Source organism: Enterococcus sp. DIV2384 (genome assembly GCF_050534975.1).
GTDB lineage: Bacteria > Bacillota > Bacilli > Lactobacillales > Enterococcaceae > Enterococcus > Enterococcus faecalis.
The window spans coordinates 995,344-1,110,686 of sequence record NZ_CP172905.1 but is presented as its reverse complement, the minus strand read 5'-3'; the positions used below and the strand labels follow the sequence as shown (position 1 = coordinate 1,110,686).

At 37.1% G+C, this 115,343-nt stretch carries 111 protein-coding genes, 1 other RNA gene and 1 pseudogene (2 of these 113 only partly in view); 22 read left to right on the top strand and 91 right to left on the bottom strand.

Going from position 1 to position 115,343, the window contains the following annotated elements; all coding sequences use genetic code 11:
• Positions 1-33, bottom strand: partial view of a cation-translocating P-type ATPase gene (locus IGK54_RS05500; RefSeq protein ID WP_002393199.1) — the beginning only. Its footprint begins 2,388 nt before the window's first position; the window shows 33 of its 2,421 coding nt (coding positions 1-33); its start codon is at positions 31-33; the stop codon falls past the left edge of the window.
• Positions 34-251: 218 nt separating this feature from the next.
• Here IGK54_RS05500 and rnhC point away from each other — a divergent pair, with 218 nt between their 5' ends.
• Positions 252-1,169 (top strand): ribonuclease HIII, encoded by a 918-nt coding sequence (gene rnhC / locus IGK54_RS05495; protein ID WP_241408318.1) that lies wholly within the window; start codon positions 252-254, stop codon positions 1,167-1,169.
• Between the two features lie 66 nt (positions 1,170-1,235).
• Here the strand turns inward: rnhC and IGK54_RS05490 are convergent, their stop codons facing one another.
• On the bottom strand, positions 1,236-2,408 hold the full coding sequence (locus IGK54_RS05490; protein WP_002377725.1) for a class I SAM-dependent rRNA methyltransferase: 1,173 nt from the start codon (positions 2,406-2,408) through the stop codon (positions 1,236-1,238).
• A 257-nt stretch (positions 2,409-2,665) separates the two neighbouring features.
• Here IGK54_RS05490 and IGK54_RS05485 point away from each other — a divergent pair, with 257 nt between their 5' ends.
• The 3 genes from IGK54_RS05485 to IGK54_RS05475 all read left to right on the top strand — a co-directional run bounded on the left by IGK54_RS05485 (position 2,666) and on the right by IGK54_RS05475 (position 6,147).
• Positions 2,666-4,774 (top strand): LTA synthase family protein, encoded by a 2,109-nt coding sequence (locus tag IGK54_RS05485; RefSeq protein WP_002357869.1) that lies wholly within the window; start codon positions 2,666-2,668, stop codon positions 4,772-4,774.
• Positions 4,775-4,879: 105 nt separating this feature from the next.
• On the top strand, positions 4,880-5,581 hold the full coding sequence (locus tag IGK54_RS05480; protein WP_002369538.1) for a hypothetical protein: 702 nt from the start codon (positions 4,880-4,882) through the stop codon (positions 5,579-5,581).
• A gap of 14 nt (positions 5,582-5,595) precedes the next feature.
• Entirely contained in the window at positions 5,596-6,147 is a 552-nt protein-coding gene (locus IGK54_RS05475) for a hypothetical protein (RefSeq protein ID WP_002360506.1), read from the top strand.
• Between the two features lie 37 nt (positions 6,148-6,184).
• Here the strand turns inward: IGK54_RS05475 and IGK54_RS05470 are convergent, their stop codons facing one another.
• On the bottom strand, positions 6,185-7,654 hold the full coding sequence (locus IGK54_RS05470) for a sensor histidine kinase (RefSeq protein ID WP_002357872.1): 1,470 nt from the start codon (positions 7,652-7,654) through the stop codon (positions 6,185-6,187).
• Positions 7,654-8,373: a response regulator transcription factor gene (locus IGK54_RS05465; RefSeq protein ID WP_002381953.1), complete on the bottom strand. Its 720-nt coding sequence runs from the start codon at positions 8,371-8,373 to the stop codon at positions 7,654-7,656. Before IGK54_RS05465 ends, IGK54_RS05470 begins: the two co-directional genes overlap by 1 nt.
• 214 nt (positions 8,374-8,587) lie before the next feature.
• On the opposite strand from IGK54_RS05465, the gene IGK54_RS05460 reads away from it, so the two are divergent.
• Positions 8,588-9,367, top strand: coding sequence for a Cof-type HAD-IIB family hydrolase (locus tag IGK54_RS05460; RefSeq protein ID WP_002369540.1), 780 nt, complete (start codon positions 8,588-8,590; stop codon positions 9,365-9,367).
• Positions 9,368-9,384: 17 nt separating this feature from the next.
• Here the strand turns inward: IGK54_RS05460 and IGK54_RS05455 are convergent, their stop codons facing one another.
• Positions 9,385-9,591, bottom strand: a complete 207-nt coding sequence (locus IGK54_RS05455) for a hypothetical protein (protein WP_002357875.1) — start codon at positions 9,589-9,591, stop codon at positions 9,385-9,387.
• A gap of 231 nt (positions 9,592-9,822) precedes the next feature.
• On the opposite strand from IGK54_RS05455, the gene IGK54_RS05450 reads away from it, so the two are divergent.
• The 3 genes and pseudogenes from IGK54_RS05450 to IGK54_RS05440 all read left to right on the top strand — a co-directional run bounded on the left by IGK54_RS05450 (position 9,823) and on the right by IGK54_RS05440 (position 12,550).
• Positions 9,823-10,599 carry a threonine/serine exporter family protein gene (locus IGK54_RS05450; RefSeq protein ID WP_002382216.1) on the top strand — a complete coding sequence of 259 codons (777 nt, stop codon included), beginning with the start codon at positions 9,823-9,825 and terminating at the stop codon, positions 10,597-10,599.
• An 11-nt stretch (positions 10,600-10,610) separates the two neighbouring features.
• Positions 10,611-11,072 carry a threonine/serine exporter family protein gene (locus IGK54_RS05445; protein ID WP_002357877.1) on the top strand — a complete coding sequence of 154 codons (462 nt, stop codon included), beginning with the start codon at positions 10,611-10,613 and terminating at the stop codon, positions 11,070-11,072.
• 75 nt (positions 11,073-11,147) lie between these two features.
• Positions 11,148-12,550 (top strand): annotated as a pseudogene (locus IGK54_RS05440) (IS3 family transposase).
• A 70-nt stretch (positions 12,551-12,620) separates the two neighbouring features.
• Here the strand turns inward: IGK54_RS05440 and IGK54_RS05435 are convergent.
• The 4 genes from IGK54_RS05435 to IGK54_RS05420 form a co-directional block, all read right to left on the bottom strand.
• Positions 12,621-13,388 (bottom strand): ABC transporter ATP-binding protein, encoded by a 768-nt coding sequence (locus tag IGK54_RS05435; RefSeq protein WP_002357878.1) that lies wholly within the window; start codon positions 13,386-13,388, stop codon positions 12,621-12,623.
• A complete protein-coding gene (locus IGK54_RS05430; protein WP_002357879.1) occupies positions 13,385-14,272 on the bottom strand; it encodes an ABC transporter permease in 888 nt (295 codons plus the stop codon). The genes IGK54_RS05435 and IGK54_RS05430 overlap by 4 nt, the downstream gene beginning before the upstream one ends.
• Positions 14,273-14,296: 24 nt before the next feature.
• A complete protein-coding gene (gene trpX, locus IGK54_RS05425; protein WP_002391629.1) occupies positions 14,297-15,286 on the bottom strand; it encodes a tryptophan ABC transporter substrate-binding protein in 990 nt (329 codons plus the stop codon).
• A gap of 858 nt (positions 15,287-16,144) precedes the next feature.
• A complete protein-coding gene (locus tag IGK54_RS05420; protein ID WP_002390132.1) occupies positions 16,145-16,804 on the bottom strand; it encodes a hypothetical protein in 660 nt (219 codons plus the stop codon).
• A gap of 219 nt (positions 16,805-17,023) precedes the next feature.
• Between IGK54_RS05420 and efbA the strand changes: the two genes are divergently transcribed.
• From efbA to IGK54_RS05405, 3 genes are all read left to right on the top strand, one after another.
• The gene (efbA, locus tag IGK54_RS05415) at positions 17,024-18,736 is read left to right on the top strand and encodes a fibronectin-binding protein EfbA (protein ID WP_002369545.1); all 1,713 of its coding nucleotides are present in this window, start codon (positions 17,024-17,026) and stop codon (positions 18,734-18,736) included.
• A gap of 155 nt (positions 18,737-18,891) precedes the next feature.
• Positions 18,892-19,155, top strand: a complete 264-nt coding sequence (locus IGK54_RS05410) for a hypothetical protein (protein WP_002381957.1) — start codon at positions 18,892-18,894, stop codon at positions 19,153-19,155.
• A 73-nt stretch (positions 19,156-19,228) separates the two neighbouring features.
• A complete protein-coding gene (locus IGK54_RS05405) occupies positions 19,229-19,570 on the top strand; it encodes an iron-sulfur cluster biosynthesis family protein (RefSeq protein ID WP_002391631.1) in 342 nt (113 codons plus the stop codon).
• A gap of 38 nt (positions 19,571-19,608) precedes the next feature.
• Here the strand turns inward: IGK54_RS05405 and IGK54_RS05400 are convergent, their stop codons facing one another.
• From IGK54_RS05400 to IGK54_RS05390, 3 genes are all read right to left on the bottom strand, one after another.
• On the bottom strand, positions 19,609-20,067 hold the full coding sequence (locus IGK54_RS05400) for a DUF441 domain-containing protein (RefSeq protein ID WP_002357887.1): 459 nt from the start codon (positions 20,065-20,067) through the stop codon (positions 19,609-19,611).
• Positions 20,068-20,540: 473 nt separating this feature from the next.
• On the bottom strand, positions 20,541-21,590 hold the full coding sequence (locus tag IGK54_RS05395) for an oxidoreductase (RefSeq protein WP_002390130.1): 1,050 nt from the start codon (positions 21,588-21,590) through the stop codon (positions 20,541-20,543).
• 24 nt (positions 21,591-21,614) lie between these two features.
• Positions 21,615-23,048: a glycoside hydrolase family 1 protein gene (locus IGK54_RS05390; protein ID WP_002369549.1), complete on the bottom strand. Its 1,434-nt coding sequence runs from the start codon at positions 23,046-23,048 to the stop codon at positions 21,615-21,617.
• A 242-nt stretch (positions 23,049-23,290) separates the two neighbouring features.
• Between IGK54_RS05390 and IGK54_RS05385 the strand changes: the two genes are divergently transcribed.
• Positions 23,291-24,004 (top strand): GntR family transcriptional regulator, encoded by a 714-nt coding sequence (locus tag IGK54_RS05385; protein ID WP_002366529.1) that lies wholly within the window; start codon positions 23,291-23,293, stop codon positions 24,002-24,004.
• Between the two features lie 270 nt (positions 24,005-24,274).
• Positions 24,275-24,805 (top strand): DUF5067 domain-containing protein, encoded by a 531-nt coding sequence (locus tag IGK54_RS05380; protein ID WP_002384665.1) that lies wholly within the window; start codon positions 24,275-24,277, stop codon positions 24,803-24,805.
• Between the two features lie 32 nt (positions 24,806-24,837).
• Here the strand turns inward: IGK54_RS05380 and IGK54_RS05375 are convergent, their stop codons facing one another.
• From IGK54_RS05375 to IGK54_RS05265, 23 genes are all read right to left on the bottom strand, one after another.
• Positions 24,838-25,803, bottom strand: a complete 966-nt coding sequence (locus IGK54_RS05375) for a LacI family DNA-binding transcriptional regulator (RefSeq protein WP_002360522.1) — start codon at positions 25,801-25,803, stop codon at positions 24,838-24,840.
• 15 nt (positions 25,804-25,818) lie between these two features.
• Positions 25,819-29,094: a GH36-type glycosyl hydrolase domain-containing protein gene (locus tag IGK54_RS05370; protein ID WP_142957207.1), complete on the bottom strand. Its 3,276-nt coding sequence runs from the start codon at positions 29,092-29,094 to the stop codon at positions 25,819-25,821.
• A 17-nt stretch (positions 29,095-29,111) separates the two neighbouring features.
• Positions 29,112-31,262 carry a glycoside hydrolase family 3 N-terminal domain-containing protein gene (locus IGK54_RS05365; protein WP_142957208.1) on the bottom strand — a complete coding sequence of 717 codons (2,151 nt, stop codon included), beginning with the start codon at positions 31,260-31,262 and terminating at the stop codon, positions 29,112-29,114.
• A gap of 4 nt (positions 31,263-31,266) precedes the next feature.
• Positions 31,267-32,031, bottom strand: coding sequence for an endonuclease/exonuclease/phosphatase family protein (locus tag IGK54_RS05360; RefSeq protein WP_010822724.1), 765 nt, complete (start codon positions 32,029-32,031; stop codon positions 31,267-31,269).
• On the bottom strand, positions 32,012-32,929 hold the full coding sequence (locus IGK54_RS05355) for an acetylxylan esterase (RefSeq protein WP_002382200.1): 918 nt from the start codon (positions 32,927-32,929) through the stop codon (positions 32,012-32,014). The genes IGK54_RS05360 and IGK54_RS05355 overlap by 20 nt, the downstream gene beginning before the upstream one ends.
• Positions 32,922-33,515: a DUF624 domain-containing protein gene (locus IGK54_RS05350; RefSeq protein ID WP_048949602.1), complete on the bottom strand. Its 594-nt coding sequence runs from the start codon at positions 33,513-33,515 to the stop codon at positions 32,922-32,924. Before IGK54_RS05350 ends, IGK54_RS05355 begins: the two co-directional genes overlap by 8 nt.
• A 56-nt stretch (positions 33,516-33,571) precedes the next feature.
• Positions 33,572-35,170 (bottom strand): sugar ABC transporter substrate-binding protein, encoded by a 1,599-nt coding sequence (locus tag IGK54_RS05345; RefSeq protein ID WP_142957209.1) that lies wholly within the window; start codon positions 35,168-35,170, stop codon positions 33,572-33,574.
• Between the two features lie 17 nt (positions 35,171-35,187).
• A complete protein-coding gene (locus IGK54_RS05340; protein WP_002357901.1) occupies positions 35,188-36,069 on the bottom strand; it encodes a carbohydrate ABC transporter permease in 882 nt (293 codons plus the stop codon).
• A gap of 14 nt (positions 36,070-36,083) precedes the next feature.
• The gene (locus IGK54_RS05335; protein WP_002382199.1) at positions 36,084-36,995 is read right to left on the bottom strand and encodes an ABC transporter permease; all 912 of its coding nucleotides are present in this window, start codon (positions 36,993-36,995) and stop codon (positions 36,084-36,086) included.
• Between the two features lie 291 nt (positions 36,996-37,286).
• Entirely contained in the window at positions 37,287-38,063 is a 777-nt protein-coding gene (locus tag IGK54_RS05330; protein WP_137204742.1) for a metallophosphoesterase, read from the bottom strand.
• A 372-nt stretch (positions 38,064-38,435) separates the two neighbouring features.
• Positions 38,436-39,110 carry an AP endonuclease gene (locus IGK54_RS05325; protein WP_016617219.1) on the bottom strand — a complete coding sequence of 225 codons (675 nt, stop codon included), beginning with the start codon at positions 39,108-39,110 and terminating at the stop codon, positions 38,436-38,438.
• Positions 39,061-40,551, bottom strand: coding sequence for a helix-turn-helix domain-containing protein (locus IGK54_RS05320; RefSeq protein ID WP_048949600.1), 1,491 nt, complete (start codon positions 40,549-40,551; stop codon positions 39,061-39,063). The genes IGK54_RS05325 and IGK54_RS05320 overlap by 50 nt, the downstream gene beginning before the upstream one ends.
• 410 nt (positions 40,552-40,961) lie before the next feature.
• Entirely contained in the window at positions 40,962-42,218 is a 1,257-nt protein-coding gene (locus tag IGK54_RS05315; protein ID WP_142957210.1) for an NADPH-dependent oxidoreductase, read from the bottom strand.
• A gap of 18 nt (positions 42,219-42,236) precedes the next feature.
• Positions 42,237-42,845, bottom strand: a complete 609-nt coding sequence (locus IGK54_RS05310; RefSeq protein WP_142957211.1) for an NADPH-dependent FMN reductase — start codon at positions 42,843-42,845, stop codon at positions 42,237-42,239.
• Positions 42,846-42,871: 26 nt separating this feature from the next.
• Positions 42,872-43,807, bottom strand: coding sequence for an FAD:protein FMN transferase (locus tag IGK54_RS05305; RefSeq protein ID WP_142957212.1), 936 nt, complete (start codon positions 43,805-43,807; stop codon positions 42,872-42,874).
• Positions 43,808-44,026: 219 nt separating this feature from the next.
• Positions 44,027-44,917: a helix-turn-helix domain-containing protein gene (locus IGK54_RS05300; RefSeq protein WP_002382193.1), complete on the bottom strand. Its 891-nt coding sequence runs from the start codon at positions 44,915-44,917 to the stop codon at positions 44,027-44,029.
• Positions 44,918-45,101: 184 nt separating this feature from the next.
• A complete protein-coding gene (locus IGK54_RS05295; RefSeq protein WP_142957213.1) occupies positions 45,102-46,430 on the bottom strand; it encodes an amidohydrolase in 1,329 nt (442 codons plus the stop codon).
• On the bottom strand, positions 46,414-48,198 hold the full coding sequence (locus IGK54_RS05290; RefSeq protein ID WP_173975669.1) for an adenine deaminase: 1,785 nt from the start codon (positions 48,196-48,198) through the stop codon (positions 46,414-46,416). Before IGK54_RS05290 ends, IGK54_RS05295 begins: the two co-directional genes overlap by 17 nt.
• A complete protein-coding gene (locus IGK54_RS05285; protein ID WP_002357914.1) occupies positions 48,174-49,238 on the bottom strand; it encodes an ABC transporter substrate-binding protein in 1,065 nt (354 codons plus the stop codon). The genes IGK54_RS05290 and IGK54_RS05285 overlap by 25 nt, the downstream gene beginning before the upstream one ends.
• Positions 49,239-49,264: 26 nt before the next feature.
• Positions 49,265-50,305 (bottom strand): ABC transporter ATP-binding protein, encoded by a 1,041-nt coding sequence (locus IGK54_RS05280; protein ID WP_002413403.1) that lies wholly within the window; start codon positions 50,303-50,305, stop codon positions 49,265-49,267.
• 38 nt (positions 50,306-50,343) lie between these two features.
• The gene (locus IGK54_RS05275; protein ID WP_002357916.1) at positions 50,344-51,123 is read right to left on the bottom strand and encodes an ABC transporter permease; all 780 of its coding nucleotides are present in this window, start codon (positions 51,121-51,123) and stop codon (positions 50,344-50,346) included.
• Positions 51,116-51,952 (bottom strand): ABC transporter permease, encoded by an 837-nt coding sequence (locus IGK54_RS05270; protein WP_016615734.1) that lies wholly within the window; start codon positions 51,950-51,952, stop codon positions 51,116-51,118. Before IGK54_RS05270 ends, IGK54_RS05275 begins: the two co-directional genes overlap by 8 nt.
• Before the next feature lie 206 nt (positions 51,953-52,158).
• Complete coding sequence (locus tag IGK54_RS05265) at positions 52,159-52,539, bottom strand: hypothetical protein (RefSeq protein WP_025192801.1); 381 nt, start codon at positions 52,537-52,539, stop codon at positions 52,159-52,161.
• Between the two features lie 230 nt (positions 52,540-52,769).
• Here IGK54_RS05265 and IGK54_RS05260 point away from each other — a divergent pair, with 230 nt between their 5' ends.
• Positions 52,770-53,531, top strand: a complete 762-nt coding sequence (locus IGK54_RS05260) for a WxL domain-containing protein (protein WP_430603292.1) — start codon at positions 52,770-52,772, stop codon at positions 53,529-53,531.
• Positions 53,532-53,644: 113 nt separating this feature from the next.
• On the opposite strand, the gene IGK54_RS05255 is transcribed toward IGK54_RS05260, so the two are convergent.
• The 3 genes from IGK54_RS05255 to alsS form a co-directional block, all read right to left on the bottom strand.
• A complete protein-coding gene (locus IGK54_RS05255; protein ID WP_002357921.1) occupies positions 53,645-54,727 on the bottom strand; it encodes a PA2928 family protein in 1,083 nt (360 codons plus the stop codon).
• A 157-nt stretch (positions 54,728-54,884) separates the two neighbouring features.
• Positions 54,885-55,589: an acetolactate decarboxylase gene (gene budA, locus IGK54_RS05250; RefSeq protein WP_002363752.1), complete on the bottom strand. Its 705-nt coding sequence runs from the start codon at positions 55,587-55,589 to the stop codon at positions 54,885-54,887.
• Positions 55,590-55,600: 11 nt separating this feature from the next.
• Positions 55,601-57,253 carry an acetolactate synthase AlsS gene (gene alsS / locus IGK54_RS05245; RefSeq protein WP_002357923.1) on the bottom strand — a complete coding sequence of 551 codons (1,653 nt, stop codon included), beginning with the start codon at positions 57,251-57,253 and terminating at the stop codon, positions 55,601-55,603.
• Positions 57,254-57,530: 277 nt separating this feature from the next.
• Here alsS and IGK54_RS05240 point away from each other — a divergent pair, with 277 nt between their 5' ends.
• Positions 57,531-58,442 carry an LCP family protein gene (locus tag IGK54_RS05240; RefSeq protein ID WP_002404487.1) on the top strand — a complete coding sequence of 304 codons (912 nt, stop codon included), beginning with the start codon at positions 57,531-57,533 and terminating at the stop codon, positions 58,440-58,442.
• A 58-nt stretch (positions 58,443-58,500) separates the two neighbouring features.
• On the opposite strand, the gene IGK54_RS05235 is transcribed toward IGK54_RS05240, so the two are convergent.
• The 3 genes from IGK54_RS05235 to IGK54_RS05225 all read right to left on the bottom strand — a co-directional run bounded on the left by IGK54_RS05235 (position 58,501) and on the right by IGK54_RS05225 (position 62,253).
• A complete protein-coding gene (locus tag IGK54_RS05235; protein ID WP_142957215.1) occupies positions 58,501-59,844 on the bottom strand; it encodes an NADH peroxidase in 1,344 nt (447 codons plus the stop codon).
• 185 nt (positions 59,845-60,029) lie between these two features.
• Positions 60,030-60,722, bottom strand: a complete 693-nt coding sequence (locus IGK54_RS05230) for a response regulator (RefSeq protein WP_010777560.1) — start codon at positions 60,720-60,722, stop codon at positions 60,030-60,032.
• Positions 60,703-62,253 carry a Spo0B domain-containing protein gene (locus IGK54_RS05225; protein ID WP_010777559.1) on the bottom strand — a complete coding sequence of 517 codons (1,551 nt, stop codon included), beginning with the start codon at positions 62,251-62,253 and terminating at the stop codon, positions 60,703-60,705. The genes IGK54_RS05230 and IGK54_RS05225 overlap by 20 nt, the downstream gene beginning before the upstream one ends.
• A gap of 147 nt (positions 62,254-62,400) precedes the next feature.
• Here IGK54_RS05225 and IGK54_RS05220 point away from each other — a divergent pair, with 147 nt between their 5' ends.
• Positions 62,401-63,726, top strand: coding sequence for a 2-hydroxycarboxylate transporter family protein (locus tag IGK54_RS05220; protein ID WP_002357930.1), 1,326 nt, complete (start codon positions 62,401-62,403; stop codon positions 63,724-63,726).
• Between the two features lie 31 nt (positions 63,727-63,757).
• Positions 63,758-64,927, top strand: a complete 1,170-nt coding sequence (locus IGK54_RS05215) for an NAD(P)-dependent malic enzyme (protein WP_010777558.1) — start codon at positions 63,758-63,760, stop codon at positions 64,925-64,927.
• Between the two features lie 73 nt (positions 64,928-65,000).
• On the opposite strand, the gene IGK54_RS05210 is transcribed toward IGK54_RS05215, so the two are convergent.
• The 4 genes from IGK54_RS05210 to ireB all read right to left on the bottom strand — a co-directional run bounded on the left by IGK54_RS05210 (position 65,001) and on the right by ireB (position 67,381).
• Positions 65,001-65,849: a helix-turn-helix domain-containing protein gene (locus IGK54_RS05210; protein ID WP_002382173.1), complete on the bottom strand. Its 849-nt coding sequence runs from the start codon at positions 65,847-65,849 to the stop codon at positions 65,001-65,003.
• Between the two features lie 500 nt (positions 65,850-66,349).
• Positions 66,350-66,655 carry a DUF1292 domain-containing protein gene (locus IGK54_RS05205; protein WP_002357933.1) on the bottom strand — a complete coding sequence of 102 codons (306 nt, stop codon included), beginning with the start codon at positions 66,653-66,655 and terminating at the stop codon, positions 66,350-66,352.
• A 37-nt stretch (positions 66,656-66,692) separates the two neighbouring features.
• Complete coding sequence (gene ruvX / locus IGK54_RS05200; RefSeq protein ID WP_002357936.1) at positions 66,693-67,115, bottom strand: Holliday junction resolvase RuvX; 423 nt, start codon at positions 67,113-67,115, stop codon at positions 66,693-66,695.
• Complete coding sequence (gene ireB / locus IGK54_RS05195; protein WP_002357937.1) at positions 67,112-67,381, bottom strand: regulatory phosphoprotein IreB; 270 nt, start codon at positions 67,379-67,381, stop codon at positions 67,112-67,114. Before ireB ends, ruvX begins: the two co-directional genes overlap by 4 nt.
• Before the next feature lie 435 nt (positions 67,382-67,816).
• On the opposite strand from ireB, the gene IGK54_RS05190 reads away from it, so the two are divergent.
• Together IGK54_RS05190 and IGK54_RS05185 are read left to right on the top strand one after the other, a co-directional pair.
• The gene (locus IGK54_RS05190) at positions 67,817-68,569 is read left to right on the top strand and encodes a threonine/serine exporter family protein (RefSeq protein WP_270278565.1); all 753 of its coding nucleotides are present in this window, start codon (positions 67,817-67,819) and stop codon (positions 68,567-68,569) included.
• A gap of 5 nt (positions 68,570-68,574) precedes the next feature.
• Positions 68,575-69,075: a threonine/serine exporter family protein gene (locus tag IGK54_RS05185; protein WP_430603290.1), complete on the top strand. Its 501-nt coding sequence runs from the start codon at positions 68,575-68,577 to the stop codon at positions 69,073-69,075.
• A 52-nt stretch (positions 69,076-69,127) separates the two neighbouring features.
• Here the strand turns inward: IGK54_RS05185 and IGK54_RS05180 are convergent, their stop codons facing one another.
• The 17 genes from IGK54_RS05180 to IGK54_RS05100 form a co-directional block, all read right to left on the bottom strand.
• A complete protein-coding gene (locus IGK54_RS05180; RefSeq protein ID WP_002382171.1) occupies positions 69,128-69,994 on the bottom strand; it encodes a TIGR03943 family putative permease subunit in 867 nt (288 codons plus the stop codon).
• Between the two features lie 18 nt (positions 69,995-70,012).
• On the bottom strand, positions 70,013-70,927 hold the full coding sequence (locus tag IGK54_RS05175) for a permease (RefSeq protein WP_002357942.1): 915 nt from the start codon (positions 70,925-70,927) through the stop codon (positions 70,013-70,015).
• Positions 70,928-71,135: 208 nt separating this feature from the next.
• On the bottom strand, positions 71,136-71,942 hold the full coding sequence (locus IGK54_RS05170) for an MBL fold metallo-hydrolase (RefSeq protein WP_002357943.1): 807 nt from the start codon (positions 71,940-71,942) through the stop codon (positions 71,136-71,138).
• Positions 71,943-71,998: 56 nt separating this feature from the next.
• The gene (locus IGK54_RS05165) at positions 71,999-72,853 is read right to left on the bottom strand and encodes a two-component system regulatory protein YycI (protein WP_002365516.1); all 855 of its coding nucleotides are present in this window, start codon (positions 72,851-72,853) and stop codon (positions 71,999-72,001) included.
• Positions 72,853-74,163 carry a YycH family regulatory protein gene (locus tag IGK54_RS05160; protein ID WP_010712315.1) on the bottom strand — a complete coding sequence of 437 codons (1,311 nt, stop codon included), beginning with the start codon at positions 74,161-74,163 and terminating at the stop codon, positions 72,853-72,855. Before IGK54_RS05160 ends, IGK54_RS05165 begins: the two co-directional genes overlap by 1 nt.
• The gene (gene walK, locus IGK54_RS05155) at positions 74,160-75,989 is read right to left on the bottom strand and encodes a cell wall metabolism sensor histidine kinase WalK (protein WP_002357946.1); all 1,830 of its coding nucleotides are present in this window, start codon (positions 75,987-75,989) and stop codon (positions 74,160-74,162) included. The genes IGK54_RS05160 and walK overlap by 4 nt, the downstream gene beginning before the upstream one ends.
• A 6-nt stretch (positions 75,990-75,995) precedes the next feature.
• Entirely contained in the window at positions 75,996-76,700 is a 705-nt protein-coding gene (gene yycF / locus IGK54_RS05150; protein ID WP_002357947.1) for a response regulator YycF, read from the bottom strand.
• A 173-nt stretch (positions 76,701-76,873) separates the two neighbouring features.
• On the bottom strand, positions 76,874-77,575 hold the full coding sequence (locus IGK54_RS05145) for an MIP/aquaporin family protein (RefSeq protein WP_430603359.1): 702 nt from the start codon (positions 77,573-77,575) through the stop codon (positions 76,874-76,876).
• Positions 77,576-77,692: 117 nt separating this feature from the next.
• On the bottom strand, positions 77,693-78,553 hold the full coding sequence (locus IGK54_RS05140) for a DegV family protein (protein WP_430603289.1): 861 nt from the start codon (positions 78,551-78,553) through the stop codon (positions 77,693-77,695).
• Positions 78,546-79,115, bottom strand: coding sequence for a DUF1836 domain-containing protein (locus IGK54_RS05135; RefSeq protein WP_002357951.1), 570 nt, complete (start codon positions 79,113-79,115; stop codon positions 78,546-78,548). Before IGK54_RS05135 ends, IGK54_RS05140 begins: the two co-directional genes overlap by 8 nt.
• Before the next feature lie 126 nt (positions 79,116-79,241).
• Complete coding sequence (locus tag IGK54_RS05130) at positions 79,242-79,895, bottom strand: TIGR01906 family membrane protein (protein ID WP_002396099.1); 654 nt, start codon at positions 79,893-79,895, stop codon at positions 79,242-79,244.
• Complete coding sequence (locus IGK54_RS05125) at positions 79,883-80,653, bottom strand: TIGR01457 family HAD-type hydrolase (protein ID WP_010777555.1); 771 nt, start codon at positions 80,651-80,653, stop codon at positions 79,883-79,885. Before IGK54_RS05125 ends, IGK54_RS05130 begins: the two co-directional genes overlap by 13 nt.
• 5 nt (positions 80,654-80,658) lie before the next feature.
• Positions 80,659-81,288 carry a YutD family protein gene (locus IGK54_RS05120; protein WP_002357954.1) on the bottom strand — a complete coding sequence of 210 codons (630 nt, stop codon included), beginning with the start codon at positions 81,286-81,288 and terminating at the stop codon, positions 80,659-80,661.
• A gap of 34 nt (positions 81,289-81,322) precedes the next feature.
• Complete coding sequence (locus IGK54_RS05115; RefSeq protein WP_010777554.1) at positions 81,323-82,705, bottom strand: bifunctional metallophosphatase/5'-nucleotidase; 1,383 nt, start codon at positions 82,703-82,705, stop codon at positions 81,323-81,325.
• A gap of 124 nt (positions 82,706-82,829) precedes the next feature.
• Positions 82,830-84,518: a ribonuclease J gene (locus IGK54_RS05110; RefSeq protein ID WP_430603287.1), complete on the bottom strand. Its 1,689-nt coding sequence runs from the start codon at positions 84,516-84,518 to the stop codon at positions 82,830-82,832.
• Between the two features lie 30 nt (positions 84,519-84,548).
• A complete protein-coding gene (dapA, locus tag IGK54_RS05105) occupies positions 84,549-85,421 on the bottom strand; it encodes a 4-hydroxy-tetrahydrodipicolinate synthase (protein WP_002357957.1) in 873 nt (290 codons plus the stop codon).
• A 33-nt stretch (positions 85,422-85,454) separates the two neighbouring features.
• The gene (locus IGK54_RS05100) at positions 85,455-86,522 is read right to left on the bottom strand and encodes an aspartate-semialdehyde dehydrogenase (protein WP_002403231.1); all 1,068 of its coding nucleotides are present in this window, start codon (positions 86,520-86,522) and stop codon (positions 85,455-85,457) included.
• Between the two features lie 206 nt (positions 86,523-86,728).
• Between IGK54_RS05100 and IGK54_RS05095 the strand changes: the two genes are divergently transcribed.
• Positions 86,729-87,187 (top strand): S-ribosylhomocysteine lyase, encoded by a 459-nt coding sequence (locus tag IGK54_RS05095; protein ID WP_002357960.1) that lies wholly within the window; start codon positions 86,729-86,731, stop codon positions 87,185-87,187.
• Between the two features lie 83 nt (positions 87,188-87,270).
• Positions 87,271-88,005, top strand: a complete 735-nt coding sequence (gene nfsA, locus IGK54_RS05090; RefSeq protein WP_002360554.1) for an oxygen-insensitive NADPH nitroreductase — start codon at positions 87,271-87,273, stop codon at positions 88,003-88,005.
• Between the two features lie 57 nt (positions 88,006-88,062).
• Here nfsA and IGK54_RS05085 read toward each other — a convergent pair whose 3' ends face one another.
• From IGK54_RS05085 to IGK54_RS05025, 13 genes are all read right to left on the bottom strand, one after another.
• Entirely contained in the window at positions 88,063-88,311 is a 249-nt protein-coding gene (locus tag IGK54_RS05085) for a YtxH domain-containing protein (RefSeq protein WP_002357962.1), read from the bottom strand.
• Between the two features lie 90 nt (positions 88,312-88,401).
• Positions 88,402-89,280 (bottom strand): fructokinase ScrK, encoded by an 879-nt coding sequence (gene scrK / locus IGK54_RS05080; RefSeq protein WP_010777553.1) that lies wholly within the window; start codon positions 89,278-89,280, stop codon positions 88,402-88,404.
• A 226-nt stretch (positions 89,281-89,506) separates the two neighbouring features.
• Positions 89,507-89,719 carry a hypothetical protein gene (locus IGK54_RS05075; RefSeq protein WP_002357965.1) on the bottom strand — a complete coding sequence of 71 codons (213 nt, stop codon included), beginning with the start codon at positions 89,717-89,719 and terminating at the stop codon, positions 89,507-89,509.
• Positions 89,712-90,776, bottom strand: a complete 1,065-nt coding sequence (locus IGK54_RS05070) for a DUF916 and DUF3324 domain-containing protein (RefSeq protein WP_430603284.1) — start codon at positions 90,774-90,776, stop codon at positions 89,712-89,714. The genes IGK54_RS05075 and IGK54_RS05070 overlap by 8 nt, the downstream gene beginning before the upstream one ends.
• Before the next feature lie 138 nt (positions 90,777-90,914).
• Entirely contained in the window at positions 90,915-91,325 is a 411-nt protein-coding gene (gene tagD / locus IGK54_RS05065) for a glycerol-3-phosphate cytidylyltransferase (protein ID WP_025192797.1), read from the bottom strand.
• Positions 91,326-91,376: 51 nt separating this feature from the next.
• Entirely contained in the window at positions 91,377-91,970 is a 594-nt protein-coding gene (locus tag IGK54_RS05060) for a hypothetical protein (RefSeq protein ID WP_010709344.1), read from the bottom strand.
• Positions 91,971-92,717, bottom strand: a complete 747-nt coding sequence (locus IGK54_RS05055; protein WP_010777551.1) for a WecB/TagA/CpsF family glycosyltransferase — start codon at positions 92,715-92,717, stop codon at positions 91,971-91,973.
• Positions 92,707-93,819 (bottom strand): teichoic acid biosynthesis protein TagB, encoded by a 1,113-nt coding sequence (gene tagB / locus IGK54_RS05050; protein WP_010777550.1) that lies wholly within the window; start codon positions 93,817-93,819, stop codon positions 92,707-92,709. Before tagB ends, IGK54_RS05055 begins: the two co-directional genes overlap by 11 nt.
• A 315-nt stretch (positions 93,820-94,134) precedes the next feature.
• Positions 94,135-94,404: a type B 50S ribosomal protein L31 gene (locus IGK54_RS05045; protein ID WP_002357967.1), complete on the bottom strand. Its 270-nt coding sequence runs from the start codon at positions 94,402-94,404 to the stop codon at positions 94,135-94,137.
• Between the two features lie 100 nt (positions 94,405-94,504).
• Complete coding sequence (rho, locus tag IGK54_RS05040; RefSeq protein ID WP_002357968.1) at positions 94,505-95,797, bottom strand: transcription termination factor Rho; 1,293 nt, start codon at positions 95,795-95,797, stop codon at positions 94,505-94,507.
• Complete coding sequence (locus IGK54_RS05035; RefSeq protein ID WP_142957219.1) at positions 95,794-97,086, bottom strand: UDP-N-acetylglucosamine 1-carboxyvinyltransferase; 1,293 nt, start codon at positions 97,084-97,086, stop codon at positions 95,794-95,796. The genes rho and IGK54_RS05035 overlap by 4 nt, the downstream gene beginning before the upstream one ends.
• A 173-nt stretch (positions 97,087-97,259) precedes the next feature.
• Positions 97,260-98,129, bottom strand: coding sequence for a class II fructose-bisphosphate aldolase (locus IGK54_RS05030; RefSeq protein ID WP_002357972.1), 870 nt, complete (start codon positions 98,127-98,129; stop codon positions 97,260-97,262).
• 202 nt (positions 98,130-98,331) lie between these two features.
• Entirely contained in the window at positions 98,332-99,288 is a 957-nt protein-coding gene (locus IGK54_RS05025; protein WP_002381974.1) for a YitT family protein, read from the bottom strand.
• A gap of 232 nt (positions 99,289-99,520) precedes the next feature.
• Between IGK54_RS05025 and IGK54_RS05020 the strand changes: the two genes are divergently transcribed.
• Complete coding sequence (locus IGK54_RS05020) at positions 99,521-100,015, top strand: YajQ family cyclic di-GMP-binding protein (protein WP_002357974.1); 495 nt, start codon at positions 99,521-99,523, stop codon at positions 100,013-100,015.
• A 16-nt stretch (positions 100,016-100,031) separates the two neighbouring features.
• Here IGK54_RS05020 and IGK54_RS05015 read toward each other — a convergent pair whose 3' ends face one another.
• The 16 genes from IGK54_RS05015 to IGK54_RS04940 form a co-directional block, all read right to left on the bottom strand.
• Positions 100,032-100,715: an HD domain-containing protein gene (locus IGK54_RS05015; protein ID WP_002403307.1), complete on the bottom strand. Its 684-nt coding sequence runs from the start codon at positions 100,713-100,715 to the stop codon at positions 100,032-100,034.
• 21 nt (positions 100,716-100,736) lie between these two features.
• Positions 100,737-101,702, bottom strand: coding sequence for an asparaginase (locus IGK54_RS05010; protein ID WP_002357976.1), 966 nt, complete (start codon positions 101,700-101,702; stop codon positions 100,737-100,739).
• Positions 101,699-104,161, bottom strand: a complete 2,463-nt coding sequence (locus IGK54_RS05005) for an ATP-dependent DNA helicase (protein WP_430603281.1) — start codon at positions 104,159-104,161, stop codon at positions 101,699-101,701. The genes IGK54_RS05010 and IGK54_RS05005 overlap by 4 nt, the downstream gene beginning before the upstream one ends.
• A 36-nt stretch (positions 104,162-104,197) precedes the next feature.
• Positions 104,198-104,716: a GrdB-related putative oxidoreductase gene (locus IGK54_RS05000; RefSeq protein WP_430603279.1), complete on the bottom strand. Its 519-nt coding sequence runs from the start codon at positions 104,714-104,716 to the stop codon at positions 104,198-104,200.
• A 17-nt stretch (positions 104,717-104,733) separates the two neighbouring features.
• Entirely contained in the window at positions 104,734-106,089 is a 1,356-nt protein-coding gene (gene celB / locus IGK54_RS04995; RefSeq protein ID WP_002397805.1) for a PTS cellobiose transporter subunit IIC, read from the bottom strand.
• 18 nt (positions 106,090-106,107) lie between these two features.
• Entirely contained in the window at positions 106,108-106,437 is a 330-nt protein-coding gene (locus tag IGK54_RS04990; RefSeq protein ID WP_002408283.1) for a PTS sugar transporter subunit IIB, read from the bottom strand.
• A 19-nt stretch (positions 106,438-106,456) separates the two neighbouring features.
• Positions 106,457-107,410 (bottom strand): N(4)-(beta-N-acetylglucosaminyl)-L-asparaginase, encoded by a 954-nt coding sequence (locus tag IGK54_RS04985; protein WP_002380170.1) that lies wholly within the window; start codon positions 107,408-107,410, stop codon positions 106,457-106,459.
• A 169-nt stretch (positions 107,411-107,579) separates the two neighbouring features.
• A complete protein-coding gene (locus tag IGK54_RS04980) occupies positions 107,580-108,878 on the bottom strand; it encodes a Sapep family Mn(2+)-dependent dipeptidase (RefSeq protein WP_002396912.1) in 1,299 nt (432 codons plus the stop codon).
• Positions 108,875-109,639 (bottom strand): GntR family transcriptional regulator, LSA1692 subfamily, encoded by a 765-nt coding sequence (locus tag IGK54_RS04975; protein WP_002357984.1) that lies wholly within the window; start codon positions 109,637-109,639, stop codon positions 108,875-108,877. Before IGK54_RS04975 ends, IGK54_RS04980 begins: the two co-directional genes overlap by 4 nt.
• A gap of 173 nt (positions 109,640-109,812) precedes the next feature.
• A complete protein-coding gene (gene nth, locus IGK54_RS04970; protein WP_002357985.1) occupies positions 109,813-110,460 on the bottom strand; it encodes an endonuclease III in 648 nt (215 codons plus the stop codon).
• A gap of 14 nt (positions 110,461-110,474) precedes the next feature.
• Positions 110,475-111,191, bottom strand: coding sequence for a DnaD domain protein (locus IGK54_RS04965; protein ID WP_002357986.1), 717 nt, complete (start codon positions 111,189-111,191; stop codon positions 110,475-110,477).
• A gap of 32 nt (positions 111,192-111,223) precedes the next feature.
• Complete coding sequence (locus IGK54_RS04960) at positions 111,224-112,720, bottom strand: carboxypeptidase M32 (RefSeq protein ID WP_010707698.1); 1,497 nt, start codon at positions 112,718-112,720, stop codon at positions 111,224-111,226.
• Between the two features lie 17 nt (positions 112,721-112,737).
• Complete coding sequence (locus IGK54_RS04955) at positions 112,738-113,901, bottom strand: THUMP domain-containing class I SAM-dependent RNA methyltransferase (protein WP_002357989.1); 1,164 nt, start codon at positions 113,899-113,901, stop codon at positions 112,738-112,740.
• A gap of 237 nt (positions 113,902-114,138) precedes the next feature.
• Positions 114,139-114,507: RNase P RNA component class B (gene rnpB / locus IGK54_RS04950), an RNA gene on the bottom strand.
• Between the two features lie 107 nt (positions 114,508-114,614).
• Positions 114,615-115,025, bottom strand: a complete 411-nt coding sequence (gene gpsB, locus IGK54_RS04945) for a cell division regulator GpsB (RefSeq protein WP_002357990.1) — start codon at positions 115,023-115,025, stop codon at positions 114,615-114,617.
• Positions 115,026-115,118: 93 nt separating this feature from the next.
• Positions 115,119-115,343, bottom strand: the end of a protein-coding gene (locus IGK54_RS04940) for a DUF1273 domain-containing protein (RefSeq protein ID WP_113848409.1). The gene runs 318 nt beyond the window's last position; only the last 225 of its 543 coding nucleotides appear in the window; its start codon lies off the right edge, out of view; the stop codon is at positions 115,119-115,121.

The window sequence follows — 115,343 nt, the reverse complement described above, 5'->3', positions numbered from 1 at the left end:
TTCTTGCATTTCTTTTTTTCTTCTCAAACACATCACCCCTTGTTCTAGTCGACTCTTTCATCGTCTCCTTCTCTCCCACAGTATAGCACTGAATAAAAATTTAGATAACAACTAGCGCCCAACTATAGAAAAAAATTATACATTTCCTAAACATTATCATTTTCAGGAACAAGCTAACGCAAAACCTTTTCATTTACTTGTTTTTCCTTTACTATAGTAAAGAAGAAATATCAAGAAATGAGGAACAATTGATGGCACAGAATCACGTAATTAAAGTTAGTAAAAAAACATTAGCAGAGATGACCACTGTTTATCAACCCAATCGTTTAAATAAAACGGTCCCTTATACTGTCTTTGTGGCCAAGGTTGGTACCACTACCATCACTGCTTATCAATCAGGTAAAGTCATGTTTCAGGGACCTCAAGCTGAAAAAGAGGCCGCTCGTTGGGAAGGAACGAATACCACACCAAAGAAAAAAATTTCTCCCCAGACTACTACACTGCCTGCTGATTTTGGCAACTGGTCTGTGATAGGTTCCGATGAAGTCGGTAATGGTAGCTATTTTGGTCCAGTAACTGTCTGTGCTGCCTATGTTGACAAAAGCATGATTAGCAAACTAAAAGCATTGGGTGTTCGTGATTCCAAAGAATTAACCGACCCACAAATTATTCAATTGTCACATGTCATTAAAGAACTGATTCCTTACAAGTTATTAATCGTTGAACCCAAAAAATACAATCAGATCCAACCAAACTACAATGCTGTACACATGAAAGTCGCTTTGCATAACCAAGCGATTTATCTGTTGCTACAAGAATTGGCTCCCACAAAGCCAGAAGGGATTTTAATTGACCAGTTCACCCCTGAAAATAATTATCGGAAATATGTTCGTAATGAAAAAAATCAAGTCACTGAAAAATTGTTCTTCGTCACTAAAGGAGAGCAGTATCATGTTGCCGTTGCTGCCGCCTCTATTATTAGCCGCGCTGCTTTTTTAGAAGAGTTAGACAAAGAATCTGCAGAATTGGGTTTCTCTGTGCCCTCTGGTGCTGGCAGCAAATCAGACCAAGTAGCCGCCCGTATTTTGAAAAAAGGCGGCCTAGACTTATTAGCAAACTACGCGAAGCTGCATTTTGCAAACACTCAAAAAGCCCAAAAGTTACTATAAAATAAACACCAAGCAAAAGTCCCAATACCGATTAGCGGCGCTGGGACTTTTGCTTGGTGTAAAAAATTATTTTTCAATTTCGATAAACAGGACTTTTAAGTAATTACCTTCTGGAAAATTAGGATTCACTTGAAAGTCTGCCGGTAATTGATACGTGTCCGTAATCTTGTAACGGACATTTTTCTCTTGCAAGGCAGTAATCACCATTTTTTGATATTTGGCTAAGGATAAATTTGCCGCATTGGTTGAGGCAATAAGCGTTCCCTTATCCGTTAAAATATCAATAGAATCTTTCACTAGCTCCCCATAATTTTTAGCAACGGAAAAAACTTTCTTTTTGTTGCGAGCAAAACTTGGCGGATCCAAAATGATCATGTCATAACTCAAGCCTTTACGTGAAGCATATTTAAAGTAGTCAAAAACATCCATGACAATAATCTTTTGCGGGGCAAGATTTAAATGATTGACTTCAAATTGCTCAGTCGTTTTCGGTAAGCTTCGTTTAGCTAAATCCACACTAGTGGTGGCCACGGCACCCCCCATAGCGGCAGCTACTGAAAAAGCACCTGTGTAACTAAACATATTTAAGACTGTTTTACCTACTGCAAAACCATCTACTAATCGACCACGAACTTCTTTTTGATCTAAAAAGATGCCTGTCATTAATCCTTCGTTTAAATAGGTAGCAAATTGAACGCCATTTTCAGTGACAAGTAATGGCTCGGGTGCTTGTTCGCCATACAAAAACTGTGATTCGGGTAAATTTTTTGTGGAAAAGCGAATCTTTTCGTAGGCACCAATAATGTCAGGGTAAACTGTGCGAAACGCCGTCAAAAGTTCGGCTTTTTTCTGATAAAGGGTTTCATTATACCATGAAAAAACGGCGTAATCTGCATAGCGATCGATGATTAGACCCCCAATGCCATCCCCTTCTCCATTAAATAATCGATACGCGGTTGTTAGCGAATCCTTTTCAAAAGACGTCCGCTTCTCACGACTTATTTCAAAGAGTTGTTGAAAAAAAGATTGATTAATTGGTCCATGCCATGACAGCAACCAACCAATTCCTTTATTTTGTTCGCCTAAATATCCTTCAGCTAAACGCTGGCCTTTACTATCAATCAAAGTAAGCCAATCTGTTGGCAACGGTGCTGGCACTTGTTGCAAATCTTCTTTTTGAATTAAAGGATATCCTTTTTTAAATTTATGTTCTGCTTTTTTAGTTACTTGAAGTTTCATTCTGTACACCTACTTTTCAAAGTCCTATCTAGTATAGCAAAAAAAGGTCCATCTGTCTTTAAAGGATTCAAGCTTCACGTCATTTAACGAACTAAAAAGTTTAAGGAAATAGTAAGTTTTCTTTAACATCACCATTCCTCACTTCGGTAAGAATTGACATAAAATTTGTGAAAGAGTAAAATTAAAGCGATATTGTAAAATACGAAATTTACCTAATTTTACTTTTATAGAATCATCGTTTAGAAAGGACGTTTATTTTGAAAAAATTATTTAAAACAAATATTTTGAACACGCGACTGGGGTTATTCTCGCTAATCGCCATCTTACTGTGGCTAAAAAACCTCTTTGCGTACGCCGTTGATTTCCATTTACGTTTGGAAAATATTAACGAGTACTTCATACTCTTAATTAATCCAATTGCCACAACGGTCTTTTTATTAGCCATCGCTTTGTATGTTCGCCGTAAAAAAGCTTCTTATATTACAATGATGATTATTTACTTCTTGATGAGTTTACTGCTCTTCTCAAATGTCGTGTATTATCGAGAATTTACTGACTTCATCACAGTTAATACGATGCTTGGTGCTGGCAAAGTAGCTAGCGGTCTTGGCGAAAGTGCCTTACGTCTCTTTAGACCTTATGACGTCATTTATTTCTTAGACTTCATTATTATTGGCGTATTATTATTAACGAAAAAAATTAAAACAGATGCGCGTCCAGTCCGCGCACGTGTAGCAGTCTCTGTCACACTCCTTTCTGTTGTCTTTTTCTTATTCAATCTATTTATGGCTGAAACAGAACGTCCCCAATTATTAGGACGTCAATTCTCTCGTGACTATATCGTGAAATTCTTAGGCTTAAATGCCTTTACCGTGTACGATGGCATTACGACTTACCAAACAAACCAAGTCCGTGCCGAAGCCAGTGCTAACGATATGAAACAAGTTGAAGATTACGTGAAACAACAATATGCGGCACCCGATGATAGTAAGTTTGGTATTGCAAAAGGCAAAAATGTAATTTATATCCATTTAGAAAGTTTCCAACAATTTTTAGTTAATTACAAATTAAAAGATGAAAATGGCGTAGAACACGAAGTCACACCATTTATCAATAGTCTTTACAATAGTAAAAGTACCTTTAGCTTTGATAACTTCTTCCACCAAGTTGGTCAAGGAAAAACAAGTGATGCCGAAACGTTACTTGAAAATTCACTATTTGGTTTAGACCAAGGTTCACTCTTTACACAAGTTGGTGGCAAAAATACGTTTGAAGCAGCACCCGATATTTTAAAACAAACGCAAGGTTACACTAGCGCTGCTTTCCACGGAAATGCCGGTAACTTCTGGAATCGAAATGAAACCTATAAACGTTTAGGCTATGACTATTTCTTTGATGCTAGTTATTATGATGTTAATTCAGATAACTCATTCCAATATGGGTTACACGATAAACCATTCTTTAATCAATCCGTTCAATATTTAGAACATTTACAACAACCGTTCTATTCTAAATTTATTGCTGTGTCCAATCATTATCCTTATTCTCAATTTACAAACGATGAAGCAGGATTCCCAATTGCAAAAACCTCTGACGAAACAATTAATGGTTACTTTGCAACAGCGAATTATTTAGATAAAGCGGTCGAAGAATTCTTTAACTACTTGAAATCTTCAGGTCTCTATGAAAACTCAGTCATTGTTCTTTATGGCGATCACTATGGGGTTTCTAATTCAAGAAACCAAAACTTAGCAGAGTTAGTAGGTAAAACCAAAGCAGATTGGAACGATTTTGACAACGCCAATATGCAACGTGTTCCTTATATGATTCACGTTCCTGGTCAAGAAAATGGCGGTGTGAACCATACGTATGGCGGCCAAGTTGATGCCTTACCAACCCTTCTACACTTGCTTGGTGTCGATACGAAAAACTACATTCAGTTAGGCCAAGATTTATTCTCTAAACAACACAATCAAATCGTTGCTTTCCGCAACGGCAATGTTGTAACACCTAAATATACTATTTTAGGTTCTAGCATTTACGATACTAAAACAGGCACTTTAATTACAGAGCCAACCGAAGAAGTTAAGAAAGAAGTCGCTGATTTAAAAGCCAAAGCGACGAAACAATTAGAAACGTCTGACCAAATTACTAACGGTGACTTGCTTCGTTTCTATACCAATAGCGGCTTAAAACCAGTTAACCCAGAAGACTATGATTACAAGAACCAATTGCAACAACTGGAAGCAATTGAAAAAGAAAAAGGTGAAAAATCAACGAGTGTTTACAGTAAAAACAATAATAAATCAACCGTTGATGAATATCACACTGACAGTTATCAAGGCTATCAAAAAACGGGTAAATAAATCTTCAAAAAGCTTGAGCAATTTGCTCAAGCTTTTTTGCTACTTTTTCATAATTAATTCATATTATTTCACTATACTAAAGATAGTTTAGAGAGGTGAAAGTTGATGAGAAGTGTCCGTTACGCTACAGCTAGTAGTTTTTATCATAAAAAAATCACGTTAATCACCGCACTCTTCTTCTTCCTGTTCTCTTTCTTATTGACTGGGCTGTTTAACTTAATTGATTTTGAAAAAGAGTTTTTACGAACGATGCCAGACTTTGTCGATATTGAAAAACAAACTAGTTACCATTACCAACTGATCCAATACTATTGGCACCTCTATCTAGGTAGTGTCATTTTCTTTGGTGTTACTTTTCTTCTGTTGATGTATGTGACATTACGCATAAAAAAGGAAGAAATACATACATGGTATCACATGCACTTTTCAAATATGTATGTCACCAAACAGCTCTTACTAGAGTTATGTTTACCGGCTCTATTAGGAATTTTCAGTTTTTTACTTTTCACTTTAATGTTTCAAGAAACGTATAATACTGTTCTTTGGGCTGCTCGTGATGCTATTTTACAGTGGTCTCATTTGGAACCTCCAGCATTTTTAGCTAAAAGTACCGACCAGGATGTCACGATTACAAATATCCAGCATTTAGGGATTCAAACGATCCAAGCGTTTTCTTTTGATTTTAAAAGTATGCAGTCACTTTATACAATCCGTAACTGCTTTGTTAACTGCTTAATCTTGCTTGGTATTCCTCTTGTTTGCGGGACTCCTTTCACGTTGCTTTATTTACGTACACATCAGAAATAAGGGAGGGATTTTCTATGAATGTCACACCATCATTCAAAAAAACAACCGAAAAAAAATCCTCATTCGACGCGTTAGCTTTGCGAGAAGTTTATGGAATCATTTATTCTGCTCCAGAACAAGAACTCGCATTGGCCGATTTTTTCCAAACAAACCAACTAACCATTACTAGGCTTTCTTCTAGTGAAACCTTTCTGCCCTACTTGCCATTAGAAGAAAATTTATTTATCGCTAGTACGATCAAAGAACGGGATCGAAAAGTAGTTCTAGCCGAAGCTTTCCAGGTGTTCCAATTAGAACCTGCCTTACTTGGTCGTTCCTTTACTTCTTTTACGACTTTTGAAAAAATTAAAATGCGCATAATACAACTTTTGCTTTCAAAAACAAGTACGTTAGTGATTGATGACATCTTTTCTTCATTAACGATTGGACAACGTCAAGAAATTTTACCTCAATTAAAAATAGCAGTTCAAAAAAGAAACAAGCGCTTGCTATTTCTGACAAAAGATCCACAAATTATTGATAGTCCCTATGTGCACCCCCTGTCTCTACATGCGTTATTAAACTAAAAAAACGTCTGGCACTGATTGTGACCAGACGTTTTCTTTAGTTTTCAGTGATTTCAACATCAGGAAATGAAATAATAAACGTGGTGCCTTTACCAAGTTCACTCTCAACATTGATTTTTCCTTTATGCAAGCGGACCAATTGTTGAACGATTGGTAAGCCTAATCCTGATTCTCCATATTTCGTATTTTTACGGGATGGATCTACTTTGTAATAACGATCCCAGATATTCAGAATTTGCTCTTCCGTCATGCCGATTCCTGTATCAGAAATACGGACAATGGTTTCTAAATAGCCTTTTTCTAAAGCAATATGAATTTCACCATTTTCAGTAAATTGGATGGCATTTTGAACAATATTGACAACAACTTGCACGAAACGATCATAATCGGCATACACATCAATTGGTTCGGTGGTGTCTAAATACAATTGATTACCGGCGGCTTCAGCTTTGGCCGTTAGTTGAGTCACAATATTTTCTAAAGCTTCTGTTCCGTTGAACTTCTTCACAACAATTTGAATCTGGTTGGTCCGAATTTTTTCATAATCAAGATTTTCATTGACTAAGCGTATCAAGCGAGCGGTCTCATTTTGCATCAGTTTAATCGCATTCTCTTTTTGATTTTCAGGAATAGCATTATACTGCAATCCCTCTAACAAGCCATTAATAGTTGTTAAAGGCGTCCGCATTTCATGAGAGGCATCCGCCATAAATTGACGACGGCGCTCTTCTTGCCGATTGATTTCTTCTTGTGATTCTTTTAAAGACGCAGCCATTTTATTAAAATCTTCTGCTAGGTCATCAAATTCATCTTTGTCATGGACTGGTAATTGAATATCAAAATTTCCACTAGTGATTTCTTTGGTGGCTTTACGCATCCGATTAATTCGTTTCACTTGGAAAGTCGCAAATAGATAGCTTAGTAACAAGGCAATCACACCAGAAAAAATAAAGCCTTTAATCAAGTTTTGTGTCACTGACTGAACACTTCGGTCAACGTTTTTGGCAGGTTGTGTAATAACGAGTGAACCAATAATCACTTTTTTATCAGAAGACTGATTTGATGCATACACCGGTAACATTACATAGGACGAAGTATTTCGGGCCCCGTAAATATCAATGTTTTCTGTTGCATAAACACGATTGCCTTTCATGATTTGATCCCAATTTTTATCGATTAAGGAAAAGTCTAATTTTTTTGTGCTATCAACTGGTGGGTACTGCACTTCGCGGTCCTTGTTAATAAACACAAATTGCACATCTTGCTTCTGGAGTACACGTTCAGTCAACTGAAATGAATAGGATAAAACATCTCGATCCGAAACGCCTGCGACATTAATAAAAAAGTCACGTGTTTCTAAAGCCGATTCTGCATAACCATATAGCTGTTCATAGTTATTTTCTTGCATTGTGCGCTTGGTCAATTGTGTGAAAGACGTTCCGACAATGAGAATAATCAGAGCAATCACACCTATAAAAGCAAGTAATTGTTGATACAAATACTTCATTAAGCAACACCTGAATCGTCGAATTTATACCCTACGCCCCAAACCGTTTGGATGACTTGAGGACCCACTTTTTCAATTTTTTGTCGTAATTTTTTGATATGGGCATCAACTGTCCGTTCATCGCCAAAGTATTGATAGTCCCAAACCAATTCTAGTAGTTGTTCGCGTGAAAAGACTTGGCGTGGTTTTTTTGCTAAAGTGTATAGCAAATCAAATTCTTTAGGTGTTAAGCCTTCAATTAATTGATTATCTAAATATGTTTCTCGTGTTTTCGTATTCATTTTAAAATGATCCGTAATCACATCAAACGTTTCATCTGTATTCTCAGACGTATCATGCGCAGCCTCTGCCACCTCGGCACGACGATGTAGAGCTTTCATCCGTGCAATCAAAGTTAATGGACTAAATGGTTTTGTCACATAATCATCCGCACCCATTTCAAGGCCAATTACTTGGTCACTTTCAGAATCACGAGCGGTCAACATAATAATGGGAACATTGGCTGAAACTTTGCGAATTTCACGACAAACAGCCATCCCATCCATACTAGGTAAGTTTAAGTCTAACGTAATCATGTCCCATTTTTCTGGCGAAGCAAGAAAAGTCGCCAATCCTTCTTTGCCATCATCTTTAAAGGTAGCTTCCCACCCTTCATTTAAGAAAAACATTTGCATCATTTCTGAGACGGATTCATTGTCTTCAATCATTAATATATTCATTTCATTCACTCCTTATTCACTTTTCATAAAACTGCTCTATTGTAGTATACTCTAAAATTGAATTTGTACCAACCGATTCTATATTTCTTCAAAAATCCTTTACAGAACCATCAAAAATCACTTTTTTTCCTGCTCTTTTAAAGAAAACGAAAGGAACCCATTGTCTTTTCAGAAAAGTTTGTTAAAATAACAAGCGTAGAGAGGATGTTAGGGTATGGATAAAATGAAAGCTATTACTTTTTTTGATTTAGATGGAACTTTGTTAGATGGAACATCGCAAATAACTCCTGAGATTACCGCAGCAGTGGCGGCCTTGAAAGACAATCAAATTTTACCTTTAATTGCGACAGGACGGACCTTGTGTGAGATTCAGCCAATTATGAAAGCCAGTGGCATTGACTCAGCGATTGTAATGAACGGGCAATTTATTCATTATGAAGGAAAAACGATTTATTCAGATGAATTTACAACAGAGGAATGTGTTTCACTGCATGAACATGTCAAACATCGTGGTCATGAATTGGCTTTTTACAATGAGCGCCGTATTTTTTGTACAGGGCATACTGGCACAGTGAAACAAGCCTATGACTATATTCATTCAGCTGTTCCAGAAATTGATCCCACAGGTTATGAGAATGATGCCGTCAACATGATGTTGGTCTTAAGTCAACATGGCGATGATGATGAATATTACTATGAGCGATTTCCTGAATTAACCTTTTATCGCAATGGTCCTTTTTCAATAGATATTGTTCGTAAAGGGGTCTCTAAAGGCTCTGGTGTCAAAAATCTTTTTAACACCTTGGGATTAAACGGCATTCCCACTTATGCCTTTGGTGATGGCATCAATGATTTGGCGCTGTTTGAGGCCTGTGATTATGGAATTGCCATGGGTAATGCGCGAGAAGAACTAAAAGAAAAAGCCACCTTTATTTCAACTAAAAATACTGAGAATGGCATTGTTAATGGCTTGAAAAAATTTGATTTACTATAAGAGAAAACTACCTTCTTCTATTGATGTACTTTAGAAGAAGGTAGTTCTTTTGTATGTTCATTTTTCTTTTTCTGCTGTGCACAGAGAGCTACTCCCACTACTTGAATCAGCAAAATCGCTCCCAACAAACAACTTAATACGATGTTTCCTGATAGGATTGTTCTTCTGATTAAAATAATTAATACAACACTGCTAATTCCGTAGAGTAACCATTGGTTGTCCATTTTTATTGACCCCTTTGTTTTTCTATGTTTAGGATAGGATGTTTCCTACTAAAATGCAAGGAAAGATCCTAGATTCTTACAACTAACCCATAATTTTTACTAATTCCTTATTTGTTTTCATTTATTCTTAAGATTCGTTTCATTTTTGTAAAAAATCACACTTTTTTTCTATCTCTGTTTTAAATTGCGTACAGTTCTTAAAAAAAATGATACACTAAAAGTGAACTCGAAATGAAAGGAGCCATTCCTTTGGTTAATAGCGAAAAAAGAAAACAATTAATTATTGATACATGCATTTTAGCTGGAAAAATTATGCTGGAAAGCGGATCTGAAGTATATAGAACCGAAGATACAATTACTCGGATTGCTGCAAATGCTGGCGAGCCAGAGAGCGTTTGTTACACGACGGCTACAGGGATTTTCGTGGGCTTTCGTTCCAGTAATTATACGCAATTAGAAAACATCCCCCAGCGCTCGATTAATTTGGAAAAAGTTAGCCTTGTCAATCAATTATCAAGAGAATTTGCACAAAAAGAGATTACTCTACCAGAGCTTTATCAGCGCTTAACTCTATTAGAAACAGATACCCCCACTTTTTCAATTTCGTTACGCTTGTTAGCAGCCGGGATTGTTAGTTGTACGTTGATGTACATTTTTGGTGGCACTTGGCAAGATTTTATTGCAACTTTTTTTGTTGGCGTGATTGGGTATACCAGTTATCTTTTTACCCAAAAGTTATTCCAAGTTCCTTACCTCGATTCATTCGCAGCCGCTTTTGTCATTGGTTTGTTGGCCTATTTGGCTGTGCATTTTCACTTAGCGGTCAACATCGATAATATTATTATTGGTGCGGTGATGCCATTAGTTCCAGGTGTGGCGATTACGAACTCTTTTCGCGACATTTTAGCCGGCCACCTCATCAGCGGGACGGCGCGAGGGACAGAAGCTATTTTTATTGCTGGGTCTGTTGGCCTGGGAATTGCCTTGATTTTTAAATTATTTATGTAAGGAGTGTTCAAATGGAACTAATTTTTCATCTTCTCTTTAGTTTTTTAGCGACTGTGACGTTTGGTATTATTACGAACATTCCTCGTAAAGCACTGGTGGCTTGTGGTATTACTGGCATGACAGGCTGGATGATTTATTATGTCTTAACGCAAACTTTTGATGCTAGTCAAACCTTTGCAAACTTTTTAGGAACGGTCGGGTTAGGGATCGCTAGTATCTTTTTTTCTCGTTACAAAAAAATGCCGATGATTATTTTTTATATTCCTAGTTTGGTTCCTTTAGTGCCAGGAGGCCCTGCCTATCAAGCGGTTCGGAGCATTTTGTTAGGAAACATTGATGACGGGTTGCAGTTGATTTTAAAAGTTGTCTTTACTGCTGCAGCTATCGCAGCGGGCTTTATGGTGACATCGTTACTGGAACGAATTGTCAAACGTTTTTTCCCCAAGCGACTCTTCCGATTGGTCAAAAAATAAAAAAAAACAAGCTCAGAAAATGAGCCGACCCCCAAAAGTTAGACCTAGAAATCTAACTTTTGGAGGTTTTTTTGTATGGCAAAATACAGTTTTGAATTTAAACTTAAACTTGTTCATGACTACTTATCTGGTCAAGGAGGTCTAAGGTTTCTCGCAAAGAAGTATGGGTTTAAAGATAGTTCTCAAATAAGCAAATGGATAAATGCCTATAAAGAACTTGGTGAAGAAGGCCTACTTCGCAGTCGAAAAAATAAGAATTACTCTGTTCAATTTAAGCTAGATGCGATAGAGTTATATTTAACAACAGAGTTGTCCTATCAAGAAGTAGCTAATCTTCTAAAAATGAACAATCCATCATTGATTGCGAATTGGCTTAGAACGTATCAGAAGTTTGGTATAGAGGGACTCTCTAAACAGAAAGGACGTCCACCTACCATGTCTAAAAAGAAACGAAATGAACCCCAACCACTACCAAGTGAACGATCTCAAGTAGAGAAACTAGAAAAAGAAAATAGAATGTTAAAAATTGAGAATGCCTATTTAAAAGAATTGAGGAGACTGCGTTTAGAGGACGAACAAAAAATGAACGAATCGCACGAATCATTCACAGTCTCCGAAGACACTTTCGATTAAAAGATATTTTGGAAACCCTAAGGTTTCCAAAATCTACTTACATGTACTGGCAAAAACGCCTCGACAGAACAGCTTCAACACAAATCATCGAAGAAGAAATTCAAGCGATTCGTAAAAAACATCAACATTATGGCTATAGAAGGATGACCCAAGAATTGAAACGACGTGGATTTCAAGTGAATAAAAAGAAAGTCCAGCGATTAATACAAAAGTTAAAGTTACAAGTCAAAGCTTTTACTAAGAAATCAAGAAAATATAATTCCTATAAAGGAACCGTTGGTAAAATCGCTAAAAATTTGATTCGTCGCCGATTTAAAACCTCTGTTCCTCATCAAAAAATTACAACTGATACAACTGAATTTAAGTACTTTGAAGCAGATAACGCAGGCATCTTTCGTCAGAAAAAACTATACTTAGATCCATTTATGGATATGTATAATAGTGAAATTCTAAGCTATAGCCTTTCTACTCAACCAAATGGTAAAACAGTTATGGAAGGTCTGAAAGAAGCAATTTCTCAAACAAATGATTGTCCCTATCGGCGCACCTTTCACTCTGATCAAGGCTGGGCTTATCAAATGAATGTCTATATACAAACATTAAAGGACAACAATATCTTTCAAAGTATGTCTCGAAAAGGAACCTGTTTAGATAATTCTCCTATGGAGAATTTCTTCAGTATCCTAAAACAAGAAGTGTACTATGGAAAAATCTATCAAAGTCAAAATGAATTGAGAGAAGCAATTGAGAACTACATTTATTATTACAATCATCACCGAATCAAGGAAAAACTTAACTGGAAAAGCCCAGTAGAATTTCGACAATTCAATCAAAAAACTGCATAAAAATAGAGTGGAAAAATCCACTCTATAAAAAGTCTAACTTTTTGGGGTCACTACAAAACGAGCTTGTTTTTTATTCTACTTCTTCAAAGAACAGCAACAAATCTTGTAGCGTTAATTGTGCTTTTTCAGCAGCGTTTAAATCTTGAACAATTTTACCTTTTTGTAAAACAATTAAACGATTGCCATATCGTAAAGCATCTTCCATTCGATGGGTAATCATCAAACAAGTTAAGTTCCCTTCTTCAATCCGTTGTTCCGTTAAGTGCATCAACTGCTTGGATGTTTTGGGATCTAAGGCAGCAGTATGCTCATCTAAAAGTAATAATTCTGGTTTTGTGATAGTGGCCATTAATAAACTTAAGGCTTGGCGTTGACCGCCAGAAAGGTTACCTGTCGGTGTATCCAGATGATTTTCCAAGCCATTGCCAACTTCTTGGCAGATTTTTGTAAACAAGGCGCGTTGCTCATTTATCTTCCGTAATGTTAAGGGACGTTTTTGTCCGCGTTTCATGGCAAGCAATAAATTTTCTGCCACAGTCATTCTTGGTGCTGTCCCCATTTTAGGATCTTGAAAAACACGCGCTAGAGATTTGGCCCGTTTGACTTCAGAAAGATTGGTGCGATTGACTCCTTCAATTAAAAATTGTCCTTCTGTTAGCGTCAAAGTTCCTGCTAAACTATTGAATAGCGTACTCTTGCCTGCGCCATTTCCACCTAAAACAGTAATGAAGTCCCCGGGATAAATGGCTAAGTTCACATGATCCAAAATCACTTTTTTTTCATTCATCCCATTATCAATGATTTTTGTCGCATTTTTTAATTCAACAACTGGTTTCATTTCGTTTCCCCCTTATCAGAAAAGCCGTGTAGTCGTAATGCTTTTTTTAATTGCGGGATCATTAAACAGATTGCTAAAATCACTGCTGAGAAGATTTTCAAATACGTTGTATCAAAGCCTAATTTAATCACTAATAAAATCAATAGTTGATAAATAATACTCCCTACAACAATCGCCATCAACCGTTCACCAAACGTTAATTCTCCAAACAGTACTTCACCAATAATGAGTGAAGCTAAGCCAATCACAATGACGCCGGTTCCTTTACTTACATCCGCATATCCATCATTTTGGGCAATCAAAGCGCCAGATAAGCCAATCAAGCCATTCGATAAAACCAATCCTAAAATTTTCATGCGATCCGTTTGAATGCCAATCGAGCGAGCCATTTCTTCATTGTCACCTGTCGCAATATAGGCTTGTCCTAAACTAGTGTTAAAGAAAAATAACAGTAAAATCATTACCACAGCCAAAACACTAATCCCTAAAAAAATAGTATCATAATAATCTGGTAAGGCCATTTTTTGAAAAACATCTTGAATCTTCGGTTGGTTTAATAAAGACTTATTTGGCGATTTCATCACAAATAAAATCACGGAATTTAAACCAGACATCACTAAAATTCCTGCTAAAATAATTGGAATTTTTCCTTTTGTAAATAGTAAACCAGTCACTAAACCGGCAAGCATTCCTGCTCCGACCCCTAAAAGAGTCGCTACAAATGGTGAAACCCCCGTTGTAATGGCAGTTACACAAACCGCCCCCCCTAACGGAAATGAACCTTCTGTGGTCATATCTGGAAAATTTAAAATACGATAAGTCATAAAGATACCTAGTCCTAACAAGGCCCATAACATTCCTTGTCCAATTGCTGAAACAATCATCGCTTCTCCTACTTTCTTTGATAATTAGTTAATCAATTTCGATTTTTTTGCTAACTCTGCGGGAATCGTAATTCCTAACTTTTGAGCTTGTTTTTCATTGATAATTGTGTCGCCTGTATTAAAGGTATAAATGGGTGTAGTTGCTGGTTGACTTTTTCCAGACAGAACCTCTGCTGCCATTTTGCCGGCTTGTACCCCCAACGCATGTTGATTAATCCCTACTGTTGCTAAACCGCCTTGTTCTACCATTGTATCCACCGAAGGAATAATCGGCGTCTTGGTTCGATTTGCTTCTCCGACTACCGTTTGCATGGCATTAGCAATCGTATTATCAGTTGGTATATAAATCACATCTGTTTCCTTAGTCATCACTTGAACCGTTTGTGCAATTTCATTACTCGATGGCACAGCATATGTTTTCACTGTCAATCCTTTGGCTTCAGCTGCTTTCTGCGCTTCAGCTACTTGGTATCGAGAGTTTTCTTCTGAGGAAGCATAGAGAATACCTATTTTTTTGGCAGCTGGTATCAATTCTTTTAGTAAATCCATCTGGGCTGACAAAGGTGATTGATCACTAACACCCGTGATGTTACCGCCTGGCTTTTGATTGTCTTTCACCAATCCAGCACTAACAGGGTCCGTAATGGCGCCTAAAATGATCGGGATTTCTTGGGTAGTGTTGGCTAACGCTTGCGCAGCTGGCGTGGCGATACCAATTAAAACGTCTGCCTTTTTTTGTACTAATTGTTGACTCATGATTGCTAACTTACTCTGGTCGGCTTGACCATTTTGAAAAATAATTTCTAAGTTTTTGCCTTTGTCGTAGCCATTTTCCTTTAACCCTTCTTCGACACCTTTATAAATTTCGTCCAATGCGGGGTGACTGACAAACTGCAAAACCCCTACAGTAACTGTTTCTTTCTTTGAATTCGTCACTTTTTGATTCACAAAAAAAGCACCGATTAAATAAATAGCTAATAAAGACACGACAAACGTTAAACGTTTATTTTTCATTTTGCATTCTCCTAACTGCCCTTTTGTTTGGCAACTTTTTCTTTTTAATAATAAAACCATTATCTATAGGGCGTTTCTTCCGTTGAAAGTGAAACTGAGATTCGTAATCCTCTGCTTAGTCAAAATCCTAGGAACACTTTTTTACAAATGTCAGGATTTAGCTGCGACGAGGATCTCAATTTTGGTGAGAATCGCAGGAGCACTTTTCTACGAATGGGACAACGTTCTCTTCGTTCACCTTGTACTACTCATCATCTACTCTGTCACTTCGTGCCAATCGTAGTGATTCGTAGCAAAAAAACAACGACTTATCCTAAGTGTTTAGGAGTGGTCGTTGTTTTTATGCAAAACAAAAACCACATAGATGGGTCCTCTATGTGGTCGTTTTTTCTTCTTGAATATAACCAGCATAGATACACTTTTTAGAATAAGTCTTCTAAAGTTGTATCTATGAAAGAATCATACATACAACTATCTACGCCAGTTTTGCCATGATTGGTGCATTTCTTTTACGTTAGATAATTGTGTCATGTATTTTCCCTCCTAGTTATGTTGTTAAAGGTAGTCTACACTATATTGATTTTGTTCGTCAAGAAAAAGTTTTTATTTTCTTGCATTTCTTTTACTTCTAAAAACGAGCCACTCTTATGAGAGGCTCGTTTTTCTTTATTTCAGCATATTTACCACTTAATTGTTTCGGTTTCTTTCAATTTTCACGGGAACTTTAACTGCTTGTTTTTGCGATTGAATCAGCCATAAACTTACTAAAATCGTCATTGAAATTACTAATGCCATCGAAAATCCCCTCTTTCTAATTCCTTAAAACTTTCTACAATCTAAGTTTAACATAGCTAGCTATTATTCACCAGTTTCTGGTACTGTATCAGTGCTTTCTGTCGTCGTTTCAGTAGATTGAGCAACGCCAGTCATGCTGGTCGTCGTCTGTGTTTCAGCGGTCTTTGCTGCTTCTTTTTCAGCTTCTTGGGCTGCCTTTTGTTGGTCTTTCAAAACGCCAGCCATTGGTAATCGATTTAATTCTGGTATTAATTGTGTTTTTAAATCCATAGATTTTTCGACAACCGTCCGTGTCTTTTCTTTGCCGTTTTCAAAGAAAACAAGCGTGATCTCATCGCCGCTAACATTGTATTGCTCTTGTGCTTTGCCAGCATTATAAATTAACGGATAGATATACAGCGATCGATGAAATTCATTCATTTTATCTGAATTAAACAGCTTCACCATTTGATCGTATTGCTTGCCAGACGGTTTAGCAAACATGACTGACATGGCTCCTGTTTCTTGGATTTTCTTGTCTGCTGTTTTGTAATCTAAGACACTGACTTTCTCTGATTTGATGGGTCCTGCGACTAACGATTCAACTTGAGCAGCTCGAATATTTTTTTGCATCGTTGGAATAAAAATGATTGAGCCAATTATTAATACTAATGCTACAATAGCGGTAATCATTAACAGTTTTCTTTGTCTTAATTCATAAAGTGCCTCTTTTAGTTCTTCCATAAAATTATTCAACTTCTAATCGCTCCTCGCTTTTAGTTCTTATCTATTATACTAATCATTTTCTTTCTTGCCTACCCTTGCGCTTTAATTACTAAAAAAACCAGCAAACTTCCCCAGCTTTCTAAGGAAAACCCAACTCCTTTTTAACAAGCTTCTTTCTTAAATTCAAAAACTCCGCTATAATAAAGCTATTAGTCGGAAAGAAACGAGGGATTTATTATGTCATTTGATGGCGTATTTACTCATAGCATGGTTCATGAGTTGACAGAAACACTCGTAAGTGGCCGGATTTCAAAAATCCATCAGCCTTATGAAAACGAAGTCGTTTTAGTCATTCGTGCGAAAGGTAAAAACCATAAATTATTATTATCAGCACATCCTAGTTATGCGCGCATACAACTATCTACAATTACCTATAGCAATCCGGAAACACCTCCTAATTTTGTGATGATGTTACGAAAATTTCTGGACGGTGCCATTTTAGAAACGATTCAACAAATAGAAAATGATCGCGTGATTCACTTCACCTTTTCAAAAAGAGATGAACTAGGTGACTTACAAAATATTGTTTTGATTGTTGAATTAATGGGACGTCACAGTACAATCGTTTTAGTTAACCAATCTTCTGGAAAAATCTTAGATGCGATAAAACACATTGGAATGAGCCAAAATAGTTATCGTTCGTTGCTTCCTGGAGCAACTTATATTGAACCGCCAAAACCAATGGGACTTAATCCGCTCACGGCCTCAAAAGAAGAAGTCTTTGCGCTTCTTTCTACAGCTCCTGAATTAAACGGACGCTATTTACAACAACATTTCCAAGGTCTAGGCAAAGATACAGCAGACGAATTAAGTGCCCGTTTACTTTCACAACCAAATGAAAAAATGGCCATCTGGACGGAATTTTGGTCCTCAGTCACTGAAGCTGTTGTACCCACATTAACCGTCACTGAAAAAAAAGAATATTTTACGCCCATTCCTTATCAATCATTAGTTGGTGAACAAACAACGTATGCGACACTCAGTGAATTACTAGATGCCTTTTATTCTGGTAAAGCAGAGAAAGACCGTGTCAAACAACAAGGCGGCGAACTAATTCGCAAAATTGAAAATGAACTAAAAAGAAATCAAAAGAAACTTAAAAAATTACAACAAACCTTAGCCGATACAGAAAACGCTGAAAATTACCGTCGCGACGGAGAACTATTAACAACCTTCATGGCACAAGTCCCAAAAGGAGCCACCGAGGTGGAATTACCAAATTATTATGAAGAAAATGCACCATTGCGTATCTCGCTAAATCCTGCACTTTCACCTAATCAAAATGCACAAAAATATTTTCAAAAATACCAAAAATTGAAAAATGCTGTCCGAGTTGTTAAGACACAAATTCAGCAAACACAACAAGAAATTTCTTATTTAGAGTCAGTTGTGGCACAACTTGAAATTGCGACACCAATGGACATTGAAGTGATTCGTGAAGAACTGATTGAACAAGGCTATTTAAAACGTAAAAAAAATAAAAAACAAAAACAGCCGAAAAAAAGCCAACCCGATCTTTTTTATGCCACAGATGGCACACCTATTCTCGTTGGTAAAAACAATTTGCAAAATGATCAATTAACTTTACGAACCGCTAAAAAAACTGATTATTGGCTCCATGCCAAAGATATTCCTGGATCTCATGTAATTATTCGTGACGCACATCCTAGCGAAGAAACCCTTACTGAAGCCGCACTTCTAGCAGCTTATTTTTCAAAATATCGACTTTCTTCACAAGTGCCTGTTGACTATGTCCAAGTAAAACATGTGCATAAACCCAATGGAGCAAAACCAGGTTATGTGATTTATGAAAACCAACGAACGTTATATGTGACGCCAACAGAAGAATCAATCAAAAAAATCCAGCAAAATAAGGCTTCTGCTTCCTAATTATATTAAACTAAAAAACAACGTACTGCCGATTGATCGTACGTTGTTTTTTTGCATTGGCAAAGACATTTATCAAGTGATAAATAACACAAGTAAGCTCAATTAGTTTACAAACTAGCTATTTCTCTCTATACTGACTGTTGGAGGTGAAATTCATGGTCTTTTTACACATTATTTTTGGGATGTTTGCCTTTATTGGCGCTTTAGGTTTAGGTGTCGCCTTCCGCGATAGCTTTACAGAACTTTCAACACCAAAGAAAGCAGCGATTATTTTATCTTACGTAGGTGCGATTGGTTCAACAGTCCTAGGGTTCACATCAGCAACAAAAAATCCATTTGTTTTAGCTGCAACAGTTGTCTTAGTTGTCGCCTTTTCTATTGCTCTTTTCAAAAAAAGCAGTAAAGAAACAAGCAAATAACAAAACCTTTGAAGAGCGGCATAGCGACAAGCTACCCTCTTCCTTTTACATATTATTTAAAGGAGTGAGGCAAATGTCTCTGACTATTTCTGAAGAAGTAAAACAACGTTTAGCCCCTTTCTTAACTGAAACGAACACCTTCTTGTTGGTAGCAAATGACGGCTCTAATCCTTATTCTTCCGCAGAAGGTTGTTGTATGATTGGCGATCGTTTCATTATCGTTCCTGTTGATCAAGCAGAAGCGCCTTATACCGAAACAATTGCTAATGATTCTTTTCACGTCTATACTTCGACGTATGACCAAATGTTTTTAACAGGGCATTTACAGCTAGTGATTCATCCGAATGCGGGAACCATTACTTTAAAAAATGAAAGTGGCATATTAGATAGTAATGTGGACATTTATCAACACTAAAAAAGCAAACAAAACGTTTACGCGTTTTGTTTGCTTTTTTAGTGTTGAAAGGCTTGAAAGGTAGTAATGATTACGTACATCATCCCCGATGCAATAATCGGACCAGCTGCAATTCCTTTTAAAAAAACGACGCCAAGAATCGTTCCAAAAACTAAGGCAACCGTAATCTCTGGCGATTGATTAATTAAACCTACTCCTTTTGAGGATAAAACAGCCACCAGAATTCCACAAAGTATCCCCAGCCACCCCATCGGTGTTTTGAATGATTGAATTAAATCCTTTAAGCCAATTTGTCCTGTAGCAATCGGGACTAAAATGGTAATTGAAATAATTGTGACGCCTAAATTAATGCCTTTATCTGACAACCACGACATGATTTTCGCACTATTTGGTAAAGCTTTTAAAGCAAGCACAACAACTGACGCAATTAATAAACTTTGATTTTTTGCAACAAACGCAATCAAGGCAATCAGTAGTAAAAAAAGCCAACTTTCCACTGGTTGTCCTCCTTTCTGATTTGGTTCTTTCGTTAACCAAACTTTCTTGTCTTTCCTATTTTAGCAAAGAACCTCTTTAATTACCATTCAGCTTCAGTAATTATTGTCTTTTTCGCACGAATCTTGCTTAGAAAAAACGAGTTAAAAATTAATTTTTTCTCATAACAAGCCTTTTTCTCTTTGAAAAATTATTTTATGAAGTATACTAATATTAACTATAAAGTAGTTTACTTGCATTTATACTGGATATTCGATATCCTATTTAAGGCTCTTCAATTGAGCGAGCATCACAAAAGACATTTTAGTAGCAATTCTTGGGGAAGTAGTGCTACTAAGATGTCTTTCCTTTTTTTATTTTTACTAACAATATACGTTTCTTATATTAAAATTCACAATTCTTTATAAATAAAAGCGCCTGCCCCACAGTTGTCTGGACTGTAGGGCAGGCGCTTTTCAAGTCATTTAAGCACGCTTTAGTTTTCTTTCAAACGATAAACACTTGGACTTGGGTTAAGGAAACCCGCTTCTAAAATTTCGATGTTAGTTAATGCTTGCTCTTCAGTTACTAGTTGCGGTGCACCATTTTTCAACGTTTCATAGACGGCATCATAATAACGACCGTAATCACCTACAGGCGTTTTAATTTGTTTTTTAACCCAGTCGCCATTGCCATTACGGTAGGTCACTTCTCCATAATACATTGGTGAATCTTCTCCAAAGCCTGGTGCATCCGGCATGATTCCGGCTTTTAAATCATTTTCTTGTTGATCTTCGCCATATTTGATGAACGAGCCATTGCTGCCATGAACAATAAAACGTGGATACGGACTAGCGACAGAATGATTCGTTTTAACTTTTACTTTTAATTTTGAACCATAATGTAAATCAACGTCAAAATAATTATCGACTGCCTCGCTCACTTCATTATTACGAATATCATAAGTGACTTGATCTGGACGCCCGAAAAGAGCAATCATGCGATCCATTAAATGAATGCCTAGTCCGTAAAACGAACCATTTTCTTTAGGTCCTTGTTCCGTGATACTTCCTGGTCGATAATAATCAATATGCGTTTCCACTTCATTGATTTCTCCTAAAAATCCTTGCTCTACTACTTGCTTCATCGCTAGGTAATCGCCGTCGAAACGTCGATTTTGATAAGGCATCACTACTACCCCTTTTTCTTGCCCTAAAGCAAATAATTCCTCTGCATGTTCTAACGTATCACAAAATGGTTTTTCCACAATCACTGATTTACCAGCTAAAATGGCTTGTTTGGCTAAATCATAATGTGTATGCGCAGGCGTACAGATTGTGATCAATTCAATTTCTGGATCTGTCAATAATTCATTAAGGTCAGTGGTAAAATTTACACCTTTTTCTTTAAAGGGCGCTGCTGCTTTTTCATTAACATGTAAATCGAAAATCGTTTTCACTTCTAGTGTTTCTCGAATCATTACGTAAGGTAAATGGTAGCGGTTGGCACTTTTACCAAATCCAATAAACCCCATTTTTACTGTCATATTTTCCACACTCTTTTCTTATAATTAGATTAGTCCATTTGTTTCAATGACTTTTTGATACCAATAATAACTGTCCTTCGGGATTCTTTCTAAGGAACCTTTTTGTGTTTCATCTTGATCCACATAGACAAAACCATAACGCTTTTGATAGCCGTTAAGCCACGACAGTAAATCGGTGTAACTCCATGTACAATAACCAATAACTGAAACGCCATCCGTAATCGCCTCTTGAATCGCTTGGATATGGCTTCGCAAATAATCAATGCGATAAGTATCATGAATATGTTTATCTTCTGTTAAGGTATCATATTCGCCTAACCCATTTTCAGTAATTAAAATAGGCACTTGATAGCGACTAGCTAATCGTCGTAAGGCAATTCTCAAACCTTGCGGGTCAATGGCCCAATCCCAGTTCGTTCGTTCAACATATGGATTATTTACTTTTTTAAATAATCCTGGTACCCCAGATTCCGTTTCAGAACCCTTTTTACCCGTTGTATTCATCTTCCCTATTCCAACGCCATCTAATGGATTAGCAGCAACCGTATCCGTCCGATAATAATTAATACCTAGAAAATCAGGTTTGGCTGAACGTAGTAACGCTAAATCGCCCTCTTTTATCGTTGGGGCCACACCTTGCTCCTTTAAGTAATTTAATGCGGCAATTGGGTATTCTCCCCAAAGATAGACATCTAACCAAAAATGCGACAGCAAATCTTCTGCATTTTCAGCCGCTAAAACATTGGCAGGATGCGCATCAACGGCATAAACAGGCGTATAAGCAAAGCTAGGGCCAATTTTGCCAGGCATTTCTAATTCATGAAACGCATTAATCACTGCTGCATTGGCTAAATTAGCAATATGATTGGCCTCATACATCCGTTTATTGTCTGTTACGCCGGGAGGATGCACGGCTAATTGATAACCTAACGAAGTAAACACATTTTGTTCGTTTAAACTAATCCAATAGCGAACTTTGCCACGGAAAGCGTCAAATAAAATTTTCGCATAGGCCACAAAATCAGCAATAATTTTTCTTGATTCCCAGCCACCATATTCTTTTTGCAAAACAGCTGGCAAATCCCAATGATATAAAGTTACCATTGGTTCAATTCCTGCCGCTAATAACTCATCAATTAAATCTGAATAAAATTTCAGTCCCGCTTGATTTACTTGACCACGCCCTTCAGGTAAAATTCGTGTCCATGCAATCGAGAAACGATATGCTTTTAAACCTTGTTGTTTCATTAAAGCCACATCTTCTTTGAAACGATGATAATGATCGACGGCTAAATCGCCAGTTGTCTCTTTGAACGTTCTTCCTGGTAGCCGAACAAATTCATCCCAAACAGATGCGCCTTTGCCGTCTTCATTCCAAGCACCTTCTACTTGATAAGCTGCCGAAGCAGAGCCCCATAAAAAATCTTGCGGAAATGCTTTTAGTTGGTGATGTTCCATTGTCATACCTCCCTCTTTTCTGTGCTGCCCTTTTATTGTAAAAGGTTTTCACAAAAAGTACCAATCAGATCAATAAGTTCTTCTGTTTACTTTTAAAACTATATAGTTTTAAAAAGGATAAGTCAACTACTTTTATTTAAGTACTTGATTATTAAGTGGTTACGTTAAAAATAAATATATAGTTTTAACACGTTAAATTCATGGTATAATGAGAGAAATACTGGTGATAAAGGAGGACTCTGATGCGCACAAATACACGTTATAAAGAAATTTATGCAGCTATAAAACAGGATATTGAAGCAGGTGTTTATCCCATTAATCAAAAGTTACCCCAAGGTCGTCTTCTTGCAGAAAAATATCAAGTCAGCGAACTAACCATTACAAAAGCCTTACATTTGCTTGTGCAAGAAGGTTATGTTGTCAGACGACGTGGCTCGGGCAGCTTTGTTCAAGACTTTCAAAATCGAACCATTACTAAATTTTCTCCGTTAACCGGCACTTACTCAACCTACGATGGAAAAGTTGAATCCGTGGTTTTAGGCTTTGCAACAGAAGTACCTGAGCCTTGGGTGACTGAAAAATTAAGTATTACAGAAGAAGAGTTAGTCTACAAAATTATTCGTTTACGGATTATCGAAGATGTGCCCTCAATTATTGAATACACTTGGATGCCCGTTGCTTTAATTCCGAACTTGACAATGAAAGAATTGAAAGTCTCCATTTATCAATATATTTCGGAACAATTGCATCAAAAAATTCAAAGTGCGCGGGTCAGCATTTCTGGGATCCGTCCTTCTGCGTTGGAAAAAAAATATCTAAACTTAACCGATAATGATTTCCTGATGCGTGCAGAACAAATTGCTTACCTAGGCAATGGACATATTTTTGAATACTCAATTGCGAATCATATTCCTAGTGAATTCACTTTTGAAACTGTCTTAATTGCAGAAAAATAGAAAACTTTTATGTTGCCATTTCTCATTTCTAACAAAACGATCTCTTTACTTTGAGCCAATACTTTTTGTTAGAAATGTTTTTCTGCTAGTTAAAAATATTTTTCAAATTATATTTCCAAACATGAATTTTGATAAAAGTATTGCTATTTACTAGAACTACGATTAAAATATTGCTTGTAGCACTCTTTTTTATATAGATACAAGCAATTTGTTTTTTACATAGTCAATCAACCAAAGTGAGGACTTTATATGAGGAAACCCTACATTTTAATGAGCTTACTCGTTCTAAGTACCTTATTAAGTGCTTGTTCAACTGTAAGTGGCAGCCCAGCAAGTCAAAGTGCGCCCGCACCTGATGAAGTGTTGGCGACAAGTATTGGGACGTATGAAAATCGAACATTGTTGGTTCCAGATGGTCGTTTAGCCTTAACTGCCTTGCATAAAGGAAAAGATTATCAAGGCAAACCAATGTTTTATGTCCTGTTTGAATTAACCAATACAACCGAAAAAACACAAAATATTCAGCTAATGATTCAAAGTTTTATGGAAGTTAGTCAAACTGTCCACGGAAAAGCCCAAAATTTACAATATGCAGTCTTAACAGATTCACCTTTCCAAGACAAATTAGATCGTTTAGCAGATGAAATCAATCCTGGTGAAACAATCCAAGGCGCTTACCCGTATGAATTTATTAATGAGAATAAGCCGGTCCATTTTAAATTTAGAGATCGCCTTCTCAGTCTGGATGAACCCATTGCATCAGAAGAAATTACCATTACAGAAAAAAGTTTGGTCCGCTAGCTTAGCTAGCATTGGACCAAACTTTTTATTTATTATTCAGACGGAAAAGATTCTCCTTCTATAAAACGAGTGTAAATGTGTTCGCTCTCAGCAGGTTCTCCCCGCATTAAATGAATAATTTTCTCTGCAGCCACCATGCCCCATCGATGTTTAGAATAGGCAATTGTTGCTAATCGCGGTTGCACAAACGCACCTAGTTCAGAATTATCAAAACCAATAATCCGAATGTCTTTCCCCATTTGGTAATTTGTTTCTGCAACATATTTATAGACACCGATCGCCATTTCATCATTAAAAGCAAAAACATCGACTGGTTCTGTCTGTGGTTGACTCAAAATTTTTTTAGCAGCCGCATAGCCAGAAGGTTCGGTAAAATCGCCTTGGATAATTTCATAAGGTATCCCAAAACGAGTTAATTCTCGTGTACTAACAGCCAATCTTTCTTGGCTATCATAACCTTTTTCTGGTCCAGAAAGCAGAAGAACTTTTTTTGAACCCACATTGACAAATTGCTCAATTGCCTGCGTGGCACCGCCACGATTATCCAAGAGAACTTGCCGAATATTCCTATGCTCAGTGGTTCGATCAAGGACAACGATCGAATGGCCTCGTTCAGCAAACTTTTCAATTTCTTTTGTTGGAAATGTCCAATCTAAAATAATTGCCCCATCCACCATTTTTTCAGGAATGAAAAGATGTGACTTTTTACCGCTGCAGACAATCATCTCATAATCAAACAGTGCTAAGCCTTTCTTAATTCCCTCCAACAATTCACCATAAAAACTACCGCCATAATCGGCCAAATAGACACCAATAATATTGGTTTGACGACGTTTTAATGTGCGAGCGGCCATGTTAGGAACATAGTTTAGCTCTTCAGCAATTGCTTGGATGCGCGTTCGTGTTTCTTCAGTTACCTTTGAACTACCATTCAATGCGTAAGAAACGGTCGAGATTGATACGCCTGCTTTTTTTGCAATATCTTTAATTCCTACCATGGACTACTCTCCTTTCTAATGGTAAATTTCAATAACACTTGCTTCATTTAATAATGAAAGTACCTCGTCTTTTTGAACTTCCATTCCCCCTTCTCGATAAGGGTTTTCTTCAAACTTAAACGGAACTTCTTGACCATCGATAACTATTTTCGCTGACTGATTTGGATAAAATTTATATGTGACAGGTTTATCAAACAATTGGTAAGTTAGTGTTAAACCAGACAATTTTTCTGGTAACATGGGATCAAAAACCACGCTTTGGGCCTTTTGCCGAATCCCTAAAACAGCTGTAATTAATTGATTTAAATAAATTCCCGGCCCGCTTGAATAAATTCGCCAACCACCTTTTACCCCAATACTTCCATCTTTTAGTTTACCAAAATTTTCTTGTGATTCATACCTTGTTTTAAAATCGCCATCGGAACTACTAAAATAGGCATTGGCTTGACGTAACTCTGCATTGTGAACCACTTCTTTTAATTGAACTGGATTGATTTGCATTAATGCTTGCCAGGTTTTGTCTCGCTGACCAATTTTCGCCATCGCTTCTGTATAGCGAATGTGCGCATGAACATACTGTAAGCCAATTTCGCGACCAAAATTAGCCGCCTGTTCTGCTCGTTTAAAATTAGTGCTCACACCGCCTCGATAGTTCGCTGGTTTGTTCATTAAGCGCACGCCATCAGGAAACGTTAATTCTTTTTCAATAATTTCTAAATGATGACTTACTTGTTCCGGTGTTAATAATTCAGCTAACATACTACGAGTCATTGGCAATAATCGATATTGAATCCCTGTTTTTTGGTCATTTGGGTGAATCATTTGTTCAAAAGTTTCTGGCGTTTCCATATAAATAAACCCTGGAATCGTTTCATCCGCCAACATATATTTTTGAAAATCGTTCTTTATTCCTGCGACTAAAATTGCTAAGTGCTGACTATAAGTAGCATCGATTTCCGTAATTAAAGCCGCAAATTTTTTCAATACTTGATACGTTAAGGCAACGGTCCAACTACTAGCCATTTGCTCTTTAAGACGATTATCATAAGGTTGTAACGTGTCATCCCAATCGCCGTCACCGTAACAGGATAGAAAAGTTTCTGGTAAAAAATGTTGTTCAATATAATTTATTTCTTTTTTCAAATGTTCAAATAAAGATGCTGTTTCTTTTGTTTTGTGATTATCTTTGCGACTTGTATAAGGGATTTCCGTAGCTAAGATTGAATAATCTGCGGTTTGTTCCAAATAATCAGTCACTACTTTCAATGGCCAGACGATAATATCGCCATGGCTTTCACTGGCTTTTTGTTCTTCGTATCGGTCAAACATAAACCATTGCGGCCAGTTGCCGTCGTCCTCAAATTGATTTTCAAATAGATGCTGAATAATGGAGGCCACGATCTTAGGCTGTTGCGTCGCAAAGAAAAATTCTGTCGGTCCTTGCGACACATCTCGTGTGCCCCAAGCTGCTCCACCATACTGTTCTAAGCCATGTGGCGACAAATAATGAACGAGCATATTATGAGTATACCAACGAGTTAATTGATTCATTTGCTGCACACTTGAGTCTGTGTGTGTTAACTCAAAATGATGTAACAAGCCATTAATGAATGCTAAATATTGACTTTCTGCTTTTTCAAAATCTAATGGTGTATTGACTAATGCTTGGTCCTCTATACTGCCCGTAATAAGTAGTGAAAATTTTTGGGTCTTTTCGATTGCCAAGACTAATAAGTCCGCTTCAGCTCCACCAAATAATGTGCTATCGGTTACTTGAAATGATTTATCAACTGTCAATGCATAGGTTAGTTCTGGGTAATAATTTTCTGTAGCAGAATGATTTCCCGTCACTCGAAGCATTTTGCCAGTTTGTTCTAATTGATAGGTTGGTACTTCTTCAGGTCCTAATAACAAATGGTTAGAAACAGCCCACATATACGCATCCTTTTGACTGGTCACTTCCAATTGAATCACTCTTGAATCAGGCGAAGTGAAGGTGCGTACACGAATTGTATCCTTTGGCAACTTATAATACCACGTAGCAGAGTTCAACCCCATTTCAAAAGCAGAAGGCATTGTTAGTAAGCGCCATAAGCCATTCTCTAAAATGTAGATTCGTTGACCAGAGCGTTTCATAACGTTTAAAGCGTTTCGGCTATTACTCATTAATTTGTTCATAGTCGTATTTCCTAAAACTACTTGTGAATTGAAAATGCCATACATATACACTGTCGTACTAAGCAAAGGTTCGTCAACCGTTAAGTCTTTACCACTTAATAAAATGTGGCCATGCGCTCTTTCCATGGCAATTTCTTTTTCTTGAAGAACAACATGATGGTAATTTTCCGTGAAAAAGGAATACGTCTGACCTGCTACTTTTTCAATTTGTGTCTGAATGGGATAAAGTGCGGCCAACTCTTCTTCTGTTAATGGATTTCCTGTGATAGGTTCTCCTAAAAGTTTCGGAGGAGAGTCCTGTGTTTCTTCTAATGAATCGAATGTCACAGTTTCATAAATAGCTTGTAAGTCTTCTTTCGATAAAAAAGGTTCAGCTAATGCTTGCGGATGTGTTTCTGTTACCGCACCATAAAAAACAAATTCCTTACTTTCATTCGTTAATTGGACGGCTTCCGTTTGTAAAGCGGTGTAAGCAAATTCATATTGATAGACTTCATTTGCTAAATATCTTTTCCCCAATGCTTCTGGTGTGTTTGTTTGTTTAAATGAACGTCCGAAAAATTGATAGCCGTCCGTTGAGTAGCCTACTAATTTTTGAAAACTCCCTTGAATAAGGGCTGGAAACTTCTCATTTTGCGGTTGATTTTGTCTTGATAAAACAACAAGCTCTTCGCCCTCTTGCCAAAGGTGATGATCAAGATACTGCGACACATACGCTTCATTTGACTGAACGGTTCCTTTTGTCGCTAAGCCAATATCTTGACCATAAACAATATCTACTAAGCCAGTTCCAGTGACATTAACCCGCCAGAACCATTGATTGCTTGGCCCCAAACGAAAGTCAACTTGGTAACGAACCGCTTCAAATTCGCCCCGCCATGTCAATTGGTTATCTGAAAGATAAAAATCACTTTGACTGTTGGAACCAATCATTGGTCGATAATTAATTGTGTCCCCTGTAATTATCCGCAAATAGAGTTGGTTCATACTGCCGTCTAAAGGATTACCTTCTAATTGATTAATCATCATGCCACAGCTATTCAATTCTTTTAAATCACCTGTCTCTAGAAATGTAGCGACTGTGTCTGCTTGCTTAAGCTTCTTTATCTGCATAACTTATCCTTCCCATCTTATTCATTTAACGTGACTATTGCGGTTTGTACATCGCGACTATTTCCACCAATCATTACGATAAATTCACCTGCATCACTGGTTACCTGATTATCTGAATGAACATAGCGCACCATATCCTCTGAAAGAAGAAACTGAACTTCTTTTTCTTCCTTTGGTTCCAGCCAAACTTTTTGGAAATCTTTTAACTCTTTAATTGGGCGAACCACTTGTCCCACCAAATCACGTACATAAAATTGCACGGTTTCCTCTCCAGCGATTGGACTGTCATTTCTTACTAAAACAGAGACCGTGACTGGTTGTTCTTTGGTAAATGTTAATGCACTTAGTTGAATTGGTTGATAAGAGAAATGACTATAACTTAAGCCAAATCCAAAGGGATATTTAGCGTAATTAGAGACATCTAAATATTTAGAAACATATTTTTCTTCTGGTGCTGACTCATAAGGACGCCCAGTATTGTCGACATTGTAAAAAATTGGCACTTGACCAACCGTCTCTGGAAACGACATACTTAAACGACCACTTGGATTGTACTGTCCCCACAAAATTTCTGCTAGCGCATTGCCCCCTTCTGTTCCAGGTTGCCAAGCTTGCACAATTCCTTTTGCAACATCTATCCCTTGCAAATCTAAGGGCCGGCCACTGTAGACCGTGACAACAACATTGGGATTTTTCTCAATAATTTGTGCCACTACCGCTAATTGTTTTTCGGGTAGACGAATATCACTGCGACTGGCAGCTTCCCCACTCATCCAATCTGTTTCGCCTAGTGCCACTACTACTTTATCTGCTTGACTAGCTAACGTTAAAGCCTCTTCAATGGCCGCCGCGGTCGGTTCAAAGTAATCAAAAGGTTCTTGGGCAACTAGAAGATTTGTGGTTAATTTTTTGGCCCCAGCCACGAGGGAAATGGCTTCTTCTTTCTTTCCTTGCCATGACCAAGCCCCTAAAATATCTTGTGATTGGGCCCCTGGACCGACAAGCGCGATTTTTTCTTGCGGTGTAAAAGGCAAAATATTTTCATTTTTTAAAAGAACCATTGATTTTTGAGCAATCTTTTTAGCTATTTCTCGATGTTCTTTGCTTAAAATCACTTCTGCTTCCGCTTGTTCATCTGCACCACGATAGGGATTTTCAAATAAGCCTAGCTCATTTTTTAGTTTTAAAATTCGCATAACTGCTTCATCAATAAGTGTTTCAGCAATCCGGCCTTCTTCAAGTAATTCTTTTAAATAATCTGGATAACATGTGGTCATCATTTCAATATCTACGCCAGCTTTGATAGCCAATTCTGCTGCCTGTTTTTCATCTTTGGCAACGCCATGAGGAATTAATTCTTTAATCGCTCCCCAGTCTGAAATCACAACTCCTTCAAAGCCAAATTCATTTCGTAATACGTCTCTAAACAGCCATTGGTTGCCTGTAGCAGGAATCCCATCCACTGTATTGAAGGACGTCATGACAAGTTTTGCACCCGCATCTAATCCAGCTTTATAGCCAGGTAAATACATTTCTCTTAGCTGCCGTTCAGACATATCTACCGTATTATAATCCCGACCAGCTAAGGCACCACCATATGCCGCAAAGTGCTTCACGCACGCGGCTACTCGCCAATTGTCTTCTTTTAAATTTTCTCCTTGGTAACCTCTAACCATTGCAGCAGCTAAGCGGCTGTTGAGCAATGGATCTTCACCTGTTGACTCCATGACACGTCCCCAACGTGGATCGCGCACTAAATCAACCATTGGCGAAAAGGTTACATGTAATCCTGAAACAGCAGCTTCTTTTGCTGAAATCTCCGCCATTTTTTCAACCGCTGCTTCATCCCAAGTGCTTCCTAAAGCCAAAGGAATCGGAAAGATGGTTCTGAAACCATGAATAATATCCGCCATTAAAAGTGTTGGAATATTTAATCGATGATTTTGCATATATTCTTTTTGAACACGTTTTGCTTCATTTGCACCAGAAACACCCAGTGTTGTCCCAGCCGTATCAATCGTTTCTTGACTTAGTCCTAGCTCTGACATAGGGCCGGTCTTTTCTTCTGCTTTATCTGAATAAAACGCTGCTGCTAATTGTAATAATTGATTAATTTTCTCATCAATCGTCATTTCTTCGACTAATTGAATCAGTTGATTTTCTTTCATACTCTCACCTTTCTTCAATACATACTTCTGCTTCTAAAGGAAAATGGTCGGAGGGAAAACGTCCATCGATACTATCTGTTAAACTTGCGGTTTGCTGTACTTGCCAACCTTTTACATAAATATAATCAATTTCTTCTAATTCCGCCCAAGGTTTTGTGTAAGTAAAATTTTGAAATGTTCCTCTTGGGCCATAATGAGTAGCTAAATTTTTGCTATCTTGAAATTTTTTTTGAACAAGTTGATGCACCGCTTCCTCCGACTCTGCATTAAAATCGCCCATTAATAAAGTTGGATACTGTGCAATTTTGTCATGTAACTCCTCTAAGATAACGGTCATTCCTGCTAAACGAGCATGAGCTGAAATATGATCCAAATGAACATTGATGACTAAAAAAGGCGTATTTTGAGTCGTTTCCTTAAATAGTCCCCACAAAGCAATTCTTGGACAGCCAGCTTCAGGATGGATACTTGGCTGCTGAGGTGTTTCAGATAACCAAAAATACCCTGTATCAATAGCCTGAACTTTTTGTTCGTTATAGAGAATCGCTAGTCCTTCTCCTTGACCATCCCCTTCTCTTTCCGCAGAAAGACAGGTGAATGTTGTATACGCCTTTAAATCCCTGACTTGATTCGGTCGTACTTCTTGAATACAACAAAGGCTCCAATCATGAAAATTGATTAACTGACAAACAGCCTCTTTACGAAAAGACCATTGCCAATCTTGGTCATACTCTGTATCTACCCGGACATTATACGTAGCTATTTTCATTTTTAACCTCCTGCAATAGTTGTTGAATTTGACGCATTTCACGACGGATCTGAGTTGTTTCACCGCCACCATGGCCTTTTTTCCAATACACTCTGACTGCTTTTCTTGCCTTTATCTGATGATAAGAAGGGAAAAAATCTTTCATTGGACATATCGGATCGTGACTCCCAACAGAAGCAAAGACTGGATTTTTAATTTGCGAAACAAAGTGGCGACTATCAAAATAAGGAAGAACCGCGGCAATTTTTTCATGCGCTTGAGGATGCTCTTGTAAGTACTGATGAATAATTTGATACGAACCCGTTCCTTCTGCTACTCGATTTTCTAAACAAGAATGACTTGGAACATCTGCAAAAGTAGCTAAAATCGGGAAGTCGACTAAACTGTTCACCATTAACACTACGCCACCCCCTTGGGAACCACCACGAAGAATGATTTGGTCCTGATTAATTTCAGTAAAGGTCCGCACCACTTCTACGCTACGTAAATGGTCGGCAAACAAACGGCGTTGGTACCAATCTTCTTTGTCTAGAAATCCTCGTCCCATTGGTGCTTCATGCCAAATTGTTTGATATGGCACGCGATCTTTGGTTAATCCCCCTTGACCTCGATTATCAATGACAAAACAAGCACAACCAATTTGTGTCCAATGAGCAAATTGCCAAGGTTCTTGAATATGATTCATATAGCCTAAACAATCAATCACTATTGGCTGTTTCCCCGCCGTTTTAGGAAGTAACAAATAGCCAAAGATGCGCTCACCTAGGAAACTTAAAAAGTCGACCTGTTCCACTTGAACATTTTCCAATGGATAGTCAATGACCCGCCGATGGATATCTAGCGGTATTTTTTGAAGTTCTTCCTTAGTCTTTTGCCAAAACTCAAAATACTCATTCATGTTCCACACCTAACACTTTCTGAAAAAACGCAACTTGAAGAAAAGCCGTTGTACCGAATCCTAACGCAATATATAAAAACAAATTAAGCTTATAGAAAAAAACAAACGTTAAAAGAGGTAAAATAAACAAAATAATCGCATTTGCACTATTACTTAAGACCACATAAACCGTCTCACCTAGTGTCTTTTTAACGGACCAATTAAAAACGGAAAAGAGAAAAAGAAAACTCGTCAAAAATAATGCAACAAAACTTAATAGAAAAATAGCTAAGAAACCTAAACTAGTGGCTATTTTAAATAAACTTGTTACGACAATACCGCCCAGTAAAAAAGCAACGAACAAGACACCTGTTAAAATAAAACCTCGCAAGATGTTATTTTTTAATGCTGTCCAAAACGTTCGCAAAACAGGAATATCTTTTTCACGATACAAACGATAGATCGTTCGATACAACGCAATTAAGCCGACACCGCTAAAGATGCCTGTTATACAGGTAATTAAAAAGAGAAAATTAATAATGATCAAGTTGGCAATAAAAGAAAAAATCCGATAATACCAACCTTCATATGCAAATAACTTATTCATATTAAAAGAGAAAAGCGGATTTCTCGTTGCTTTATCCGCTTTTCTCTCCTCCTCTCTTACTTAAGTTTGTCTCTGTTTTCCGCCATTTTCTCAGATTTTATTTTTTCAATTGCATCCCATTTATTTGATTTTAAGAATGCTTTGTAGTCTTCTAAAGATTTGTCAAAGGCTTTATCATCTTTCGCACGAATCATTGAAATAACGGTTGTATTTAGTTTGGTTTCAATCGCTTCATTCGCCCGAGCTTCCGGCGTTCCCGCATCTGGATTAATATTTTCAATTACGAAATGTGGGACTAATTTTCCTTTGCCCCATTCTTGCATTTGCGTTAAAGCACTTTCCATTGGCACTTTTAGTTTATTAACACGGTCATTGTTAAAGTATAGGAAACGACTAATGCCATATTTTTTGTTGTAGGCATCATTGTCTGTTTGTTCTAATTTTTTCACTTCTGGTAAATAATCAATTTTTCCTTGATCATTGTACGCATAAGTAACTCCTTCAACGCCATATTTTGTTAAAATTTGTCCTGGTTCATCAATTAAATATGTGAATAGTTGAGTGACTTTCGCTGGATCTTTCGCATCTTTCGTAATGTAATTACTTAACCAACCTGAAATGCCGGTTTGATTTAATGTTGGTTTTCGGCCAGAAGTGCTACTTGGTCCATCAATGGCTATATAACGTGTGCCAGATTTTTTCATAAATTCTGTGAAGTTCCCACCTTGACCACTGGTTCCGGCAACGAGCATGGTTGCATAATTTCCTTGTTTCACTTTTTCATCAAACGTCGCTCCATCATCTGTGAAGCTATCATCACTAATATTGCCTGCTCGGTAAACATCATTAAATGTTTTTAACCATTCTAAATATTCTTTATCTAAATTTCGATCATAGTATTTACCATTTTTATCCTCTAAAGGAACACCTAAGAAGTCTTGTAATTTGTCTAAAAATGGTCCTGCACCATCGCCCACTGTGGTGAAGCCCATTGGGGTCATCTCAGGATATTTTTCTTTAATCTGTTGCATGACTTTTTCAAAATTTTCTGGTGTTGAAACGTCTGGCTTGCCTAATGCATTATAGACATCTTCACGAATAACAAAATTATCATTTACTGGGATATTTCCACTTTCATAATCCGCTTTTGTATTAGAGTAATTAGGGTAACCATATGTTTTTCCACCCTCTAAGGCATACCATTTAAACGTATCTTGGTTAACAACTTTCATTAAATAGGGGTCATATTTTTTAGCTAAATCGTTTAAAGAATAGGCCCAAGAATCTGCTTTCAATGCTGCTTGTCCAGTTTTTTCAGTTAATGTCACGATATCAGGCATATCTCCACTTGAAATCATGGCATTTAATTTTGAATCATCGCCGGAAATAAATTCAATATCCACATTTAAGTCTTTTTTAATCTGCGCAGTGGTCACGTCTTTTCCAAAAGGCAGCGCCGTCCAATCTGAGTTAATATACCATTTAATCTTGGTCGGTTCTTTCTTCTTATCTAACTTCCAAGCAGGCGTCTTTTCATCTAATTCATACCGATCCTTAATTGAGACATCTGAGCTAGCTTTCTTTTCCCCTCCGCTACAGGCCGCTAAACTAACGAGCGCCGTTGCCACCAATAAACCGCCTAAAACTTTTTTCATATTGTTCCCTACTTTCTTTATTCTTTTACTGCACCGGCCATCATACCGCCGATAAAGTGTTTTTGTAGTAATGGATAAATGATTAAAATTGGTATCGTTGTAATGACAATTGTTGCCAGCTGAACACCACGTGTCGTTGCCTGCACCACCATATCTGTACTGCCGCTCTCTGTCATGGTACTCAAGTTTGATTGAACAATAATTTCATAAATTTTCATCTGCAATGGATACAGATATTCTTTGGTAATGTATAATTTCGTGGTCATAAAGTCATTCCATTGACCTACCCCATTAAATAAAATAATGGTGGCTAATGCCGGTTTTGTTAAAGGTAAAAAGATTTTATAAAAAATTTGAAACTCACTGGCGCCGTCTATTTTGGCGGATTCTTCTAAAGATGGTGGAATTTCTCGGAAAAAGTTCATTAAGATAACTACATCATAATAGCTAAATAAAGCTGGAATGATATATACCCAGAAGGTATCTAAGAGTCCTAATGACTTAATCAAAAGATACGTGGGAATCATGCCCCCACCAAAGTACATTGTAATGACACCCATCGTTGTATAAATGTTACGCCCGACTAGTCTAGATTTACTAAGTCCATAGGCGACAATTGCACAGAACAGCGTATGCGTCGACGCACCGATGACTGTTTTTAAAACAGAAATCAAAAACGCTCGCGGAATGCTACTATCCGAAAAAACTTTCCGATAATTTTCTAGCGTAAATCCTTTCGGCCATAAAACCAAGCCTTTACCGGCTAAACCCGAACTTGACGAAACTGAGGAAACTAAAATATTCCAAATTGGCACGATAATTAATAAAGAAAACAACACAAGAATTAACGTATTGAAAAAGTAAAACCATTTGTTTTCTTTTGATTTTCTTTTAATCACAGCTGTTGCCTCCTTTATAAAATAACCGACCGACCATTGTTCATTTTTCTAGTAATGCGATCTGTAATGACTAATAAAACAATTGAAATAACAGAAATCCCTAAACCAACTGCCGTCGCATAAGAAAAGTCCCCTTGCGTTAGCCCCATACGATAAACAAATGAATTAATTACTTCTGATTTGTTTTGGTTTTGAGCATTCATTAAAACCAACGTTTGATCTAAGTTCGATCCCAATAAACCGCTAACATTTAGAATTAAGTTCAACGAAATAATCGGCGCTAATAAGGGCAAAGTAATCGTTCGGATTTGTGTTAATTTTGAAGCACCATCAATTCTCGCGGCTTCATAAAACGTTGGATCAATGCGAGACATACCAGCAAGATAGAGAATCGTGCCCCAACCTACTTCTTTCCACAAATCAGAAAGAACAGCAATCCACCAATACTTATCAGGATCTAACAAATGATTGACGCCCTGATTCATTAAACCTAACGACATCATGACTTGGTTGATAAAGCCATTTGTTGAAAGCCACGAAATCAACATCCCGCCTAAAACGATCCAAGAAAAAAAGTGCGGAATATAAGAAATTGTCTGAATCACTTTTTTTAAATGTCCATCTCTCATTTCAAAAATCATTACCGCTAAGATAATCGGAATAGCGAATCCTAAAAAAAGTTTCATTAAACTAATCGCTAAGGTATTACGAACTGCTTCCCAAAAAAAACTATCTTCCATAATGATTCGAAAATTTTCAAGTCCAACCCATGGTGCAGAAGAAACCGTATCAACAATCGTATAATTTTTAAAAGCAATGATAATTCCATAAATTGGAATGTAGTTAAAGACAATCATGAATGCTACACCCGGAAGTACCATCCAATGCAATTGCCGCTGATCATAAAACTTTTTTAGTTTTTTCATAAGCAGGGTTCCTTTCTTTTTAGTGAAACGTTTCTACAAACAGATTATACATTCACTCCAAACGATTGTAAACCCTTACATTGTTGTTTTATTTAAAAATAACAGTATTAAAAAGCGCTATAGACCATTTATAAAGAAATTATTTTCCCTGCTTCTTTTTCCATAAAAATACTCTTTTCTAGATATTTTAAAGCATTTTATAGAAACGTTTCACCAAAATATGAACATCTTTTTCTTAAAAATAATTCTGTTAAATAACAGAAAAAAGTCTGGTCGGATTGACCAGACTTTTTAAATATAGATAGTAAAATGTGTAATTTCAGGGATCACCCCAAAACGGGCATGAATGGCGGTCGTCCCTAAGCCTGTATTAACATATAGTTGCGTTTCTTGGTCCAACTGATACAATCCTCTGGTATACTTTTCTGCTAAAACATTTGTGATTGGATAAAAAGGAATCCAAATTTGTCCGCCATGGCTATGTCCTGCTAAAACTAACTGTGTACCCGTACCAACAAATGCATCCGCGACATCTGGTTCATGGGTCATTAATAACGCATAGTCATACGTTTCTCGATAGGACAGTGTTTCTGAAACGGAAGGATTTCCTAATAACGAGTCATCTAAACCACCAATAAAAAGACGGCGTCCATCTGCTAAGGTTACTGTTTCTCCTTGGTTTTTCATAACGGTAAAGCCACTGGCCTCCATGACTTCATCATACACCGCAGAAGCACCGCCACCATAATCATGATTTCCCCAAACTGCATATTTTCCAATTGTCGCTTGCAACTGTTTTAATTTTTCAATCATCGGTTCTTTTTGTTGCGGATTTTTGGCATAATTGTCAAATAAATCACCTGTAAAAACGATAATATCTGGTTTTTCACGATTGACTTTTTTTATGACTTTATCTAACCGCTTCGTCTCATAAAATTCTGAAACTTGTATATCCGAAAGTTGCACAACATTCAATGGTTCTCGTTGATTTTTCTTTCCCAAAGTCACCTGATTAACGTGAACTAAATTCGGCTCAATCTTCCACGCATAGATTGGGAGTGCGATAATTAAGAAAAAAAAATAAGAGCATTATACTTAAACCAATTTTTTTAACCACATCACTCGCTCCTTTCTTTTCTTTGATTTCCGAAGACTTAGTATAGAGAAAAATCTTCTTAACCACAATCTAAAACAAAGGAAATTAAGGCTTTGTTAAACAACCTAAAGAATTTCCACAATCTCTTATCCTTTTCTTAGCTTTTTTATAAAAAAAGCTAGATAATTTCATCTGTCGACGAAATTATCTAGCTAGAACATTCTTCTCTTAATGATGATGTTTTCGAAACGTTTGATAACCAATTAAGCAAAATAAAATCCCCAATAAAATCATTCCAGTTACTGAAAATAAGCCTGCTAACATCTTTCGCATCCTCTCTGTCGCTAAACTTCCTTATTTGTAGTCACTATTTCTTGTTGTAAAATTGGTTGAAATAGACGACGTTCTGCTAATTTTCTTGCTAAAATTGCTTCACTTTTTTTCGTAAAGATACCTAAGTTATGGCGCTTGCCTTTCAAAGAGATATAAGCCAGCCATTTCCCAGAAGCGGTCTGGCTCACTCCTTTGTGTCCGCTGCTATTATTTTTGGGGCGTTTACTTTGTAACTTCCCTGGAATTACGCCAGCAACTCTTTGTCGGTAATCCTTCTTTTTACGATGACCGCAGCTTTTGGTATGGCCATTCAACAAATTTTCACAGCGAACCCAGCAAGATTGTCCGCACGAACACAGACAATACGCTTTCATTGTCTGTTGAATACTTTCAATCCGTACCACGACTAATTCATGATAGTTTTTTTTCAACATTGTTTGATAGCGATGGTGAGCACATTTCGTTCGATACCCACGAATTAGTTGTCTTCTTGAAGCTTCTGCATAGCTCCCACAAGAACAGCGACAGGCCCAAACAATCAGCCCTTCTTTTCTTTTTGCCGTTGGTGCTACTACTGTCAACTCACCAAACTTTTGGCCAGTTAAATCTTTATAGTTACCTGCTTGTCTCAATTGACTATCCTTCGTATTCTTGTTCTCGCCACATCTCGATTGGGTCTCTCCCATAGTGCTCATTTTTCTGAGTCTCTCCCTTTCTTAGTTCTCTGACCACCTCAGCAAATACTTGCCAATCTTTTGTTTCCGGCAAATGACGCCATGTCAATTGACGACACCGTACTTTCGAACTATAAAAATCGGACAAATACAAATCGGTTTCTAAGGTTAATTTGTGATCAATCATGACATCCATATAATTGAAAGAAGCAATAATTTTTGCAATAAAGCGGTTATAATCCTCCCCACCAGAAAAATCAACAAATACATGAATCGTTTTTTCAATTGCGCAAAAAGAACGATCATTTAACAAACAAAACATAAAATCATAGTATAGATGCACGCGTTCATACATTAAAAATCGTTTTTGATACAGCGACTCTGTCTTTTGTATAAAACCATCTAAGGCGCGATGAATTTGAGGAAACCGCTCTTCAAAGAAACTGCTCTGCTTGGCGGGAATAAATGCAGCCACCGAAAAGTATAGGCGGTCCCAGCGATAACAAATCAACTTTAATTTTTCTTTTGTTTCCACCGTAATTCGCTTTTCAAAGAAAGGAATAACACTATTCATATGATCAATAAATTCGTCTAACATGGTTAACTTATCTGGAAAAACAATCGGACTATCAATGTATTCATTTAAACTTAAAAAAAGAAAAATATATGAAGTCTCTTTGCCAAAATCCTCTTTAAAAAGAGGGGTTTCGCTTGTATAGATTTTTTCAAACGCATGCTGTAAACAGCTAGGCACATGAACTTCCGTAAAAGAGTCCACTACATGATCAGAAAATACACGAAAACGTTGGATCGTTAAAAGAATAAATAGTTGTGCGCTTTGATTAAGACTAAATGTTCTTTGATACATCAGTTGTAAATCGTTTATAAATCGTTTAATGCCAGGACTATTTTCCATCAAAATGTTAGGCAGCCTTTCTTGATTACTTCCATAAAAATAATACAAGCATTGAAAACAAAAACTTCGGATATTTTTCTCTTCTCCAACCAAGCCTGTTGACTTTAATTTAATACGCCAATTAGCTAAAATCAGATTTAGTTTATACGAGAAGGCATAAATTTTGCTTTTGCTCATAAAATGAATTTGAGAAAATTCTTGAATCGTGTGCTTTTGATAGAGGCCCACATCAAGAAGCAACTTGGCCATTAGTGATTGATCAAAATAATATTTTCTTAAGGCTTGATAATCAATTTGCGATAATTTTTGCGCACTAATCAGTCCTTTAGCTGGAAAAAGAATTTGACTCCTTGAAGAAATCTGTGTACATTCATAATTTATTTGACGGCACAACGATTCTAACTTTTGAGTGGATAAATCAAAATATCCATAAAATTCTTCTTTTAATAATGGACCTTCACTATTCATAAAAGTTTGATAAATAAGTAATTTATCTCGGAATTCTTGGTCTAATAATTCATCTAACAAAGTAGTCACATTTTCAACTCCAAACTATCACGCCTTAAGTATCTATTTTTTTAACAAGACGTGAGTGTCAATCTTGCTTATTTTTTCCACAAATTTAAAAATGATTCTTTCAATATTTAGGAATCTTCATAGAAAAGTATTATTTTAACCAAAAAAAGCCCCCTTGCGTCACCAAGGAGGCTTTTTTGTTATTTTTTTACTTTAAATTTAAAGAAAAGCTGATTTGTTTGACTAATTTTCTGTTTCTTTTCTAGCCTATTCGTCAAAAATGATTGAAACTTTTGGTTCGTCTTCTATACTATCTTCCTATAAAGTTCTTACTCTTTTAAGTATCAGCTTCTGTCAATAAAAGTCCTCATTTGGCATTGCTAATCTGAATACAGTATGACTACTTGTTGCCGCTATTTTTTGCTGTTATTTTACTCTTTAATTGAAGCGCTAGAAACGCTGTCAACTGTTGGCTTTTCGGTCGCTGGCTCTTCTTCATGGACTGATGCACTTGATACACTATCTGCCGTTTCTGGCGCTTCTTTTTTGGAGGCACCACTGACTGCATCGACGTTTTTTCCACCGACTAATTCTTGCCCAGTTTGTTTTAAATACCAATCAACAATTGGTTTAAAGTCTAAAATATACTCATTAATTCCCGCGTAATTTCCATTATTATCATACATCGCTTGATAATTATGCACTACATAGGTATCTGGTCCGTGCATTGGAACATGAACGCGAATAGCATCTGTTTTTCCTGACCGTAATTGTTGAATCACCCATTCTACATTTTTCAATGCTTTTGGTGGATGGCAATTCGCTAATGGATTACCAACCTGTCCTGGTTGCCGTTTAGCAAACATTTCTTCAGCAGCCATTTTTTTATTGTAATATAAAAATTGATTGTTACTGTCTGCGTAAGTCAATTCCATTGGCATTGATTTTAAGAAATAATTTAGCTGATCAACGGTTAAAATGCCTCGATCTAATTTTACATATGTGTCGCCTTCCACAGCCTGAACCGCTTCTGCTGCTTGTTCTACCCAATCATCTGCTGCCATATCAACCCCTTCGATCGTTGTTTCAATGGTTCCTTTTGCATGTAAATCCTCAGGTAAGTCTTTTGGCTTAGCCCCTTCTAATTTTGAAATCACATCAATGAATTCCACGAATTTTTGTAATGTGCTTTCTAAAAATTGACGTGTTCCCTCCGCAATTAAGTTGCCGTTTTCATCAAATGCTTCTTTAGCTTTTCCTAATAAAAACTCGTTTCCAGGCATCACGATTGCATTGACACCAGGTGCATCAAGAATTTGACGGAGATGTAATTGCGCACGTGAGGTTCCTTGATCATAATAAGAGCAACCAACAATCATTACTGGTTTATTTTCCAGCGGATGAATTTTGAAAGATAACCATTCTAACACACTTTTCAAACCGGCAGGAATGGTATGGTTATGTTCGGGCGTCGCAATAATTACGCCGTCTGCTTGTAAAATTTTGCGATTCATATTCTGAATCAAGACACTGTTCGTTTGATCCTTACTTTGATTAAACATTGGAATATCTTTAATTTCTAAAATTTCCAAGTCGAACATTTTATAAAACTCTTTGCCAATATATTGCAGTAGTAACCGATTATAAGAAGAATCAGCGTTTGATCCGACGATCCCAATTAATTTCATTTTATTCACTCCATTTCGTTAAATCGTTTCCCATGAGAAATTTTCTGCTTCTTTTTTATTTTGCGCATGCGCATGTTTCAGCTGTTCTGTAATTTCAATAAATACACAAAAATCTGCAAACAAACCAGCTAGTTTATCTATTTGTTCTGAATCTTTTAATACATTGTTTTCATCAAAAGCTTGTAAGGAATGCGCTAATAGAAATTCAGAGCTTGGCATAATTCGTGCTTTCAATTCAGGAGCATCTAAAATTTGACGCAGATGCGCTTGTGCTCTAGAGGAACCTAACGTGCCATAGGATGCACCAGTAATCATAACTGGTTTATCAACAAACGGAAAAATCCCGTAAGATAACCAACTTAGGGCATTCATCAAAGAAGCCGGCACCGCATGGTCATATTCAGGCGTACTGATAATGACGCCATCTGCTGCTTCAATTTTTTCAGCAACCGTTTTAACTATTTCTGGCAAAACTTTGTCTTCTGGCTTGTTAAACATAGGAAAGTCAACAATTTCAACTAGTTCAATATCAGCCTCCTGCGCAAAATAGTGTTGCATAAATTGCAAAAGTTGACGATTGGTTGATTGCTCTGAGTTCGTTCCTACTAAGCCGATAATTTTTTTCATAATGAGCTGTCCTTTCTTTTTCGGTTCTATGAATGGATAATGTGAAGAGTATCTGCTAACCCGCTGCTATATAAAATTTGCTGGTCTTGTGTAATGACGACTCCTTCAATCCCATCTAGTTGATTGAGGATTTCAAGCGCTTCTGGAATTGGATAACCAAATAAACGCGTTGTCCAAATCTCACCATCCACTGAAGCATCCGAGATAATTGTGATGCTGGCCATTTCAGTTTCCAATGGGTATCCGGTTGTCGGATCCAACAAATGGTGATAGACTCGCCCAGCTTCGGTTAAACTTCTTTCATAAATGCCCGACGTCACAACCGATTGATTAGCCACTTCGACAAGTAAGCTGATTGTTTCTCTGGATTCTTGCGGATTGCGAATACCAATTCGCCATTTTTTGTTTTGATGCGTAGAGGGCCCTAACGTCACAATATTGCCGCCCAGATTAATCAAAGCAGACGTCACATGGACTTCTTTCAAATAGGCAATTAGTAAATCAGCGATATAGCCCTTTGCTAAAGCCCCCAGATCTAATTTCATTCCTTCTTCTTCCAAAAAAACCGTTTGTTTTAATGGATTTAAGTGAATCTTTTCTGGATTAATTTTTTTCAAACAGGCTTTAATCTCCTTTTCTGACGGGACACGGGCATCTTTAAAACCGATTCGCCACGTTTGAACTAGTGGGCCAATGGTAACATTCAAATGACTAGCTGGATCACAACTATGTTTTTTCCCTAATGCAATTAATTGATACAACTCTGGATGAACGCTGACTGGTTTTTGCCCAGCTTGTTGATTGACAGCCATCAGTTCCGAAGTTGAATCATTTGCACTAAAGCGTTGTTCATAAGTGATCAATCGTTGATGCACTTCTTCTAGAATTTTTTCAGGTTCTTCATGGTCTACAAATACATCTATTACTGTGCCCATCAAATAAATAGTTTGACTTTGTTGCACCTCAAGACTTCCTCTCCACGAAAGATTGTGTTTTATTTCACATTTATTTACAAATGAATCATACGCCTTTATTTGATGCCAGTCAAGTCGTTTATATATTTTTTTATATAAAATAACGACCTTAAAATTTTCATTTAAGGTCGTAACATGTCTTGAACTCTTTTAAAAAACGCTTTTTTTATTATATTTTGAAAATAAGTATATAATTTTCTATATAAACTAATTATTCTTAGATAAAATTGTTTCTTTCAATGTTTGAATTGCTTCCAACAAGATGCGGTTTTTATTGATTTTTGCATACGCGCGGGCATCTTGTAGTAGTTCTAAAATTTGCTCTTGCGGCTTTTCTTCAGCTAAGGCATTTTTCGCAAGTTGGAAAGCTGCTCTTGCCAAGTAATACGTGACGTGATTATCAGAACAGATGGAAATCGCATACTCTAACAAAGCATCACTTGTTTCTAAATCGCCTTTTTCTGCATAAAAAACACCACAGTGAAAGACAACATTTAATACTCGCCAAGTATCTTCCATTGATTGAATAGTATAAAGATAAATTTCCTTGAAGACCTTATTGAAATAAAATTCGGCTTTCTCAATTTCGCCTTCTTTGGCATAGGCCATGCCAATTCCAGTAAAAGCTAACAAACGGTAAATATCGCTCGTGTATTTTTGCTCTTCAAACAGAAGTTTTTCAAAGGTAAATAAGCAATCCATCAACGAAGCATTTTGAAAAATCATGACAAAGCCTTGTAAATAATAATATTCTAATAACAGTTGGGAATCTTTGATTTCATCAAAAGGAATATTTTTTAAAATTGTTTGCAATTGGTCATGTTCGCTGGTAATCAAGAAGAATTCTGCTTCTTCCATTTTTTCAAGAATTTCAGGTTGTTTAATCCCTACGCGCGGGAAGAGTTCCCCCAAAGGTAGCTCTAAACGATTACATAGTTGGATCAATATTTTTAAAGTTGGGACTTGACCATTCTTTTCAAAGCGACTAACCGTAACTTGCGTACAAATCCCTTTAGCTAATTCACTTTGCGACAAACCACGTGCTTTGCGTTTTTCTATAAACCGTTGTATATTCATTGCTTTTCCTCTCATTCTCATCTTCTCAAACTTACTATAATACAACTTACCTTAAAAATATATATAGAAAAAGAAAAATGTTTATAACAAAAAAGAACACAGACAACTCTTTCATTAAAAGTTTGTCTGCGCTCTATTAGAACCTGAATCACTAAACGTCAATCCAGCGTTATTTAATCAATCCGATACGTCATACTTGCTTTGTTTAGAGAGCAGCTCTTTTTTTAGCTTCTTTCACAAACGTATTCATGGCCTGATATAATTTTTCCTTGATTTCTTTGAGATTAGCTTGTTGTAATTCTTTATTGGCAACTAACTGTTGACCGTTCACCCAAACAGCTTCAACATTGCTAGCATTTGCTGAATAAACCAACGCTGAATAGGCATCAAAAATCGGAAACATATTAACTGATTGCGTTTCAATTAATGTTACATCCGCTTTTTTGCCCACTTCCAATGAGCCGACTTGCTCCGCCAAGCCTAACGTTTTAGCGCCCCCCATCGTTGCCAGATAAACAATTTCTTTCGCAGGAAACAAGGAGCGATCTTGGTGTGTTGTCTTATGAAAATTCGCAACCATGCGCATTTGGGTGAATAAATCTAATGTATTCCCACTGCTAGGTCCATCCGTGCCTAAACCGACAATAATCCCTTGATCAAGCATTTGCTTAATCGGCGCTACGCCTTTGGCTGATTTAGTATTCGCACCGATACAATGAGCGACACGCGCTTTTCCATTAGTAGCAGCTAAACTCGCAAGATCTTCATCTGTTGCCAAAATACAATGAGCTAAAATAAACGGCTCGCTCAAATAACCCAGTTCTTCTAAGAAAGCAATTGGTGTTTTTTGATAGGCTTTTTCAAACTCAGCCATTTCATAAGTCATTTCAGCAACGTGCATGGTCACAGGAACTTGGTATCGCCGACTAAGTTCAATAATTTTTGCTAACACTTCTGGTGAGTTGGTATTCGGTGCATGCGGCGCAAGCATAGGCGTAATCAACGGATGTCCTTGCCACTTGCGAATAAAGGTTTCCGCGTAAAAAAGACCGCCTGAAGGTTCCGGACTATCACAAGTGGGCATATCAATGATAGTCTCTCCGAGCAAAGCACGAACACTCATTTTTTCACAACTTTTAGCAATTTCATCTTCAAAATAATACATATCACAAAAGCTCGTAATACCACTCAGTAACATTTCAGCAATTGCATAATCACTACTGCATCCTACTAATTCTTTTGTCATGAATTGTTCTAATGGAAAAAGAAAACGCCGGAGTCGATCTGGCACATCGTCTCCTAACGAACGAAACGGAATCATGCCTACATGGGTATGGGTGTTAATCATCCCAGGCATTAAAATTCCATTTTGACCATCGATTACTTGATTTGCAGCCATTCGCTTTTCATCAAGTGTGGTCATTGGCGCTAATTCCACAATTGTGTCTTCTTCAATCACTAAATAGCCGGCTTTGATTTCTGAAAATTGCTCATCCATTGTTAGTATATGCACATTTTTAATGAGTGTTTTCATGCAAAAGAACTCCATCCTCTGGAAAAACTAATGGATAGAAACGTTGTGACTTCGTATCCATCATCCCAAAATCTGTCACTTTAATGGCTGGCGAGACAGGCAATGATAGTGTGGAAAAGGACATGATTTCATTCATATTTTGATAGCCTAACGCTTGCATAGCTTGTCGGACTTTTTGTAAAGAAGCGCCTAATTGTTCAATCGGTGCTTGCGATAAAATCCCACCAATTGGTAAAGGACAAGTTGCCATCACTTGCTGATCCGAAGCAACCAAATAGCCGCCTTGCATCGCTAATAATTCATTCTGCGCTAACAGAATATCCTCAATCGTATTACCCATCACCATTAAATTATGATGATCATGGGCCCAGGTTGTCGCAATGGCTCCTTTCTCGGAAAGTGGTTGATCCATTAAAGAAAAAGAAATATTGCCATTTTTTCCGTAACGTTCCATCACAATTAATAAGGCACAGTTGGCTTTTTGCCATTGTAACAATCCATTTTCAACAGGAATTTCTTTTGTAATTCGCTCTGTAAATGTGCCAATTTCTTGTTTTTGAATCACATTACAACGAACTGTTTCTTTTGTTGTAGCCACCTTTAAAAGTAAATCTTCTTCTGTTAACTTTTTACATTGGATGGTTTGTTGGTAAGCGCCTGGAAACTCTTCAATTTTTTCTGGATAATGGAAGGGCTCACCTTTTTCAAAAACGACCTTTCCAGATTTATAAACCGTAGTAATATCAAAACTTTCTAAGTCATTTAATAACAAAAAGTCAGCTTTTTTACCAGGTGCAATTTCGCCACGATCATGGAGACCCATTCGTTTGGCCGGCGTATAAGTTGCCATATAAATGGCTTTTTCGATAGGCAATCCTGCATGAACGGCTTTTTTGACATTTTCATTTAGATGACCTTTTAGCAAATCATCAGCCATCACGTCATCCGTGATAATACTTGCATAATTGTAGAAGTCATTGTCTACTATCACCTGAATGTTTTCAGGAGTGATTGATTTATTTTGAAATTGAATAAAGACGCCCGCTTCAATTTTTTCTTTTAACGTTTTAGGAAATTGATGGGTATGATCTGAAGTGATACCACTATATAGAAAATCTGCTAACTCTTGATCTTCGATTTTAGGACAGTGGCCTTCTAAAGGCATGGTTGGTCGTTGTTTTTGGCACAAATCGATAATTTGACGAATTAAAGAATCTGGCTCATAGGAAATCCCTTTAAAATTCATGGCTTCCCCTAAACAAATCACTTTTGGCTCTTTGAGTAATTCTGCTACTTCTGCTAAGCCGATAATCCCACCAGTTGTTTCTAATTCGGGAGTGGTCGAAGGAACCGAGGAAGGAATTGCGTGAAAGATATCTAGTTCTGTTTCAGCGGCCATAAAAGCTTTTAAGCCTTCTAAGCCAAATACGTTAGCCATTTCATGGGCATCGGCAATCACCGTTGTCACACCGTAACGCACTACTGCTTTGGAAAAAATAGTAGGTGTCGTCATGGAACTTTCAATATGCATGTGTGCATCAATTAAGCCGGGAATCATCCATTGATTCTCGGCATTAATTGTTTTTTTGGGCTGCAAATTGACGTTCTCTTCTTCATAAATGTAATAAAATTTATCATTTTTAATTGCAACATTTCGTTGAACGAATGTTTGAGTGACTGTTTGATACAGCCACACATTTTTTAGTAGTACATCGACGTTCATTTTGTCCCTCTTTTCTAAAACTATTGATTCATCGTCCGATTCCATTGATCAATCCAATCTGCTAGTTGACTATTAATAAAATTAAAATCGACTGTTTTGGCACGTTCGGCAATGGCACCATATGTTTTATTTTTCGCTTCTTTTTCGCTTAGCGTTACTTGTTGATTTGTAGGTCCTTCATTTAATGAAATCGCTTTGGCCTTTTGTGATTCTTCACTAATCCGTGCGTTAACAAATTTAAAGGCGGTTTCTTTGTTTTGTGCTTTTTTAGGAATATTGACTGTATTATAGTTGGCATACGTGCCGCTTTCTGGGACGACATACGTCACGTTTTCTGCTGCGCCTTGAATAATATCAACCGCAAAATCAGCAACCACAGCTGCTTCAATTTCACCAGATTGGAACATATTAGCTAAGTCTGACGATTTTGAATACGTTTTAACAACGTTTGGTTTTAATTCTTTCATCGCTTCAAAAGCGGCCTTCCCGTTATCTTTTGTAATATCTTGACCAGCATGTTCACTAGCAACGTATAACATTAAAGGACCTGCCGTCGTGGCAACATCTGGAACAGAAATTTTACCTTTCAAATCAGCTGACCATAAGTCATCCCAGTTCTTAATTTCTTTGCCTAATTTTTCTTTGTTGTAAACAATCCCGATACTGTTTACAGCGATTGGTACGCCAGCACCACTTTCAAAAACCTCTTTTGCTCCTGGTGTTAACTGACTTAAATTAGGTACTTCTTTTTCTGTAATTTTTTCAAATAACCCTTCTTTTCCACCTTGTGCTGCATTTGCTTGTGCTAATTCAATAACATCAATTCCCGCATTGGGATTATTTTTTAATTTCGTAAAGCGGTCTGCGCTATTGCCTACTTCTAAGGTAACTTTCGCTTCATTTTCTTTTTCAAACGGAGCGATAATGTCTTTTTTGACAATATCTTCACTTAATCCGAAAGTTGAAACGACTAAAGCATTACTTCCACCTTTGCTCTCGCTTTTCGTAGTTGCTTCGCTGTTTCCACAAGCAGTCATTAATAACGTTGCAGCGACTAATGTCCCTAAAATTACGCGTTTTTTCATTTTTAAATCTTCCTCCAAAATGGTTTTTATTTTTCTAAAATAACTAATTTCTCAGCTGGAAAGGCCAAGTGAATGGTTTCGTTTGTTTCATATAACTGTTCACTTGTTCCATTAACCAGCAATGTACCTAACGCTGTTTCCACTTCATATTGATAGCTTTTCCCTAAAAATGTTCGGACAGCGACAGTACCTGCGACAGTATTAGTAGCAGCTTCTGAAACAATCTCAATGTCCTCTGGACGAATCGTTGCCACCGTCGTTGTAACATTTGGTTCAGGATTAGTCGTTTTCACTATTTGATTTGTTTGTGTCCGATAATGACCGGCTTCCATTTTTTCGACAGAGAAAAAGTTTTCAAAACCGATAAATTCAGCGACAAACTTAGTACGAGGCAAACGATAAATCGTTTCTGGTGAATCATATTGTTCAATCACGCCATTATTCATAATGGCCACTTTATCTGAAATAGAAAAACATTCTTCTTGGTCATGTGTGACAAAAACTGTCGTAATGCCTAATTGTTGTTGAATCCGTTTGATTTCAATCCTCATTGCTACTCGCAATTTTGCATCTAAATTACTCAACGGTTCATCTAGTAGTAATAGTTTAGGTTCAATAATCAGAGCACGTGCTAGCGCAACCCGCTGTCTTTGACCACCAGATAATTGTTTTGGATAACGGTCGCCCAAGCTTTCTAAACCACATACTTTTAGCATTTCTGTGACTTTTTGGTCCATGGTTTGTTTATTTTCTTTGCGTAATTTCAGCCCAAAAGCGACATTTTCTGCAATCGTTAAATGGGGAAATAACGCATAGCTTTGAAAAACCATCCCGAAGTTTCTTTTATGGACAGGAACCTTTGTTAGTTCTTCTTGGTCAACGAAAAACTGTCCGTCGTTTGGCTTAATTAATCCAGCAATCACTCTTAGCGTAGTCGTTTTACCACAACCACTCGGTCCTAATAAAGAAACTAACTCTCCTTTTTCCATTGAAATATTTAAATCTTTTAAAATATCTTGTTTTCCGTCATAGCTGACGCGAATATCTTTTAAATCCACAAAAGTCAAAATTTTCTCCTCTTTCTATCTCGTGCTTCTTCCATGTTTTAGGCAATGGAAGCCAGTCCCAACGTTTTTTCAATTAAAAACATTAAGCCCATTGTTAGTAGCATCAACAATACAGAAATTGCTGAAACAGTTGGATCATAATTGTATTCCATATAACTTAATAAAGAAGTAGGCAGCATCGTCACACCGGGACCTGATAAAAACATCGATACAGGAACATTGTTAAACGAATTGACAAATGCTAACATAAAGGCTGCAAAAATTCCCGAAGACACATTGGGTAAAACAATTTGAATAAAAGCTCGCAATCTTGTACAACCTAATGTCCAAGCTACTTCTTCCATTGAATAATCTAGTTGTTCCATACTTGATCCAACCACTCGAATAATATAAGGCAAACTAATTAAAAAATGCCCCATTAACAATCCTTGAAAGACAGGCAAACCTAATTTAATAACAATATATTGAAATAACGTATACCCGACCACAATTCCTGGAATCACAGTTGGGGATAAGAAAAAGCTTTTAATAAAGTTGCGCCCGCGAACGGAATAACGTGCCAGCGCATAGGAAGCCGGAATCCCTACTATTAATGCTAAAACAGTCGCTAATACCCCAATCAACAAACTTAACTTAAAACTGTCCATAAACGTTTCCGATTGTAAGGCTTTGGCGTACCAATCTAAAGTAAATCCTTTAATCGGAAATTGAATCGCTGCGGCTGTTCCAAAAGAAGTCACCACAATCAAACATAATGGTAAAAATAAAAACAGAAAAACTAGAATTGCAATAACAGATAGTCCTTTTTGCTTACGCATGATTTGCTTCTCTCCGATCTACTTTCTTAGCGACCATGTCTAGGCCTTTCATCACAATTAATGTCGTTAAAATCATAATAAATGCAAGAACACTCGCCGATTGCCAATCACCTAAAGTATTAGCCTTTTGATATAAGAAGGTCGACATCATCATTTTTTGGTTACCACCTAACAGCTGTGGCGTCGTATAAGCCGTTAAAGTTCCTGTAAACACTAATATACTTCCTACAATGGTGCCTGGAATTGATAAAGGTAAAACAATTTTCCGAAAAGCCGTCATTGGATTGGCGCCTAGCGTCTCAGCCGCTTCTAGCATTTCTCCTTCAATGTTTTCCATAACCCCAACTAAGGTCATAATCATTGTCGGTAAAAATAAATACACTGAACCGATAACAATTGCAAATTCTGTATACAATAAATTCAGCGGTTGCTCAATTAAGCCTGTTTTTAATAACAACGTATTCACTACACCGTTTTTTCCTAAAATGTTAATCCAAGCAAAACTTCGAATAACTGAATTGGTTAATAGTGGAAACAAGGTCATAGCCATTAAAAAGCCACGCCATTTTTTGGAAACCCCAGCAATAAAGTATGCCGTTGGAATGCCCAACACGATTGAAATACCCGTCACAATTAACGAAACTCTTATCGTTCGCCAGAAAATTGAAACATTATAGTCATCTTTAAAAAAAGTAACATACTGATTTAGTGTCAAGCCATGATCAGTAAAAATGGTTGGCAAAATGCTAGTAATTAATGGAATCATTAAGAAAAATAATAATAGTACTAGCCCCGGTGCCACAATTAAATAAGGAACTTTCTTGTTCATTCGTACACTCCTCGTTCGTTTTTTCACTTCATCAGTATACGCAAGGAAAACGTATATTTCAACACATTTTCATCTTTTTGTTCGTTTTTAAACCCGAACGTTCGTATATTTTTTCGAAAAAGGTTATTAAAAAATAAAACACGAACATTAAACAAAAAACACAAACAAGACTGTTTGTGTTTTTTGTCAACTTTTTTATTTATCACTTAATTTTCTTGGAACGTTTGATCCTTTTCCATCATTTTCACTATAATACCATCTTGATACACCTGATAATATCCGAACAATTCATTCTCTTTTGAGACACTATTCTTTTCAGATCTAATTTGAACAACATAACTTCCTTTATTTGACTGCTTAAACGTATAATGAAACGCCGAGTCATTCGTTGGTATCCCTAAACCATTTTGTAAAAATTCAATCGCTTCCTGTTTAGTATAAGATTCTGCTTCTAATTGCGTTCCTAAATGCGGATTTTTTTGATCAACAAATTGTCTTGCTTTGTCATTATTAGCAGACTTTTCTATAACGACTTCCTGTTGCGAATTCCTACTTCCTGAACAGCCAGATAATACAAATAAAATCATCAACAACCCGAAACACTTACTCAAAGTTTTCTCCTCCTCTCCATTTTGATTAGTGATACTTGATGATTTCTTTTATATTTTAGCATGCTTGATATAACGAATTGTGCTCAAAAAAGACAGAATCAACAAGTAAAAATTGTCGACTCATCTTTCTCTACTAATATTAAACACTATTTGTCTCAATATTTTCGAATTCCCTGTAAATTACTGATAAATAAAAACAGCTCCTTTTGCGTATACTTATATTATCAGCACCTAAAGGAGGAACTTTCTTGAAGCAAAAAAATCTACTCACTTATCAATCACTTGCAGCCTTGTTGCTAGTATTCAGTCTCTTTAGTTTTGACCCATCGGTTTCTTTTGCCACCCGTTCTGGAAAAACGCCTGTTTCAGTTGAACTAGAACTTGGAGGGCTGCCTGGTGATGAATCGGTTGACGATGCCATTGATCCTGATTTAGAAAATCCTAACACTAGTTTTGACTTGCTCTTTATTCCGAAAGAATTTACTTTTGAAACCCAAGCGATTTCTGGTGATTTAACGGCAGTTCCTATACGATCTTCTGAAGGCAATACTCATACAATGAGACACTTCGGGATGGGGGATGTTCGCGGAGCCTTAACTGGTTGGCATGTCACTGCTGAAATCCCACACATGCGAAACGAAGCTCATTCTTTACTAGGCATCATTACGTTTCAATTAACAGGCGGCTATGCTCGCTATGACAAAACGTTAAGGCGTTTCTTTATGACAAATACAATGTATGGACTGGATTTTTCAGAAGATCCTGCTGCACCTGACTTCCCGACCAACCCAATTATTATCGGTAACGGTGCGACTTTAATGAGTAACGCTGGTGATAGAAAAGGACAAGGCATGTGGAGCGGCCGCATGACCGATATTTCTCTTGAAATCCAAACCCCTGTTTCACAATTATTTCCTGGCGCATATACAGGTTCGATTATCTGGAATTTAATCTCTGGACCTGCATAAAATAAAGAAACGCTTAGAAAACTAGCGGAATCACTACTCTTCTAAGCGTTTTTTTATATCATAAGGACTATTTGCTCCTTCTATTTGTCTAAGCATGCTTTACCACTTTTCGTTTAACGAATCACTTGGCCCCAACGGTAATCAAACTGATACTCTTGATTACCATTATTCAGGTTAATTTTGTATAAATAACGCGGGACTTTAATGAATAACGCATCCTCTACTTGAAAAGCTTCAATAGGTACATTTTCTTTAGTTAAAAGCAACGGTGTTTGCCACTCGTATGTTTTTTTCTGCCAATTGTATAAGCCAACTATCGCTTGATTACTTTGTCTTTTCTTGTATGACAGAACATAATAATTTGCTTCATCTTTCTTGCCTAATAAAACTGGTGCTATTAGTTGCTCTTCTAGTTTTCCTTGCACTGTTGTACGCTCTTCCGATGACAGCTCTTGACCAATTTGACTCTCATTTGAATCTACCGTCCATTTAGGCGCTTCTTGTGTTTGAAAGACTTCTTTGAAAGTTGGGTCTTGTTTTAACTGCCAATTTTTCAAATCTAATTGATAATATCGATTGTTTAATCCATAAATATAGAGATAGCGATTATCCATAAAACGATAATCAACGAAATCAGAGCTTAAATAGTCTTTTAATTCAGGGAATTTCTTCACTAAATCCGCTTCAGAAAACTGTTTTTTCCCTGTTTTTGTATCTAGTAAGTAAATGGCCTCGTTATCAGCATTATTCAAAACCACATATTGATCTGTTTGACCAATTAAATAATCACGCCAACCTAAACGTTTACTCCACATTCGTTCGCCCGTCTGACTATTAACAGAAATCACTTGGAACAATGAGTTACTGGTGCTAATGCCATTCGTTCGTCCATTTGGAATAATCATTCGCTCGATTGAAGTTAAGCCTTTCGTTTTTTCAGAATAAAACGTCGCACTTTTCTCTTCAATCGTTACTGAACGAAACATTCCGAAAAATATCAAACCAGCAAAATGTACCACTGCAAGATAAACCAATAAAATTAACGCATAGGGAACCAGTCTCCTTGTACTCCGCCTTCTTATTAAGGAAATAACCAAAATACCACTAATTACTATAAAAATAATTGCTACAATGATAACAAAAATATCATGATAGAGCCAACCAGATAATTGCCAACTTCTATAAAGTGTGTCCATTACGCCATCCTTTCCAATTGTTATTTGCTTATTATAAAAAGGATACTATTTTTTTTTGAAAAATAACAACAAAAAGCGACGAACATCAATAAGCCCATTCAAGTTGACTAACTAGGTCAACTTGAATGGGCGTGGAGAAATGTGCCTTGTTATTCAGTTATTCCGCTTCTTCAATTGCAGACAAAGCTTTTGCAATATCAATTTCTTTATTCCGATAATCAGCATCATGAACTGGAAAATGCTGCCGCAATTCTGCTGCTTCCATCCACGAAACAGTCCCTTGTTTAATGCCAAAATCAAGAATGTGCCCACCAAATTGGTGATCCTCACTGATAAAGTGCAAATGAAACCCTGCGGCAGAAGCACCATGAAATAATTTAGGTGTAAAGAACCCTACAACTGTTCCCTGAATATTCTCCGCTGTAAATTCAGGTTGATTGCGTGCGGCTTCTACAAATGGTGGATACGGTTTTTCTTGTTTAGGTGCCACACGAACATGCATCTTCGCAAAAAGACCGCTAATTTTAATTGCCGCAAAAAAATTAGGACTAATTTTTTCTAAAATTTGTGCTTTAATATTTTCATCGGTTTCCGTTGATACAGGGAATGCGCCATCTTCTTGAAAACGAGTAACTGCGGCATATGGCGTTAATTCTTCGCCTTCTAGAATAGTAATTTCGCCAGTTTGATTTGCATGATACAATGTACCGTCCAATAAAATAATTTCGCCATTTGAGCCTTCTAATGTCCCAATTCCAAAATCACCTTGCGTGAGTAACGTACCAATTTCTGCCGTTCCTGCCATCAAACTTTCCATTAAACCGCCTAGCGTACCATGTTGATAAACATATTGTTCGCTCATTTTTCCATCTCCTAATAAAGTTGATCTGGTAACAATGTTTTACCTAATTCTTGATTATCTGAATAATCCACAGGAACATCAATAATCACTGGGCCTTCTGTTTGCATTCCTTCTTCTAAAGCTGCGGCAAATTCTGCTTGTGAATGCACTCGAACCCCTTTGGCTCCAAAAGCTTCAGCATATTTCACAAAATCAACTGGACCAAAATCTACGCCAGAGGATCGATTATATTTCATTTCTTCTTGGAATTTAACCATATCATAACTACCATCATTCCAAATAATATGCACGATATTTTGCTTTAAACGAACCGCTGTTTCTAATTCTTGCGCTGAAAATAGGAAACCGCCGTCCCCAGAAACAGAGATAATTTGTGTATTCGGACGAACCAGCGCAGCCGAGATTGCCCAAGGCAAAGCGACACCTAATGTTTGCATACCGTTACTAAATAATAAATGACGCGGTTCATAACTTCTAAAGTGGCGAGCCATCCAAATGTAGTGACTCCCTACGTCAACAGTAACTGTCATTTCATTCGTAGTTTTTTCTTGAAGCGTTTGAACAATTTCTAATGGATGTAATCGATTTTCAATTGTACTTGTTTTTACTTCTTTAATCGTTAATTTTTCTTGAAGCGTTTCTAAATAATCTTGCGCATCTTCTGTTAATATTGGTTCACTAAATGCTTCTGATAATTTCAAAATATTTTTAGACATATCACCAATTAGCTCTTCTTCCGGTTGCATATATTGATCAATTTCCATTTGAACTTCATCAATAACAATAACGCGCGCATCTTTTTCTGCGTTCCAATTACGTGCTTCATATTCAATGGGGTCATAACCAATCGCAATCACTAAATCACTTCTTTTTAACAAACGGTCCCCAGGTTGGTTTCGAAATAAACCAACACGCCCAAAGAAATGTTCTTCTAATTCTTTTGAAATAATTCCTGCTCCTTGGAACGTTTCCACGACTGGCAAACCAGTTATAGCAACCAATTCACGAATGGCTGCGGTAACTTTTCGTGCAGAGGCCCGCATTCCTAAAAGTAAAACAGGTAATTTCGCTTGCTTGATTCGTTCAGCTAAAGCTGCGATTGTTTCTGCTGATGCATGGCCCAGTTTCGGAGCCGACAAAGGCTTAATTGCTTCGCCTGTCACCGGACTATCTGTGACATCTTGTGGGATCGATAAGAATGTTGCGCCTTTTTTCGCTGTTTTGGCGATACGGTAAGCATTGGCAATATTTTCAGATAATGTTTCTGGATCTTGAATTTCTGTACTGAATTTTGTTATTGGACTAAATAATGCAGCATTATTCATGCTTTGGTGAGTTAATTTTGACAAATCGGACCGTTTCACCTGTCCAGCCAATGCTAAAACAGGGTCCCCTTCTGCAGTCGCAGTTACTAACCCAGTTGCTAAATTGCTGGCACCAGGTCCACTAGTTGCAATAACTAAGCCAGGCTCTCCCGTCAAACGACCAATCCCTTGTGCCATAAAGGCAGCGTTTTGTTCATGTCGAGCTAAAATTAATTCTGGACCTTTGTCAACTAATGCATCAAAAACCCCATCAATTTTTGCACCGGGAATCCCAAAAATATAGGGCACTTCGTGATTGATTAAACTTTCTACTATGATATCTGATCCTTTTTTACTCACTGTTATACCTCCAATTAAAATCTGTACTAATTACAAATACAAAAATACCACTAAAATTCTAATTAATCAACAATGAAACACCTTAAAAACGTGTAATATACTAATTCGCATATTTTAATAGAATTGAGATATTTCAAAAGATTAAGCAAAAATAATGCAAAATACCTTAAAGTTTTATAGTCTTTCAACAATTATTATATACTTCTTCACTAAAAATTAGTAAGATTAACCTATAAGAAAAAAATCACAACCTGTGATAAATTATTGGAGGAAAAATATGTCAAAAGGGAAGAAAATTTTTGCCATTATCTTTGGAATTATCTTGGTTCTATTTCTTGCAGTTGTTGGAATGGGAGCAAAACTTTATTGGGATGTTTCTAAATCAATGGATAAAACCTATGAAACAGTAGAACGATCTAAAAAAAGTCAGGTCAATTTAAACAATAAGGAGCCTTTTTCTGTTTTATTATTAGGGATTGATACAGGCGATGACGGGCGTGTCGAGCAAGGTCGTTCGGATACAACAATTGTTGCAACAGTTAATCCTCGTGACAAGCAAACAACCTTAGTCAGTCTTGCTCGCGATACCTATGTTGATATTCCAGGTCAAGGAAAACAAGATAAATTGAATCACGCCTATGCTTTTGGTGGCGCATCTTTAGCAATGGACACAGTTGAAAACTATTTAAACATACCTATTAATCATTATGTTTCAATTAATATGGCTGGTTTAAAAGAATTAGTCAACGCGGTTGGTGGAATCGAAGTGAACAATAATCTGACTTTTTCTCAAGACGGATATGATTTTACGATTGGTAAAATTTCATTGGATGGTGAACAAGCACTCTCCTATTCAAGAATGCGTTACGAAGATCCTAATGGTGACTACGGCCGCCAAGAACGTCAAAGAAAAGTGATTGAAGGCATCGTCCAAAAAGTCTTAAGTCTTAATAGCGTAAGCAACTATCAAGAAATTTTAACAGCTGTTTCTGATAATATGAAGACAGATTTAAGTTTTGATGACATGAAAAAAATTGCCTTAGATTATCGCAGTGCCTTTGGTAAAGTGAAACAAGACCAACTTCAAGGTACTGGTTTTATGCAAGATGGAGTTTCCTACCAACGTGTGGATGAACAAGAATTAAATCGTGTCCAACAAGAGTTGAAAAATCAATTGAATACAAAATAAAAATAAAAATAAAACCCACGAGTACTATAAATACTCATGGGTTTTATTTTCTCTTCTATTAACGTTCTTGTTTTACCGCTTCTAAAGCCGCTGTATTAATCATATTCCAAGGTTTGTCAAACGCTGGTTGGAAGAAGAAGTCCGCATAGGCTAAGTCTTCAATCGTCATTTTGGCTTGAATCGCTAATGAAATAGCATTAATGTTTGCAGTTAAATCTGCTTTCGACATTAATTGAGCGCCTAAAATTTCTGTTGTTTCAGGATCATACACTAATTTAAACCAAGCTTTTTGTTTGTCTGGATTAAAGTCCATCAAGTAGTCTTCTACTACTGTCACCGCTTTTGTTTCTTTTCCTAATTTTTGAGCCATGACTTCGTTAATCCCTGTTGAAGCAAATTTATAATCAAAGACGGCCAAGCCAGAAGATCCTTGAACACCAGGGAAAGGTTTAACTGGTTCCTCTAGGTTTTTCACAGCAAAGCGACCTTGTTTACGAGCATTCGTTGCTAAGGCAATATTTACTTCTGTGTCTGCAGGATTGTATTTAATTAACGTAGCATCCCCTACTGCAAATACATCAGGCTCACTTGTCCGCATGTATTCATCCGTCTTGATTAGGCCATTCGGATGTAATTCTAAGGTACCTTTTAACCAAGCAGTGTTTGGACGGACACCAACCGCTACAACGACCAAATCAGCATTGTACGCATTTTTATCTGTAACGACTTTTTGCACACGACCGTCGCCTTCGTAACGTTCAACTGTTTCACCAGTTGCAATGGTAATGTTATTGGCTTCCATCTCTTCTGTTAAAACATCTGTAAATTCTTTATCTAGATACACCCCTAATGGACGATCTAAAATATCAATAACGGTAACCTTTTTACCGGCTTTTGCAAATGCTTCGGCAGCTTCAATCCCAATATAACCACTACCAATCACAACCACATTATTGACTTCTGGATCTACTGTTTTTTGTTTTAATTTAATGGCCCATTGACGACCACGCATCAAGTAAATATTATTCAAATCTTTACCTGGAATATCTAATTCAAATGGGACAGCTCCGGGACTGATGATTAATTTATCATAATTTTCAACACGTTCTTCACCTGACACTAAATCTTTCACTGTCACTTGATGTTCTTTTGGTTGAATCGCTGTAATTTCAGTATTAGAAAAGACATTCACACCACGACTCTCCATTTTTTCGCCAGTCATATAGCGAACAGAATTAACATCTTTCACTTTTCCTTCTAGGTACAACTGCATGCCACAAGACAAGAATGAGATAAAATCACCTTTCTCATACCATTGAATTTCTGCATCAGGATGAAGATTTAGTAATTCCTCTACCGCTTCATAACCTCCATGTGATGATCCTAAAACAATAACTTTCATCGCTCGTTCCTCCCATATAATATTATTTCTTACATAATAAAGAATATCATATATTCTCAAAAAATAACAAATAATATCCTCTTTTCCATTCTCAATTAAGTTCTTTAAATGAGAATAAAAAGGAGTATCCTCTGTATTTCGCCACTTTTCAATTACTTTTTTTATTTACTAAAAAATAAAAAATACTAAATTCTCCGATACGATTGATAGGGACGCCCCACTTTTAAATAGCTATTTTTACTTTCTAAAAGGTTATTTTTTTCTAGAAACAACACATATTTGCGAACAGAAACATGTGAAAGCTGACTCGCTTCTGATAATTCTTGAATCGTAAAATAGTCGGTAAATTCGTCTATTTTTTTTAACAATAATTGTAATGTTGCTTGTGTTAGTCCTTTTTCTAAGGACATGTTTTGAAGATCTTGTTCATTTTTACGTGCGTTTGTCTGTGAATAATGAAATAATTGGTCCACTTTTGTTTGCGAAAGCTCCTTCGTTTCCAGCGTGAATTGAGCAGCTTTTTTCTGATAGTTTTCGATACTTTGTTGAAATCGTTCAAAAGAGAAGGGTTTAACTAAATAGTCTAAAACGCCTAAATGTAAGCTTCGTTTAACGTTTTCCAACTCGTTGGCAGCCGTAATCAGGATAACTTCTGTGTCAATTTTTTCATCTCTAATTGTTGCCAGATAGGTCAAGCCGTTGCCATCTTTTAAATGAACGTCTAATAAAACAAGTACTGGTTGTTTTTCTTTCGTTAATTGTAGACCTTCAGCAATTGTTGCAACCGTAAAAATAGTCGGTTGGTGAATTAATTTTTCAAGATATTTTTGATGTATATATGCAACCATAGGATCGTCTTCAATAATCAATAGGTTCATTTTCCTCTGCTCCTTCGTAATGAACATTTATGCGAAGGACAAGCCAATTGTTTTGTTGGTTTTCCCAAGTCAATGTCGCTTCCGCATTCTCTAATAATCTTGCCAAATAAGAAGTGAAAAACTCTTGCTCAAAGCGTTCCAGTTGTTCTTTTGGATAAGCAAACGAATAAGTCGTCGTCAAACTTCCTGGCTGATAATCAATGGTTTCAATGATCTCTTCTGGTAACGGTTGTTCCATCAGGAAACGATGAATATAACGGTAGATAGCAATCAAATTTTGCGTATCTTCATCTCGTTTATTTGGTGGAATTTCTGGATAAATTTCAATAGCTAATTGTGTTTTAATTTCTGCAAACTTGATTCTTTCCCCACTTAAAAAACCTGCTAGAATAGGATTCCTAACCAAAATAGCTAAGCGCTGTGCAAATTCCTTTTCTGGTTTCAATAAATCGGCTAGATAATGTTTTAGCGCCTCATAATCTTCTAAATCGACTAAGCCATAAATGACATGCATCTTATTCATAAATTCGTGTGATTGACTTTGTAATGCCGAAGCATATGTCGTTGTGCTGACAAGCTGTTCTGCGACAATAAACGTTTCCGTCGCATTTTTCAGAAAGATAACATGCCCAATTGTTCTTTTACGGACATTAATCGGGGCGATTGAGACGAAATAATCCTGGCCATTTTGACGATAGAATTGCTCTGTTTTTGAATGTACGACTAATTTTTCAGGAGATAAAACCAATGCTGAAAGTTTCTTTCCTAGTAAATTTTCTTCACTATTTGTTATATTATGATACATTTTAGTTGCTTCAATATTTGCTAATAAAATATTTTGATCGGTATCAATCACAAGGATTGCGTCTTTCGTTTCCTCAAGCATGGCGTTTCGCTCTTCTAATAGACGAGCAATTTCTCTTGGCTCTAAATCGTGAAGTTGTTTTTTTAAATAATAAGAAACCACGATGGCTAATATAAAGCCAAAACCAACACTTAAAAGGACACTCACTGTGTAATCATTTTTTGTTCGTTCAATCAATTGTGAAAGCGAGGTCATTTTAATGCCCATTGCCACAACCCCAATTTGTTTTCCTTGATCATAGACTGGGACAAAACCTCTTAATGATTCTCCTAAACTTCCTTGACTAACAGACAAATGTTCCTCCCCTTTTAATGCTCGCACTTCATCGCCACCTTCAAAATGCTTACCTATTTTTTGGCGATCAGGATGTGTTAAACGAATCCCCTGCATATTCATAATCACGATAAAATCCAACTGATGGATTTCACCTAAACGAACCGTATACGCTTCCAATTCATCTGAATAGTGATCATTCTTTAAGGCTTCAATAACATTCGGTTCAATAGCCAACTGTTCCCCGACGGCTAAAAGTGCTTGCTCTTGGTTTTTACGAACTTCTTTAATTGTTTGGACCGTCGTTACTCCGTAAAAGAAAGTAATCATAATAATTAATGTTGCAATAAAAATCACTGATAAGAAGCACCATAATTTCCCGCCACGCTTCATGCCATCCCTCTTTTCTCTTCAAATAAAGTATAGCATAGGAAGATTTGGTTAAAAAACTTTTCTTTAGTTAAATTAATTAAATAATCTACTCTACAGAAAACGTTTACATTATGATGAATATAGATTAAAGTTATAGGAGGAAATAGCATGGAAAAGAAATTGCACGCAACAGCTGCTAACGAAACAGATTGGCGCAACAAATTAACCAAAACGAGGATTGGTTCGGTTACGTTACCTGTTTATCTTGTAACAGCTAGCATTATTCTTGTTACGGCTCTATTAGAACAACTACCAGTCAATATGTTAGGTGGTTTTGCCGTAATTTTAACAATGGGTTGGTTACTTGGAACAATTGGTGGAAATATTCCTATTTTGAAACATTTTGGCGGTCCTGCAATTTTATCTTTATTAGTACCATCAATTATGGTCTTTTTCAATTTACTCAACCAAAATGTCTTAGACTCAACAGATATTTTAATGAAACAAGCAAACTTTCTCTATTTCTATATTGCTTGTTTAGTTTGTGGAAGTATCCTTGGAATGAACCGCAAAATTTTAGTCCAAGGTTTAATGCGCATGATTGTCCCGATGGCATTAGGAATGATTTTAGCAATGGGCGTTGGGACCCTTGTTGGAACGCTGTTAGGTCTCGGTTGGAAACATAGCCTTTTCTATATCGTCACTCCTGTTTTAGCTGGTGGAATCGGTGAAGGCATTCTTCCTTTATCCCTTGGTTATAGTGCCATTACTGGATTGCCAAGTGAACAATTAGTGGGGCAATTAATTCCCGCAACCATTATTGGTAATTTTTTTGCTATCATGTGTTCAGGTTTACTTAGTCGTTTAGGAGAAAAACGCCCTGAACTTTCTGGACAAGGTCAGTTGATTAAAATTACCAATTCAGATGATTTAAGTGATGCTTTAGAAGAAGACAAAGCACCAATTGATGTAAAATTAATGGGCGCTGGTGTTTTAATTGCGTGTACCTTATTTATTACAGGTGGTTTATTGCAACACTTAACAGGCTTTCCTGGTCCTGTTTTGATGATTGTTGTCGCAGCCTTTTTAAAATACTTAAACGTAGTACCGAAAGAAACCCAACGCGGATCAAAACAGCTTTATAAATTTATCTCTGGCAATTTTACGTTCCCGTTAATGGTTGGCTTAGGTATGTTATATATTCCTTTAAAAGATGTCGTAGGAATGCTTAGCTGGCAATATTTTGTTGTGGTAATTAGTGTCGTTTTCACTGTTATTGCTACAGGATTTTTCGTTTCACGCTTCATGAATATGAATCCCGTTGAGGCTGCCATTGTCTCCGCTTGCCAGAGTGGTATGGGTGGGACTGGCGATGTGGCTATTTTAAGTACAGCCAATCGAATGAACTTAATGCCGTTTGCACAAGTTGCGACACGATTAGGCGGTGCCATTACAGTAATAACAATGACTGCTATTTTTAGAATGCTTTTTTAACTATAAGTGAATTATTTAGGAGGAAAATGATATGTCAACAAAAGATGTAAAAGAATTAGCGATTGAGCAAGCAAAAAAATTTGGGGGGAAATTAGAAGTCTGCCCTAAAGTTCCGATTGAAACAAAAGCAGATTTAGGAATTGCCTACACACCAGGTGTTGCGGCTGTTTCTTCTGCCATACATGAAAAAAAAGAACGCGCTTACGAATTAACGACAAAGAAAAACACCGTCGCCGTTATCAGTGATGGTTCAGCAGTTTTAGGTTTAGGTAACATTGGTCCTGAAGCAGCGATGCCTGTCATGGAAGGAAAAGCTGCATTGTTTAAACGCTTTGCTGGTGTGGATTCGATTCCCCTTGTTTTAGATACACAAGATACCGAAGAAATTATTCAAACAGTGAAGTTTTTGGCTCCAACCTTTGGGGGAATTAACTTGGAAGATATCAGCGCTCCTCGTTGTTTTGAAATTGAACAGCGTTTAATCGATGAACTAGATATTCCCGTTTTCCATGATGATCAACACGGGACAGCGATTGTTGTTCTAGCGGCTTTGTACAACAGCTTAAAATTAATCAACAAGAAAATAGAGGACATTCATGTGGTAATCAACGGCGGTGGCTCCGCTGGTCTTTCGATCACAAGAAAATTTTTAGCTGCTGGTGTAAAACATATTATCATTGTTGACCGTGCAGGGATTCTGAGCGAAACAGATACAGCTCTGCCACCACACCACGCAGAAATTGCGAAGCTAACCAATCGGGAACACCGTACCGGTGATTTAGCTACTGCTCTTGAAGGCGCTGATGTCTTTGTTGGTGTTTCGGCACCAGGTGTTTTAAAACCTGAGTGGATTCAACAGATGAATGAGCAGCCAGTTATTTTTGCAATGGCTAACCCAGTTCCTGAAATTTTTCCTGATGAAGCTTTAGCGGCAGGCGCTTATATTGTCGGCACTGGTCGTAGTGACTTTCCGAATCAAATTAATAATGTGTTGGCCTTCCCTGGTATCTTCCGTGGTGCCTTAGATGCTCGGGCGAAAAAGATTACGATTGAAATGCAAATTGCCGCTGCCAAAGGTATTGCAAAATTGATTCCCGATAATGAACTCACGCCGACCAATATTATTCCCGATCCATTCCAAAAAGGAGTCGCAAAAGTCGTCGCTGAAAGCGTCCGTAACGCTGTCAAAGAAACAAATTAAAAAGAGAAAAAAGGAACAACTTAACTCAAGAGGAGTTAGGTTGTTCCTTTTTTAAATCTGAAACGCTAATCTATTATTTAAAACTGATATTAAACTCTTGCATATCTTTTTCAATATAAGCAAGTAATTTTTTATTTTCAAAGAAACGTGTAAAGTAGTACGCAATACGATAATCTTCAACAGCATCTAGTCCTAGCATCTGTTTATTAAACGCTTTTTCGTATAATAAGCAATCTAAAGAGTAAATAGAACTGTGCGTCCGATTAATTTCGATTCCTTTATCACTTAATTCAATACTCTTTGCATAGTCTTTAATTAATGAATAGAATTTTGCGGTATTATAATAAATACGGCATTGCTCTAATGGATAATCTAATTTGAATTCGCTTAGCAATTGTAAAGATTTATCGTAATAAACTTTTGCTTTTTCAATATCATCTTCTAATTCATATAAAATACCGATCGCATTCATACTCAAAATATTATAAATATTAATATCACGACTAATTTCAGAACCACGATGTAAATAGAACAATGCTTCGCTATTATTTTTCTTACCTAATAAACTCGTAATTCCTTTATAATAGAAAAATTTTGTTTCTAAAATTCTGTTTGAACTTTCGATATCATCTGGATAGTCTTTCAACAAATCATAGGCTTCATCGTGCTTAAAGTAAAAGCATAATTCTTCTACTTTATTTAATAAGCTTTCGAGTTTTTTCTCACTAGAACCTTCGATACATTCTTCCACTTGTAAGTCTAAACGTAGACATACAGATGAGAAAATGTCTAAACTGTCACACACATTTTTGTTTTCAATGTTACTAATTGTTGCTTGTGTACAAATTCCTTTTGCCAATTCAGCTTGCGATAATTTTTTCTTTTTACGCGCTGTTTTGATTTTTTCTCCCGCTACTCTCACAGTCAAAACTCCAATCTTTCTATTTTTTTTGTATTAAACATACCATCATTTTACAGATAATGTTATAATGAAGCTATCATAATAAAGGAGGTGAAATATATGTTTGATTTACTTGCTTTATTAACTGGAATTTCAGTTCGTGGCAATGCACCACACCAATAATTACGTGTTTGTTTAACTGAATTTCTGACGGCTCTACCTATGCCAGTAGGTGGAGCCATTTTTTTATTTAATATTATAAAATTAACAGTATTTCTGAAACCTCACACTTAGTATAACACAAATTATAAATTATGCTAGATAGTTACCAAATTAACGTCATTACAAGGATGTTACGTTTTTACAACATCTTGTAAAACTAGACAATGCTGTCCTTCTTTATCCATCACACTCAATGATAGTGATAGTATCTTATGATAGAAACAACATGTACATTATAACAATTATTATTAAGAAAGCTACTTCTCAATAGGAGAAGTAGCGCTTCTCTCGTTACAGTTTTACTCTTCTTCTTCAGCCATGAATGTATTGAAAACTTCTTCAATCATATCCCATTCAGCGTCTGTTTCGATTTGCTGTAAATCGCCTTCTGTACCTTCTGCGTTTTCCACATATGAGTAAGCTTGCAATTCAACATCTTCATCCTCAGGAATTCCTGCTGGATATAATAAAACATAATTTTTACCGAATTCTTCTTGACCGTCAACAGTTAGTAAGATCTCGTATAATGTTTCATTTCCTTGTTCGTCTACTAAAGTAATGTGTTCATGTCCTTCGTGATCATGATCGTGGTTGTGTTCTGTCATTCTTCTTCTCTCCCTTGATGTATTCAAAGCTCGATAATTATCGGCTATGTGCATCTAAATAATTTTGTAGAATCATTACTGCCGCTAGTTTATCAATGACTTTTTTTCTTTTGGCTCTGGAAGCATCTGCTTGCTCCACCAAGAAACGCTCTGCTTGGACAGTTGTTAATCGTTCATCTTGATAGTCAACAGGTAATTGAAATAATTCTTGAATCTTATCACCATATGCCATGGATGCTTCAGCTCTAGGACCGATGGAATTATTCATGTTTTTCGGTAAACCTACGACAAATTTCGTGACTTCGTATTCTTTCACCAATTCACCTAATCGCTCAAAACCGAAGTTCTCTTCCTCTTCATTGATGCGAATAATTTCGATGCCTTGTGCTGTCCAACCTAATAAATCACTAACAGCCACACCGACTGTCCGTGAACCTACATCTAGCCCCATGATCCTCATTTGATATCGATTCCGTGGTTCGCTAAGTAATATTTGGTTAATTCTTCCATGATTTCATCACGTTCATGACGACGAATTAAGTTTCGAGCATCTTGATAACGAGGAATGTAAGCCGGGTCCCCAGAAAGTAAATACCCTACTATTTGGTTAATAGGATTGTATCCCTTTTCTTCTAATGCCCGATACACGGTTTCTAACGTTTCACTGATTGCTTTTTTTCGATTATCATCAAAATCAAAGCGTACTGTTTCGTCTGTAAAACCCATTTTACTACACCTCACTTCTACTTTTATACAATTTCATTTTACTAGAAAAGAACCGAAACTACAAACAAAATTTCTTCTCCTTCTCTCTTTTTTGTTATTTCTTAGTCTTTTATTAATAAAGGCTTCGTAAAAAAATGACAGCCATCGATAATTTTAAAATTATAAAAACAAATACACAACTTTATAAAACAAGAATAAAGCTCTGCTAAATCGCCAGAATATCACCTTTCCCTTCAATTCATTTTGCGAAAAAATCGACGTTTTTCTTTTGAAAACTTTTAAATATTTATGATTAAATAATATCAGCCTTTTAATGTTACAATTCGCTAACAATCTGTTTACGATGTAAATTTTCGATTGCAGCTGTTATTTATTTCCTCTTTTTGGTTCGTTTGTAGTACACTAGAAGAAAATACATAAAGTGAGGCTTGCTCAATGACTCCTGCTCATTTGGATTTACTTTTAGAAACCTGTTTGTTAGCTGGTAAAATTATGATAGAAAGCGATGCAGAAATGTACCGTGTTGAAGATACAATGAGCCGAATTGCGCTTGCTTCTGGCAACTATCGAATGGTTAGCTATGTGACACAAACCGGGTTATTTTTTGGCATAGATGGAACCTCCACGATTCGTATGGTTCAAGTAATGAAACGTGGCATTGATTTAGAAAAAATCTCTCGTGTGAATCAGCTGTCTCGTGCTTATGTGGCTGGTGATTTTTCTTTAGAGGAATTACTGAATAAACTAAAAGTGATTGATAGTGAACACCGACATTTTCCAATTAGCGCACGCATTGTTAGTGCGGCTGTTGTCAGCGCTACAATTATGATTCTTTTTGGTGGTGTCTGGTCCGATTTATTCTTGACTTTTCTGATTGGTGGTTGCGGCTATAGTCTTTATTATTTTAGTTTAAAGTTTCTCAAGATTAAATTTTTATCTGAATTTTTAGCTTCGCTGTTCATTGGTGCAGCCGCTATTCTTTCAGTCAAATTGGGACTCGGACAATCACAAGATTTAATCATCATTGGTTGTGTCATGCCTTTAGTGCCTGGTGTGCAAATTACCAATGCTCTTCGCGATTTGCTAGCTGGACACTACTTATCGGGTGTTTCTCGTGGGACTGAAGCATTAATGACTTCAGGAATGATTGGTTTTGGCATTGCTTTTGTCTTTCAACTTTTCTATTAAAAGGAGTGACTTACTTGCTAGGAATCATTTTGGTACAATTTATCTTTAGTTTTTTAGCTTCTGCGGCGTTTGCGATTATTATTAATGTTCCTCGACGATCACTGGTGGCTTGTGGTCTAACTGGTAGTGTGAGCTGGATGCTTTATTGGGTAATCGTTGAAGTTTTTAGTGGAAATGTGGCATTAGGTTCCCTCATCGGTGCTGTCGGTGTTGCGGCAGTAAGCTACCTATTCTCAAAAATATTGAAAATGCCTGTCACGATTTTTAATATTCCTGGTATTGTTCCATTGGTACCTGGTGGCTTAGCTTATCAAGCTGTTCGGAATATCGTAATTGGCAATTATGAAAAAGGCGCCTATTTTACCGTGCAAGCTGTAATGATTGCTGGGGCAATTGCGTTAGGCTTAGTCGCTTCTGAGGTTTTCAATCAGAATATCCGCAGCTTTCGAGAAAAAAGAGAATCTTTGGGTTTTATTCGTCGTAAGCGCAACAAAATTAAAAAATAGATAGCAAAAAAGTTGGTTGCTTCCATTTGATAAGGAAGCAACCAACTTTTTTTTAAAAGGAACGATAGACATATTGATTTTTAGGTGCTTGATCTGCTTTGACTTTCTCCACTTGCACAGTTGGTATTTGTCGTTTAAACGGTGGATAATAGGACAACTCAACCGTGCCGGTAATCGTTACCCAATCATTGTTTTGAAATTGCGTATGTTCAGGAAAATGAACCAACAAGCCAAAAACGCCAGAATCAGCGACACAATGAATAATCCCAAAACGGAAGACAAACTGGTCAACACTTTCTTCTCGTTTTGAATTATAGACAAAGCCTTTATAAGAAATCCTTTTCCCTGCAAATTGACTTGGATAATTATAGATTAGTTCCATAATTTCCAAATAGTTTTCATCCGTAATTGAAATCACAGATTGGCCATCATATTGTTTCATGGCTTTTGCCATCTGCTTGTCATAATCCGTCTTATTGAAATACATACTTGTATCAGGTTTCAAATATTGCGTTTGCATATCAGGATCCCCTACTGATTCTTTACTTACTGGAAAGTTAAAGCCTTTTGCTTCAACAATTGTTGTGTCTAAACTAACTGTCGGAAATAATAAGCCAACAATCAACGGTAAAGAAAGTAGTAAATAGGCAAGCCCTCTTTGGCTGGGTTTTTCCAAATTATGCTGATGGCCATGATGTTCATGTCCCCCATGATGGTGCATGTCTTCATGTTTTTTTTGCATTGATGGATCTGCTTGGTTCCACAAAATCAATTGGACAATCGCCATAATAAAAGCTAAAACCATTGATAAAACAGCTAAGTAATTATAATGAATATTGATATATTGGTTCAGTTCACCTGAAATTTGAAGATACATCATCAACCCCATATATCCAATTAAAATAATAAATCGTATCATCGATTGTAGGCCTCCTTTCTAAACTACTGCCGCATAAATAGTTACGACAAGCGCCACTATCAAAACAAATTGTACAATGAATGACATCTTAAAATAACGTTTCATCATCAATAAATTTTTAATATCTACCATTGGACCAAAAACTAAGAAGGCGACAATTGGTCCTGTGCCAAATAAACTCAAAAGAGAAGAACCAATAAATGCATCTGCTTCTGAACAAAGTGATAGAGTGGCAGCGATGACTAGCATGACTAGAATCGCTAAAATCTTTGAATGGCCCAATTGCATAAGCGCACCAGTTGGAATATAGGTTTGCATGATTGCTGCCAACAAAGAACCAAAAATTAAATAACGACCCGTATCAAAAAATTCATCAATACTATGGGTTAACGCTGACCAGCCGTTTTTCCAAAATGAACGAGCTTCATCAACGTGTTCATGCGTATGAGCAACCTGCTCTTCTTTAATCTGCGCCAACTCTTTTTCTGTTAAAATTGATTCTTTTCGAAAATAAGCTAACCAAATGCCGATAACCCACGCGACAATCATACTACCTAAAACTCGCCAAATCACAAATTTTGTTGCGCCACTAAAAGCTACGTATGTTGAGAATAGCACAATTGGATTAATGATTGGTGCCGTTAACATAAAAGCAAAAGCGGTATGTGTTGGTACATCTTTTTTAACAAATTGATGCACAATTGGGACGATCCCGCATTCACAAGAAGGGAAGAAAAACCCTAGGAAACTCCCTACACAAATTGATAAAAATTTATTTTTAGGTAACACTTTTTTTACTCGTTCTGGTGTTAAAAAAACATGTAAAGCGCCTGAAATCAAGCAACCTAACATGACAAAAGGCAATGCTTCGATAATAATCGAAAGAAAAATAGTGCTCATCTGTAAAACAGAGTTTGGTAAAAATTGAAACATTATAGACCTCCCACTAGTAAAAATCTAGTTAACTATACTCCTAACACCAGACAAACACAAGTATTTGTCAAAAAATTAACTAAGAGTTTAAAAGTATTATCACCGATGTCTCTGTCAAACCAGCTGGATAAAAGAAAAAAATGAGCATGGGACAAAAATCACTTTGGATTTTTGCTCCACGCTCAAAAACTGATAAACCACCATTATTCTAAATTTGAAATAACTCTGAGGCTGAATCGGGGTCTGTATCATATACCTTAAATGCTTCACCGACGCCTAAATCCTTTTGCTTCAAAGTAGACTCCATGGCCATTCGCGCATGAAGTTTCGTATTATTTTCTTTGCTAAGATGACCTAAATAAATGCGTTTTGTTTTATCACCTAACACATCCGCCATCACAAGAGCACCATCATCATTGGATAAATGGCCTTTATCTCCTAAAATCCGTTGTTTAAGACTCCATGGATAAGGTCCTGCTCGCAAAATTTCAATTTCATGATTGCTTTCGACTAAATAAGCATCTGCATTTTCAATCGTACCACGAATATGATCGCTACAATAACCTGTATCCGTTAGAACAACAAAGGAACGATTATTGCGATGAAAACGATAAAATTGAGGCGCAATCGCATCATGTGAGACACCAAAACTTTCAATGTCCATATCTCCCAAGGTCAAAACTTTGCCCATTTCAAAAATATGTTTTTGAGCGACATCGACTTTGCCAATCATGGGATCCATCGCTTGCCACGTTTTTTCATTAGCATAGACATCTAACTTATATTTTCGCGCTAACACGCCAACGCCGTGAATGTGATCCCGATGTTCATGTGTAACTAAAATCGCATCTAAATCTTCTGGTTTGCGATTGACTTCTGCTAACAGTGAAGTGATTTTTTTGCCACTTAAACCCGCATCTACTAATACTTTCTTTTGGTTGGTTTCAATAAAAAGGGAATTGCCTGTACTGCCACTGGCAAGAACACTGATATTAAAAGCAAACTCTGAATCCATTTAAAACTCTTCCCTTCTACATTACAACATTAACGTGTTTCATTATACAACGGACCTTAATGTTTTTCCACCTTTGGCACAGTATTATTTGTGATGATGGTATTACTTACGGCATTCACCTGTTCAATTTCAACTGAATCTTCACCAGTAGAAATTCCTACAAACCAGACTGGAACGTATACATTTTTCTCACGAATTTTATAAATTCTTGAATAGGCCAATTTAATGAATGTTATTTTGGAATTACTAGGAATCCGGTTATTCATATAGAGCGTGTCTATCGCATCACGATTGGAATATAAATCCGTTTTGTCTCGTAACTCTTCAATATTTTCAATGTGCGTTTGCGAATATTTACTAATTTTCCATAATTCACCTGACGTATCTGCTAAAATACTTAATTTTGCCGTGTCGTCTCTAAAGGGAATTCCTTTATACGATTGTGCAGCCACAATTTCTGCCGTCGGCTCTTTTAAATGAGAAAATTCTGGTAAGTATTGATATTCGTCTCCGAATAATAAAGCATTTTTTTCATTTAAAAAAGTACTTAAATCTTTATCAATTTTCTTAGGATCAATAAAATAGTTTTTACTAGGTACACTCGTTAAAGTATTATCCGCAATTTGCAGCCCATTTCTCAAAAAGTTTTTATTCTTTTCACGTTGGATTTTTAAAGCAGCAGAAAAATTGGTTTGTTCGCCACTTAAATAATAACCTTCCAATCGTTCTGAAGAAAGTGTCCCTTTATACGAGATGTTATCTTTTTCCAACCGACTTTCAATCGATTCTGTTTGGCTGGAAGAAGAGACGTTGCTCTCCTCTTGTTGACCTTCCCGATAAATTCCAAATAAAAAGATATTTAATCCTAAAAACGCTAAGAAGAAAATCCACTCAATTCGTTTAAAATCCATTAGCCCACCTCCAAGCTTGGTAATTGTTTTACCAAGTCCGTTGCAGTGTACCAATTGTTGTTATAAAGGACATACCATTCCGGACTTAAATCAACGACTTGTTTGACTTCTTCAATTGTCTGCCACGTATAACCAATAACAGCCGATTGGATTTTTTCCTTTTTAGCACCAGCCGTTTCTAAACGCTTAATCAATTTTTCCGTGCTTTCCAGCGTCACTTCTTCTTCTGAAGGAATCGGCACTTGGATCGTATTCACACTTGTGTTAATGGTTACGCTTGGCGCAGCACTATCGTTGTTCGTGATGCGAATATCCACTTGGCCTTTTAAATCATTACTAAACACTGGGAAGCCTTCCACAAAAGTCCGATAATTGACACTATCTTTCGTTCGATCAAAGTAACGTAAATTCCCCATATTGGTTCCTAAACGTTTTACATAAGAAAAGCTTTGATTATAGATTGAATCCCGTTTATTCTCTTCTGGCAAGGTCCCTTTAAAATCGATTTTTCCCAGTTTTTCTTCTGCAAACAATCGTTCCTCTTTACTCGTGTAGGTTAAGTCTTGACTGTCTTCATTGGTTTGGATATCTTCCGTTTCATTGAAAAAAGCATTTCTAAAACGAGTAACTGGTTGCGAAGCTAAAATATAACTGTACTTTTTCAACTTCATATCATTGGTTAAATAACATTGTCCTTGTTTGGTTAGCGTATTTTCGGAAACGTCTTGATATTGCAATCCCTCTTTATTGATAATTCCCATTAAGCGCGCCTTATTGACAGTCATGGGTGCTTCATAGACGTTGGCTTGATCATAATCTAAAAAACGTATCTTATTTTCGTTAAAATCCAATTGAATTTTCGTAAAATACTGGTCCGTCAACTCATTAAAGTTAGTAAAATTAATGGATAGATTATAAATCGAAGCATAGTCCGAGATTAAAAAGGGACCTTGATAAAGAAGTTCAATGCCTTGTTCCATTTGGTTGTAGCGCTTAAGTTGCTCTGCATTTTTTGTCACAACTTGTGTCAATTTACCAAAAGTAGCCATTTTAATATCATTTTGAACATTACTAATTAATGTTTCACGATTACTTTGCATCGCTTTTCCATCAGTTATTCGAATCAATTGCAAAGGTAAATAGACATCGCCAATGGCTTTTTCATTGACAGCTGTTGTGACTTGGCTTCCCGACTTCATTTCTGGTATTTTTTTGGCAGAATTCAGCCAGATATTGACTGAAAAATATATACTTAAAATGACCATCAAAATCAAGCCAATTCTTGTAATCCATTCTGATAATTTCATCATTCCCACCAATCCTCTTCATAAGGTTCATATGGTAGTGAAATATAGAAAGTCGATCCTTCACCTTCTGTACTTTCCACCCAAATACTCCCGTTATGGGCCCGAATTACTTCTTTAGAAATTGCTAAACCTAAACCAGTCCCACCTTGTGCTCGCGCACGAGCTTTATCCACACGATAAAAACGCTCGAAGACTTTCCCGAGATCTTTTTTAGGGATGCCCAAACCTTGGTCCGAGATACTAAAGACGACATTATTATGTGTTTCAACTAGTCGGCAGGTAATGACGCCGCCATCTGGCGAATACTTAATCGCATTGTTCAAAATGTTGTCTAAAACCTGAATTACTTTGTCTGTATCTAACTCTACCCATAAATCGCGTTTAGTAAATTCACGGCGAATTTTGTAATTTTTTTGCTCATTTTCAATCATCATATCAAAGCGATCCAAGACAAAATTAATCAATTCGTTAAAATTCACATACTCTAATTGAAGATGTGTATTCCCAGAGTCCATCCGAGATAAATTCAACAAATCATTAATCATACGAATCATCCGGTCGGTTTCTTCTAACGTGACTTTTAAGAAGTTCGGCGCAATCTCAGGGTTTTCCCAAGCTCCTTCACTCAAAGCCTCTATATAACTACGCATACTTGTCAAAGGCGTTCGCAACTCATGAGAAACATTGGAAACAAATTCCCGTCTTTCCCGTTCGTTTTTTTCCTGTTCTGTGACGTCATGAAGTACGCAAACTAAGCCAGTAATAAATCCTGATTCCCGACGAATCATCGTAAAGTCTACCCGGATAATCATTTGGTCTTCTTCACGATCAGACGTTGAGCGATCAATCAGCAGTTCATCTGGCTCTTCTAACAGCTTCCGCAATGTGTAATCTTCTTCAATATCTAACAACTCTAATAACGAGGTCCCAATCACATTTTCATTTTTTACATTTAATAATGAAAGGGCCATTTCATTAATCGTAATCACCTTTCCGCGGCGATCCGTCGCAATGACACCATCTGTCATATGCGTTAAGACACTATCTAAACGATTTCTTTCTGCTTCCATTGTTTCTTGTGCTTCTTCAATCCGTTCTGATAATTGATTAAATGTTTCTGCTAATTGGCCTAATTCATCTTTTCCATGGACTTCTACTTTTCCAGCGTAATCACCACGAGCGATTCGAATGGCTTGCTCGCGCATTTCACCAATCGGCTTCGTGATTGATCGTGCAATCAGTAAGGTCACAATAATCGAGATTGCTGCGGCAATAATAGAAGCAGTGAAAAAGATACTTGCTGTGTTGGTAATTTCTTGGTATTTATTTTCTAAATTACTTTTCACATAAAGGACACCAATCACTGTTTCTCCAGTAGGCGATTGAATCGGCTGGACATTCACATACACGCGTTTATCATTATCTAAAGCTTGATATTTTTTACTCGTAAAGTCATTTAAATCACGATAATCATTCTTTTTCCCAATAATATTTTGTTGATTTAAATCATTGGTTGCCCGAATAATCCCTTTATCATCGACAATTCTCGCTTCAGAAATATCTGCATTTGAAAAATCAGATAACGCTTTTTTTAAATTTGCATCAACGTCACTACGTTCGAGATCTTTGTTGCTCATCTGCGTACTTAACGTATTTGACAATTGGACAACTTGGGAATCCATATTTTTTTTAAAATCGGAAATTGTAGTGGCTTCCAATTCACGAATGAAATAGCCACCAATGATTTGAATCGCGATTAGTAACAGCAGAATAAATGATAAAGCAATCTTAAAATTAACAGATTGAAAAAAGTGAACTTTTTTCTTCATACCTGATTACTCCTGTTCAGGATTTCTTAGATAATAACCAACCCCACGACGAGTAACTAAATACGTTGGATGACTTGGACTATCTTCAATTTTTTCTCTTAAACGACGTACGGTTACGTCCACTGTCCGCACATCACCAAAATAATCATAACCCCAAACGGTTTGTAATAAATGTTCACGAGTCATCACTTGTCCGATATGTTTTGCTAAGTAATAAAGTAACTCAAATTCACGGTGGGTTAATTCAATTTTTTCACCCCGTTTTGAGACCATGTATGCATCAGGATGAATGGTTAAATCACCAATCGTTAATTCAGATTGCGTTGTCACCTCGGCTTCTTTCGCATTGGTTGCACCTCGCCGTAAATTGGCTTTTACACGAGCAACTAATTCACGATTTGAAAATGGTTTCGTTACATAGTCATCGGCTCCTAATTCTAATCCTAAAACCTTATCAATTTCAGAATCTTTGGCAGTCACCATAATGATTGGCATATCATGTGTTTTGCGCACTTCTCGTGCGACTTCTAAGCCATCCATTTTAGGGAGCATTAAGTCTAAAATAATTAAGTCTGGTTCCACTTCTTCCACTTTTTCAAGTGCTTCTTCTCCATCATAAGCAGTAAATACTTCATATCCTTCTTTAACCAAATTATATTTAACGATCTCTGAAATTGGCTTCTCGTCATCAACTACTAAAATTTTCTTCACAAAGAGACACCTCTTTTTCCTTCTAATCTTATTTGATACTTTCCTATTATACCTTATTTTGATGATGTTTTCATCTTTGGTTAAAAATGCGCCTTTAGGTTCTCCTAGTATAACAAAAAAAGAATCTCTGACAACAATTGACGCTTGTTATCAAAGATTCTTCTTTCGCTAATCTATTCTTCCGTATCTAAGACGAATTTTGCTACAAGAGCGGCTAATAATCCACCAATTAATGGCGCAACGATAAAAATCCACAACTCAGATAACGCTGAACCACCCGCAAAAACGGCTGGCGCGATGCTACGAGCTGGGTTGACAGAAGTTCCTGTCAAAGGAATGCCGACTAAGTGAATCATTGTTAGTGTTAACCCAATTACGATTCCTGCTAATGAAGCATTGCCTTTCTTAGCACTTGTAACTGTCATGACAACTAAAACAAAAATAAATGTTAAAATAATTTCGACTGTCAATGCACCAGCAACACTTAATTCCCCTACGCCATTTTGACCTAAGTTCTCAATACTTTTACCAGCACCTTTTAGAATGCTTAATAATGCAAATGAGGCAATCAAGCCGCCAACAATTTGTCCCACTACATAGTAGATTAGTTCCATTGTTGTTATTCGTTTATTAAGCCATATTCCTATAGAAACAGCTGGATTTAGATGTGCACCTGAAATTGTGCCAATACTATAGGCAGCAGCAACGATTGTTAACCCAAATGCTAAGGCAATCCCCGTTGTTCCAATCCCTTCCATACCATTTCCTAGAACGGCTGTTCCTGTCCCAAAAAAGACAAGAATAAATGTTCCTAAACATTCTGCTATTGCTTTTTTCACAAAAAATTCCCCCTTTGTAGACAAATTGTAACACATTCGTGAAATTTTCAATATAATTTTCGTTGTTTTTCCAGCAAAATGATATTTCTATGAAAAAGAGAAATCTTAAATGAAAAATCCCCTCAAAAAAATTTGAGGAGATTTTTCATTTAATTAATCATTTAATAACTGTATACCAACACCTAAAAGTCCTGGTCCTGTATGAACAACTAATGCCGGACTAATCGTTCCAAAGTAAATTTCTTCTGCTTGTGGAAAAGCTGCTTTCAAGCGTTCCATCATTACTTTTGCTTCTTCCTCTGCCGCACCGTGAGCGACTGCCAAACGAAAACGGGGTGCCTCACCTATAAAGTTCGTCACCAACTCAAACGTTTTATCAAGACTTTTTTTACGGCCGCGAGACTTAGCCACCGTATAGTAAATGCCTTCTTCATTACAAGAAATAATGGGGTTTAATTTTAGCGCATTGCCTAAAATAGAAGTGACTAAACCAATTCGTCCACCTTTTTGTAAATATTCTAAAGTGGCTACATTAAAAAATACTTTTGCGTTGGCTACTTCTTCTGTTAATTTTTGTTGTAATTCTTGCCAGCCTAATCCTGTTTCAATTAATTCTGCTGCTCGTATCGCCTGAATGCCAGCCCCGATACCAATGTTCTTTGTATCTAAAACAAATACATCTAGTCCTTCGGTTTGTTCTCCAAGCAAGCGAACCACATTATACGTTCCACTTAAGCCACTAGAAATGGTCACCGCTAAGACTTTTTCGTAACCCGCTTCTTTAATTTTGTCAAAAATAGCTTGAATTGTTGCACCATCAGGTAATGAAGTACTAGGGATTTCTTTCTCTAAACGTTGATACACTTCTTCTGGTGTAATATCTACCTTATCTGTATAGGTTTTTTCAGGATAAATAATCTGTAAGGGCAAGACATACATGCCGTATTGTTTGACTAATGCCTCTGGAACATCTGTCCCAGAATCAACTAGTAGTGCGATTTTTTCTTTATTCATGTGTCATCTCATCCATTTCTTTTAAGTATTCTTGTTCCAATTCAATCACTTTTTCACTAAACATTTTAGTAGCAAAAGACATTGTCGCTGCTTTTACAGCCAAATATTCAATCCCCATAGGTTCTTGTGATTTGGCCTGAACTTCTTTTTCTTGCGCTTGAGCAGCAATCACATAAATCGCTCGTTCCTGTTCTTGACAAAATAAATTGTACGCTTCACGAATACCAACCGTGGCTCCTTGGAATAAAATGCCTTGCTTAATTTCTGGCAATGTTAACACTTGTTTCAACAACGTAATCGCAATTAAAAACGCTAAATGCTTTTGATTGTAGCGCTTTTTCACTGGGGCCGGGATTAACCCGTGTTTGACATAATTATTAACCATTGAGGACGTTAACAAAGTATGTTTTTCCAGTGTAATCAATGGGGATAAGTATTTTTCTATCAGAGTAATCACTTGATCCATATATAATTCAATGTCTGGTAACTCATGCCATCTTGGCAAATGAACGTTTTCCAATTGTTGGCCCCAATTTTGTAGTGATTTTTCTATCTCGTCCATAAAAACCCTCCTAACCATTTCTAAAAAAGAATATCATACTTTTGACAATTATTCAATCTAGTTTTTAAAACTAGATTGAATAAAAAAGAAAAGCGAGCAATTTTGGAATTGTTCACTTTTCTCTTTTTATTTTTTTAAAGAACGTTTTCCGATTAAAATACCTATCAAAAACAGGCCTTCTAATAAAACAAAAAACAAGATAAAACAATGCATAAAGTAGGCTTCAGGTAAGGCATTGATAATCGGATCAGTCAGCGGATTAAATAACCAAGCATCGTTGTTAAAAAATAATCCATGAAACGCAATAAAAAATTGATCAAAGCCAATCAGCATGAAAAAGCCAAAAAGCACAGGCAAAAACATTCCCCACTGAAATGGCCGTATCAATGTCCATAAACGCTGATTTTTCACCAAATATTTTAAATAAAGGACACTAGGCATCAACGTAACTAGTAATACGCCATAGCACAATAAAAACAATTTTTTCACTTCATAAAAATGAAAAGCCGCGCTATCAGACATTGGAAAATCAGGAAATACTAATGTTTTTTCAAAAGGATTGTTTAAGTACATCATTAAATGATCGTAATTTTTAATCAAGGTCACACGATCAACCTCTACGTCTTTTAAAATATTTAAGTGTTGGATATCAAAAAGATACAATGGACGAAAATTAATCGTGATCGTGATACTTAAAGCCACAATCGTTAAAAACAAACAAATGAGTCCAAGTGTTTCCCTTAAACGCAATTTCGACCTCATCATACTCAAAAAGTCCATTCATCTAAGGAATCAACAACATAGGTTGGTGGCGTTGGCAAAGTTGGAACAGCTGACTTAGGGGTAAAACCTGATGTAACTAACAAGCTATCAATACCATTTTGAATCCCTGATTGAATATCGGTTTCATAATTATCTCCAACCATAATTACTTGCTCTTTTTCCACGCCTAAATGCGCAATCGCTCGTTCCATGATAATCGCTTTTGGTTTGCCAATATAAACTGGTTTTGTTTGAGTAGCTGTCTCCACAAACGTCACAACTGAACCTGCACCAGGTAATAAGCCTCTTTCTGTCGGAATGTTCTTATCTGGATTGGTCCCAATAAACAACGCCCCTTTTTGAATGGCTAAGGTAGCTAAAACCACTTTTTCATAAGATAATTCTGTATCAAGTCCCACGACAACATAATCAGGATTTGTTTCATCCCATTCAAAACCTGCTTCTAAAATTAAGTCAATTAAACCAGCCTCGCCGATGACAAAGACTTTCTTGCCTCGATTGGTTTCTTTCATGTAATCAATCGTCGCTAAAGTCGCTGTATAAACAAGGGATGCTGGGACATGAATATCAAATTCATTTGCTAAACGTTGTGCCACTGTTTCAGGAGATTTAGTGGTATTATTCGTTACAAATAAAAAAGGCAAATCTTTTTCCTGTAACTGCTCGACAAAACGTTTTCCGGCTGGAATTGGTTCTTTTCCTAAATAAATCGTTCCATCTAAATCAATTAAATATCCTTGATAGTTTTTTTTCACTCTGTTTACTCCTCACGTTGACGAATCGTAAAGCCTTTGCCAGATTTTTTGGGACTAGGCTGTTTGGGTGTAGTCGTTTTTTTATTTTCTTCTTTTCGCGTACGAATCACTGGCTTGCTATTTTTATTAGCGGGCGCACTCTTTTCCTCGACAAACGCGTTAGAACGATTATTCTTTTTATGGCGACGACGACGATGCGTTGTTTTTTCTTTACGTTCCCCTGTTCGTTCAATTACAAAATAGGCACAGCCAAAATTACAATATTCATACAAATAGTCTTCTAGTGTATCAATGCGTTGATCCGGCGCTGCCCGACGATTAGAAGTATCAAAAAAGCCACGCAAGCGTAACTGTTCATAGCCCCAGTCTCCTACGATATAATCATAACGCGCTAATACTTCACTAAACCGTTCACCTAAGCGTTCAGGATCAAAGGCATCACGATGATTTTTAACAATTCGGTACTCTCTTTCACCAATTTGAATATCTGTTTCATTCACAATGGTGACAATTTCCCCTTTTTTCTTTTCTTTTACAGGTTCTTCTTTTATTTCTTCAAGAACTGCTGTTAGTTCTTCTGTAAAGGTTGCAGCAGTTTCTGTTTCTTTTTTTTCGGTTGTCTTTTTGTCTGTCATTTTTTCACCACCTAGTTTTTATTATACCTTGTTTTTATTTGATTGGATAGTGGGCATGCAGATAGTTCGCCACGACAGTTCTTAAAACGTCTGGAAATAAAAATTCGACTTCTCCAACTAACTCAATCGTTGGGAAAAACGGAACAAATTGAAAGTGATCCACTGTTGTCAGCGTATACTTCTGCTCTGGCTGAATAGGTTTCCCTTGCCAAAAAACGGTCTGGCTATTTCGCTCAAAACGAATCCCATCATAACATAATTCGCCAAAAATTTTCCCGCGGAAGCCCATCCCGCGAATCGGAAATTTCCGCAGAAATTGACGACTTTTTTCCATTTCACGAATCAAACGGCTCATGTCTGACCCTTTCAAGGTAACCTTGATTAAATGCATTGGATGAGGCAAGGCCTCATGTAATTGGTCTGCATTGATTATTCCTTCTGGTAAATCTGCTAAAAATAACCCGTTGTTCAACACAGCCGCTTCGGTCTGCCCCGCTTCTTTTAACGCCTTCAAGGCAACAGTTATAAAGGCATGCGGTTGCCGTAAGTCCGTTGACAAGGTTTCAGGGATTTGTGCAATTTGCTGCGCTTGCAATAGTCGATGACCTTCCGTTAAGTAACCCGCAATTTCCTTGGCATCAGTTGCTTGCTCTTCTAAACTTGCTGTTTCCATCGTTTTTGCATAACTTGTGACTTGCTTCGTGTCGTCATCCACAAACAGATGCACTTCACCAATATACTGTCCATATTTGCCAGCAGCTGCTAGTTGCACATGATTAATTTTTTCACCATCTTTAAATAAATGATGTGTATGGGAACCTAAAATCACTTGAATTTCAGGATAATTCGCCGCAATCATAAAATCAGTATCTATCCCCAAGTGACTAAGCAAAATGAGAACATCACATTGAGGCGCAACTTCTGTAATCAGTTGAGGAAGGACTGCTTCCACTTGTTTGATTGTCCAGCCATTGGGATTATACGTTAAAGGAAATGGTGCGGTTAAGCCAATAAACCCTAACTTTGTGCCTTCTTTAGTTGTCATAATTTTATATGCTTGACAAAAATCTGGTAACGTTTGGGTTTTTGGATCTTCTAAATTAGCTAAGACCACTTCAAATGTTGACTGATCATATAAATGCTCTAATTGTTTCTTTGAATTGCCGATTCCTTCATTATTTCCAATTGTAACCAGATCATACGCTAATGTATTCATTATAGCTACATTTGCTCGACCATCTGTTGCTTCGGTCAAAGGATGACACCGATCTGAAAAATCGCCTAAATCAATGGTTACGACTGTTTTGCCCTCTTTTTGGTACAGCGAACGTTTGGCTTTAACCAGACGCCGTATTTTGGGCCAATTTTCAAAGTGAGAATGAAGATCATTGGTATGGAACAACACAATCTCTTCCACTAAAATCGCCTCCTTTATTCAGCGCTCTGATTAATAGTACCATATTTATAGAAGAAAGTTACAAAAAAGAACAGATGACTTTAGAAGAATTTCTCCTAAAATCACCTGCTTTTATCAGGACGAACTATGCGTTATTTTTGGGACGCTTGCGTTGCGTCGCTTCCATGATAACTGGTAAGATCACAGGACGACGTTTGGTTTGTTCAAATAAATAACGGCTTAAGTTTTCGCGGATTTCTTGTTTCAGTTTGCTCCATTCAAAATCGTCACTTTCTAAATGTTTTTCAACAATTTCTGTAACAATATTGCTACTTTCTTTCATTAGGTCTTTACTTGTTTTAACGTAAACAAAACCTCTAGAAGTAATTTTAGCTGGTGAAACAATTCGTTTTTCTCGGCGATTAATTGTCACAACAGCCACAAAAATACCATCTTCGGAAAGAATACGACGATCCCGTAAAACGATATTACCAATATCACCGACACCAATCCCGTCAATCATAATATTTTCGGCCGTTGTGCTGCCAGCTACCGACATTCTACCTTTTGTATACTCTAGAATGTCCCCACGACCTGTAATAAAGATATCTTTATAAGGCATGCCAATTTCGTGTGCTAAGTCCGCATGCGCAGCTAACTGGCGGTATTCACCTTGGACAGGAATGAAATATTTTGGTTTCATTAAGTTCAGCATCAATTGCAAGTCATTCGGATTAGCGTGACCAGACACACGTAAATTGTCGGAAATTTGCTTCACCGTAGCACCGGCCCGATAGACAATATCCTCTGTTTTGGCAACCGTTGTTTCCATGGCCGTTGTCGGCGTTGTCGTAATATAAACTAAATCGCCTTCTTCAATTCGAACGACACCATGTGTATTATTAGCCATTTTTTGAAGTGACTTAATCGGTTCTCCCATTCGGCCTGTTTCTAAAATTAATAACTGTTCAGGTGCATATTTTTTCATTTCTTTTGGTTTCACTAATAGATCTTCGCTTGGCAATTGTAATTTTTCCAATTTCATCGCCGTCCGAATAATCCGTTCAAAATCTTGGCCTGTCAAAACGACTTTACGACAAGAACGATCCGCTGCATTCAATACTTGTTGAACCCGTTGCAAATTACTTGCCACACATGCCACGATAATTCGTCCTTCCCAATAGCGAATCGTGTCGAACACTTCATCAGCGATTTGGGCTTCGGAAGCAACTTGGACTGGGTTTTCAGCATTTGATGAATCACTAAGTAACGCCAAGACGCCTTCTTTCCCAATTTCAGCCAAGCGGCCATAATCGGTCTGATACATCTCAATCGCACTTTGATCAAATTTAAAATCACCAGTATAAACAATGTTACCTTCTTTTGTTTTGATGCTAACACCAATCGAATCTGGAATGGTGTGCGTTGTTTTAAAGAAGCTCACCGTTGCTTGACCAAAATCAATTTCTGTATGCGGGTCAATCACATGGAAATCTTTAAATTTCTTCGTTTCCGCATGACTGTTGACACTTAGTTTTGCTAGTTCAATCGTTAATTCTGTCCCAAAAACAGGCACTTGAATTTTTGAAAGCAAATACGGTAAGGCCCCAATTGCATCTGCATGGCCATGTGTTAAAAAGACCCCTGCAATTCGTTCACTATTTTCTTCTAAATACGTAAAATCCGGAATGACAACGTCAATTCCTAAAAGTTCGTTCTCTGGATATTGTAATCCACAATCCAGTACAAAAATTTCATCTTCCACTTCAGCAACGTACATATTTTTTCCATTTTCACGAACGCCGCCTAATGGAACGATTTTTATTGTACTCACTCTTTTCACCTCTCTATGATTACACGTTCTTTAAATCTCTAACGTGCGAATAATTCTTTGCTCTTCTTCTGGTGTACAAGCAACTAGAGGTAAACGTAAATTTCCAACAGGAATACCTAAATGATTTAAGGCCGCTTTCACGGGTGCCGGCGAAGGCACTGAAAACAAGGCGTTCATTTTTGGTAATAACTGTCGTTGAATTTTAGCCGCTTCCGGCAAGTTCCCCTGCTCCAGCGCTTGATACATCTCATACATTGACGAACCGAAGACATGACTGGCTACCGAAATAACCCCTTGTCCGCCAAGTGCCTTGGTGGCAAAAGCCAACCCGTCTTCTCCAGTATACACTAGAAAGTCTTTTGGCGCTCTTTCAATCAACTCAGTAATTGCATCTAACCCTGCACATTCTTTAATTGCCACAATTTTTTCCAATTGTGCTAAGCGCAAAGTAGTTTCCACTTCTAGACATGCAGCCGTTCTACCAGGAACATTGTACAAAATAATTGGTAGTTCACTTGCTTCTGCGATGGTTTTAAAATGTTGATACATACCTTCTTGATTTGGTTTATTATAATAAGGAACAACCGCCAAAACAGCATCGATACCAGCGATTGTCGCTAACTCTTTCACAAAAGCGACTGAGTCACGTGTATCATTCGTACCTACACCACAAATAATCGGAATACGTCCATCGATCAGTTCAATCATTCGCTGGAATAATTGTAATTCTTCTTCATGGGTTAACGTGGGTGATTCACCAGTTGTTCCTGCTAAAATAACGCCTTCTGTATGATTGGCCAATAAATAGTCTACCAATTGCGGCAGTTTATCAAAATCTATTTCTCCCGATTCTTGAAACGGCGTAACCATTGCCGTAATAATTGTTGCATTCGTTAAATCCATCCTATTCCCTCCCGAGTATACAATACAAACCTTCTAGTCGTTTTCAGGTACACGAAGCAAATTCATTTCGTGTAGCGTTTCAGCAATTTGGACCGAGTTCCAAGCAGCTCCTTTTAATAGGTTGTCTGACACAATCCATAAATGGAAACCGTTCTTCACGTCAACGTCTTGACGAATACGGCCGACAAATGTTTCTTTCTGGTTGACGCTATTTAGCGCTTGTGGATATAGTTGTTCACTTGGCTCATCTTGCAAAATTACACCTGGAGCTTGCGCCATTAATTCTTGGATGGCTGAGACCGATGCATCTGCTTGTTTCACTTCTATATAAACAGATTCAGAATGTCCTGAAATTACCGGAATACGGACACAGGTGGCAACGACTTTTAGCTTGTTATCCCCCATGATTTTTTTTGTTTCATTCATCATTTTCCATTCTTCGTAGGTATACCCTGCTTCTGAAAAAACATCAATTTGAGGCAACGCATTAAAAGCAATTGGATAATGTTTTTTGTCACTGCCAGCTGGTAAAATTTCAGCTGACCATTCACTGACAGGTTTTCCCTCTAAAAAATCTTCGGCTTGTTCTTTTAGCTCATTAATTGCACGGATACCTGCGCCACTCACAGCTTGATACGTTGAAACGATGATTCGTTCTAAGCCAAACGCTTGCCGAATTGGTTCCAAGGCCACCATCATTTGAATCGTAGAACAATTGGGATTTGCGATGATTCCCTGATGATTTTTCAAGGCTTCCGGGTTCACTTCTGGAACAACTAAAGGAACATCTTTTGCCATTCTAAAATGGCTAGTGTTGTCAACAACAACAGCTCCTCGCTTAACTGCTTCTGGTGCAAACTTTTCGGAAATACTCCCGCCAGCACTAAATAATGCTAAATCGATTCCTTCAAATGATTCCGGGACTAATTCTTCCACGATAAGAGGTTGCCCTTTAAACTGAATCTCTTGTCCGGCAGAACGCTTAGACGCCAATAACCTCACACTGGCAATTGGCAAACTTGTTTCTGCTAACAATTCAATCATTCTTGTCCCGACAGCACCTGTTGCTCCTACCACGGCAACATGATATTCTTTTCCCATATTTTCATACTCCCCTCTTACCTTCTTGTAAAAGCTACTTGTCCTATTTTACCATAGTATTGAAAAAACCTACATAGTCAAAAAAATGATTTTTTTATTTTCCCATGATATTTTAAAACTATTACCCATCAAAGGACTATCCATTGACTTTTGACTTAAATTTGTTATAGTTAAAACGAATTTAATTATAAAGGGAGCGAAATTTCATGGCACGCGTAGAAAGTTTTGAATTAGATCACAACACAGTAAAAGCACCATATGTTCGCCTTGCTGGCACAGAACAAAATGGTGATGCGTTAGTCGAAAAATATGACTTACGTTTCTTACAACCAAACAAAGATGCCCTACCAACAGGCGCATTACACACGTTGGAACATTTATTAGCAGTTAACATGCGTGATGAATTAAAAGGAATCATTGACATTTCGCCAATGGGTTGCCGCACTGGTTTTTATATGATTATGTGGGATCAACATTCACCACAAGAAATCCGTGATGCATTAGTCAACGTTTTAAACAAAGTAATCAATACAGAAGTTGTTCCAGCAGTCTCTGCAAAAGAGTGCGGAAACTACAAAGATCATTCTTTATTTGCAGCGAAAGAATACGCAAAAATCGTCTTAGACCAAGGAATTAGTTTAGATCCATTTGAACGTATTCTGTAATCTTTAGCAATTAACGACAGAGAAACCCACTATTAAGCTGTGGGTTTTTCTGTTCTCTTTCTTAATTTAAACGGAGGTTTTTTATGAATCAAACAATCGAACAATTACTAAGTCACCGTTCCGTTCGTCATTTTAAAAAGCAAGCGTTAACGGACAAGCAGAAACAACAGTTAATTACTGCAGCTCAAGCAGGATCAAGCTCCAATTTTTTACAAGCTTATACAATTATAGAAATCAAAGATCCTGAGCTACGCAGAGAATTGGGACGTTTAGCGAATTGTGAAGACTATGTCGTTAACACTGGTGTGTTCTATGTTTTTGTTGCTGATTTGTATCGTCATGCAACGATTTTGTCAAAAGAGGGGCAATCATTGGAACCCTTAAAGACACCAGAATCATTATTAGTAGCTGCCGTTGATACAACGATTGCTGCGCAAAACATGGCCATTGCGGCTGAATCTATGGATTTAGGGATTTGTTATATTGGCGGCATTCGAAATGACTTAGACACAGTAGCCAAACGCTTATCTTTGCCTGAATTAACTGTACCACTTTTTGGATTAACAATCGGTGTACCAGAAACGTTAAATGGTGTAAAACCACGGATGCCTTTTGAAAATATTTTAAGCGAAAATCACTACCAATCAGACAAATTGACAGATATGCACACATATGATGAATTATTAAAAGATTATTATGCCAGCCGCTCAAGTAACGCCCAAACAGCGGATTGGTCACAGAAGTCTTTGTCCTATTTTTCTTATAATCGTCGCCCAGAAGTAAAAATTTTCTTGCAAAAACAAGGATTTGATGTCTAAACAAAAGAGCGTGGGCTTACGTTGAAATAACGTAAGCCCACGCTCTTTTGTTAATTTTTATTTATCTTTACTAAATTTGTCTTTTAAGTCTTCAAAGCCTTCTTTAACTTTATCAGTTAATTTTTCAGCGCCTTCTTTAAGGTCGTCGCCGGCATCACGTGCTTTGTCTTTTACGTCAGCAAAGGTTGATTGAGCTTTTCCTTCAAGTTCTTTGCCTTTATCATCCGTAACTTTGCCTTGCGCTTCTTTTGCAGTACCTTCTACTTTATCTTTTGCATCGTCAAAACGTCCTTTTAAATCTGCCATGCTAATCCCTCCTAAATAATTAATTACATAATAAGAGTATCATTCTTAGCCATTTCCTTCAAATATAATGCATGAACTACGAATAAATGGTTAATTTTGAGCCATTAAAGCTTTTTTTGCCAAGGCAAAGCAACCAATTGTTCCTGGATTATCTTCTAAAAGAGGCGTCACCAAGTATTTTTCTAAAGGCGGTGTTTCCACATATCCATTGACTAATTCAGCAAATTTTTCACGAACTTTCGGCATCAAATGGCGTTGTTTCATGACGCCGCCACCTAAGATGATCACTTCTGGCGCTAATAATAAAGTCGTATTGTACGCTGCTTGCGCTAAATAATAAGCTTCTAGTTCCCAAGTTTTATGATCCTCTTCCAATAAATGACCTTTTTTACCAGAACGACCTTCAACTGCTGGTCCTGCTGCAATCCCTTCTAAACAATCTCCATGATAAGGACAATTTCCTGCATACGTATCTTCAGAATGACGACGGACTAACGCATGCCCCATTTCTGGGTGGCTAAAGCCTTCAATAAACTCACCGTTTTGAATCGCTCCAGCGCCAACACCAGTTCCAATTGTATAATATACACAACTAGATGTATGTTGCCCATTTCCAGCAACATACTCACCATATGCCGCAGCATTCACATCCGTTGTCCAAGCCATTGGCACATCAAAATGTTGTTTCATAGTTCCTAACAAGTCAAAGTTACGCCAAGCTAATTTTGGTGTAGAAGTGATATAACCATACGTAGGAGAATCAACGTGAATATCAATCGGACCAAACGAACCAATCCCAATCGCTTTTAAAGGATATTGTTGGAAAAATTCTATTACTTTTTTCATTGTTTCTTCTGGGGTTGTTGTGGGAAAACTGACACGTTCTACGATGGTCAAATCATCTGTCCCAACGCCACATACAAATTTTGTGCCACCGGCTTCGATACTTCCTAAAAGTTTTTCTGTCATTGCAATATGCTCCTTCGTTTCCATTTTATAAGTAAGCGGATACATTACTTTTGATTAAATAACTAACATACACGTTTAGTTTACCACTTTTTTGTCGTTTCGACAGAACAATTTAACAATTTCAGTCAGGTTGCCCAATGAAATCTGGCAAGTTGCTAAAGAGCATTTTCCTAAAACAAAAAAACGAGCATTCACGGTTATCTAACAATAAATGCTCGTTTTTTGTTTATTGATTCTTTAGCGAAAAATATAACAATAGTCCGATTGTAATCCACCCACCACTAAGTAAAAGCATTAACCAACTCAAAAGCGTTTCTTTTAGAATACTTCTGGGTTCTTTTGCATGCTGAATAAAACTCATACTAGTCAGCAAAGAAAAGAGGAAAAACATAAAACAAATAACCGCTAAACCGCCAGACAACCAAAACCAACTAGCCATTATTCTCACTCTCCTTTTCGCTTGTTTTTTGATAATTATTGCGCCAAATGACACTATAGATTGCCCCAATTGTGATTACTAACAACGTGTAGAAAGTCGGTAACCACCATGTGGGTAGGACCCATTTGACCGTAGCTTCTTGATTTAATTTTTTTGCTTCACGAGTGTTAATCGTAAATTCTTGTTGAAAAGGCCAAGACTGTTGTTCATCTTGTTGTAAAATAGCACGTCCTGTAAATATATAAGTCCCAGCATCTAGCGGTTGTTTACCCAAATCAAGATGAAAATTCATGGAACTATTTGGGGCAAAGCGAACATTTTTTAGTGTCCGTTGTGCAATTTTTTTAGAGGATCCTTTTTTTATCACTTGACCTTCTAAACGAACTTCTGGAAAAATAGCAGCATATGGATTTTGAATGACCGTCTTTAGCGATTTGGCTCCTAAAGCAATTGTAGGTGTTACTTTCGCTAATTTCAGTTGGTTCACCTCTGTTAAAGGAACATTCGCAGCACTCCTCATGGCAATCGCAACATTAAACCCGTAGCGACTGGTTAATCCCGTTGTTTGGTTCTTTTCCTCTGTTTTTTCATCTTTGAGATGCGCATAAACCCCGCCCAAAACAACTCCTTTGATAGGCTGATCAAGTCCCTTCACCTTCATCTTTGCTGATACTGTTTGATGAGGCGGCACACTCACTTCCTCATTTTCTAAAGTAACCAAGTCTGTCAGCGGAACCTTTAACGATGAATCAAGTGGTTTATCAAAATCATTGTACACAATCAAACCATTATCATTTGTTGATGCATTTGCTAGAGTCAATACGATGGACAATTTTTCGTCTGTCTTATTTTTTATGTCTAAGACAATAGTGGAAGATTGCTTTGGTGCCAGAATTAAATCATAATAACTAGATGTTCCTGACACTTGATTTTCTGGTAAAACAGGCGTTACTGTAAATTTAGTCTTCATTTCTTCTGTAGCTTCTACTTTTGGAACAATAATAAAAAATGTGAAAAACAGAAATAGACAGAAAACACCGACTTTTTTTCTACTCATTTCTTCAAGATCTCCTTTATAAAGCTGAATGTACCTACTAGTCTAACAAATCAGCGAAACAATGCTGATCAATCTTTGACTTTTGGGAAGGATAATCTTGAAAAAAGTCTCCTTGAAAAATACCAAGGAGACTTTTTATTATTCACTATAATATAATTCTTTTTTTATCTGTGTGGTTGATACTTCTGGCGTTCGTGGCAAATAAAGAACCTTTGCGGTTGTTTCAACTTCTAGAAAATCAAAAGCCCCTTGCCAATCATCGCCCATGACTAAAGTATCAATTTTAAATTCAGCAATATCGGAAACTTTTTGTTTCCAACTAGTTTCAGGAATAACTAAATCAACATAACGAATTGCCTCTAATAATTGTTTACGTTTTTCATATGAAAAATAACTTTGTTTCTTTTTTTCTAAATTAAAAGCATCTGTTGAAAGTCCAACAATCAGGTAGTCCCCTTGTTGTTTCGCTTTTTTCAACAAATTAATATGACCATAGTGTAGGAGGTCAAATGTGCCGTAAGTAAGTATTTTTTTCATAAAAACCCCCATTGTACTTTGATATTTCTTCGTTAATTATCAATTTTTGTGAATAGAAAAATGCTACTTTTGATTGACTTTGATGGTTTTTCGATCAAATTTTTTATTTTCTGTAGCAGTATAGATTAGTAATAACTTACTCAGAGATTTTATAGAGAAAGACGTTGTTGTAGCTTTTTTTAATTGCTTTAACTGCTTTTGCAATTTTAACGGATTTTTATCTTTTAATAATTTAATTTTCGTTAAACGAAAAATGTGTTCCTGATGCTCAAATGAACGTTCAGCATCTGAATGACTAAAACGAAGATATTCTGAAAGCACCTCTTGATTTACAGCAACTTTTCCTTTTGGTAAAAACCATTCTTTGCCATTTTGATCTATTAGATGCCGCTCACTTTGATTTGAAATAACAATTTCTTTATCGTCTTCAAAAAGATACGAAAAAAGCATTGCTTTTTTTATAATTATGTACTCAGTTACTTCATATGAAGACAATTTTCTTAATTCTTCTATCAAACTATTCCATTGATTATTTTGAACAAATTTACTTAGTTTGTGAATAGGTGGTACTCGTAAAATGAACTTCTCATCTTTCTCTATTTTCACGATATAAAAAGTTGTGTCTACGTCATTTTCCCAAATAAACAAAATAATCATTTACTGCCCCCTAGACTTGTTGTTCCGATACTTAATAGTCAAATAAATATATTTAGGAATTTGCATTAACCGATCGTATCTCTTCATTGTCAAACAACGATATAACCATTCCAAATTGTGATTTATATAAAATTCTGGCGCTCTTTTTACTGATCCAGCTAATACGTCAAAAGTACCGCCTACGTCTAAAAATACATTAGCTCTCAGGTGATCAATTGTTTGTTCCAAAAAAATCTCTTGTTTCGGTGAACCTAATGCTACAAAGACAAACCTTGGTTCAGCTTTGTTAATTTGTTCCACAATTTCTTGCTGTTTTTTCTTTGTATAGCCATGTAAAATACCGCTAATAACAATCCCTGGATATTGTCGTTGAATATTTTTAGCTGCTGCTTCAACTACTTCTTGCTTTGCACCATACAAGAAGATTCGTTCCTTATGTTGATTTGCATACTCTAAAAAATTATCCATGACATCAATTCCTGTAACTCTTTCACGAATAGACCCACCCGTTAGCTTCGATGCCTTGACCACACCTATCCCATCTGCAATCCGATGAGTTGCTCTTTTCAAATATAACTTAACTTCTGGATGTTCAAATGCTAACAATGAAATCTGCGGATTAACGCTAGTTACAATCATTTTCTCTTTAGCTTTGAGATAACTTTCTAAGTCATCCATAATTTCTTGATGTGTTAATACGTCAACTGGTAATCCCCCAATATATTCAGTGCGTACCTTACTTTTCACAAAATCCCCCCAAGATTCTCTCTACCAACTCTACTATTTTATTAATGGTCTCTTTTGACTGATATTGATTCCATTCTTCGTTAATTCTAGTAATATTATCTTTATAACTATTTATTGAAAAATTTGACAATGCCACAATCAACTGTTTTTCATTTTCAACTAACGGTCCTGGTAAATATTCAAAAAAATCAGGCTCAATTCCAGGATTTAATGCGTATTTTTCTAAATCTGGACAAAAAAATAAAATATTCGGTTGCTCTTTAACATGCATGTATTCAAAGACCACACTCGAATAATCAGTAATCAAGTAGCCTATTTCACTAAAGCTTTCAAAAATATGCTTTTCCCAAATAGAAACATTTCTCGGTAGTTCAATGGCATCTAACTGGATTGATGGATGTAATTTCATATAAAAATGAAAATTTGGCATAGCAGAAAAAGCCTTTATTGCTTGATTTATCACAAGCATCATTTCATTCGTTCCCTCTCGGTAAGTTGGTGCATATAAAACTTTATTATTCTGATTTGTTTCTCCTACCTCTAATTTTTCAAGATAAGCAAGACGCGGCGAACCAAAATGACAAAATTGAGCATTCTCGAGACGATAATTGTTTCTAAAAATTGCTTCCATTTTTAGTGAATTAACGATAAAATAATTCATTTTATCGTAAACTTTTTGAAACCTGATTTGATCCTTGCTACTTCTATGTTTCGTGTGATAAGCACCCCAGCCAAACTGTTTTAAAGCCCCATTAGCATGCCATAATTGGATAACTACTTGCTTTTTTTTTAAAATTGCCAATTCTGGAAAATAATTATCTACAAAAATTAACGGCGCTGACTTCAAGTATGAAATCGCCGTTGTAATCAACAAAGTTTTCTTATCAAAAAGTATCGTCTTTATGCCTTTTTGATTTAAGGATGCTGCGTATGATTGACAATTTTTTGTATAAAGTACTATTATCATTCCGTGATATTGTTGTTCTAATTGTTCAATTAAATGTCCATCATTTCTTGGGAAACTCATTATGTACACAATTTTTACTTTTTTATGCTTGTACGGTCTCCATCTTAATACTGTTAAGTACAATTGTTTTAGCACTTTTATATCCTTTCACAAACAATAGTTTTCTTATAAAAAAGATATGATCAAAGTCTTTAAAAAGAAAAAGCTTACATATAAACTCATTAAAACAAATTATACCTTAAAGATTCTAAAAAGACAATTGCACTTTACAATATGTATACTATCCAAATAATTTAAATTATACGGTATACGGACTAGCTATACTTTCAGTTAAATAAAATAATATTTAAATAATTTCTCTGAATTAAAACTGCCTATCCAACAAAAAAAGAGGTTTCCCACCACAGTGGGAAACCTCTATAAACCTTGTCATGACAATGTTTTGAAAAACTATGCGTCTGGATTTGCGTTTTCGTCTTTGAGACCGTATTTTTTGTTGAAACGGTCCACACGTCCGTCGGCTTGTGTGAATTTTTGACGACCAGTGTAGAATGGGTGTGAGTCTGAAGTAACCTCAACACGTAATAATGGATAAGTGTTGCCATCTTCCCATTCAACAGTTTCTGAAGATCCTTTAGTTGAACCTGAAAGGAATTTGAAACCTGTTGTTGAATCCATGAATACTACTGGTTGGTAATTTGGATGGATATCTTGTTTCATACGTTTTTTTCGCTCCTTTGCCCTGATCCATTTGCTGTATCAGAGTTATTTTGTCGGTATACAACAATGCTATCTTACCATGTTTTCAGTTGGTATGCAATTATCTTTTTGGATTTCTTTTAATTTGTTTGCCAAACGAAACATCATGGAAAACTTCAAATAATTGTTGATTATTTTGGGTCCGTTTCAACATTTTTATGAATTGATCCGTATATTCCAGCGAGTCTCCTGACATATTATTTCTCAATTTCCACGTTTCTTCTAGTTGTTCTGGTGTCATTAACAACTCTTCTTTTCGCGTACTTGATTTTTTAATATCAATTGCTGGGAAAATACGGCGCTCTGCTAATTCACGAGATAAATGGAGCTCCATGTTGCCTGTGCCTTTGAATTCTTCATAGATGACATCATCCATTCGGCTACCTGTATCCACCAATGCCGTGGCTAAAATAGTTAAACTGCCCCCTTCTTCGATATTTCTGGCAGCACCAAAAAATCGTTTAGGTTTGAAAAACGCAGCTGGATCTATTCCGCCACTTAAGGTTCGACCACTAGGCGGGACCACTAAATTATAGGCCCTTGCTAAACGAGTGATGCTGTCCATTAAAATAACTACGTCCCGTTTGTCTTCAACTAAGCGCATTGCTCGATCCAGAACCAATTCAGCAACTCGCGTATGATTTTGTGGTTGTTGATCAAAAGTTGAAGAAACCACATCTCCTTTAACGCTTCGCTCTAAATCAGTCACTTCTTCAGGACGCTCGTCAATTAACAACAGAATCAATTCCACATCAGGATGATTTTCTGTAATCCCATTAGCAATTTCCTTTAAAACACTTGTTTTTCCCGCTTTTGGCGGCGCTACAATTAAACCACGTTGCCCAAAACCAATTGGGGCAAATACATCAATCATTCGTGTTGATAATCTGCCAGCCGTTGTTTCTAACGTTAATTGTTTTTCAGGATACAACGGTGTTAGCGCTGGAAAATGTGGCCGCTCTTTCGCTTCTTCAGGATCTTTCCCATTGACACTTTCAACATGCATGAGTCCATAGTAACGTTCTGATTCCTTTGGCGGACGCGCCTTGCCAGCTACTTTGTCCCCATTTCTCAATCCGAAACGACGAATTTGAGAAGAGGAAATATAAATGTCTTCTGCACTTGGTCCATAATTAATTGGTCGCAAAAAGCCATAACCATCCTGAGAAACAATATCTAAAATTCCTTCCATGAAGAAAAACCCTTGCTTCTCAGCTTGTGCACGAATCACAGCTAAAGACAATTCTTTTTTGTTCATTTGGCTATAATAAGGAATTTTAAACTCTTTCGCGTACGCATAAATATCTTTTAACGTACTGTTTTCCAATTCAGCCATTGTTAAATAGTCGCTCATTGATCCACCTCAAACGGACCTTCTTGTTCTTCGGTTTCTAGCATTTGAATATCAGCGCCCAAAGCAGTTAACTTTTCGATAATGTGGTCGTACCCACGTAAAATATATTCTACATTATAAATAGTGGTCGTACCTTCAGCCATCAAGCCGGCAGTGACTAGGCAAGCGCCTGCCCGTAAATCAGAGGCGACTACTTCTGCACCGTGCAATTGATTTGGACCATTTAAAATAATCATATTGCCTTCAACCGAAGCATCGGCACCCATCCGCACTAACTCAGGGATATGCTTATTTCGTTGAGTATATATCGTATCAATAATTTCACCAGTTCCTTGCGCTTTTAAAAGTAATGGCGTTAACGGTTGTTGTAAGTCTGTGGCAAACCCAGGATACGGATAGGTTTTCACCGTCGTCATTTTCAGATCATGTGATGGATGAACTTCAATCATGTCTTCTTCAATTGTCATCTTAACGCCCATTTCTTGCAATTTCGCAATGAAGCTTTCTAAATGCTCATAAATAACATTTCGAACTTTGATTCCTTCACCCATAGCTGCTGCCATAGCTAAATAAGTCCCAGCTTCAATTCGATCTGGAATAATCGAGTGACGACAACCATGTAATTCTTCGACACCTTCAATCCGAATAACGTCCGTTCCAGCTCCTCGAACTTTTGCACCCATGTTATTTAATAATGTAGCAATATCAATAATTTCTGGCTCACGCGCAGCATTTTCAATAATCGTTTTGCCTTTGGCTTTAACTGCGGCTAACATGACATTGATTGTAGCGCCAATAGATACCATATCCATAAAAATTCGTGTTCCTTGTAAGCCAGCTTCGTCTGTTCTCAAGTACATCGCCCCATGTTCGTTGGTTACATGAGCGCCTAATGCTTCAAATCCTTTGATATGTAAATCAATTGGACGAGGTCCTAAGTAACAACCGCCAGGTAAGCCGACAACGCCTTCCCCAAATCGACCAAGAAGTGAGCCCATAAAATAATAGGACGCACGTAAGCTATTGATTTTTCCTTTTGGCATTGGCACAGAAACAACTTCTGTTGGATCAATAATTAATGTATTATTTTCAAAAGTAATTTTAGCACCCATAATTTCTAAAATTTCAATTAATGAGTGAACATCCTGAATGTCAGGAACGCCATCTAAAGTCACGGGCGAATCTGCTAAAATAGCAGCTGGAATTAAAGCGACTACACTATTTTTGGCGCCGCTAATGGTTACTTCGCCCTTTAATGGACGATTCCCATTGATTACGATTTTTTTCATTTATATTCTCACCTATCTGTAATATACGTTTTCTAAATAAACTACCCAATCATTCTATCATAATCAAGCTTAAGAAAAAAGAAAACTTCTCAGGTATTTTAATAGAATGAAAAAATAACAAAAAATAAAAAAGACAGCCACGTGCTGTGGCTGTCTTTAACGTAACTAGTTGATTAAGCTTTGTTAGCTGAACCAAACCAATCAATGTGTTCTTCTGCATCTTTGATGATTGCAGCTTTACCTGGTGCTAATAATTTACGAGGGTCAAATCCTTTACCTTCTAAATCTTTACCAGCTTCAATATATTCGCGCGTTGCTTTAGCGAATGATAATTGGAATTCTGTATTTACGTTAACTTTTGAGATACCCATTGAAATTGCTTTTTCAATTTGTTCTTGAGGAATACCAGAACCTCCGTGTAATACTAGAGGTACATCAGAACCGACAGCTTCAGCAATCGCTTGTAAGTGATCAAATGCTAAACCTTTCCAGTTTTCTGGATATTGACCATGGATGTTACCGATACCACATGCTAAGTAGTCAATACCTGTAGCAACCATTTGTTTACATTCTTCGATATCAGCTAATTCGCCAGTACCGATGATTCCGTCTTCTTCACCACCGATTGAACCAACTTCACATTCGACAGAAATACCTTTAGCGTGAGCTTTTTCAACTACATCTTTCGCTAATTTTAAGTTTTCTTCGAATGGTAAGTGAGAACCATCAAACATGATTGAAGTATAGCCAACTTCGATACATTCTAAAGCAGCTTCGTAGTCACCGTGGTCTAAGTGAATTGCTACTGGAACTGTGATATTCATTGAGTCTACTAAATTAGTAATCATGTCTTTAGCTACTTTGTAGCCGCCCATGTATTTAGCAGCGCCCATTGATGTTTGGATTAGAACTGGTGCTTTTTTAGCTTCTGCTGCTTCTAAAATCGCTTGTGTCCATTCTAAGTTATTTGTGTTATAGCCACCTACTGCATAGCCGCCTTTACGTGCTGCTTTTAAGAATTCTGCTCCTGATACTACTGGCATAAAAAATTCCTCCTAAGTTTTTAAAAACTTTATTTGTTAGGTGTTCCCTAACCAACGGTTCTATTTTAGCAGAATTCCTGACACTTTTCTAGTAAAATTCCCTTTTTCAGAAAATTTTTGTCTATTCTTTCACATAACCTTCATTTTTATAAAAAAACCTCCAGTTTTCCCGTTATCACTTTGGGATCTGAAGGCCGACTTGCTATTTTAATTTTTTCTTTGGCGGATAACGTTTCACCTTGTAGGATTGAAGCTCAGGAAATGTTCCAGTACTATGAAAAATCCGTTGTTCATCTTCATTGGCAAAACGCCCTAAAACAGATTGTGTTGGTAAAATATTTACAAAGGCATTCTCATCGATACTGTAAACTGCCTGTTCTAAATCATAGAGTTCATAGCGAGTAATGACCATCATAATCATTCGACCTTCTGCACCTGAATAGCCACCGATTGAAGGCAACAAGGTCATGCCACGAGCGATTTGTTGAGAAACTTCTAAGGCAACGGCTTCTGGTCTCGTAGTGACAATCATTGCTGTGACTTTTTGGTGACTGGTATGAATCATGTCGACCACCTGACTCAAACAGTAAATAGAAATAATAGTATACAACGCACTTTCCCAGTTAAATACAAAACCAGCCAACAGCACAATAATACCATTTAATAAGAACATAAAATTACCAACTGTTTTCCCTGTTGTTTTTGAAAGAATCAGTGAAATAATGTCCATGCCGCCAGTGTTAAAGCCCATTTTCAATGAAAGCCCTGCACCAACGCCGACTAAGACACCACCCATAATTGCGTTCATCAAAGGATTCGTAGTGACTGTTACGATTGGCACAAACATAGTCACAACGGAAATGCCAATAACATTGATGAAACTAAGAATCGTTGATTGTTTCCCTAATTTTACAAACCCTAGAATGAAGACGGGAATGTTTAAAAATAAAATGAAGATCCCTGTATTAATATGGATTCCTAAATTTGTATATAATAATGTAGCAATGATTTGCGCAATTCCGTTCATCCCTGCCGAAAAAACTTTTGCCGGAATCAAAAAGAAATTCAAACCGACCGCAGAAGTCAAAGCGGTTATCGCCATCACTGCTATTTTTTTTATCGATTCATTTCTTTGGTAAGTACTAACCAATCGACTCATTTTTCTTCGCTCCTTCGCTATTCTTCTGACTTAGAATAACAGGTTCTATCCTAAAAGAAAAGGGGCTAAAAGCGAACATTGAAAATTTTTTTTGCAACGTTTCCATGAAAGAATGCGGGAAGATATCCCTAAAAATTGATCTTCTTATTTCTCTATTCAAAATGATTCTAACCTAACCTTTTTTACTATTTCATGATATGATGAAGCAAAGAATATTTTAGGAGGTTTTTACATGGCTGCAAAAGAAGCAAGTTTTGATGTAGTTTCAGAGGTCAATATGGAGGAAGTCAAAAACGCGATTCAAATTGCCTTGAAAGAATTGAAAAATCGCTTTGACTTTAAAGGGTCAATTGCTGATATTAAATTGGAAAACGATAAACTAGTAGTCGTAGCTGAAGATGATTATAAAGTCGAGCAAGTGAAGGATATTTTATTTGGAAAATTAGTCAAACGCAATGTTCCGATTAAAAATATTCATTTTTCAGAAAGTGAAAAAGCCTTAGGCGGTACCGCTCGCCAATATGGTGATTTAATCAGTGGTATTGATAAAGAAAATGCAAAAAAAATCAACACAGCTATCAAAAACTCTGGTATTAAAGTTAAGTCACAAATCCAAGAAGACAAAATTCGGGTAACTGGAAAAAGTCGGGATGATTTACAAAAAGTCATGGCTCTTTTACGAGAATTAGATTTACCCATGGCTCTTGAGTTTAATAATTATCGCTAAAAAAATCCTTCAACTGTTAATGAACAGTTGAAGGATTTTTTTGTTTTGGTACCGGCCATTCTTGATTATTCAATAAAACGATTGGTCGGCGTTGGATTTTTCCTGAAAAAGCGGCAATTGCTTTGAAAACCTTTGGCATAAAATAAAACGCATTTAATTCTTCTAAATCCAGTTCTTCTTCTGCCGTAAACGAGACACAAACCTCTTGTTCTGAAAGCATAATTTCAATTTTCTTTAAAAATTGAAATTGCCGCATTCCTGGCACGAAATAACCAGCCTTTGCAACACGAGAGGTTGTAATATCTAATTTATCACTAATGATTAGTGCTAGCGTCATTAACTCTTCCGAATCAAAGCCGTTACTATGATTTTCTATAGAAGATAAAATTTCTTCTTGATAAGGCAAACAAATCTTTTGCTTACGAAAATATGCTTCTGCAAATTGTTTCCCACGAAGTGCATGTCCTGCTTTTCCTTGTAGCGCACCCACATCATGGAGCAGTGCCGCAATTTTTGCCGCTTCTAAATACTCCTCTGAAACAGCAAGTTGTTTCAAAATCATTTCCGTCATGGCTACGACATTGTTTACATGAAACCAATTATGGTATGCCCACCCAGCTTCTTCATCTTCCATTTGACCAATTGCATCATAAATTTGTCGAATTTCAGTATCTTGATGAATGCGTTCAAACAGCTTCATTTATTTTCTCCTTAAAATTAGTTACTGTTCCAAAAATTCTTTTAACTCTGCAGGATTTTTTTCGCTGTTTAAACCAACAATTAAACGAATCCGCGCTTTCGGTCCGTTTAAACCACGGGCAAAAACGACTCCCATTTTTTTCAAGCCAACGCCACCACCAGCATAATCATAGATATCTTCAGCGATGCCATTGGAACAACGAGAAACTAAAACGACTGGAATCCCGTTATCTAGCATTTTTTGTAATGCTGGGAGCGTTTCTGGCGGTAAATTACCCGCACCTAACGCTTCAATTACTAACCCATCCGTTTCTGGGGTGTTTAATAATTCAAACATTCGTTCACCCATCCCCGCATAGGCCTTCACTACGTGAACATTTCCTTTCACAGAAGAAACATCGCAAACTTCTTGCGGTAAGACCTCTTTCGCAAAAAAAGCACGTTCTTTCGCAATGGTTCCAATTGGTCCAAAAGTTGGCGTCCGAAACGTTGCTACGTTCGTTGTATGTGTTTTTGTCACATAACGCGCCGTATGAATTTCATCATTCATCACGACTAAAACACCTTTATCGTACGATTCGTCTGAACAAGCAGTCCAAATAGCACTGATGAAATTATACAAGCCATCACTACCGATTTCGTTACTTGACCGCATTGCTCCTGTTAAAACAATGGGGATTTTTTTCTCTAAGGTTATATCTAAAAAATAAGCAGTTTCTTCTAATGTATCTGTTCCATGCGTAATAACCACGCCATCAATTGGTTCAGAATAAGCTTTTTGAATCCGTTCTTTTAATTGAAACATCCGTTCTAAGGTCATGTGTGGTGAGGGAATATTAAAAATATCTTCGACAACTAAATGAACCTTGCCAGAAAATAATGCTTCTTGTTCCATCAACGGATTTTTTTCATTCGGGGCAACACTTCCTCCTGCTACTTTCGACATGGAAATGGTCCCACCTGTATGAAGGACTAAAATGGTCTTCATTTGTTTCCTCCTTTGTTTTCTTTATTTTTTAACCAAAATTGTTTCACTTGTTGAATGAGTTGTTCATTGGTGTTTGCCTTTCGATGCGCCAACCAATGCGGCGGAAAGAAACGCTGGACACTTGGTAATTCAAATCGTTCGTCTAATAACAACACAAAGCCTTTATCTTGCGCATCTCGAATGACACGTCCAGCCGCTTGCAAGACTTTATTCATGCCAGGAATTTGATACGCAAATTGAAACCCTTGCCCTCGCTCTTCTTGATAAAACGTGCGAATCAGTTCTTGCTCTGGGTTCATTTGTGGTAGCCCGACACTAACAATTATCGTACCAATCAATCGGGTACCTTTCAAGTCAATTCCTTCTGAAAATATACCACCTAAAACACAAAAACCGATGAAAGTTTCTTGAGGATTCTCTTTAAATTCAGCTAAAAATGCTTCTCGCTCTTTTTCGTTTAAGTCCGTTCCCTGAATTTGAGTTTTTACTTGCGGGTAACGTTGGCTAAATACTTGATAGACATCATCCATATAGGCGTAGGAAGGAAAGAAAATTAAATAGTTGCCTGTTTTTGTTTCACTTAACTTCCCTAAAAGTTCACTAATCTGTGGATAACTTTTTTCACGGTTTTTATAGGTTGTTTGAAGATGACTACCGATCATCAACAATTGATTTTCTTCTGGAAAAGGATACGGAATCCGATAACGTAGGCTTTCTTCACCTCCACCAAGCACTTCTTGATAATAATTCAGAGGTGTTAAACTTGCCGAAAATAAGATACTCGCTTTCCCTTTATCTAATCGTTGTGACAATAAATAAGCAGGATCGACACAAAATTGTTTCACAACGCAGTCATAGTTTCGCAAAGAAATAGACGTATAAAAGCCGTTGTCGTAATACTCGCTGATTCGAAGATAACTTAAACAATCAAAATAAAAACTGAGAATCGACGCCAATTCCTCAATGTGTTGATTTTCTGGCAACCATTCTGCAATTACTTCTGTTAATCGATGTATCTGTTTAACTAATGAATCAATTGGCGCACGTTGGGCAAAAAAATCCGTGTCTTTTTCTTCACAGATTGCTTCAATATCATCAAACGTAGTTAAGACTTTTTGACAAGCTCTTTTTAATTGAACAGATTCTTTTTGCAATCTTTTTTGAATTTGCAAAACCGCATTCCTAGAAATAGCGGCCGAATACATCTCCCGTGAACGATTAACCAAATTATGGGTTTCATCCACTAAAAAAATATTCTCTTCTGCACTTTGGGGTTCTTCAAAGAAGCGCCGTAAATAAACCGTTGGATCAAATAGATAATTGTAATCGCCAATAATTAAATCACACCAAAGACTTGCATCTAGCGACAACTCGAATGGACACAATTGGTGCTTTTGTCCATACCGTTCAATAACCTCTCTCGTTAAATGATTTTCATGTTGCAATAAATCCCACAGTCCCTCATTTAAACGATCATAATAGCCGTCAGCAAACGGGCAATGTTCTGGTGTACAATTTCGTTCAGTTAAAAAACAAATTTTATCTTTTGCTGTTAACGTAATACTCTTAGTTTGCGCTTGTTTTTCGGACAGCGCTTTGACGGCATCTTCAGCCACTTGACGCGTAATGGTCTTAGCTGTTAAATAAAAAATCCGTTCACCTTCTTCTTCACCAATTGCTTTCATCGCTGGAAAAAGAGTGGACATTGTCTTGCCTGTTCCAGTTGGTGCTTCCACGAAGAGCCGCTGTTTACTAAGAATTGTTTTATAGACGGCTACCGCCAATTCTCGTTGCCCTTTGCGATACTCCCCGTAAGGAAAACTAAGATTTTTTAATGATTTATTTCTCAAAATACGCCATTCTTCTTTAAAAATTACCCACTGTTCATAGCGCTTCATCAAATCAGTAAAAAACTCCGCTAATGCAGCTTCTGTAAAATGGCGTTCTTGTCGTGTGATTTGTTTTGTGGTGGTCTGATAATAAGTGAGTTGCAGCGTTATTTCAGAAAGTTGTTCTTGTTGGCAATACATGTGACCATAACACATCACTTGATACCAAAACAATTCGACCTTTTCTGGCGGCAATTCTTCAAACGCTGGTTCGGATGTTTTAATTTCATCAATGACCACTTGCCCAGTTTCTTTCACAAAAATGCCGTCTGCACGACCTTCTACACAATAATTATGGCTATTTAAAGGCACCTCAATTTTTAAAGATACTTCCTTTTGATAAAGGCTCCCCGCTTCCTTTTGCAACATTCGATGAAGGCGACTACCTTCTTGTGGTGTATGTTCACTCACATGGCGAGAATCGATACTTCCCCGCCTTAAAATAAATTCGACCACTTGACGAACCGCAATTTTTCTCGTTGATTTCACGTAATCCCACCTATCTGCCTCCCTATTATAGAACATACATTCGCTAAACAAAAGCAAAAAATCCAAAACGAACACAATCATGCGTTCATTCTGGATTTCTCTTTAGATTATCATCAATTAAAAACAACTTGTTTCTTCTAACTGTTTGGTTTCTTTTCCATTTGCTTTTGCCACGACCAATTGCGCCATTTGTTTAAACGAATTATTTAAACCAATGCCGCCCTTTTTGGGCATCTTCACAATCGGTACTTGCTGATAATAGTGACTAACTGCTGGATTTTCTTCTGCCATCGCTGCAACTGCAGGAATGCCTACAGCATTAAACTTACAAGCTAGACGAGCAGCCATTTCTCCAAAATTAGGATAATGCATGGCAGGTCCGCAAAGAACCGCATCGGCATGAAACTTTTTTGCAAAGCCAATAAATTTCTTTGCTACCTCTTCCTCGTTTTCCAAATAATATTGGTCTCCACAATAAAGTGTCGCAACAATTTCTGCTCCTCGCTCCTGTAAAAATGGTAGCAATGTTACCCCTGGACCTAAGGGAGCTTTTTTACCACTTGGTTTCAGCTGAGCTTGTTCATCACTGCCAAATCCTGCTAAACTGTGGTTTAAGACTAAAAGGATTTTTTTCATGCCTATTTCCTCCTTATTTATAAATCATCGAAGTCAAAGGAATCAAAATCAATTTCTTCACTCTCTTCTTCTTGTGCTTTCCATTCTTCACGTAAATATTGGTCATCCATAACTCGAATAAAAGGATAATAAATGAACATTCCTAGTACCAATAAGAGAGCTTGCAGAATGGATCCTTGCCAACCGCTAACTAAAAATCCTGAGATGATTGGCGGGGTCGTCCACGGCAATTGAATACCGTTCGTCAATGGAACTAAGCCCCAATCCATAGCAAAATAGGCAATAATAATATTAATTGCGGGTACTAAAACAAATGGAATTAAAAGGATTGGATTTAAAACAATTGGTAACCCAAAAATGATTGGTTCGTTAATCCCAAAAACACCAGGAATTAGTGAAAGTTGCGAAAGCTTTTTAATTCGTTGACTTTTACAGAATAAGACCATCACAATGATTAATGAGAGTGTGGAACCGGCGCCACCAAATGTTGCAAACATATCTTGAAATTGTCCAGTGATGATGTTGGGAATTTCATGACCGTCTTTAAATGCTTGTAAATTTTCAACAGACAATGCCCGCAAAACAGGATTAAAGACTGCGCCAACCACGCTACCTCCGTTAATGCCAAAGAACCAAAAGAAGTGTAAAAATAAATAAGCAATGCTCATTGCACCTAAGGTATTACCAAGACTCAATAAGGGCGTTTGTAGAAATTCAAAAATAACATCTTGTAAATTACCATAAGGAGTTAAAGCAGCCAGCCAATTGACTAAAAACATGAGAGTAACAACTAAAAAACTCGGAATCAGGGCCTCAAAAGACTTAACCACTGTTGGTGGCACTCCTTCTGGCATTTTTATTGTCCACCCTTTACGAACAATGGCCACAAATAAACGAGTCGCAATTAATGCGACAATCATTCCTAAAAACAAGCCACTGGAACCCATCCATTTTAAAGGTAAACTAGTAACTTCATAAACCTTTGAACTATTTTCCGGTGTAAATAATGTTTGATAAGGCGTTACAATAAAAAATGAAACCAATGCGATAATTCCTGCTTGCATTGCATCCACATTGAATTGTTTCCCTAAACTATAGGCAATACCGACAACGGCCAGAATGGTCATTACATCAAAACTAGCACTAGCTGGAACAGACATCATTGTCGCCCATTCTTTACCAAGCAAATGAGACATCCAAGTATCCCATTGTGGCAAAGGGAAATTAGCAATTAATAAGAAGACCGAACCAACAATCAACAAGGGCGTTGATAAAAGGAAGCCATCACGAATCGCTACTAAATACTTATTTTCTCCTATCACTTTTGCCAAAGGGGTCAATACGCGCTCTAACCAATCCAAAAATTTTTGCACGGTCGTCACTCCTATCTATTATTTTTTATTTTGCTTAATTAACCGCAGTGCTTCTTTCAATGCTTTTTCGCCATCCATCATGCCATAAATTTCTGGCGTAATTGCAGCGACAGGAATCCCTTGCGGAGCAAATTGTTCTTTTGTTTTTTCTAATAAAAAACGGACTTGTGGTCCTAATAAAATAGCAACAGGCTTCTCTGCTTCAACCACTTCTTGTGCTCTTGCAATAGGAAAAGCAGTAATCATTAAAGGCATTTGATGTTTTTCCACCACTTCCATCATTTTATTCACCATAATACTTGTAGACATCCCTGCATCACAAAAAAGATAAATTTGTTTTTTACTCATGTTCCTTCACTCTCCTCATTTATTCAATTGGTGCTTTGATTCTTTTTTCATAGGCCGCTAACCATTCTTGTGAAATCGGCTGAATCTCTGTGGTATGATTCTTGCCTGGATTTGCAATATAGATTTCTGGTTGCTGCATATCAGTACCAACCGTAAAAGTAAATTCCACATTCGTAGCTACGCCCCAGTCTCCCTGTTTGTTCATGGCCACCAGTGAAAAAGCTCCTGCTTTCCCATAACGTTGGGTCAATTTTTCGTGAAAAGCATAGACCGCTTGATCACATGCTTGTTGTGGCGAGCACCCTTCCCCCATTAAACGGACGATTTCATAAGAAAGACAGCCTTTCATTAAATCTTCACCTAATCCTGTAGCCGCAGCACCACCAATTTCGCTATCAACATAAAAACCAGAACCTGACAGTGGTGAATCGCCAACACGTCCTGCTTTTTTCATGAAGAGTCCCGAACTGGAAGTGCCAGCTGCCATTGATCCTGTTTGGTCTAACGTAATAGCGCCGACAGTATCATGCCCATCATAGGGGTTCAACTGATTTTCCTGAATTTCTTTTAAACGCTTTTGCCACCATTGATTAGCGCGTTCTGTCAACATATTCTTTCTTTCAAAACCGTGCAACATTGAATATTTCGTTGCACCTGCGCCAACACGAAAACTATTAAACTTCTCTTTACTTAATGCTTTAGCCACTGAAATCGGATTTTTAACATCTGTAATTCCTGCCACAGCACCAATTGCAAATGTGTCTCCATCCATATAGGCAGCATCCATTTCTAAAATTCCTTCCTCATTAGGTAAACCGCCGTAGCCCACTGACTTATAAAAAGGATAGTCTTCTACTTCTTTAATTAATTGTTCCACGGCCGTGCCTGCAGCACCTCCTTGTTGTAATTCTTCTGTAGCTTTTAGTAACCCATCATGTGCCATCCGCCATGTCGCAATTGCACCCCAAGTCATTTTCCATCCGCCCTTTCGTTAACGCTTACATTTCTCCACCATTATAAACTAGTATATACTGTTTTGTATATACTGAAAATGAAATTTTATACAGAAAAATAGAAGATACACGTATGCGACCTCTACGAAACACATTGGCTTCTTCTCATACGTGTATCTTCTATTGGTTTTACGCTTCTGTTAATGCAATCATCGCTTGCATATAGATTTCCAGATTAAGCAGTAAATCTTTTTCATCCATATATTCATCTTGGTTATGCGCAATGCCTTTTTGACCAGGAAATGATGGACCAAAAGCAACGATATTCGGCATAAAACGAGCATACGTAGCACCTGTAGTTGTGACTGGCGTCCCATCTAAGCCAGTAATTTGTTCATAAACCTTGGTTAATTTTTGAACATTGCGCTCATCTTTTGGAAACAGCGTACTAGGGAGGCGGCGGATGACGGTCACTTCACTTTCTGGAAATAGTGCCTTCGTTAGCTGCGTGGTTACTTCGTTTTCTGTAATAGAAACAGGATAACGCACGGCCAATGATAACACCAATTGCTGTCCTCGTTTTTCCAACGCATAGGGCGTTAAAATCAATTGCCCACTATCCTGATCCTTAAAGTCTAGAGCTACTCCTTCGCCATAGTGCTTTTCGTGAAAACTAGCGGTTAACCAGTCGAAATACTGTAATAAATTTCCTTTGACTAACTGTTCCTCGCTAATTTTCTGTGCCAATAAAGTAATCGCGTTCTTGCCTAGTTCTGGCGCATTGGAAGGGGCGCGTTTTCCCGTGATTGCTGTTGTTTTTCCCGCAATCACCACACTTAATTGATCAGGTACGTGGTCTTTTGCTTGATCACCCATAATCTGACCAATTTGTTCACTTGAATCATCTGGGATGGTCGTTGTGATTTCATAATTAACAATCCCTCGCTCCCCATAAACTACTGGATATTTACAATCTGGAGTAAATCCAAAAACGGGTGCGTTTTCCTTCTCTAAATATAAGGGGATATCTCCACTCCCACTTTCTTCATCCGTGCCAAACATTAAGCGAATGGTTTTCTTTGGTTGGTAACCAAGTTCTTTCAGTAATTTCATTCCATACAGGCAAGCCAAGATAGGACCTTTATTATCTAGAATTCCTCTACCATACAAACGTTGATTTTTTTTCGTTAATTGAAAGGGCGGCACTGACCAACCAGAACCTTCTGGTACTACGTCTAAATGACCAATAATTCCCAGATATTCTTCCGCTGTTCCCCATTGCGCATAGCCAACTGCGTCATTGACAATCCCAGTTTGAAAACCATAACGCTCTGCCAGTTTCAGCGTTTCTTCCAAGGCTCTTTTCGGTCCTTCGCCAAAAGGTGCCTCTTTTTTAGGCGACCCTTTCACACTTCGAATCGCCATAATTTTGTTTAAGTCTTCATAAAATAAATCTTTTTGAGCGGCTATTTCTTCTTTGATCTTCATTCGTTCCAAGAACCTCCTAGCTCCACTTGGTTGTTTTCAGACGGGCTATAGCGGGTCAGTGTGTTTTTAAACGTGTACCGATCTGCTCGATATAAAGAGACATCATATAAAATAGGAGTTGCATCAAGCGCATAGGTGATAGAGTGGACTTGTAAAAGTGGTTGGCCCACAGGAACATTCAATAATTCTGAAATTTCCGCTTCAACTAAGATTGCTTCAATTTCTTGATGCGAATAAGCAATCTCGACGTTCTTCTCGATTAAGCAGAAAAGAGAGCCCTCGAAGTCTTGCTTCGTATGGCCTTGTACGTATGCCTGTGGCAAATAAATTTTTTCAACTGTCATTGGCTCGCCGTCTAACATTCGGCGGCGAATCAGTTCATAAATTGCCTCATTTTTGCCTACTTGGAGCGCCTCCCGAATTTTCTCAGCGGGATGTACTACTTCTTCAAAGGAAATGACTTCTGTCTGGCTTTTTTTCCCGTAAGCTTTGGCTGCCTCAGTAAAACCTTGTAAGCCAGCGCGACCACTTTGAATTTTCGCTTGCGACATCACATAACTACCTTTACCATGTCGTTTTACCAAAATATTTTTGCGGATCAAATCATCAATCGCTTTACGGATGGTCAAGCGACTGCAGTTATATTCTTTAGCTAAATCATATTCTGAAGGTAATTTTTGTGCACTTACATACAGACCGTCTCGAATCTTCTTTTCAATTTCTGCAGAAATTTGCTTAAATTTGGGTGCATTTTCTGTCATTTCATCGCCTATCTTTCTTCAAAAAAATAAATTTTCTAGTATATACCACACTGTCTATACTAAATCAATTTTTAAGAAACCGCAATCATTTGTTGCGTTTCTTAAAAATCAAAAAAAGAAAGCGAGCCACAAGTCGGTTGGCCTTGTGGCTCGCTTTTTTAGGAAAAAATGTGTTATTTCCCTTTCATCCGTTCTTTGCCTTCTTGACACATATAGAGTAGCGGACAGGCTTCACATTTAGGCGCTCTTGCTAGGCAGTGATAACGCCCAAAGAAAATCATGGTATGGTGCGTTTTCACCCAGAGTTCTTTCGGAACTTTACGCATTAAGGTTTGCTCAACTTCAGTAACATTCGCATTTAGCTTACAAATTCTAAGGCGCTTGGACACTCGTTCCACATGTGTATCTACTGCAAAAGCCGGTTCGCCGAAAGCATCTCCCATTACTACATTGGCTGTTTTTCTCCCCACGCCAGGTAAACTGACCAGTTCATCTCTGGTTTGCGGAACTTCTCCATTGAAACGTTCTAAAAGTTGTTGTGCGCACGCTTTAATATTTTTTGCTTTATTGCGATATAAGCCAATGGTTTTTATTTTAGCAATAATCTCCTCCACCGGCGCAGCTGCTAAAGCTTCTGGAGTTGGAAAAGCTGCGAATAAACCAGGAGTAGCTTTATTTACCGATACATCGGTTGCTTGCGCACTTAAAATCACAGCAATTAATAATTCAAAAGGATTCTTATGTTTTAATTCACATTCTGCATTTGGAAACATCTCATACATAATTTCAATAGCTTCCATTGTTTTCTCTTTTGATAGCATGGCCCACCTCCTTTTTATTCACTGTCTTCTGGATTTAACCAATTGTGTAATGTAACCTTTGGTAACGATTCTTGTGTCTGACCTTGTTGTTCAATCTCATTTTGAATCATAGAATCTTTTCGTTTTTTCTGATCAGCAGCCACTTGTTCTTTGGTGGTAATATTTTTACGCTCCCACGCAAGTAAAATACGATCAATATATTTCAAACTATACGCCTGATTTAAAACGGCTTCTCGCAACGCTAACCGGATTAATTCAGGGGAATAATGGTCCGTGTTCAACCACTGACCAATCATTTCTAATTCAATGGGTGAAAGTGGACGTCCGAATTCTTTTTCAAAGCCTTGGTAAAGCTGTTTAATTTCATCTTCGTGGTTTGCGACAACTTGTTTTTCTTTGCTCGTTTGTAAAAATAATTGAATCTTTTGAAAAACAGGTAGTAAATCATACGTATCCATCATTTGACCTTTTTGGTTTTGTTGTGTTTCAATTCGAATAAATCCGCGAGAAACCAATTGATTTAACAACTTATAAATCGTATCTGGCGTTTTGCCCATCGTCTCTGCAATCGCCATTAAGTCTGGAAATAAATCGCCTGCATTTTGCGAACGAAAAAGTTGCAGTAAAAAGAGAAATTCATCATCTTTCAAACCAATTTTTTGGTAATGATCAAATAGTAAGTTTGAGATTGTTGTTTCACCAGCTTCTAAATATTCACGAATTGATAACATTGTTGTTGTCCACTTCCCCTTGCTTGTTTCACTTATTGCACTTGATAAACATCAAAATAAATAGCTTTCATATAATCAATTAAATAACTAGGATTCAATTCTTCTCCCGTTGCATCATAAATTAATTGATTTGGTTTACGTGAAGCGCCGTACTGATGAATATGTTGTGTTAACCATTTACGGATATCAGAATAATCCTCCGAAGCTAAAATTTCATCAACAGATAATTCTTGTTTCATTGCGTGAAATAGTTGCGCGGCGTACATATAACCCAAGGCATAAGATGGGAAATAACCAAAGCTACCTCCAGACCAATGAACATCTTGAAGGACACCTTCTAAGTCATTTTCAGGTGATACGCCTAAGTACTCTTGGTATTTTTCGTTCCACACTTTTGGCAAATCAGCGACTTCCAAAGAACCATTAAACAACATTTTCTCAATTTCATAACGAATAATGATATGCAAAGGATAGGTGAGACTATCGGAATCAATCCGAATCAAACTTGCTTTCGTTTCTTTTAAAGAAGCATAGAAATCTTCAAAAGAAATATCATCAAAAGTACCTTCTGCGCATTCTTGGAAAAACGGGTATTGTTTTTGCCAAAAAGCCCGGTTGCTACCAATGATAATTTCATTAAAGAGCGATTGTGATTCGTGAATCCCCATAGAGGCACCTTCGCTTAGCGGCGTAAAGTCAAATTTAGGATCAAAATTTTGTTCGTACATCCCATGACCCGCTTCATGAATCACACCAAATGTTGCCATTGAGAAATTATTTTCTTCCCAGCGCGTAGTAATCCGCGCATCATTTCGATTTAGAGCTGTCATAAATGGATGAACTGTATCATCTAATCGGCCTTTTGAAAAATCATAGCCTAATTGCTCAACCACACCAATCACAAAACGGCGTTGTTGTTCTTTGGTCATTTTTCTAGATAAAAAGTCAGTTCTAGGCGGCGTACCTTTTTCTGCTAAAACGGTCCGAATCTCTTGAATCCCTTGTTTTACTTGGTCGAATACTTGGTCTAGTTTCTCAACCGTCATCCCTGGTTCAAATTGATTTAATAACACATCATACGGAGTTTTTTCTTCTTTTTGCCAATAAGGAATGAACTCTTTTTGGAACGCAACGACCTTCGTTAAGGTTTCTTCTAACAAGCCGAAATCTTGTGCAGCGCGTGCTTTTAGCCAATCTGTATGTGCTTGGTTTAATACTTTAACATATTCTTGCATACGTTCAGCTGGAACATTTTTATTCAAAGCATATTCTTCTTTTACTTTTTCAAAAACCAGTTTCCCTAATTCAGATAATTCTTCAGGGCGTGTCTCAAAATAGGCCAATGCTTCTTGAATAACTGGGCCAATACTTCGTTCAAAATATAATCCGGTTAAATACCCTTCTACTTCTCCTCGAAAAGGACTACTTTTTTCTGGCATCCCAGTTGATGAATCCCAGTCTAATAATGTCAAGGCATTTTTTAGTAATTGAATTTCTTTCACTTCTTGTAAAAATACAGCTTCCTTCATTTTTTACACCAGCTTTCTTAGTCTTCCCGTGGTTTTCTTGGTGGACGTGTTCCCCAGTATTGGAATAAATCTGTTCGTAAGGCTCCGTTGTAAAGCTTCCGTTTTTTAGTAGCTTTGGCACCATAATATTCTTCAAAAGCAAGATCACTCGTCAGTATATACTTGCTCCAAGTAGTTAACGGACGGAAAACATGGCCCATTTCTTTATACAAACGGCGAACACTTTCCTCTTCTCCTAAACGCTCACCATAAGGCGGGTTAGCTACCATTACACCATATTCCTTCTCGGTTGTAAAATCTTTTAAGGCCAATTGTTTAAAGGTAATTGAATCACCTAAACCAACTTCCTCAGCATTCGCTCGTGCGACTTCAATCATTCGCCCATCAACATCTGAACCACAGATATCTAATTCAACATCGTAGTCTGCCTTTGCCTCGGCTTCGTTACGTACTTTTTCAAAAATTGCTGGATCAACCCAATCCCATGTTTCACAAGTAAAACTACGATTAAAGCCAGGGGCAATGTTATGGCCAATTAATGCTGCTTCAATACAAATCGTTCCAGAACCACAAACTGGATCATAAAAAGGACGATCTTTGCGCCAATTGGTCAACATCACTAAAGCAGCTGCCATGTTTTCCTTAAGAGGTGCGCCCCCCTTTTCAATGCGATAGCCTCGTTTAAATAAACTTGGTCCAGTCGTGTCCAACGTCAACGTCACTTTATCTTTTAGAAGAGCCACTTCTAATTTAAACAAAGCTCCTGTTTCGGTTAAAGGCACCGTCGCTGGACGATGGTAAACTTCTCTTAAACGGTTAACAATGGCTTTTTTGGTGATGGCTTGGCAATCAGGAACACTATACAATTTTGACTTAATTGATTTACCTGCAACTGGAAATTCTGCATCTAAAGGCAAATAATCTTCCCAAGGAAGTGCTTTAACTTTTTCAAATAATTCATCAAAACTATAGGCGTTAAATTCGCCAACGACGATTTTAATCCGATCTGCTGTCCGTAGCCATAAATTGGCAGTAGCAATTGTTTCAACAGTGCCTTCAAAGACGGCCCGGCCATTTTCTACTTCACAGGGAATCCCTAAATCACGCAATTCTTTTCCAACTAATGCTTCTAAGCCACTAGCAGCTGTTGCAACAAGTTTGAATGTTTTTTCTTTCGTCATAAAAACTCCTTCTTGACTCTTTTTTATTGTCTGAAGCTAACAGTCCTGCCGACTACTGCTCCGCTTGTTTTTTGTAATTGTCCGCTTTCTCTGAACTAAACGGTCCTGTCCCGGCCTCTTTAGAACAGACAGCTTACTACTTTTATCTCAGTTTCTTTATTTTAACATTTTTTTATTCTTTTCGTAAAAAAAGCCTTCACAACTACGTTGGAAGGTCTTCCTGAATTACTTGTAATTTTCTATAAGCCATGTTCTGTATCACCAATTCTTCAGGAAAAATTGGTGACGGTCATCATCTATCTGCAGAGTAAACTCTGCCTCTTCTACTCGTTCATTTCCTTTAGAAGAGCGCCCCTACCATTGTTTGGGTTGCTCGCTCGAGGGGTTTACCGCGTTCCACCGATGGAGTTTCCCACATCGCTTCGTCACTGTGGCACTTTCAAGGATACTTTGACATAGTCGAAACCTTAGTCATTTTTCCTGCCGTTACTCTAAAAGAGTACCTTAGCTTATGATTTCGCTAAGCACGAACACTACAAGCATCTCAGCTTGTGCGAGCATGGACTTTCCTCAGCTTGCAAAAGCAAACCGCGATCACCCGAAAATTACAAATCTGTTTAAACGAACAGCAAAAATTTATACACTAAAACAAGTGTCCGCTATTCTAACAAATGCTTTTTGTTCCTTGTGAAAACTTGACTTAAATTGTCTTGTTAAAATTGACGTGTTTGTGCATTATCAACATCATGGTTCGCTGGTTCTGCAGTCATTGACGGTGCAGAAGGCGTTACAGGTGTTGAAGGTGTTTCATCTAACTTTTTACCAAAAACTTCACGCTCTAAGTTTGATAAACGTTTTAAAATATCAAAGTTGGTCACTGCTGCACTTTTTGGTACTTCTTGAGCAACACGAGGCGTTGGTTGGGCTTTTGATAATTGGTCTAATTTTGCCATTAAGCGGCTGTTTTCTTCTTGCAAGCTTAATAATTCTTTATTATAAGCTTCGTAGTCTTTAATAACATTGTCTAAAAATTCGTCTACTTCAATTGGGTCATACCCGTTCATCATTTTCGTTTTAAATTCTTTTTGTAAAATGTCTTTAGGACTATATACTAAATTTGCCATGTTTACACCTCATTTGTTTATTTACGATAGAAAATTTCATAGTTCCACAAATACTATTGTAACGAAAAATAGCTAGAAAATCAAACAGATTCTCTAATCAATCACCGAGTTTTGTAAATCATCCATTGTAATTAAGCGAATATCATAGGGTTCTCGTTCCAAAAAATGTTGTGCGTCCTTTAAAAAATACTCCGTTTTGCCAGGGTACTCTTTGTCATAAATAAGTAAGCTGCCTCCAGAATGTTCCAAAAGAAATTTTGTATGCATTTTTAATTGTGCTGGCGATTGATAGGGCTGGTGACTTACTGAGTTGATATA

What these genes read in the sequence shown, in the direction of transcription:
- IGK54_RS05470 (WP_002357872.1), bottom strand. Translation starts at nt 7,654, where the DNA reads ATGAAGTATTTGTATCAACAATTACTTGCTTTTATAGGTGTGATTGCT.
- scrK (WP_010777553.1), bottom strand. Translation starts at nt 89,280, where the DNA reads ATGACAGAAAAACTTTTAGGAAGTATCGAAGCCGGTGGCACAAAATTT.
- ruvX (WP_002357936.1), bottom strand. Translation starts at nt 67,115, where the DNA reads ATGAGGATCATGGGGCTAGATGTAGGTTCACGGACAGTCGGTGTGGCT.
- IGK54_RS05325 (WP_016617219.1), bottom strand. Translation starts at nt 39,110, where the DNA reads ATGGGAGAGACCCAATCGAGATGTGGCGAGAACAAGAATACGAAGGAT.
- IGK54_RS05350 (WP_048949602.1), bottom strand. Translation starts at nt 33,515, where the DNA reads ATGAATAAGTTATTTGCATATGAAGGTTGGTATTATCGGATTTTTTCT.
- IGK54_RS04965 (WP_002357986.1), bottom strand. Translation starts at nt 111,191, where the DNA reads ATGTTATCAATTCGTGAATATTTAGAAGCTGGTGAAACAACAATCTCA.
- IGK54_RS05255 (WP_002357921.1), bottom strand. Translation starts at nt 54,727, where the DNA reads ATGGACACACTTTATAGAAGTTGGCAATTATCTGGTTGGCTCTATCAT.
- IGK54_RS05235 (WP_142957215.1), bottom strand. Translation starts at nt 59,844, where the DNA reads ATGAAAGTTATTGTTTTAGGATCATCACATGGAGGTTATGAAGCGGTA.
- IGK54_RS05075 (WP_002357965.1), bottom strand. Translation starts at nt 89,719, where the DNA reads ATGGCTAGTTGGTTTTGGTTGTCTGGCGGTTTAGCGGTTATTTGTTTT.
- nfsA (WP_002360554.1), top strand. Translation starts at nt 87,271, where the DNA reads ATGAATCAAACAATCGAACAATTACTAAGTCACCGTTCCGTTCGTCAT.
- walK (WP_002357946.1), bottom strand. Translation starts at nt 75,989, where the DNA reads ATGAAGAAAAAAGTTCACTTTTTTCAATCTGTTAATTTTAAGATTGCT.
- IGK54_RS05130 (WP_002396099.1), bottom strand. Translation starts at nt 79,895, where the DNA reads ATGGACTTTTTGAGTATGATGAGGTCGAAATTGCGTTTAAGGGAAACA.
- IGK54_RS05300 (WP_002382193.1), bottom strand. Translation starts at nt 44,917, where the DNA reads ATGAGAATGAGAGGAAAAGCAATGAATATACAACGGTTTATAGAAAAA.
- IGK54_RS05015 (WP_002403307.1), bottom strand. Translation starts at nt 100,715, where the DNA reads ATGAAGCTGTTTGAACGCATTCATCAAGATACTGAAATTCGACAAATT.
- IGK54_RS05120 (WP_002357954.1), bottom strand. Translation starts at nt 81,288, where the DNA reads ATGACAGACAAAAAGACAACCGAAAAAAAAGAAACAGAAACTGCTGCA.
- ireB (WP_002357937.1), bottom strand. Translation starts at nt 67,381, where the DNA reads ATGGGTTTTACAGACGAAACAGTACGCTTTGATTTTGATGATAATCGA.
- IGK54_RS04990 (WP_002408283.1), bottom strand. Translation starts at nt 106,437, where the DNA reads ATGAGTAAAAAACAAATTTATCTTTTTTGTGATGCAGGGATGTCTACA.
- IGK54_RS04980 (WP_002396912.1), bottom strand. Translation starts at nt 108,878, where the DNA reads ATGAAGATCAAAGAAGAAATAGCCGCTCAAAAAGATTTATTTTATGAA.
- IGK54_RS05140 (WP_430603289.1), bottom strand. Translation starts at nt 78,553, where the DNA reads ATGAATAAAGAAAAAATCGCACTACTAGTTGATTCTGGGACAGATGTT.
- IGK54_RS05335 (WP_002382199.1), bottom strand. Translation starts at nt 36,995, where the DNA reads ATGAAAAAACTAAAAAAGTTTTATGATCAGCGGCAATTGCATTGGATG.
- IGK54_RS05475 (WP_002360506.1), top strand. Translation starts at nt 5,596, where the DNA reads ATGAATGTCACACCATCATTCAAAAAAACAACCGAAAAAAAATCCTCA.
- IGK54_RS05030 (WP_002357972.1), bottom strand. Translation starts at nt 98,129, where the DNA reads ATGCCAGTAGTATCAGGAGCAGAATTCTTAAAAGCAGCACGTAAAGGC.
- IGK54_RS04960 (WP_010707698.1), bottom strand. Translation starts at nt 112,720, where the DNA reads ATGAAGGAAGCTGTATTTTTACAAGAAGTGAAAGAAATTCAATTACTA.
- IGK54_RS05240 (WP_002404487.1), top strand. Translation starts at nt 57,531, where the DNA reads ATGTCAAAAGGGAAGAAAATTTTTGCCATTATCTTTGGAATTATCTTG.
- IGK54_RS04975 (WP_002357984.1), bottom strand. Translation starts at nt 109,639, where the DNA reads ATGACAGAAAATGCACCCAAATTTAAGCAAATTTCTGCAGAAATTGAA.
- IGK54_RS05310 (WP_142957211.1), bottom strand. Translation starts at nt 42,845, where the DNA reads ATGAAAAAAATTATCGGCTTAGTAGGAACGAACTCAGAGCAATCAACC.
- gpsB (WP_002357990.1), bottom strand. Translation starts at nt 115,025, where the DNA reads ATGGCAAATTTAGTATATAGTCCTAAAGACATTTTACAAAAAGAATTT.
- IGK54_RS05365 (WP_142957208.1), bottom strand. Translation starts at nt 31,262, where the DNA reads ATGAAAGAAAATCAACTGATTCAATTAGTCGAAGAAATGACGATTGAT.
- IGK54_RS05025 (WP_002381974.1), bottom strand. Translation starts at nt 99,288, where the DNA reads ATGAGTCGATTGGTTAGTACTTACCAAAGAAATGAATCGATAAAAAAA.
- IGK54_RS05450 (WP_002382216.1), top strand. Translation starts at nt 9,823, where the DNA reads ATGAAAGGAGCCATTCCTTTGGTTAATAGCGAAAAAAGAAAACAATTA.
- budA (WP_002363752.1), bottom strand. Translation starts at nt 55,589, where the DNA reads ATGAGCGAACAATATGTTTATCAACATGGTACGCTAGGCGGTTTAATG.
- IGK54_RS05095 (WP_002357960.1), top strand. Translation starts at nt 86,729, where the DNA reads ATGGCACGCGTAGAAAGTTTTGAATTAGATCACAACACAGTAAAAGCA.
- IGK54_RS05370 (WP_142957207.1), bottom strand. Translation starts at nt 29,094, where the DNA reads ATGCAGATAAAGAAGCTTAAGCAAGCAGACACAGTCGCTACATTTCTA.
- IGK54_RS05000 (WP_430603279.1), bottom strand. Translation starts at nt 104,716, where the DNA reads ATGAAAAAAATCCTTTTAGTCTTAAACCACAGTTTAGCAGGATTTGGC.
- IGK54_RS05005 (WP_430603281.1), bottom strand. Translation starts at nt 104,161, where the DNA reads ATGATTGTGTTCGTTTTGGATTTTTTGCTTTTGTTTAGCGAATGTATG.
- IGK54_RS05275 (WP_002357916.1), bottom strand. Translation starts at nt 51,123, where the DNA reads ATGCGTAAGCAAAAAGGACTATCTGTTATTGCAATTCTAGTTTTTCTG.
- IGK54_RS05375 (WP_002360522.1), bottom strand. Translation starts at nt 25,803, where the DNA reads ATGGTAGGAATTAAAGATATTGCAAAAAAAGCAGGCGTATCAATCTCG.
- IGK54_RS05285 (WP_002357914.1), bottom strand. Translation starts at nt 49,238, where the DNA reads ATGAAAAAACGCGTAATTTTAGGGACATTAGTCGCTGCAACGTTATTA.
- IGK54_RS05070 (WP_430603284.1), bottom strand. Translation starts at nt 90,776, where the DNA reads ATGAGTAGAAAAAAAGTCGGTGTTTTCTGTCTATTTCTGTTTTTCACA.
- IGK54_RS05205 (WP_002357933.1), bottom strand. Translation starts at nt 66,655, where the DNA reads ATGACAGAACACAACCACGATCATGATCACGAAGGACATGAACACATT.
- IGK54_RS05455 (WP_002357875.1), bottom strand. Translation starts at nt 9,591, where the DNA reads ATGGACAACCAATGGTTACTCTACGGAATTAGCAGTGTTGTATTAATT.
- IGK54_RS05045 (WP_002357967.1), bottom strand. Translation starts at nt 94,404, where the DNA reads ATGAAACAAGATATCCATCCAAATTACCAACCAGTAGTATTCATGGAT.
- IGK54_RS05295 (WP_142957213.1), bottom strand. Translation starts at nt 46,430, where the DNA reads ATGAAAACACTCATTAAAAATGTGCATATACTAACAATGGATGAGCAA.
- IGK54_RS05490 (WP_002377725.1), bottom strand. Translation starts at nt 2,408, where the DNA reads ATGAAACTTCAAGTAACTAAAAAAGCAGAACATAAATTTAAAAAAGGA.
- IGK54_RS05405 (WP_002391631.1), top strand. Translation starts at nt 19,229, where the DNA reads ATGTCTCTGACTATTTCTGAAGAAGTAAAACAACGTTTAGCCCCTTTC.
- IGK54_RS04985 (WP_002380170.1), bottom strand. Translation starts at nt 107,410, where the DNA reads ATGACTTGGGGTGCAATTGCGACATGGCGGATGGCACATGATGGGTTA.
- IGK54_RS05460 (WP_002369540.1), top strand. Translation starts at nt 8,588, where the DNA reads ATGGATAAAATGAAAGCTATTACTTTTTTTGATTTAGATGGAACTTTG.
- IGK54_RS05380 (WP_002384665.1), top strand. Translation starts at nt 24,275, where the DNA reads ATGAGCTTACTCGTTCTAAGTACCTTATTAAGTGCTTGTTCAACTGTA.
- IGK54_RS05230 (WP_010777560.1), bottom strand. Translation starts at nt 60,722, where the DNA reads ATGAACCTATTGATTATTGAAGACGATCCTATGGTTGCATATATACAT.
- IGK54_RS05145 (WP_430603359.1), bottom strand. Translation starts at nt 77,575, where the DNA reads ATGTGTTACAATTTGTCTACAAAGGGGGAATTTTTTGTGAAAAAAGCA.
- IGK54_RS05385 (WP_002366529.1), top strand. Translation starts at nt 23,291, where the DNA reads ATGCGCACAAATACACGTTATAAAGAAATTTATGCAGCTATAAAACAG.
- IGK54_RS05225 (WP_010777559.1), bottom strand. Translation starts at nt 62,253, where the DNA reads ATGAAGCGTGGCGGGAAATTATGGTGCTTCTTATCAGTGATTTTTATT.
- rho (WP_002357968.1), bottom strand. Translation starts at nt 95,797, where the DNA reads ATGAGCGACTATTTAACAATGGCTGAATTGGAAAACAGTACGTTAAAA.
- IGK54_RS05430 (WP_002357879.1), bottom strand. Translation starts at nt 14,272, where the DNA reads ATGATTGTTTCAGCAATTGGACAAGGAATGTTATGGGCCTTGTTAGGA.
- efbA (WP_002369545.1), top strand. Translation starts at nt 17,024, where the DNA reads ATGTCATTTGATGGCGTATTTACTCATAGCATGGTTCATGAGTTGACA.
- IGK54_RS05085 (WP_002357962.1), bottom strand. Translation starts at nt 88,311, where the DNA reads ATGGCAGATTTAAAAGGACGTTTTGACGATGCAAAAGATAAAGTAGAA.
- tagD (WP_025192797.1), bottom strand. Translation starts at nt 91,325, where the DNA reads ATGGGGGTTTTTATGAAAAAAATACTTACTTACGGCACATTTGACCTC.
- IGK54_RS05315 (WP_142957210.1), bottom strand. Translation starts at nt 42,218, where the DNA reads ATGAAATTAATTGGGATCGTCGGATCAAACGCTGATTCTTCTTATAAT.
- IGK54_RS05395 (WP_002390130.1), bottom strand. Translation starts at nt 21,590, where the DNA reads ATGACAGTAAAAATGGGGTTTATTGGATTTGGTAAAAGTGCCAACCGC.
- rnhC (WP_241408318.1), top strand. Translation starts at nt 252, where the DNA reads ATGGCACAGAATCACGTAATTAAAGTTAGTAAAAAAACATTAGCAGAG.
- IGK54_RS05060 (WP_010709344.1), bottom strand. Translation starts at nt 91,970, where the DNA reads ATGATTATTTTGTTTATTTGGGAAAATGACGTAGACACAACTTTTTAT.
- IGK54_RS05435 (WP_002357878.1), bottom strand. Translation starts at nt 13,388, where the DNA reads ATGAAACCAGTTGTTGAATTAAAAAATGCGACAAAAATCATTGATAAT.
- IGK54_RS05190 (WP_270278565.1), top strand. Translation starts at nt 67,817, where the DNA reads ATGACTCCTGCTCATTTGGATTTACTTTTAGAAACCTGTTTGTTAGCT.
- IGK54_RS05020 (WP_002357974.1), top strand. Translation starts at nt 99,521, where the DNA reads ATGGCTGCAAAAGAAGCAAGTTTTGATGTAGTTTCAGAGGTCAATATG.
- IGK54_RS04955 (WP_002357989.1), bottom strand. Translation starts at nt 113,901, where the DNA reads ATGACGAAAGAAAAAACATTCAAACTTGTTGCAACAGCTGCTAGTGGC.
- IGK54_RS05160 (WP_010712315.1), bottom strand. Translation starts at nt 74,163, where the DNA reads ATGATGAAATTATCAGAATGGATTACAAGAATTGGCTTGATTTTGATG.
- IGK54_RS05290 (WP_173975669.1), bottom strand. Translation starts at nt 48,198, where the DNA reads ATGGAATCGGACGATGAATCAATAGTTTTAGAAAAGAGGGACAAAATG.
- IGK54_RS05270 (WP_016615734.1), bottom strand. Translation starts at nt 51,952, where the DNA reads ATGAACAAGAAAGTTCCTTATTTAATTGTGGCACCGGGGCTAGTACTA.
- IGK54_RS05410 (WP_002381957.1), top strand. Translation starts at nt 18,892, where the DNA reads ATGGTCTTTTTACACATTATTTTTGGGATGTTTGCCTTTATTGGCGCT.
- IGK54_RS05170 (WP_002357943.1), bottom strand. Translation starts at nt 71,942, where the DNA reads ATGGATTCAGAGTTTGCTTTTAATATCAGTGTTCTTGCCAGTGGCAGT.
- nth (WP_002357985.1), bottom strand. Translation starts at nt 110,460, where the DNA reads ATGCTATCAAAAGAGAAAACAATGGAAGCTATTGAAATTATGTATGAG.
- IGK54_RS05220 (WP_002357930.1), top strand. Translation starts at nt 62,401, where the DNA reads ATGGAAAAGAAATTGCACGCAACAGCTGCTAACGAAACAGATTGGCGC.
- IGK54_RS05215 (WP_010777558.1), top strand. Translation starts at nt 63,758, where the DNA reads ATGTCAACAAAAGATGTAAAAGAATTAGCGATTGAGCAAGCAAAAAAA.
- IGK54_RS05135 (WP_002357951.1), bottom strand. Translation starts at nt 79,115, where the DNA reads ATGGACGAGATAGAAAAATCACTACAAAATTGGGGCCAACAATTGGAA.
- IGK54_RS05480 (WP_002369538.1), top strand. Translation starts at nt 4,880, where the DNA reads ATGAGAAGTGTCCGTTACGCTACAGCTAGTAGTTTTTATCATAAAAAA.
- IGK54_RS05465 (WP_002381953.1), bottom strand. Translation starts at nt 8,373, where the DNA reads ATGAATATATTAATGATTGAAGACAATGAATCCGTCTCAGAAATGATG.
- IGK54_RS05100 (WP_002403231.1), bottom strand. Translation starts at nt 86,522, where the DNA reads ATGGGAAAAGAATATCATGTTGCCGTGGTAGGAGCAACAGGTGCTGTC.
- IGK54_RS05345 (WP_142957209.1), bottom strand. Translation starts at nt 35,170, where the DNA reads ATGAAAAAAGTTTTAGGCGGTTTATTGGTGGCAACGGCGCTCGTTAGT.
- IGK54_RS05010 (WP_002357976.1), bottom strand. Translation starts at nt 101,702, where the DNA reads ATGAAGACCATTTTAGTCCTTCATACAGGTGGGACCATTTCCATGTCG.
- IGK54_RS05360 (WP_010822724.1), bottom strand. Translation starts at nt 32,031, where the DNA reads ATGAAAATAGCTACGTATAATGTCCGGGTAGATACAGAGTATGACCAA.
- IGK54_RS05180 (WP_002382171.1), bottom strand. Translation starts at nt 69,994, where the DNA reads ATGATACGATTTATTATTTTAATTGGATATATGGGGTTGATGATGTAT.
- IGK54_RS05445 (WP_002357877.1), top strand. Translation starts at nt 10,611, where the DNA reads ATGGAACTAATTTTTCATCTTCTCTTTAGTTTTTTAGCGACTGTGACG.
- IGK54_RS05355 (WP_002382200.1), bottom strand. Translation starts at nt 32,929, where the DNA reads ATGAATGAGTATTTTGAGTTTTGGCAAAAGACTAAGGAAGAACTTCAA.
- IGK54_RS05035 (WP_142957219.1), bottom strand. Translation starts at nt 97,086, where the DNA reads ATGAAAAAAATCGTAATCAATGGGAATCGTCCATTAAAGGGCGAAGTA.
- IGK54_RS05265 (WP_025192801.1), bottom strand. Translation starts at nt 52,539, where the DNA reads ATGATTTTATTTGTATTATCTGGCTGTTCAGGAAGTAGGAATTCGCAA.
- IGK54_RS05390 (WP_002369549.1), bottom strand. Translation starts at nt 23,048, where the DNA reads ATGGAACATCACCAACTAAAAGCATTTCCGCAAGATTTTTTATGGGGC.
- IGK54_RS05420 (WP_002390132.1), bottom strand. Translation starts at nt 16,804, where the DNA reads ATGGAAGAACTAAAAGAGGCACTTTATGAATTAAGACAAAGAAAACTG.
- trpX (WP_002391629.1), bottom strand. Translation starts at nt 15,286, where the DNA reads ATGAAAAATAAACGTTTAACGTTTGTCGTGTCTTTATTAGCTATTTAT.
- IGK54_RS05175 (WP_002357942.1), bottom strand. Translation starts at nt 70,927, where the DNA reads ATGTTTCAATTTTTACCAAACTCTGTTTTACAGATGAGCACTATTTTT.
- dapA (WP_002357957.1), bottom strand. Translation starts at nt 85,421, where the DNA reads ATGGATTTAACGAATGCAACAATTATTACGGCAATGGTTACGCCGTTT.
- IGK54_RS05165 (WP_002365516.1), bottom strand. Translation starts at nt 72,853, where the DNA reads ATGGATTTTAAACGAATTGAGTGGATTTTCTTCTTAGCGTTTTTAGGA.